Source organism: Microcoleus sp. FACHB-1515, from assembly GCF_014696105.1.
Taxonomy (GTDB): Bacteria; Cyanobacteriota; Cyanobacteriia; order Elainellales; family Elainellaceae; genus JAAUTJ01.
In genome coordinates this window covers 1-115,343 of record NZ_JACJPO010000066.1, presented here as the reverse complement: position 1 = coordinate 115,343, position 115,343 = coordinate 1, and the positions used below count along the sequence as shown (strand labels likewise).

General features: G+C 52.1%; 105 protein-coding genes (1 of these 105 running past the window's edge). 54 read left to right on the top strand and 51 right to left on the bottom strand.

Annotation, left to right across the window (positions count from 1 at the left end; translation table 11 throughout):
• On the bottom strand, positions 1-233 hold the 5' end (the start) of the coding sequence (locus H6F67_RS22760; protein WP_190768941.1) for a DUF3084 domain-containing protein. 1,210 nt of this gene lie to the left of the window's left edge; 233 of the gene's 1,443 nt are visible here — the first part of the coding sequence; it begins with the start codon at positions 231-233; its stop codon lies beyond the left edge, outside the window.
• A gap of 177 nt (positions 234-410) precedes the next feature.
• A complete protein-coding gene (gene eno, locus H6F67_RS22755) occupies positions 411-1,685 on the bottom strand; it encodes a phosphopyruvate hydratase (RefSeq protein WP_190768940.1) in 1,275 nt (424 codons plus the stop codon).
• 245 nt (positions 1,686-1,930) lie between these two features.
• On the opposite strand from eno, the gene H6F67_RS22750 reads away from it, so the two are divergent.
• Complete coding sequence (locus tag H6F67_RS22750) at positions 1,931-2,518, top strand: cyclin-dependent kinase inhibitor 3 family protein (protein ID WP_190768939.1); 588 nt, start codon at positions 1,931-1,933, stop codon at positions 2,516-2,518.
• Here the strand turns inward: H6F67_RS22750 and H6F67_RS22745 are convergent.
• On the bottom strand, positions 2,487-4,502 hold the full coding sequence (locus H6F67_RS22745; RefSeq protein ID WP_190768938.1) for an ATP-binding protein: 2,016 nt from the start codon (positions 4,500-4,502) through the stop codon (positions 2,487-2,489). The two genes, H6F67_RS22750 and H6F67_RS22745, sit on opposite strands and share 32 nt — an antisense overlap.
• A 169-nt stretch (positions 4,503-4,671) precedes the next feature.
• Positions 4,672-5,211: a P-loop NTPase family protein gene (locus tag H6F67_RS22740; RefSeq protein WP_190768937.1), complete on the bottom strand. Its 540-nt coding sequence runs from the start codon at positions 5,209-5,211 to the stop codon at positions 4,672-4,674.
• Between the two features lie 364 nt (positions 5,212-5,575).
• On the opposite strand from H6F67_RS22740, the gene H6F67_RS22735 reads away from it, so the two are divergent.
• Both H6F67_RS22735 and H6F67_RS28395 read left to right on the top strand, forming a co-directional pair.
• Complete coding sequence (locus H6F67_RS22735; protein WP_190768936.1) at positions 5,576-6,766, top strand: PAS domain S-box protein; 1,191 nt, start codon at positions 5,576-5,578, stop codon at positions 6,764-6,766.
• A gap of 139 nt (positions 6,767-6,905) precedes the next feature.
• Positions 6,906-8,660 carry an ATP-binding protein gene (locus H6F67_RS28395; RefSeq protein ID WP_242020756.1) on the top strand — a complete coding sequence of 585 codons (1,755 nt, stop codon included), beginning with the start codon at positions 6,906-6,908 and terminating at the stop codon, positions 8,658-8,660.
• On the opposite strand, the gene H6F67_RS22725 is transcribed toward H6F67_RS28395, so the two are convergent.
• The 5 genes from H6F67_RS22725 to fbp form a co-directional block, all read right to left on the bottom strand.
• Complete coding sequence (locus H6F67_RS22725) at positions 8,661-10,016, bottom strand: cobyrinate a,c-diamide synthase (RefSeq protein ID WP_190768934.1); 1,356 nt, start codon at positions 10,014-10,016, stop codon at positions 8,661-8,663. It abuts the gene before it with no gap.
• Positions 10,016-11,350, bottom strand: coding sequence for a glucose-6-phosphate dehydrogenase assembly protein OpcA (gene opcA, locus H6F67_RS22720; protein ID WP_190769176.1), 1,335 nt, complete (start codon positions 11,348-11,350; stop codon positions 10,016-10,018). Before opcA ends, H6F67_RS22725 begins: the two co-directional genes overlap by 1 nt.
• A gap of 42 nt (positions 11,351-11,392) precedes the next feature.
• A complete protein-coding gene (gene zwf / locus H6F67_RS22715; protein WP_190768933.1) occupies positions 11,393-12,919 on the bottom strand; it encodes a glucose-6-phosphate dehydrogenase in 1,527 nt (508 codons plus the stop codon).
• Positions 12,920-12,984: 65 nt separating this feature from the next.
• Positions 12,985-14,127 (bottom strand): transaldolase, encoded by a 1,143-nt coding sequence (gene tal / locus H6F67_RS22710; RefSeq protein ID WP_313926912.1) that lies wholly within the window; start codon positions 14,125-14,127, stop codon positions 12,985-12,987.
• 23 nt (positions 14,128-14,150) lie between these two features.
• Positions 14,151-15,224 (bottom strand): class 1 fructose-bisphosphatase, encoded by a 1,074-nt coding sequence (gene fbp / locus H6F67_RS22705; RefSeq protein WP_190768932.1) that lies wholly within the window; start codon positions 15,222-15,224, stop codon positions 14,151-14,153.
• Positions 15,225-15,714: 490 nt separating this feature from the next.
• Between fbp and H6F67_RS22700 the strand changes: the two genes are divergently transcribed.
• Positions 15,715-16,221, top strand: a complete 507-nt coding sequence (locus H6F67_RS22700) for a hypothetical protein (protein ID WP_190768931.1) — start codon at positions 15,715-15,717, stop codon at positions 16,219-16,221.
• Positions 16,222-16,626: 405 nt separating this feature from the next.
• On the top strand, positions 16,627-16,998 hold the full coding sequence (locus H6F67_RS22695; protein ID WP_190768930.1) for a PadR family transcriptional regulator: 372 nt from the start codon (positions 16,627-16,629) through the stop codon (positions 16,996-16,998).
• Between the two features lie 94 nt (positions 16,999-17,092).
• Here the strand turns inward: H6F67_RS22695 and H6F67_RS22690 are convergent, their stop codons facing one another.
• On the bottom strand, positions 17,093-17,611 hold the full coding sequence (locus tag H6F67_RS22690) for a DUF427 domain-containing protein (RefSeq protein WP_190768929.1): 519 nt from the start codon (positions 17,609-17,611) through the stop codon (positions 17,093-17,095).
• A 657-nt stretch (positions 17,612-18,268) separates the two neighbouring features.
• On the opposite strand from H6F67_RS22690, the gene H6F67_RS22685 reads away from it, so the two are divergent.
• Complete coding sequence (locus tag H6F67_RS22685; RefSeq protein ID WP_190768928.1) at positions 18,269-20,680, top strand: PAS domain S-box protein; 2,412 nt, start codon at positions 18,269-18,271, stop codon at positions 20,678-20,680.
• Between the two features lie 50 nt (positions 20,681-20,730).
• Here H6F67_RS22685 and H6F67_RS22680 read toward each other — a convergent pair whose 3' ends face one another.
• Complete coding sequence (locus tag H6F67_RS22680; RefSeq protein ID WP_190768927.1) at positions 20,731-22,113, bottom strand: aldehyde dehydrogenase; 1,383 nt, start codon at positions 22,111-22,113, stop codon at positions 20,731-20,733.
• 72 nt (positions 22,114-22,185) lie between these two features.
• Positions 22,186-23,307: a hybrid sensor histidine kinase/response regulator gene (locus tag H6F67_RS22675; protein ID WP_190768926.1), complete on the bottom strand. Its 1,122-nt coding sequence runs from the start codon at positions 23,305-23,307 to the stop codon at positions 22,186-22,188.
• A 216-nt stretch (positions 23,308-23,523) separates the two neighbouring features.
• Here H6F67_RS22675 and H6F67_RS22670 point away from each other — a divergent pair, with 216 nt between their 5' ends.
• The 4 genes from H6F67_RS22670 to H6F67_RS22655 all read left to right on the top strand — a co-directional run bounded on the left by H6F67_RS22670 (position 23,524) and on the right by H6F67_RS22655 (position 26,127).
• Positions 23,524-24,633: an ABC transporter permease gene (locus H6F67_RS22670; protein ID WP_190768925.1), complete on the top strand. Its 1,110-nt coding sequence runs from the start codon at positions 23,524-23,526 to the stop codon at positions 24,631-24,633.
• On the top strand, positions 24,633-24,773 hold the full coding sequence (locus tag H6F67_RS22665; RefSeq protein ID WP_190768924.1) for a hypothetical protein: 141 nt from the start codon (positions 24,633-24,635) through the stop codon (positions 24,771-24,773). Before H6F67_RS22670 ends, H6F67_RS22665 begins: the two co-directional genes overlap by 1 nt.
• A gap of 55 nt (positions 24,774-24,828) precedes the next feature.
• Positions 24,829-25,299, top strand: a complete 471-nt coding sequence (locus tag H6F67_RS22660) for a TspO/MBR family protein (protein ID WP_190768923.1) — start codon at positions 24,829-24,831, stop codon at positions 25,297-25,299.
• An 81-nt stretch (positions 25,300-25,380) separates the two neighbouring features.
• Complete coding sequence (locus H6F67_RS22655; protein WP_190768922.1) at positions 25,381-26,127, top strand: hypothetical protein; 747 nt, start codon at positions 25,381-25,383, stop codon at positions 26,125-26,127.
• A 303-nt stretch (positions 26,128-26,430) separates the two neighbouring features.
• On the opposite strand, the gene H6F67_RS22650 is transcribed toward H6F67_RS22655, so the two are convergent.
• The 3 genes from H6F67_RS22650 to H6F67_RS22640 all read right to left on the bottom strand — a co-directional run bounded on the left by H6F67_RS22650 (position 26,431) and on the right by H6F67_RS22640 (position 27,889).
• Positions 26,431-26,859 carry a type II toxin-antitoxin system VapC family toxin gene (locus tag H6F67_RS22650; protein WP_190768921.1) on the bottom strand — a complete coding sequence of 143 codons (429 nt, stop codon included), beginning with the start codon at positions 26,857-26,859 and terminating at the stop codon, positions 26,431-26,433.
• Positions 26,856-27,086: a hypothetical protein gene (locus H6F67_RS22645; RefSeq protein ID WP_190768920.1), complete on the bottom strand. Its 231-nt coding sequence runs from the start codon at positions 27,084-27,086 to the stop codon at positions 26,856-26,858. Before H6F67_RS22645 ends, H6F67_RS22650 begins: the two co-directional genes overlap by 4 nt.
• A 332-nt stretch (positions 27,087-27,418) precedes the next feature.
• Complete coding sequence (locus tag H6F67_RS22640) at positions 27,419-27,889, bottom strand: GNAT family N-acetyltransferase (protein WP_190768919.1); 471 nt, start codon at positions 27,887-27,889, stop codon at positions 27,419-27,421.
• A 535-nt stretch (positions 27,890-28,424) separates the two neighbouring features.
• On the opposite strand from H6F67_RS22640, the gene H6F67_RS22635 reads away from it, so the two are divergent.
• Positions 28,425-28,703 (top strand): hypothetical protein, encoded by a 279-nt coding sequence (locus H6F67_RS22635; RefSeq protein ID WP_190768918.1) that lies wholly within the window; start codon positions 28,425-28,427, stop codon positions 28,701-28,703.
• Positions 28,704-28,749: 46 nt separating this feature from the next.
• Here H6F67_RS22635 and H6F67_RS22630 read toward each other — a convergent pair whose 3' ends face one another.
• Complete coding sequence (locus H6F67_RS22630) at positions 28,750-29,997, bottom strand: ABC transporter ATP-binding protein (protein WP_190768917.1); 1,248 nt, start codon at positions 29,995-29,997, stop codon at positions 28,750-28,752.
• Positions 29,998-30,240: 243 nt separating this feature from the next.
• Positions 30,241-30,381 (bottom strand): hypothetical protein, encoded by a 141-nt coding sequence (locus H6F67_RS22625; protein ID WP_190768916.1) that lies wholly within the window; start codon positions 30,379-30,381, stop codon positions 30,241-30,243.
• Positions 30,382-30,543: 162 nt separating this feature from the next.
• On the opposite strand from H6F67_RS22625, the gene psaI reads away from it, so the two are divergent.
• Entirely contained in the window at positions 30,544-30,678 is a 135-nt protein-coding gene (gene psaI, locus H6F67_RS22620; protein WP_190768915.1) for a photosystem I reaction center subunit VIII, read from the top strand.
• Between the two features lie 83 nt (positions 30,679-30,761).
• Entirely contained in the window at positions 30,762-31,253 is a 492-nt protein-coding gene (locus H6F67_RS22615; RefSeq protein ID WP_190768914.1) for a photosystem I reaction center subunit XI, read from the top strand.
• Between the two features lie 150 nt (positions 31,254-31,403).
• Here H6F67_RS22615 and H6F67_RS22610 read toward each other — a convergent pair whose 3' ends face one another.
• The 10 genes from H6F67_RS22610 to H6F67_RS22565 form a co-directional block, all read right to left on the bottom strand.
• The gene (locus tag H6F67_RS22610; RefSeq protein WP_190768913.1) at positions 31,404-31,523 is read right to left on the bottom strand and encodes a photosystem II reaction center protein J; all 120 of its coding nucleotides are present in this window, start codon (positions 31,521-31,523) and stop codon (positions 31,404-31,406) included.
• A 45-nt stretch (positions 31,524-31,568) separates the two neighbouring features.
• Entirely contained in the window at positions 31,569-31,694 is a 126-nt protein-coding gene (locus H6F67_RS22605) for a photosystem II reaction center protein L (RefSeq protein ID WP_190768912.1), read from the bottom strand.
• A gap of 9 nt (positions 31,695-31,703) precedes the next feature.
• Positions 31,704-31,838 (bottom strand): cytochrome b559 subunit beta, encoded by a 135-nt coding sequence (gene psbF / locus H6F67_RS22600; RefSeq protein WP_190768911.1) that lies wholly within the window; start codon positions 31,836-31,838, stop codon positions 31,704-31,706.
• 9 nt (positions 31,839-31,847) lie between these two features.
• The gene (psbE, locus tag H6F67_RS22595) at positions 31,848-32,093 is read right to left on the bottom strand and encodes a cytochrome b559 subunit alpha (protein ID WP_190768910.1); all 246 of its coding nucleotides are present in this window, start codon (positions 32,091-32,093) and stop codon (positions 31,848-31,850) included.
• Positions 32,094-32,244: 151 nt separating this feature from the next.
• Entirely contained in the window at positions 32,245-33,240 is a 996-nt protein-coding gene (locus tag H6F67_RS22590; RefSeq protein WP_190768909.1) for a photosynthesis system II assembly factor Ycf48, read from the bottom strand.
• A 43-nt stretch (positions 33,241-33,283) separates the two neighbouring features.
• Positions 33,284-33,616: a rubredoxin gene (locus H6F67_RS22585; RefSeq protein WP_190768908.1), complete on the bottom strand. Its 333-nt coding sequence runs from the start codon at positions 33,614-33,616 to the stop codon at positions 33,284-33,286.
• A 97-nt stretch (positions 33,617-33,713) separates the two neighbouring features.
• Entirely contained in the window at positions 33,714-34,193 is a 480-nt protein-coding gene (gene lspA, locus H6F67_RS22580; protein WP_190768907.1) for a signal peptidase II, read from the bottom strand.
• Between the two features lie 7 nt (positions 34,194-34,200).
• Positions 34,201-34,788, bottom strand: coding sequence for a biotin transporter BioY (locus H6F67_RS22575; protein WP_190768906.1), 588 nt, complete (start codon positions 34,786-34,788; stop codon positions 34,201-34,203).
• Between the two features lie 212 nt (positions 34,789-35,000).
• Complete coding sequence (locus tag H6F67_RS22570; RefSeq protein ID WP_190768905.1) at positions 35,001-35,306, bottom strand: RNA-binding protein; 306 nt, start codon at positions 35,304-35,306, stop codon at positions 35,001-35,003.
• 215 nt (positions 35,307-35,521) lie between these two features.
• A complete protein-coding gene (locus H6F67_RS22565) occupies positions 35,522-37,795 on the bottom strand; it encodes a transglycosylase domain-containing protein (RefSeq protein ID WP_190768904.1) in 2,274 nt (757 codons plus the stop codon).
• Positions 37,796-38,244: 449 nt separating this feature from the next.
• On the opposite strand from H6F67_RS22565, the gene H6F67_RS22560 reads away from it, so the two are divergent.
• The 3 genes from H6F67_RS22560 (at position 38,245) to H6F67_RS22550 (ending at position 42,796) form a co-directional block, all read left to right on the top strand.
• Positions 38,245-40,143 carry a serine/threonine-protein kinase gene (locus H6F67_RS22560; protein WP_190768903.1) on the top strand — a complete coding sequence of 633 codons (1,899 nt, stop codon included), beginning with the start codon at positions 38,245-38,247 and terminating at the stop codon, positions 40,141-40,143.
• Positions 40,144-40,401: 258 nt separating this feature from the next.
• The gene (locus H6F67_RS22555; protein WP_190768902.1) at positions 40,402-41,418 is read left to right on the top strand and encodes a TauD/TfdA family dioxygenase; all 1,017 of its coding nucleotides are present in this window, start codon (positions 40,402-40,404) and stop codon (positions 41,416-41,418) included.
• A 100-nt stretch (positions 41,419-41,518) separates the two neighbouring features.
• Positions 41,519-42,796, top strand: coding sequence for an FAD-dependent hydroxylase (locus tag H6F67_RS22550; RefSeq protein ID WP_190768901.1), 1,278 nt, complete (start codon positions 41,519-41,521; stop codon positions 42,794-42,796).
• Here H6F67_RS22550 and H6F67_RS22545 read toward each other — a convergent pair.
• A complete protein-coding gene (locus H6F67_RS22545) occupies positions 42,768-43,133 on the bottom strand; it encodes a VOC family protein (protein ID WP_190768900.1) in 366 nt (121 codons plus the stop codon). The two genes, H6F67_RS22550 and H6F67_RS22545, sit on opposite strands and share 29 nt — an antisense overlap.
• A gap of 112 nt (positions 43,134-43,245) precedes the next feature.
• Here H6F67_RS22545 and H6F67_RS22540 point away from each other — a divergent pair, with 112 nt between their 5' ends.
• The 3 genes from H6F67_RS22540 to H6F67_RS22530 all read left to right on the top strand — a co-directional run bounded on the left by H6F67_RS22540 (position 43,246) and on the right by H6F67_RS22530 (position 46,112).
• On the top strand, positions 43,246-43,614 hold the full coding sequence (locus tag H6F67_RS22540) for a hypothetical protein (RefSeq protein WP_190768899.1): 369 nt from the start codon (positions 43,246-43,248) through the stop codon (positions 43,612-43,614).
• A gap of 118 nt (positions 43,615-43,732) precedes the next feature.
• Positions 43,733-44,818 carry a class I fructose-bisphosphate aldolase gene (locus H6F67_RS22535; protein WP_190768898.1) on the top strand — a complete coding sequence of 362 codons (1,086 nt, stop codon included), beginning with the start codon at positions 43,733-43,735 and terminating at the stop codon, positions 44,816-44,818.
• Between the two features lie 130 nt (positions 44,819-44,948).
• Positions 44,949-46,112, top strand: a complete 1,164-nt coding sequence (locus tag H6F67_RS22530; protein ID WP_190768897.1) for a pyridoxal phosphate-dependent aminotransferase — start codon at positions 44,949-44,951, stop codon at positions 46,110-46,112.
• 78 nt (positions 46,113-46,190) lie between these two features.
• On the opposite strand, the gene H6F67_RS22525 is transcribed toward H6F67_RS22530, so the two are convergent.
• Positions 46,191-47,603, bottom strand: coding sequence for a serine/threonine-protein kinase (locus H6F67_RS22525; RefSeq protein ID WP_190768896.1), 1,413 nt, complete (start codon positions 47,601-47,603; stop codon positions 46,191-46,193).
• Between the two features lie 193 nt (positions 47,604-47,796).
• Here H6F67_RS22525 and H6F67_RS22520 point away from each other — a divergent pair, with 193 nt between their 5' ends.
• Entirely contained in the window at positions 47,797-49,062 is a 1,266-nt protein-coding gene (locus H6F67_RS22520; protein WP_190768895.1) for a pitrilysin family protein, read from the top strand.
• A 139-nt stretch (positions 49,063-49,201) separates the two neighbouring features.
• Here H6F67_RS22520 and H6F67_RS22515 read toward each other — a convergent pair whose 3' ends face one another.
• The 5 genes from H6F67_RS22515 to H6F67_RS22495 form a co-directional block, all read right to left on the bottom strand.
• Positions 49,202-49,942, bottom strand: coding sequence for a TIGR04283 family arsenosugar biosynthesis glycosyltransferase (locus H6F67_RS22515; protein ID WP_199304583.1), 741 nt, complete (start codon positions 49,940-49,942; stop codon positions 49,202-49,204).
• A gap of 16 nt (positions 49,943-49,958) precedes the next feature.
• On the bottom strand, positions 49,959-50,567 hold the full coding sequence (locus H6F67_RS22510; protein ID WP_190768894.1) for a DUF4126 domain-containing protein: 609 nt from the start codon (positions 50,565-50,567) through the stop codon (positions 49,959-49,961).
• Positions 50,568-50,706: 139 nt separating this feature from the next.
• A complete protein-coding gene (locus H6F67_RS22505; protein WP_190768893.1) occupies positions 50,707-52,110 on the bottom strand; it encodes an NAD(P)(+) transhydrogenase (Re/Si-specific) subunit beta in 1,404 nt (467 codons plus the stop codon).
• Positions 52,107-52,400: an NAD(P) transhydrogenase subunit alpha gene (locus tag H6F67_RS22500; protein ID WP_190768892.1), complete on the bottom strand. Its 294-nt coding sequence runs from the start codon at positions 52,398-52,400 to the stop codon at positions 52,107-52,109. Before H6F67_RS22500 ends, H6F67_RS22505 begins: the two co-directional genes overlap by 4 nt.
• 167 nt (positions 52,401-52,567) lie before the next feature.
• The gene (locus H6F67_RS22495) at positions 52,568-53,713 is read right to left on the bottom strand and encodes a Re/Si-specific NAD(P)(+) transhydrogenase subunit alpha (protein WP_190768891.1); all 1,146 of its coding nucleotides are present in this window, start codon (positions 53,711-53,713) and stop codon (positions 52,568-52,570) included.
• 689 nt (positions 53,714-54,402) lie between these two features.
• On the opposite strand from H6F67_RS22495, the gene H6F67_RS22490 reads away from it, so the two are divergent.
• From H6F67_RS22490 to H6F67_RS22465, 6 genes are all read left to right on the top strand, one after another.
• Complete coding sequence (locus H6F67_RS22490; RefSeq protein ID WP_190768890.1) at positions 54,403-54,939, top strand: DUF2808 domain-containing protein; 537 nt, start codon at positions 54,403-54,405, stop codon at positions 54,937-54,939.
• Between the two features lie 328 nt (positions 54,940-55,267).
• Positions 55,268-55,411 (top strand): 50S ribosomal protein L34, encoded by a 144-nt coding sequence (gene rpmH, locus H6F67_RS22485; RefSeq protein ID WP_190768889.1) that lies wholly within the window; start codon positions 55,268-55,270, stop codon positions 55,409-55,411.
• Between the two features lie 23 nt (positions 55,412-55,434).
• Positions 55,435-55,794 (top strand): ribonuclease P protein component, encoded by a 360-nt coding sequence (rnpA, locus tag H6F67_RS22480; RefSeq protein WP_190768888.1) that lies wholly within the window; start codon positions 55,435-55,437, stop codon positions 55,792-55,794.
• A complete protein-coding gene (locus H6F67_RS22475) occupies positions 55,784-56,182 on the top strand; it encodes a PH domain-containing protein (RefSeq protein ID WP_190768887.1) in 399 nt (132 codons plus the stop codon). The genes rnpA and H6F67_RS22475 overlap by 11 nt, the downstream gene beginning before the upstream one ends.
• Before the next feature lie 187 nt (positions 56,183-56,369).
• Entirely contained in the window at positions 56,370-57,521 is a 1,152-nt protein-coding gene (yidC, locus tag H6F67_RS22470; protein ID WP_190768886.1) for a membrane protein insertase YidC, read from the top strand.
• Positions 57,522-57,542: 21 nt separating this feature from the next.
• Entirely contained in the window at positions 57,543-58,028 is a 486-nt protein-coding gene (locus tag H6F67_RS22465; protein ID WP_190768885.1) for a R3H domain-containing nucleic acid-binding protein, read from the top strand.
• Here H6F67_RS22465 and H6F67_RS22460 read toward each other — a convergent pair.
• Entirely contained in the window at positions 58,025-59,293 is a 1,269-nt protein-coding gene (locus H6F67_RS22460) for a hypothetical protein (RefSeq protein WP_190768884.1), read from the bottom strand. The two genes, H6F67_RS22465 and H6F67_RS22460, sit on opposite strands and share 4 nt — an antisense overlap.
• A 315-nt stretch (positions 59,294-59,608) precedes the next feature.
• Here H6F67_RS22460 and H6F67_RS22455 point away from each other — a divergent pair, with 315 nt between their 5' ends.
• From H6F67_RS22455 to H6F67_RS22430, 6 genes are all read left to right on the top strand, one after another.
• Positions 59,609-60,004 carry a YceD family protein gene (locus tag H6F67_RS22455; RefSeq protein ID WP_396798952.1) on the top strand — a complete coding sequence of 132 codons (396 nt, stop codon included), beginning with the start codon at positions 59,609-59,611 and terminating at the stop codon, positions 60,002-60,004.
• Positions 60,005-60,014: 10 nt separating this feature from the next.
• Positions 60,015-61,526 (top strand): AAA family ATPase, encoded by a 1,512-nt coding sequence (locus H6F67_RS22450; protein WP_190768882.1) that lies wholly within the window; start codon positions 60,015-60,017, stop codon positions 61,524-61,526.
• A gap of 8 nt (positions 61,527-61,534) precedes the next feature.
• A complete protein-coding gene (locus H6F67_RS22445; protein WP_190768881.1) occupies positions 61,535-62,002 on the top strand; it encodes an SH3 domain-containing protein in 468 nt (155 codons plus the stop codon).
• Between the two features lie 133 nt (positions 62,003-62,135).
• The gene (locus H6F67_RS22440) at positions 62,136-62,909 is read left to right on the top strand and encodes an MBL fold metallo-hydrolase (protein WP_190768880.1); all 774 of its coding nucleotides are present in this window, start codon (positions 62,136-62,138) and stop codon (positions 62,907-62,909) included.
• Positions 62,910-62,971: 62 nt separating this feature from the next.
• Positions 62,972-63,223 (top strand): hypothetical protein, encoded by a 252-nt coding sequence (locus H6F67_RS22435; protein WP_190768879.1) that lies wholly within the window; start codon positions 62,972-62,974, stop codon positions 63,221-63,223.
• Between the two features lie 60 nt (positions 63,224-63,283).
• Positions 63,284-65,017 (top strand): ShlB/FhaC/HecB family hemolysin secretion/activation protein, encoded by a 1,734-nt coding sequence (locus tag H6F67_RS22430; protein ID WP_190768878.1) that lies wholly within the window; start codon positions 63,284-63,286, stop codon positions 65,015-65,017.
• Between the two features lie 72 nt (positions 65,018-65,089).
• On the opposite strand, the gene H6F67_RS22425 is transcribed toward H6F67_RS22430, so the two are convergent.
• The 11 genes from H6F67_RS22425 to H6F67_RS22375 form a co-directional block, all read right to left on the bottom strand.
• A complete protein-coding gene (locus H6F67_RS22425) occupies positions 65,090-65,377 on the bottom strand; it encodes an MSMEG_0570 family nitrogen starvation response protein (RefSeq protein ID WP_190768877.1) in 288 nt (95 codons plus the stop codon).
• The gene (locus tag H6F67_RS22420) at positions 65,370-66,548 is read right to left on the bottom strand and encodes an MSMEG_0565 family glycosyltransferase (protein ID WP_190768876.1); all 1,179 of its coding nucleotides are present in this window, start codon (positions 66,546-66,548) and stop codon (positions 65,370-65,372) included. The genes H6F67_RS22425 and H6F67_RS22420 overlap by 8 nt, the downstream gene beginning before the upstream one ends.
• 5 nt (positions 66,549-66,553) lie before the next feature.
• The gene (locus H6F67_RS22415) at positions 66,554-67,531 is read right to left on the bottom strand and encodes a sll0787 family AIR synthase-like protein (protein WP_190768875.1); all 978 of its coding nucleotides are present in this window, start codon (positions 67,529-67,531) and stop codon (positions 66,554-66,556) included.
• Complete coding sequence (locus H6F67_RS22410; protein WP_190768874.1) at positions 67,531-68,019, bottom strand: MSMEG_0567/Sll0786 family nitrogen starvation N-acetyltransferase; 489 nt, start codon at positions 68,017-68,019, stop codon at positions 67,531-67,533. Before H6F67_RS22410 ends, H6F67_RS22415 begins: the two co-directional genes overlap by 1 nt.
• 7 nt (positions 68,020-68,026) lie before the next feature.
• A complete protein-coding gene (locus H6F67_RS22405) occupies positions 68,027-69,103 on the bottom strand; it encodes an MSMEG_0568 family radical SAM protein (RefSeq protein ID WP_190768873.1) in 1,077 nt (358 codons plus the stop codon).
• A complete protein-coding gene (locus H6F67_RS22400; protein ID WP_190768872.1) occupies positions 69,104-69,535 on the bottom strand; it encodes a nuclear transport factor 2 family protein in 432 nt (143 codons plus the stop codon).
• A 111-nt stretch (positions 69,536-69,646) separates the two neighbouring features.
• Positions 69,647-70,657, bottom strand: a complete 1,011-nt coding sequence (locus H6F67_RS22395) for a Nit6803 family nitrilase (RefSeq protein WP_190768871.1) — start codon at positions 70,655-70,657, stop codon at positions 69,647-69,649.
• A 20-nt stretch (positions 70,658-70,677) separates the two neighbouring features.
• The gene (locus H6F67_RS22390) at positions 70,678-71,160 is read right to left on the bottom strand and encodes an MSMEG_0572/Sll0783 family nitrogen starvation response protein (protein ID WP_190768870.1); all 483 of its coding nucleotides are present in this window, start codon (positions 71,158-71,160) and stop codon (positions 70,678-70,680) included.
• 170 nt (positions 71,161-71,330) lie between these two features.
• On the bottom strand, positions 71,331-72,605 hold the full coding sequence (locus H6F67_RS22385; protein ID WP_190768869.1) for an MSMEG_0569 family flavin-dependent oxidoreductase: 1,275 nt from the start codon (positions 72,603-72,605) through the stop codon (positions 71,331-71,333).
• 184 nt (positions 72,606-72,789) lie between these two features.
• On the bottom strand, positions 72,790-74,199 hold the full coding sequence (locus H6F67_RS22380; protein WP_190768868.1) for a LuxR C-terminal-related transcriptional regulator: 1,410 nt from the start codon (positions 74,197-74,199) through the stop codon (positions 72,790-72,792).
• Positions 74,200-74,376: 177 nt separating this feature from the next.
• The gene (locus tag H6F67_RS22375; protein WP_190768867.1) at positions 74,377-75,225 is read right to left on the bottom strand and encodes a metal-dependent phosphohydrolase; all 849 of its coding nucleotides are present in this window, start codon (positions 75,223-75,225) and stop codon (positions 74,377-74,379) included.
• Between the two features lie 622 nt (positions 75,226-75,847).
• On the opposite strand from H6F67_RS22375, the gene H6F67_RS22370 reads away from it, so the two are divergent.
• From H6F67_RS22370 to H6F67_RS22280, 19 genes are all read left to right on the top strand, one after another.
• Positions 75,848-77,671, top strand: coding sequence for an AAA-like domain-containing protein (locus H6F67_RS22370; protein WP_190768866.1), 1,824 nt, complete (start codon positions 75,848-75,850; stop codon positions 77,669-77,671).
• Positions 77,672-77,703: 32 nt separating this feature from the next.
• Positions 77,704-81,180: a GAF domain-containing protein gene (locus tag H6F67_RS22365; RefSeq protein ID WP_190768865.1), complete on the top strand. Its 3,477-nt coding sequence runs from the start codon at positions 77,704-77,706 to the stop codon at positions 81,178-81,180.
• A gap of 381 nt (positions 81,181-81,561) precedes the next feature.
• Complete coding sequence (glgX, locus tag H6F67_RS22360; RefSeq protein WP_190768864.1) at positions 81,562-83,619, top strand: glycogen debranching protein GlgX; 2,058 nt, start codon at positions 81,562-81,564, stop codon at positions 83,617-83,619.
• Complete coding sequence (gene menD, locus H6F67_RS22355) at positions 83,616-85,319, top strand: 2-succinyl-5-enolpyruvyl-6-hydroxy-3-cyclohexene-1-carboxylic-acid synthase (protein WP_190768863.1); 1,704 nt, start codon at positions 83,616-83,618, stop codon at positions 85,317-85,319. Before glgX ends, menD begins: the two co-directional genes overlap by 4 nt.
• A gap of 299 nt (positions 85,320-85,618) precedes the next feature.
• Positions 85,619-86,287: a nucleotide exchange factor GrpE gene (grpE, locus tag H6F67_RS22350; RefSeq protein WP_190768862.1), complete on the top strand. Its 669-nt coding sequence runs from the start codon at positions 85,619-85,621 to the stop codon at positions 86,285-86,287.
• 169 nt (positions 86,288-86,456) lie between these two features.
• A complete protein-coding gene (gene dnaK / locus H6F67_RS22345) occupies positions 86,457-88,418 on the top strand; it encodes a molecular chaperone DnaK (RefSeq protein WP_190768861.1) in 1,962 nt (653 codons plus the stop codon).
• 101 nt (positions 88,419-88,519) lie between these two features.
• On the top strand, positions 88,520-89,641 hold the full coding sequence (dnaJ, locus tag H6F67_RS22340; protein WP_190768860.1) for a molecular chaperone DnaJ: 1,122 nt from the start codon (positions 88,520-88,522) through the stop codon (positions 89,639-89,641).
• Entirely contained in the window at positions 89,638-89,880 is a 243-nt protein-coding gene (locus tag H6F67_RS22335) for a sulfurtransferase TusA family protein (RefSeq protein ID WP_190768859.1), read from the top strand. Before dnaJ ends, H6F67_RS22335 begins: the two co-directional genes overlap by 4 nt.
• Complete coding sequence (gene rsgA / locus H6F67_RS22330) at positions 89,877-90,962, top strand: small ribosomal subunit biogenesis GTPase RsgA (protein WP_190768858.1); 1,086 nt, start codon at positions 89,877-89,879, stop codon at positions 90,960-90,962. Before H6F67_RS22335 ends, rsgA begins: the two co-directional genes overlap by 4 nt.
• A 317-nt stretch (positions 90,963-91,279) precedes the next feature.
• Entirely contained in the window at positions 91,280-91,468 is a 189-nt protein-coding gene (locus H6F67_RS22325; protein WP_190768857.1) for a hypothetical protein, read from the top strand.
• A 169-nt stretch (positions 91,469-91,637) separates the two neighbouring features.
• A complete protein-coding gene (locus H6F67_RS22320; RefSeq protein WP_190768856.1) occupies positions 91,638-92,873 on the top strand; it encodes a sedoheptulose 7-phosphate cyclase in 1,236 nt (411 codons plus the stop codon).
• Positions 92,870-93,706: an O-methyltransferase gene (locus H6F67_RS22315; RefSeq protein ID WP_190768855.1), complete on the top strand. Its 837-nt coding sequence runs from the start codon at positions 92,870-92,872 to the stop codon at positions 93,704-93,706. The genes H6F67_RS22320 and H6F67_RS22315 overlap by 4 nt, the downstream gene beginning before the upstream one ends.
• Positions 93,707-93,790: 84 nt before the next feature.
• Complete coding sequence (locus H6F67_RS22310) at positions 93,791-95,140, top strand: ATP-grasp enzyme (RefSeq protein WP_190768854.1); 1,350 nt, start codon at positions 93,791-93,793, stop codon at positions 95,138-95,140.
• Positions 95,141-95,160: 20 nt separating this feature from the next.
• The gene (locus tag H6F67_RS22305; protein ID WP_190768853.1) at positions 95,161-96,219 is read left to right on the top strand and encodes a methyltransferase; all 1,059 of its coding nucleotides are present in this window, start codon (positions 95,161-95,163) and stop codon (positions 96,217-96,219) included.
• Positions 96,219-96,725 carry a DUF2243 domain-containing protein gene (locus H6F67_RS22300; protein ID WP_190768852.1) on the top strand — a complete coding sequence of 169 codons (507 nt, stop codon included), beginning with the start codon at positions 96,219-96,221 and terminating at the stop codon, positions 96,723-96,725. The genes H6F67_RS22305 and H6F67_RS22300 overlap by 1 nt, the downstream gene beginning before the upstream one ends.
• Before the next feature lie 9 nt (positions 96,726-96,734).
• Positions 96,735-97,157, top strand: coding sequence for a GNAT family N-acetyltransferase (locus tag H6F67_RS22295; RefSeq protein WP_190768851.1), 423 nt, complete (start codon positions 96,735-96,737; stop codon positions 97,155-97,157).
• A 15-nt stretch (positions 97,158-97,172) separates the two neighbouring features.
• Positions 97,173-98,252 carry a hypothetical protein gene (locus tag H6F67_RS22290; protein ID WP_190768850.1) on the top strand — a complete coding sequence of 360 codons (1,080 nt, stop codon included), beginning with the start codon at positions 97,173-97,175 and terminating at the stop codon, positions 98,250-98,252.
• The gene (locus H6F67_RS22285; protein ID WP_190768849.1) at positions 98,209-99,384 is read left to right on the top strand and encodes a family 43 glycosylhydrolase; all 1,176 of its coding nucleotides are present in this window, start codon (positions 98,209-98,211) and stop codon (positions 99,382-99,384) included. The genes H6F67_RS22290 and H6F67_RS22285 overlap by 44 nt, the downstream gene beginning before the upstream one ends.
• A 253-nt stretch (positions 99,385-99,637) precedes the next feature.
• The gene (locus tag H6F67_RS22280) at positions 99,638-100,453 is read left to right on the top strand and encodes a DUF6885 family protein (protein WP_190768848.1); all 816 of its coding nucleotides are present in this window, start codon (positions 99,638-99,640) and stop codon (positions 100,451-100,453) included.
• Here H6F67_RS22280 and H6F67_RS22275 read toward each other — a convergent pair.
• From H6F67_RS22275 to H6F67_RS22260, 4 genes are all read right to left on the bottom strand, one after another.
• A complete protein-coding gene (locus tag H6F67_RS22275) occupies positions 100,450-101,805 on the bottom strand; it encodes a glutamine synthetase family protein (protein ID WP_199304582.1) in 1,356 nt (451 codons plus the stop codon). The genes H6F67_RS22280 and H6F67_RS22275 overlap by 4 nt on opposite strands.
• Before the next feature lie 82 nt (positions 101,806-101,887).
• Entirely contained in the window at positions 101,888-103,339 is a 1,452-nt protein-coding gene (locus tag H6F67_RS22270) for an APC family permease (protein ID WP_190768847.1), read from the bottom strand.
• 117 nt (positions 103,340-103,456) lie between these two features.
• Positions 103,457-104,353 carry a phytanoyl-CoA dioxygenase family protein gene (locus H6F67_RS22265; RefSeq protein ID WP_190768846.1) on the bottom strand — a complete coding sequence of 299 codons (897 nt, stop codon included), beginning with the start codon at positions 104,351-104,353 and terminating at the stop codon, positions 103,457-103,459.
• Positions 104,350-105,234: a phytanoyl-CoA dioxygenase family protein gene (locus H6F67_RS22260; protein WP_190768845.1), complete on the bottom strand. Its 885-nt coding sequence runs from the start codon at positions 105,232-105,234 to the stop codon at positions 104,350-104,352. Before H6F67_RS22260 ends, H6F67_RS22265 begins: the two co-directional genes overlap by 4 nt.
• Positions 105,235-105,343: 109 nt before the next feature.
• Here H6F67_RS22260 and H6F67_RS22255 point away from each other — a divergent pair, with 109 nt between their 5' ends.
• The 3 genes from H6F67_RS22255 (at position 105,344) to H6F67_RS22245 (ending at position 113,252) form a co-directional block, all read left to right on the top strand.
• Entirely contained in the window at positions 105,344-106,075 is a 732-nt protein-coding gene (locus H6F67_RS22255; protein WP_190768844.1) for a type 1 glutamine amidotransferase, read from the top strand.
• 1,322 nt (positions 106,076-107,397) lie between these two features.
• A complete protein-coding gene (locus tag H6F67_RS22250) occupies positions 107,398-111,912 on the top strand; it encodes an ATP-binding protein (protein ID WP_190768843.1) in 4,515 nt (1,504 codons plus the stop codon).
• 32 nt (positions 111,913-111,944) lie between these two features.
• Complete coding sequence (locus tag H6F67_RS22245; protein ID WP_190768842.1) at positions 111,945-113,252, top strand: hybrid sensor histidine kinase/response regulator; 1,308 nt, start codon at positions 111,945-111,947, stop codon at positions 113,250-113,252.
• Here the strand turns inward: H6F67_RS22245 and H6F67_RS22240 are convergent, their stop codons facing one another.
• Positions 113,253-114,824 (bottom strand): mechanosensitive ion channel family protein, encoded by a 1,572-nt coding sequence (locus H6F67_RS22240; protein ID WP_190768841.1) that lies wholly within the window; start codon positions 114,822-114,824, stop codon positions 113,253-113,255.
• Positions 114,825-115,343: the final 519 nt, after the last annotated feature.

Here is a 115,343-nt window from a genome sequence, read left to right as displayed (position 1 = left end):
AGTTCAAACACGCCCGTTCTTAGCTGGTCGCTGACGGCAAACAAAATTGCAAATGTCGAAGCGGAAATAATGCTGCCTGTCAAAATCGTGATCACAGTCGCCGTTTGACGCGGGCGCAGGCGAAACAGCGTCAGACGCGCTTTGCCCACGCGCATCCCCAAGCGATCGCCGACTGTGGCAATGACGCCGCCCAATACCAAAATTGCCACAATTAAGACCAGCCCGGTGGTCATTTCGATTTAGGAATCATCCAGTTCAGATACAGCCTACTGTACTTCTGGCAGTGCGGTGTTGGGGCGATCGCTTTTTGCAACAGGTTGTTCCGCGCTGAGGCGATGGATCGGCAAGATTATGATAGGGGCACAACAGATCGTGCCCCCATCAAAGAGTTGTGGCTTCTACCACGATCGCTACGCAAACGCCTGCTTGCCTGCAAACTGTGCGGCGCTGCCCAGTTGCCGTTCGATTCGCAAAAGCTGATTGAACTTGGCGACTCGTTCGCCGCGACAGCCCGATCCGGTTTTGATTTGTCCGGCTGCGGTGGCAACGGCCAGATCCGCGATCGTCGTATCTTCTGATTCGCCCGATCGATGCGAGACAAAGTATTTGTAGTTGTGGCGACGAGCCAGTTCGATCGTGTCCAGGGTTTCCGTCAGCGTACCGATCTGATTGACTTTGATCAAAACGGAATTGGCGATCCCCGCATCGATGCCCGCTTGCAGAATGGTGGTATTCGTGCAGAACAAATCATCGCCGACCAGTTCCACTGTAGAGCCGATCGCCTCAGTCAAAATTTTCCAGCCTTCTTGATCGTTTTCGCCCATGCCATCTTCGATCGAGACGATCGGATATTGCCGCGCCCAGCTTGCCCACAGATCCGCCATTTCCTGCGGCGTTTTGGTGGATTGGTCGGATTTGTAGAACAAGTATTTGCCGTCGCGCCACAGTTCGCTCGTGGCCGGATCGAGGCAAATCGAAATGTCGTCTCCGGGCGTATATCCGGCTTTGGTAATCGCTTCGAGGATGACTTCGATCGCTTCTTCGTTCGATTTCAGGTTGGGCGCAAAGCCGCCTTCATCGCCCACTCCGGTACTGTAGCCTTTGTCGTGCAGAATCGATTTGAGCGCGTGAAACGTTTCCGCGCCTTTGCGAATTGCTTCGGCAAAGGTGGGCGCGTTGTGCGGCGCGATCATGAACTCCTGAAAGTCCACGTTGTTGTCGGCGTGCGCTCCGCCGTTGATCACGTTCATGCAGGGAACCGGAAGCAAAGCCGCATTTGTGCCGCCCAGGTAGCGATAGAGCGGCAGCTTCAGGGCAGTGGCGGCAGTGCGGGCAGCGGCCAGTGAAACGGCGAGAATTGCGTTTGCGCCGATCGCGGCTTTGTTTGGCGTGCCATCGATCGCGATCATGCGCTGATCGATCGATCGCTGTTCGGTCACGTCCATGCCGATCAGTTCTGGAGCGAGTTTGCGATTGACGTTTTCGACGGCTTTGAGGACGCCTTTGCCGCCATAGCGCTGTTTGTCACCGTCGCGGAGTTCGACGGCTTCTTTTTCTCCGGTCGATGCGCCAGAAGGAACGATCGCCGAGCCGCTGATGCCATTTTCGAGAATGATTTGCGCTTCAACAGTCGGATTGCCTCGCGAGTCAAGCACTTCGCTGGCGATGATGTCTTTAATCTGCATGGAACGTTCCTTCAATTCCGGGTATTAGGCTTGCGAAACTTGTGGCATCGTCATCATATCGATCGATGTCCAAACCAAAAGGTAATATACATGACAATCATCAATCGCGATCGATGACGGCAATGAACGAATGCAAGAATTGCATCACAGCTATTTCTGCCTTCCGATCGACCGATTTCTTTGTGCGGGTGTCGTTTCGGCTTCGGTTTGCCAGAATATGACCAATTCTTCAATTTTCTTAACTTGTGCTGCCGATCGCCACTTCCAACTCACATCCACTGTTTGTTGATTTTTTGATTACGCCCGTGCCGATCGCGGGTCGCATTGGCCTGACGCTAGCTCCCGGCAAGCGCAACATGGGCATGACGGCGCACTGGCAGCGCGACTTGGCAGTTGACCTCGATCGCCTGCGCGACTGCTACCAACCAGATTGGCTGGTTTCGCTGCTTGAGCCGCACGAACTGGAATTTCTGCAAATTCCCGATTTGTTTGAGCAAGCTCAAGCGCGAGGAATGCAGATTCGTCATTTCCCAATTCCCGACTTTAGCGTGCCGCGATCGATGGATCAGTTCACGCTGCTGGTGCAAAACATTCTGGCGACGGCGGCGGCAGGCAAAACGATCGTGATTCACTGCAAAGCCGGATTGGGACGCAGCGGACTGGTTGCAGCTTCTTGTTTGGTCGCGCTGGGATCAACGCCCGCAGAGGCATTTCAACTCGTGCGGCGATCGCGTCCGGGCACGATCGAAACGGCTGAGCAAGAAGCGTTTGTGCAAGCATTTGCCGAGCGCAACATTTCCTTCAAGCCAACGGTGCCGCTGCCGTCAAGCTAAGCACGCTCTGCAAAAGCTGATCGGGCGCGATCGGTTTGCCCAAGTGCAAATCTGCTAGCGTGCCGGAGGGCAAATCGCTGGTGAGCAAAATGGTTTTGATCGATTTGGTCAGCGGATTTTGCTTGATTGCGGCAATCAGCCGATCGCCTTCGCTCCCCGCTTGTTCTGCTGCAATGACGGCGACTGGCTGAAGAATTTCAATTTGTTCGATCGCGCTGGTTCCATCCAGCAGCCAAATCACCTGATATCCGGCAGCAGTCAGCAAATCGCAGATCAGTTCAGCCGTTTCTTCATGCGCTTCGATCAGCACAATGCGACCTGCGCTCCTTGGACTTTCGCTAACTTTCGGTGTGGATTTCGCCAGCGATCGCGGCAGTCGCACGGTAAAGACCGACCCAACGCCCAACGTCGATTCAACGGCGATCGAGCCGCCATGCAGTTCCACAAGCTGTTTGGTCAGCGCCAGTCCCACGCCCGCCCCAGTGTATTGCCGCTGATAGGAGCTATCAAGCTGCTGAAATTTATGAAACAGCAGCGACTTTTGCGCTTCGGCAATGCCAATGCCCGTGTCTTGCACTTGCAGCACCGCCATCCGCTCATCGGCAAACAGGCGCAGCGTCACGCGACCTTCAGCAGGCGTGAACTTAATGGCGTTGCTCAGCAGATTGAGCACAATTTGCTGCACCCGACGCGGATCGGCGCGGAAGCTGTCCCACTGCGGATCAATGGTTGAATCGAGCTTGAGCGCAACTTTGCTGGCGATCGCGCTTTCTTGCATAAGCTGCAAACTCTGCTGCGCCAAATGAGTCAGCGAAAAATCACTCAGGGCTAAAGCCGCCTTGCCCGACTCAAACTGCGACAAGTCCAAAATGTCATTGATCAGTTGCAGCAGGCGATCGCCGCTGTCGTGAATGGTCTGCAAATACTGCCGCTGCCGCGCATTCAGTTCACCAATCGACCAGCGCAGCAGCGTGGCAGACATGCCGATCACCATTGTCAGCGGCGTCCGCAGTTCGTGGCTGATGTTGGCGAGAAATTCACTTTTGGCTCGACTAGCCGACTCAGCCGCAATCAGTGCTGCTTCCAAGCTGGGCGTCGGCAGCGCGATCGGCATTTGCGCGATTGCCATTGCCAAATACTCGCCGCTTTGCCTCAAGCAGTCGCGATCGACTGGCGACCACGATCGCATCTGCTGACAGTCATGGGCAATCAGCAAGCCCCAAAGCTGCCGCCGCACCACAATCGGCGCGACCAGCTTCGATCGCACCTGTGCCGATCGCAAAAACTGCAACAAACAAGGTGCGGCAGCGTAGCGCTGCTCAATATCCGTCACTGCCAGCACTTCGCCTTGCAAAAAGCGATCGAGCCGCTGCGGATGCTCCAGCACACTGCAAACTTCCAGCAAATTCAAAACCGAAATTTGTTGCGGCGATCGCGCTTCGTAGGCCACAATGCCTCCGGGCAGCAGCGTCCCGTTCGACTGAGGGCTGTGAAGCTGATAGAGAACGACGCGATCGACTTGCAGCGTTGTCCGAATCGATTCGATGCTCGTTTGCAAAATCATCGGCAAATCGATTTGTTCGCGCAACTGCTGCATGATTCGATCGAGCAAAGCAGAACTACCGAGCGTTTCGAGCAGTTGGCGTGTAAAGTCGCTCTGCACGGCAGCACTGTTGGGCAGCGCAGGCGGAGCGATCGACCAGTCGGCAGACAAAGTGTCGAGAAAGCGGGCGATCGCTTCAAGCTCAAACTGCAAGCTGACTCGATAGGCCATTGCCTCTGGCATCAATTTGCCAGTCAGCAGCGCACAAAAAACCGAAGACACCACAACCACAAAGCGATCGCTGCTGGCTGGACATTCTGCCTCTGTCAAAACCAGTGTAGGCGCATCGATCGATTGCGAAAACTGCTGAAGAAGTGTGTGCAGCTTTTCAAACTGAGCGATCGACAAAGGTTGCCGCACAGCGGTTGGAGAGGTGGACATGAGCAAAACTGACAGAAACGAAGGGGGATCGGGCAGCCGCGCTTTCCTCCCAAGCGACTATCGTATCTTGTCAGACTGTGCCCGAACGCCAGACGTAAGGTTTTTAATAGGAAGTGGATCGATGTGCAATCTTGGCAATCGAATACATCGATTCAATTGCCAACCCGCCTCACAGCCGATAGTTCGATCGCTGGCTTCGTCGCAGTTCCGTAATTTGGTCGGCAATCTCCAAAATTGCTTCAGGCATTCGTGGCCCGGTCAGAATCACATCCACCTGACTGGGACGATCGCGCAAAAATTCCAGCACGTCCGACTCGGCAATCAAGCCAAACTCGATCGCCAAGCTCAATTCATCCAAAACAACCAGCGCATAGTCATCGCGATTGACAACGGTTTTGGTGTGCTGCCACAGGGTTTGCAACGCTTGCCGTTCGATCGCATCCAGTTCCGCTGAATCGATGCAGCGCGGCAAATTGCACCGGAGCCAGTGGAGATTTTGCCCAAGCTGCACAGGACGCTCATGTCCTTGCGCGATGCCGCCTTTGAGAAACTGCACGATCAAGACAGGCGTGCCTTGACCTGCAAGCCGCAACGCCTGCGCGATCACGTTGGTGAAAAAGCTGCGGTGTGAACAAGTAAAAACCTGAACCAAGCCTTCGATCGCATGGGGCGTAGCGGCGAGGGTGGAGGTTTCAAGTTGGGAAACCATAGTGGGTGGCCGTAGGAGAAGGAAGCCGTCAAGCAAGCTAGTACACCTGTATGATATACCGAGCTAGCCGATTCACGGTGTAATTCAAAATATAGCGCGATCGCTCTAATTTTCAGCCACAAGAACGCTAAATATATGAATGCGGTTTTGCTAGATGCGATCGATTTTGCGGTCAGCCTCAAGCAAAACAAGTTCAGCGCACTACATTAAAGAACAGATCAGCGATGCTCATCCAAACTGAAGGGCGGCTGTATGAAGGGCAACGATCTTATCGGGTGCTGGCGATCGTTCGACAGTTAGACAAACGGAACGGGAACACTCAAAACAAAACTGGCAAATCGCCACCTCAACGATTTTTGCGCTTATGGCTGCTTCTCAACCGCCCCAATGCCTGCTGCTTGATTGCTTTCAAATTATTTTTCGGCAGATCGAACAAACGCTGAATCAAATTGAACACTCGCATCAACGAGAGGAAGCGAAATTTCGATCGCTATTTGAGCAGTCGGCAGATGCATTAATGCTGGCCGAAAACGGCGTTATTTTTGATTGCAATCAGGCAGCAGTCGAGCTATTTGGCTGGCAAGACAAAACCGAATTTCTTCCTCTTCATGCCGCTGAGCTTTCGCCCAAATATCAGCCTGATGGTCGCGCATCGTTTGAAAAAGCTGCCGACATGATCGCCCTCGCTCAGCAAAACGGCAATCACCGCTTTGAGTGGATGCATCAGCAGCGCGACGGAAAAGATTTTTGGACTGAAATATTGCTCACGCAAATTGAGCTAGACGGCAAGCCGATTCAATACACAACCGTCCGCGATATTCGCGATCGCAAGCAAAATGAAGCAAAGCTACGCGAAGGTGAAAGACGCTTTCAAGCTATTTTTAATCAAACCTTTCAGCTTGCCGGAATTTTATCGCCCGATGGCGTTCTTTTGGAAGCAAATCAAACTTCATTAGATGTGATTGCGGCACAGCCAGAAGACGTGATTGGCAAGCTGTTTTGGGAAACGCCTTGGTGGACGCATTCCCCTTCTGTGCAGCAGAAATTGCGGCAGGCGATCGCACAGGCAAAAGCCGGAAAAGCGACTTCATTTGAATATGACGCGCCCACTGCCAATGGCAAAATGATGGCACTGGAATTTTCTATCAAGCCGATTACAAACGCAAATGGCGAAGTGGTAATGTTGATTCCTGAAGCGCGAGATGTGAGCGATCGCAAACATGCGGAAGCCGAACGCCTCCAAGCCGAAACGATTTTGCGCGAACAAGAACAGTTTCTTCGCAGCATCTATGACAACGTTGGAAATTTTATTTTTGTGGTGGATGTTTTACCAGACGGCAATTTTCACTATGTGGGCTGGAATGCCGCAGGCGAACGGGGCAGCGGTTTAAGCAGCGAGGAAATTTCCGGAAAAACACCCGAAGAAGTGTTTGGCAAAATTGAAGGAGCAGGCGATCGACAGCGACTTGCACAGTGTGTTCAGCAAAAGTGCGCGCTCACCGTTGAAGAAAATTTAACGTTTAACGGTCAATCAACCTGGTGGATTACAACTTAGCAATCCGCTTTGCGATCGAGAGGGTCGCGTTCATCGCGTTGTTGGCACTTCATTTAACATTAGCGATCGCAAACGTACCGAAGAAGCGCTCAGACAAAGTGAAGCTCGCTTTCAAGAACTGGCGACAAATTTGCCGGGAATGATCTATCAGTTTTGGCAGGGAACAAATGGTTCTCAGCGCTTTACTTATGTCAGTCCGGGCTGTTTGGATCTGCATGAAGTTTCTGCCGAAACTTTTATGCAAAATCACAATATTGGACTTGCAGTGCTTCATCCTGATGATAAAGCACAATTTCTTCGCTCGATCGCTCAAAGTGCTCGATCGCTCAAAGGCTGGCAGCAGGAATATCGCATCATTACACCGTCTGGAAAATTGAAGTGGCTGCAAGGTCATTCTCAGCCCAAAAGATTAGCAAATGGCGATATTGTCTGGGATGGATTTTTAACCGATGTGAGCGATCGCAAACGAGCAGAAATTGCCCTGCGCGAATCGGAACACCAACTGCGTGAACAAGCACAACGCGAACGCCTACTCAATCAGCTAACGCAGCAGATTCGTAACTCGCTCGATTTTGATATTGCTTTATCAACGGCAATAACAGAAACTCAAGCAATTCTTGGCGTCGATCGCTGCCACTTTGCCTGGTATTATCCAAATGCAGAAGAGCCATATTGGGACATTATTAAAGAAGTTCGTCATTCCGGTTTGCCTGACTTCACCGGACGCTATCCTGCTGCGACCGTTGGGCTATTGGCAACCAAGCTTTTGCAGCTAGAAATGCTGTGCGTTGTTGATGTTGAAACAGTCACCGATCCGGTTTGGAAAGCGTTTGTGCAGTCGCTTCAAATGCGATCGGTGCTGATTATTCCAATGCAGATGCAGTCTGGAATAATTGGAGTGATTAGCTGTAGTCACAGTAGTGAACCGCACGACTGGCAAGCTGACGAAATTGAATTGCTTGAAGCGGTGATGGGGCAGTTGGCGATCGCCCTCAATCAAGCAGATCTCTATGCCCAAAGCCGTGCCAAAGCGCATGAACTAGAGCAGACGCTACACCAGCTTCAGCGGACGCAAGCGCAAATGCTGCAAAGCGAAAAAATGTCGAGCTTGGGTCAACTTGTGGCAGGTGTAGCGCATGAAATTAACAATCCAGTCAACTTTATCTACGGCAATTTGAACTACGCCAGCGACTACATTGCAGATTTGTTGGAACTGATAAAACTTTATCAGCAACAGTATCCTCAACCTGCTGCCGCAATTACAGCACAGGTCGAAGCGATCGATCTTGATTTTTTAATTGCTGACCTGCCTAAACTATTAAATTCGATGAAAGTCGGCGCGAATCGCATTCAAAAAATTGTGGCTTCTTTACGCACTTTTTCGCGGATGGATGAGGCAGAAGTGAAGTCGGTGAACATTCACGAAGGAATTGATAGCACGCTGCTGATTTTGCAGCATCGCATTAAGAAAAGAGACGATCGAACAGTGATCAAGATTGTCAAAGACTATGCCGATTTGCCGTCGATCGAATGTTATGCTGGACAGCTTAATCAGGTATTTATGAATCTGCTTAGCAATGCGATCGACGCTTTGGAAGATGCGCTGAAAGTCAATGCAGATTTGATTCCGACCATTACCATTCAAACCAAGTTAATCGATCGATTTGTGGCGATCGAAATTACCGACAATGGATTAGGAATTCCAGAGTCGGTTCGACAACGCCTGTTTGATCCATTCTTCACAACGAAGCCGCTTGGAAAAGGAACGGGAATGGGGCTTTCAATTAGCTATCAAATTGTGGTTGAAAAGCACAATGGCTCGATCGACTGCGCGTCTTCAGCAGCGGGAACAACGTTCAGCGTGAAAATTCCCGTTCGCCCAACCAGCAAGTAATCAACCGTTTCGATCGCGCTCAAACTGCCGACAAGAGTGCAAAAATCGGGCAGGAATTTCAGGCGATGCGCCCCAATGCAAATGCACATACGAAGCATGAATCGATCGCGTCTGCCAGCCGTCAAATTGCGGTGGCTGATCGCTTAAATAGCTTTCTAGCTGATAAATTGCTTGCTCGGATTGGATGCTGAGGCGCGATCGATGAAACTCGTGTCCCCACACTTGCTGACCTGCGGCGATCGCCACCGTGTCTTGCAGTGCAATCGCCTGCCGATATCCCAGCGTTAATCGCGCGGACATCATGGCTTTCGTCGGCAGTGCGCCGACCAGCGGCCAAACTGCGCCGTCAAAATCTTCGATCGCCTCGGCTAGATACATGAGTCCGCCGCATTCGGCATAGGTCGGCATTCCTGCTGCGATCGCACGCCGGACGGAATCGATCGCAGCTTGATTCTCAGCTAGTTCTGCGGCGAACACTTCGGGAAATCCACCCCCCAAGTAAAGTCCCTGGAGGTTTGGCGGTAGGGATTCTGCGATCGGACTCCAAAAAACAAGTTCCGCGCCTTGCTGTTTGAGTAAATCGAGGTTGTCAGCGTAGTAGAAGTTGAAGGCGCGATCGCGAGCAATACCGAGGCGGATGGGAGATGAGGGCTGGGAGGTTGAGGGTTGGGAGGTCGGGGATCGGGGAATGGGGGTCAGCAATGGGAGGAGGCGTGACCAATCGAAGCTCGATCGCGCCAAATTTGCTAATCGATCGATTACGTCCGCCAGTTGCGGAAGTTCTTCGGTGGGGATCAGTCCGAGGTGGCGATCGGGGATCACAATATCATCCTGTCGCCGCACAACTCCGAGAATTGGAGTTTCGAGCGGTTCGAGCGCGGATTGAAGAATTTCGAGGTGACGATCGCTGGCAACCCGATTGAGAATCACGCCTGCTAGATTCACAGCGGGATCAAAGGTGCGGTAGCCGTGAACGATCGCGGCGATCGATCGAGACAGTCGCCCACAGTCCACAACCAAAACGACAGGCAGATTCAGCAGTTTGGCGACCTGCGCGGTACTTGCGGTTTCTGTTCCGCCTGCGCCATCAAATAAGCCCATCACGCCTTCGACCAGAGCGTACTCCATGCCAAAGCTGTGATGGGCAAAGCAATCTTGCAGATATTGCGGTGCGGTGAGTAGCGGATCGAGGTTGCGGCAGGGGCGACCCGTCACGTAGGTATGAAACATCGGGTCGATGTAGTCAGGGCCGACCTTGAACGACTGGACGCGATGCTGCCGCAGGTAGGCCAGCATCGCGATCGCGATCGTGGTTTTGCCGACGCCGCTGCTTGTGCCTGCCAGGACGATCGCCACTAAGCCGCAGCCTGCACCTTCTCAGTTTGGATAATCTGAGCGGCGACGGCCAAGCTTTCTTCGTACAAGACATCTTGACCCCAGCGCTGAAGCTGTTGCCCCAGGAGGAATTCGGCTTTTTGGTCGGTCAAGGCGCTCACCTGCTCCATGCGACAAGCTTGGGCGCTGCCGCCTGCTTCCATCCGCATACAGCCCATTGCTTCGGAGCAGAGGATCGTGCAGCAGTTGGCTTTCTCGTTAGTCGAAGTGAGCCGCAAACCGACGAGATCACCAGGGATTTCGCCCCAGTCGGCCATCGGGATCGCCGCGAGTTCGACTTCGATCGATCGTCCGTTCGCTCCGGTAAAGTGAACGTGACGCAAATTGTAGTCGCCGCCCGTTTGAATCATCGCAGTCGGTTCCCACTTGAGGCGGCTTGCCAGCCAGCCGAGATACATCAAGGCTTGGGCGGCGTTGCCTTTCTCGAAGTCAATGGCGACTCGATCGACATCCACTAAGGCTTCCCGCCGTTCTGGAGGATCAAAAGCCGCTGCGGTTAGTTCCAGCCAAGGCTGGATGCGATGCCAGTTGAGATCAGCGATGTATGTGTCACCTTCGATTAGATCGCGGATTTTGAGGAATTCCGATTCCGGTTCGCTGAAGTAGCACGAGTCCATGATCATGCAATCACATTCATGTGACAGCCGCCGAAACAGTTCTTGCTCTGGATTCGGCGTTGCCTTCCACCAAACGAACTTCGGGAGGTCGCCAATTAGCAGCGAGGTGACGACATCGCCAACGCGCTCTAGGGCTTCCTTCGTGCCGCGCAGGGTGATGTACTCGCAGCAGATCAAGTTGGTGCTGCTGCGCTGGACAGGGCAGTAGGCCGACACTTGAGCCGTTACGCCTGTATCTTCACCGAGTTCGGGGCAAAGGGTGATGATGCGGCAGGGATTTTGGACGGCGATCGCATCGCTGACGGTAAAGCCGCGATTGTTCGGGTTGTTCACCTGAACGCGATCGGCAGGCTGTTTGGCGAATTCTTCCCGCAGGCGATCGCGCGTTTGGGGATCAACGCGACCTGTGATCGAAAGGCCGAAGGTTTGCTGAGCCTGGACGATCGCCTGTTTGGTTTGCGGGCCGTGAATGCCGTCGATCGGCCCCTGATAAAACCCCAGTGCTGCCAAAAGCTGCTGAAATTCTTCCGGCTCGTAAATCACCATGCTGAAGGTCGTGGCGCGGGTGGCCGCTTTGCGATCGCCAGTCTGGTCAAACCAAATTTTGCCGAGTTCCGATTCGATTTCGTCAAGCGAAATGTCTTTTGGTTTCTGTAAGGCAACGAGGGGTGTGGTAATCATGAGTTCGGATTTTAGAAGATAGAAAAAATGAATTGAAGCTTACAGTCTGCGCCAGTAGCGGCCTTTGTCGAACAGCGATTCAGCTTCGACAGGTCCCCAGGTTCCCGCCTCGTAAAGCGGGATCGCATCAGGCGCGGCAGGCGCGTCCCACGCTTCCAGAACCGGAGTGAGAATGCGCCAGGAGGCTTCGACTTCATCGCCCCTGGTGAATAGTGACTGATCGCCTAACATACAGTCGATTAGCAGGCGTCCGTAGGCGTCGGCGTTGGCCTGACCAAAGGCGCTGGCGTAGCGGAAATCCATATCGACCGATCGCGTCCTGAGTGAATTTCCCGGCGTTTTCACCTCAAAGCGCATCGAAATGCCTTCATCCGGCTGAATCCGCAGAGCCAGCACGTTATTATTCACCTGCTTGGCTGCCGACTGAAACATCAGATACGGCACTTGGCGAAACTGAATGGCAATTTCCGATTCGCGCTTCGCCAACCGCTTGCCCGTCCGCAGGTAGAACGGAACGCCCTGCCAGCGCCAGTTATCGACATACAGCTTCAAGGCGGCATAAGTTGGCGTGGTCGAGTTTGGGGCTGCGCCTTCTTCTTCGCGGTAGCCCGGAACCTGCTTGCCGCCCATCCAGCCGTTTGTGTATTGACCTCGGACGGCAGATCGATCGATATTCTCCAAATCCGCCAAGTGCGTCGCCTGAATCACCTTCACCTTTTCTGTCCGCAGCGAGTCCGCATCCAAGGAGTTCGGCGGCTCCATCGCCGTCAGACAAAATAGCTGCATCAGGTGATTTTGCACCATGTCGCGCAACGCGCCCGACGATTCGTAATAGCCCGCTCGTCCTTCCAGTCCGACCGTTTCGGCAGCGGTGATCTGGACGTGATCGACAAACTGACGATTCCACAGCGGCTCAAAGATCGCATTCGCAAACCGGAAAACCAAGAGGTTTTGAACCGTTTCCTTACCCAAATAGTGATCGATGCGGTAGATTTGCTCTTCGCGGCAAACATCGCGCACGATCTTGTTAAGCTGCTGAGCGGAGGCGAGATCGCGACCGAACGGCTTTTCGATCACCAATCTTTGTTTACGGGGATCATCGAGCATTCCGGCGCGGCCTAGCTGCTGGGCGGCTTCTCCAAAGAAACGAGGCGCAACCGAAAGGTAAAAGACGCGATTTCCGCGTGTACCGCGCTTTTCGTCGAGATCGGCTAAGAATTCCTTTAGCTTGGTGTAGTCGTCGGGTTTGTCGATGTCTCCGGGCAGGTAGAACAAGCCTTTGGCGAAATCTTCCCAAAGTCGATCGCTGCCGATGCCGCCGCCAAATTCCTCCACGCCTTCGCGCATATGTTCGCGGAAGAAATCATCGCTCCACTCGCGACGAGCGACACCTACGATCGTCAGTTCCGGCGGCAGCTTCCGCTCCATCTTCATCTTGTAGAGCGCGGGAACGATTTTGCGCTGGGTTAGATCACCCGTACCGCCAAAAATGACGAGAATTTGCGGTTCGGGGATGCGGTCTTGCTGGAGGCCGATGCGGAGCGGATTTTCGAGCAGAGTCACCATAGGGCTTTGTTGCAGGTTTAGGTGGATGGTGAAAGGGGACGATCGAGCCGTCCCCTTGAAACGAACTATGAAACAGGCTGGAGCTTTTTGACTTTTTCTTCGAGCGAATCCATCAGCGATTGGAACGGCTGCACAAACTTATCGATCCCCTCAGTGAGCAGGTCAGCCATCACTCGATCGAGGTCAATATTAACGTCTGGATCTTTGAGCGATTCGATCGTTTGATACGCTTCATCCAAATTCGACTCGACGCGATCGGCCACGTCGCAGTGATCGGCGCAGGCTTCGATCGTCTGTGGCGGCAAGGTGTTGACTGTCTCCTGTCCGACCAGTTCATCGACATACATCACGTCGCTGTAGGCCGGATTTTTGGTACTGGTGCTTGCCCAGAGAAGCCGCTGAACGTTGGCGTTCTTCTCGGCCAGTGCTTTCCAGCGATCGCTACCGACAATTTCCTTGTACTTCTGGTAGGCGATTTTAGCGTTGGCGATCGCGACTTTGCCTTTCAGCGCAACCAGTTTGGCTTGCACTTCCGGCAGATCAGCAACTTTAATTTTCTCGTCAAGCTGTGCGTCGATGTGGTTGTCAATGCGGCTGAGGAAAAAGCTGGCAACCGAGGAAAGCTTGCTGATGTCTTTGCCTTCTGCGACCCGCGCTTCCAGGCCGCGAATGTATGCCCAAGCGCAATTGATGTAGCTCTCGACGGAGAAAAGTAAGGTGACGTTGACGTTGATCCCCGCCGCGATCGTCGCCTCCACAGCCGGAAGTCCCGCTTCCGTACCGGGAATTTTGATCATCACGTTTTCTTTGCCGATCGCCTCATAGTACCGCTGCGCTTCTTTGATCGTCGCTTCGGTATCGTGGGCGATCGTCGGTGGCACTTCGATACTCACATAGCCATCCAATCCGTTCGAGGAATCGTAGACGGGACGCAAAATATCGCAGGCGTGGCGGATGTCGTCAAAAACCAGCGATTCGTAGATTTCGTAGGTTGGGAGTCCCTGACGAATTCCGGCTTCGATGTCTTGGTCGTAGATGGCGTTTCCCACTATCGCTTTCTCAAAAATGGCCGGATTCGACGTAATCCCGCAGATGCCTTGCTCTTCGACCATCTTCTTCAGTTCACCGGACTGAATGAGATCGCGGGTCAGGTTATCCATCCAGATACTCTGACCGTACTGCTTAATTTCGAGTAGATGATTTGTCACGGCTGATCTCCTAAAACTGCGTTTTAATTTTGCGAGGCCATCAAGTCCTTTTCTTGCTGTTCGCGGGCGCGGTCTTTGATAAACGATTCGACAAGGGCGACATCTTCTGTGCTGCCGATGATCAGCGGAGTGCGAGTGTGGACGCGATCGGGCACAACATCGAGAATATCTTGCGTCCCCGTGCTTGCCCGTCCTCCGGCTTGCTCAATCAAATAGGCCAAAGGTGCAGATTCATACAGCAGCCGCAGCTTCCCTTCGGGTTTTTTCACCGTACCTGGATAGAGAAATACGCCGCCTTGAAACAGAATCCGGTGAAAATCTCCCACTAGCGCACCGCCATAGCGAGCCGTGTAGCCCTCATGCCGATGAACATAGCGAATATAATCGCGAATCGACTCATCCCACTGCCAGAAATTTCCCTCATTCACGCTGTAAATTGGACCATGTTCAGGAACGCGAATATTCTCATTCGAGAGAATAAATTCACCCAAACTGGGATCGAGCGTGAAAGCGTGAACGCCCCGCCCGATCGAATACACGAGCATTGTGCTGGGGCCAAATAAGATGTATCCCGCTGCGATTTGCTTGTGTCCGTCCTGCATCAAGTCTTGCGCGGTTCCGTCAAGGTCTTCGCCTTCTTGCTTGCGAATCGCGAAAATTGCCCCGACGTTGAGATTGATGTCGAGATTTGAGGAGCCGTCGATCGGGTCGTATAGCAGCGTGTAGCGGCTGGTCGGGCAGTTCTCCGAGATGTAGTAAGGCTTTTCCATTTCCTCAGAAGCCAGTCGGCAAATCAAACCGCTCTGCTCAAAGGCCGAGATAAACACCTGATTGGCGTAGAGATCCATCTTCTTGACGGCTTCGCCCTGAACGTTCGTGCTGCCTGTGAATCCCAGCGCGTCGTCAACCAGTCCGGCTTTTGTCAGTCGTCGCGCAATCAGTTTTCCGGCCAGCGCAATCCGGTTCATAATCGCGCTGAGGTCTTGTGCTTCGGGCGAAAAGCTGTGGAGCTGCTGAAGGACGTGACGATCGAGCGTCGTGCAGTCTCGATCGAGCGCTAAATCAGAGTTGAGTTCTTGCGCTTCCGATGCTTGCATGTTGCGGTTCCTCCCCAAGCAGGTGTGATGTGGCGATCGTCAGTCATTTATCTCTTGACAAATATGACGAGATTGTTCTGCCTGCTTCTTCCATCTTAAGGAGGCATTTCAGGATGGGGGTTGAACTTTAGGCCATCTATAGAAAGGAGCGGCGATCGCAAGTTCTCAGGGTGCTGTAGCAAAGCTGCCTAGTAGTCTGCAATACCCATTGACAAGCCAATCAATATGCGGTGGTCAATGTGCAGAAGCGCGATCGTTGCAGAAATGAGCGATCGCCGGAATGTAAGATCGCAATTAGGACTAACGCATGGGCAGCAGGAAATGAATCTCCAAAGCTCAAGTCCGCTTTAACGAACTCAACCTGTACAACCAACCCATTTGAATGAGTTTTCGCTTTCAGCCAGAAATTGACACGGCTTCTGCTGAACCTGTCTGTAGATAAAGAAATGTGAATAAAATAAGAGAATAAGGTTTGGATTGAGTGCTGCCTATGTCTGCGGTGAATTCACTTGCACCTGCCGAAACGCGATCGATCGGCACACCTCGCCCTTTGTGGCGCGTCATTTTGCTGTCCGGCGTAACGCTGCTGCTCTATTACGGCTGGTACAAGTGGATTATTCAAGAAGAACTGCGTCGCTACAACGGCTTTGGCTGGTCGGGGACGCTTTGCTTGTTGCCGTTCGTCCTGGGCGTCGCCGTGCCACAAGCGCTGCGACTATTTGATCCCGATGTGCCCGACAGCTTTGGCTGGTTTTCCCTCCTGGGAGTTTTGTGGATCTACATTGTGCAGTTTCGGCTGTATCGCACTGTGAATCGGCTGTATGTCGAAGCGGGCATGAAAGCACCCCTGACAGTTTGGTGGATTGTCGTTCCCGGATTGAATCTGATTGTGGGCTTGCGGCAAATTCACTTTTTGAGCCAATTTTGGGCACAGCAGCAGAAAATCGAGGTGAAAGATCCGATCGCTAACTTCTTCCCCTTTCTTTCCAAAGAATGATCGCAATTTGCGTAATTGTTGCGTTGCGAACTCAGCAAGTTTAAGTAGAGACGATCGCAAAGCGCAATGTCTAGAATGAAGACGTACATCGATCGGCAGCAATTGACCGCATCTACATATTCACTGCAAGTTTATTTTAAGCGGTTTCATTCGATAGCTTACGATTCGCAAATTCATTACTGAGTCAGTTTTGATACTCTATAGGGTGTCAGCTCACTGCATCAATTCGCGATCGCCAGCTTCACCGATATTCCTGCTCGACTCAACCGGAATTTCTTCACCATCAGCCCCCAATTCCGCTGGCGACCTTTGGAAGCGAAACCGCGTCTATTAGGTCAGCTTGTCTGCATCTACACTGCTTCACGCCGACTCACACCGATCAGATCCATTGTTGGTTGCAACGTCATGACCACATTTGAAGAAATTCATCAGTTCTTTCGCAATCCGCCCCCGTTCTATCTCAATAAAGAACTGGCCGTATGCTACGTGGTGGCCGTGCTGCTGCGACAAGATTCCTACGGCACAGAACTGATTTCACTCCTTGAACATGAATATCCCACCTATCGACTCTCAGACACCGTCCTCTACGGTGCGTTGAAGTTCCTCGAAGACAAAAGCGCGATCGCAGGCTACTGGAAAAAAGTAGAAGGCCGGGGGCGTCCCCGCCGCATGTATCAGATTGTGCCGGAATGGAAATCACAGGCGCAGGAATTTGCTCGCCTCTGGTATGACTATGCAGGCAATTCGGTCGTGTCGCCCTCCCAGGCACAAGGGTAGCGCGATCGCCAACGCTAAAGACGGTTAAACGCAAGAATTTCTGACGGGGGCATGACCAGAATCACGAAGGTCGTGCCCCCGTCCAATTGTGGAGCTACCAGCCCCAAGTTCCCATGCCTCCTTTAAACGGGCCAACAATGTCACTGGTGACCCAACCGCCGTAAAAATCTCCGGGCTGCGCCTGCACCCGTTCATCATCTACATAGCAAGCATCCATCCGGCTCGGATAAAAGGCGACATAATCCTTCAAATCTCGAAAGTTTGCGGTTGGATCTGGATAAAACCAAGCGGCATTTTCGGCAGATCGATACCGTTCCGGGAGCGCTTCGCGATCGCCCACCGTAATCGTGTAGTAGGCCGCCTGTCCTTTCCATTCACAGAAAGTCGATCGCCCTGTTCGAGTCAGAAATTCCATCCGAATATCAACAGGCGGAATGTAGTAGGTGGGCGGATGGCTCGTTTCGAGGACGCGCTTGGCCGCAGTGGTATCAACGATCGTTTCGCCGTTGAACACAATCCGAATGCGGCGTGGAGAATTCTCTAGGCGCGGCGGACGTGGATAATCCCACACCGATTCTTGACCGGGAGCCGGAACAATGCGATCGCGATTCATCAATCTATCCTGTTTAAATTGCTGCTTTGAGTCTAGCGAACGGTTCAATGACAGTGATGAGGCTGCGATCGCCAGTGATCAACATCATCGACATCTGCCAAAACGCTTTCACAAAAGCAGCGATCGATCGCCGCAAACCAATCACAACAAGCTGCCCACATTTCTAATAGAATTCGTGTAAAAATAGAACTCGATCAGCCGAGTTAAACGGTGCAAGATCGACCAGCGGAAAAATCGCCACAAAAAGCTCATTTCGATTCAAAAAACTAACAATCCCTCAATTCAAGTCGCTTTTTGGTGCGCGATTCCGCGTTTCTACAGATAGCTTCTGTATCGCTGAAGACCAGATCAACGGTGATCTATTTGGGTTTTTCAAGCTTGACTACACTGGCGATCGAGCGACAAAATGTGAAGAATCATACTGCCCATCGCCGAATTCGCTGAATATATTCTTTATAGTGAAGTGGGCGTCGCGTTTTTGAGTGGCGATCGCAGTTAACAGGGTCTTCTATCACGGCTCAAGCAGGTTCAGTTTCGATTTTAAGTGCGCCCCGTTTCGGTTCAGTAACCAGCGTTGTGTTTCTCCCTCGCTTTGTGACTCGGTTCTCGCTTTCACCCCAGCGATTTCCTGACTTCCCCTGATAGAAGACGGCCTCCATGCAAGACCAAGAGAAAACCAAAGAGCAACTGATCGAGGAGATTGCCCTGCTGCGTCAGCAGCTTTCCGAAGCAGCGCTTGCAGCGCAAGCCTGTTCGATGGGAGAAGCTTTGCAGCAGCAAGTGCAGCGCTCCTCCACATTAGAAAGCGCCCTGGCAAATTCGCACGAACAGCTTGCCCTGGAAACGGCTGAACGCGAATTTGCCGAAGCTGCGCTACGCAACGCCCAAGACCAGCTTCGCGCCATGATCGAAGCAGTTCCGGGTATTGTCTCTTGGATTGGAGCAGACCTGCGCTATTTGGGCGTCAATCGACGACTCGCGCAAAATTACGGCCTGACACCAGATGTATTTGTTGGGCAAGACATTGGCTTTCTCAACAGCAGCAGCGAGTTCAAAGATTTCATTCGCGAATTTTTTGCTAGCCCTGCTCAAGATGACTTTCGCGAAATTACAGCACTGGTCAACGGCATTCCGCGCAACTATCTTTTGGTCGTACAAAAATATGACGACAATCGCGCCGCCTTAATTGTCGGCATCGACATCACCGAGCGCCATCAGGCCGAAGCTGCCCTGCGCGAAGCCGAAATCAAATACCGCAGCATTTTCGAGAATTCCACTGAGGGCATTTTTCAAACCTCGATCGAAGGTCGCTATCTCAGCGCCAACCCTCGATTAGCCGCGATCTACGGCTACGATTCGCCGGAAGATTTGATCGCCAGCATCACCGATGTGCAGCAGCAGCTTTATGTGAATCCCGATCGCCGCCGCGAATTTGTCGATCGACTCAATGCGGACGGTGCGGTAATTAATTTTGAGTCGCAGGTTTATCACACCAACGGCTCGCTGATCTGGATTTCCGAAAAAGCTCGCGCCGTCTACGATGAGCAGGGCAACATCGTTTGCTATGAAGGGTCGGTCGAAGACATCACCGAGCGCAAACGCGCCGAAGAAACGCTGCGGCGCGTCACGGAAGAACTCGAACATCGCGTCGAAGAACGCACGACTGCCCTGAAAGAACTCAACCGCCGCTTGATGCTGGAAATCAACGAGCGGCAGCGCGTCGAAACCGCCTTACGCACGTCGGAAACCGAACTGCGGGCGTTGTTTAGCGCGATGACCGATGTGATCACGGTCTTTGATGCCCAAGGCCGCTATCTCAATATGGTGACGCCGAATTCCGAGCTTCCCTATTTGCCCGAAGTCGATCGCGTTGGCAAAACGGTTTACGAAGTGCTGCCGCCCGAACAAGCCGCACTGTTTGTCAGCCACATTCAGCGAGCGCTCAATACCAAACAAACCGTGAGCCTAGAGTACTTTCTGCCTGTGAGCAGGCCGCGATCGCCCGACGCTGCACAAGCTTGGTTTGTCGCAAACATCTCGCCTCTGCCGGACAATCGCGTCATTTGGGTGGCGCGAGACATCACGCAGCGCAAGCAGGCCGAAGAAGCAATGCGGCTCTCGGAAGCGAAAGAGCGCGAGAAATCACAGGAACTTGCCCAAACCCTGCAACAGCTCAAGCAGGCACAAACCCAGCTTGTGCAGTCCGAAAAGATGTCGAGCCTCGGTCAGTTGGTGGCAGGCGTGGCACACGAGATCAACAATCCGGTCAATTTCATCTACGGCAATTTGGTTTATGCCTCGCGCTACACCAAAGAACTGCTCGATCTGTTGCAGCTTTATCAGCAGGCCACGCCCGACCCCGACCCGACGTTGAAAGCGCAAATCGAAGCGATCGATCTGGACTTCCTTCAGGCCGATCTGCCCAAGCTGATGAACTCGATGCGCGTCGGAGCCGAGCGGATTCGCGAAATTGTGCGATCGCTGCAAAGCTTTTCTCGACTCGACGGAGCCGAACTGAAAGTAGTCGATCTGCATGAAGGCATCGAAAGCAGCTTAATGATTCTCCAGCATCGCCTCAAGTCCGAATCGCAAACGACACCCGCAATTAACGTAGTCAAAAACTACGGCAATTTGCCCTCCGTCAAATGCTACGCCGGACAGCTCAATCAGGTGTTCATGAACGTGCTGGGCAACGCGATCGATGCGATCGAAGCAGCAGGACGCAATCGCCCAAACGTTGAACCTACAATCAGCATCTCAACCGAGATCAAAGCAGACGAGGGCGAGGTGGCAGATGAATCGGGTCGCGTGGTCATCCGCATTGCAGACAACGGTTCGGGCATGAATGAATTGATCTGCCAGCGCGTGTTTGATCCGTTTTTCACGACCAAGCCTGTAGGCAAAGGCACAGGACTAGGCATGTCAATCAGCCATCAGATCATCGTCGAAAAACACGGTGGCGCGATCGCCTGCCGATCGATCGAGGGTGAAGGCACAGAATTTTCGATCGAGATTCCGCTTCAGCCCGCTCGCCATGCCGCTGCGCCCGTGCTGCAATCAACGGTGTAATCCTGGTTTACGATCGGGGCGGTTTGTGAACCGCCCCGGCTGAATTCTTTCTAGCCAATGATGCGCTTGAGGAAGTCCAGCTTGTCGGCATACGGCGGATAGCGCCACTTCAGATCGAGGCGAAACGATTTGACCAGGACGCTTTTGAAGTGGGTGAAGGTGTCGAAGCTGGCTTTGCCGTGATAGCGTCCCATGCCGCTTGCGCCGACGCCGCCGAACGGTAAATCGGGAATGCCAACCTGCATAACCGTATCGTTGATGCAAACGCTGCCCGACGAGGTTTGGTTCAAGATCCGCTGCTGAAAGTCAGCATTGCGGGAAAAGAAATAGAGGGCAAGCGGTTTGGGTCGATCGCTCACCCAGGCGATCGCCTCGTCCAAATCGTCATAGGCCAAAATTGGCAAAATTGGGCCAAAAATTTCGTCCTGCATGACGGCATCATTCCACGTGACGCGATCGATCACGGTTGGCGCGATGTAGCGGTTGGCGCGATCGATCTGTCCGCCTGTGATGATGTCGCCGTCTAGCAAGGCGGCGAGGCGATCGAAGTGGCGATCGCTGACAATTCGCCCATAGTCAGGACTTTTGGCCGGATCATCACCATAAAATTCGCGGATGGCCGTTTGGATGGCGGCGAGTAAGGCAGGCTTGACGCGGCGATCGACCAGCAAATAATCGGGCGCGATGCAGGTCTGACCGCAGTTGAGAAATTTGCCCCAAACAATCCGCTTGGCAGCATATTCCACTTGAACATCCGCATCGACAATGCAGGGACTTTTGCCGCCCAGTTCCAGCGTGACGGGCGTGAGATGTTTAGCAGCGGCAGACATGACAATTTTGCCGATCGCCGTGCCGCCCGTGAAGAAAATATGGTCGAATCGTTCTTCCAAAATGGCCTGACTCGTTTCGACCCCGCCTTCAACAACGGTAATATAGGCCGGATCGAACAGTTGGCCGATCAGCTTGGCGACAAAGGCGGAGGTGTGGGGCGCGAGTTCAGACGGCTTGAGGAGGATGCAGTTTCCCGCTGCGATCGCTCCAACCAGCGGCCAAATCAGCAGTTGAAACGGATAGTTCCAAGGCCCCACAATCAGCACGACACCCAAGGGTTCTGGGCGAATTTCGGCACGGGCGGGAAACTGCTCGAAACCAACCGAAACTCGCTGCGGCTTTGTCCATTTGCGGAGGCGGCGCAGCACATAGTCAAATTCGCGCAAAACGCCGATTTCAGTCGCGTAAGCTTCAAATTCAGGTTTGCCCAAGTCGGCTTGCAGGGCGGCGAGAATTTCCGCTTTGGAGTCGGCGATCGCCTGCTGAAGCTTTTGAAGCTGCTGAAGGCGAAAGTCGAGCGGTTGCGTTTGTCCGCTGCGAAAAAAGTCGCGCTGTCGCTGCACGATCGCGCCAATGTCGATCCGACTCGCTTGCTGTACCATTCGTGACGCCTCAAACTTGCTACTTCTTACTGTAGGCACAGAAATAGCCCAAAGCGCAGCCCAATTCAATCCTCAATTCCCAATCGGTAGTTCGATCGTAAACGTGCTGCCGCGATCGACTTCCGACTCGACCTGAATCAAACCAGAGTGCGCCGTGACAATTTGGCGAGACAGATGCAGCCCCAAGCCGCTGCCCGATCGCTGGTGCTTGCCTGCCCAAAACGGCTGAAACAGCAAGTCAAGCTGTTCCGGTGGAATTCCCGGTCCCGTGTCTTTGATGGCAATCTGAACGCGATCGTGGCGTCCTGGAACGGCATCGCCTTTCAGACTGAGATGCACGCATACCGAGCCGGATTCGGTGAATTTGACGGCATTGCCAATTAGATTGGTGAAGACGCGATGCAGTTCAAGTCGATCGCCTATCACGACAATTTGCTTATCGGTGAATTCATCCAGGTTTGATTCAAGCGATAAGCCTTTGTCGATCGCAATGGGCGAAATGCCTTCTAGCACTTCGGCCAGCAGTTCACACAGCGCAACCGGAATCATGCTGAGCGTTTTGCGTCCCGCTTCATAGCGATACACTTCCAGCAGCATATTCACCATTTCCAGCAAGTTTTTGTTGCTGCGAATCATGATCGACACGGCTTCGCCCATGCCTTCTGGCAGTTCGCCAAATGCGCCTTGCTGAATGAGCGCCAGCATTCGATCGGCTGCGACCATGGGTGTCCGCAGATCGTGCGTCAAACGCGACACGAAATCTTCACGCTGACGAGCAATTAAATCACGCTCATCAACGCTATGCTTGAGCTTGAGCAGCGATCGCACCCGCGCCAGCAGTTCATCAAAGTTGACGGGCTTGCGGATAAAGTCATCCGCTCCCGTATCCAGACCTTGTGCGACGCTGGGCTGGTCGTGCGCGGTGATCAATAAAATCGGGATGAACGGTAGCTTTTCGTTTTGGCGAATCCGGCGCGTCACCTCAAAGCCATCAATTCCCGGCATCATCACATCTAGCAGAACCAGATCCGGCGGCTCGGCTTCGATTTCGGCAAGCGCGTCTGCACCGTTTTCAAACGTTTCAATGTGATAGCCTTCTTCTTCGAGAATTGCCTGCGTCAGAAATAAGTTATCGGGCGTATCGTCCACAACTAGGATGCGATCGACTTTGGCAGATCCTCTGTACGCAGTCATGGAGTCAGAATTTATCAGCACAATGGAATACAGATTTTTGCTGATCGTCTCACTTTAGATTTTCTTTAACCTCATTCCAATGAAGTAGATTACGCTACATCTCTAGAAGGAGGGCGATCGCGGACTGAGTATGCACTTCTGCGCTGCACCAGTCGTTAACCTTTTGCGCCCATCGTCTATGATCAATTCACAAAACTGCGCGGTTAAATCAGGCTTATGAACTGGTGGCGAAAGCTGAAAGAAAACTCCTTGGCAAGATTTGCAGTCATCCTGCTGCTGACTTTTTATGTGGTCGTGACGTTTGCGGAGTTCGTTGCGCCCTACAGTCCCTACGATCAGCAGCTTGACGGCTCGCTGTTGCCGCCGACGCAGATTTTTTGGCGCAACGCGCAAGGGCAGTTCATCGGACCGCATGTCTATCCGACCACGCAAGGGCCTGTGGATATGGAAACCGGAGAGCGGGAACTGAGAGTCGATCGCAGCAAACCGTCACCGATTCGCCTCTTTGCACGAGGTTCTGACTACAGATTGTTTGGCTTCATTCCTGGCAACATTCATCTGTTTGGCACAGCGGGCGACGGCAAATTGAACCTGTTGGGCACTGACGACCAAGCCCGCGATCAACTGAGTCGCTTGGTGTATGGCGGACGGGTGAGTTTGTTCATCGGGCTGGTGGGCATCGCGATTTCCTATCCGATCGGCATGATTGTTGGCGGCATTTCCGGCTACTTTGGCGGCTTCACCGACAGCATACTGATGCGCGTCGTGGAAGTGCTGATGACCCTGCCAACGATCTATCTGCTGATCACCTTGGCGGGAATGCTGCCAGAGTGGGACAGCACGCAGCGATTTTTGATGATTGTGCTGATTACCTCATTTGTCAGTTGGGCAGGCTTGGCGCGGGTGATTCGGGGTCAGGTGCTTTCGCTCAAAGAGCAAAGTTTCGTGCAGGCGGCCAAGGTGATGGGTGGTGAACCGCTGTATATTATCTTGCGCCACATTTTGCCGCAGACGGCTACCTATCTAATTATTTCCGCCACGCTGACGGTTCCCAGCTTCATCTTGGCGGAAGCGGTCTTGAGTCTGATTGGGCTGGGTATTCAGCAGCCCGATCCGTCTTGGGGCAATATGCTTTCGCTGGCAACGAATGCGTCAATTTTGGTGCTTCAGCCTTGGCTGGTTTGGTCGCCTGCCATTTTGATTGTCCTGACGATTCTCGCCTTTAACCTGCTGGGCGATGGCCTACGCGACGCACTTGATCCGCGCAATTTGGGCAACTATCCGACGCAAACTAGCGAATCGATCGCCAAAGCCGAACAAGTCTAATGCGTGAACTTCGCGATCCGACGGCTGAAACGGTTGCTGAAATTGTCAGGGTGATTCGAGAGAGCAGTCCGATCGCTGCTGAAGCGTTTGTGCAGCTCTATCTGGGTGATGTAGCGCAGGGCGATCGCTCCCCAGATTGATTTCGCTTTTTCTTCGGCTCGCCAGAATAACAGTAGACCTTACGAAGAAGCCGCCATGCAACCCTGGATGATAATTGCTGCCGTTACGTTTCTTGTGGCCTTGGGCGGCTTCGCGATTCGACCGCGCGATATCAAATGGGGTGCGAAGCTCGATCGCCCCCGCTGGCTTGTCTTTGAACCCGCCATTCCGGTCATTTGGACGGTCATTTTTACCTGCGGCGCAATTTCCGCCAATCAAGTTTGGAGCCACGATCCGGGCAGCACAAAAACCTGGCTGCTCATGGGTCTGTATCTTCTCCTAGAGGTCATCACGACCGCTTACATTCCGGCAACGCTCCGCACCCGCAGCCTCGCCGTCGGCACGATTCTGGGCGCGATCGGATTTTTAACCGGGATTGGGTTGGCGATCGCTGTTTGGCCGACTGCCCGCAGCGCGACGTGGCTCTTGATTCCCTATCTGCTCTGGAGTCCGATCGGCACGCTCACGACGCGCCAAATGATCGATCTCAATCCTGATGCCGCCTAAAACAGCTACAGCGAACTGCTAACTCCCGAATCGCGATCGCACTTGAAATATAGTTGAAAGACACGCGATCGCAAAGCAGTTATGGAATGGCTCATTGTTGGAAATATTTGTTTGCTTGGAATTGTTGGTTTTTATTCCTGGCTGTTGTTTCGCAATTTCAAGCAGACGAAACAAGAAAACGTGATGTATCGCCACGCCATCGATCGGCAGCTCAAGGTTTTGTCTTTTCCGCATTTGTATTGCGATATGCAGGCCGATGATGACACCAACTTTAAGCTGGAACTGTTTAATGTGGGCAGTGTTGCCGCGCACGATTTGCATCTCAGCTTTATTGCCGCTTACACCGAAGAAAGTATTGATATTCCCAGCTTCATGCGATCGCACATTCAGCCGCGCCATCGCAAAATTCCGCTTCAGGTCGATAAGGTTGGCTATTACGGCTTACGCAGCAGTTCGCGCTGTGCGATTTTGCCGTTTCAAAAGCGGTTGTCGATCGCGCTGAGCTTGCCGCTGCGCCCGGTTGATCTCTATGCGCTGATTCAGTTTCGCGACATTTTGGGCAGCAATTACTATCAGGTTTACTGTTTTTCTGCCCTGGATGAAAAAGGCAGCTATCGCGCCAATATTTTAGAACCACAAAGTGCCGAATCGATCGATCGCCTGCACTTTTATGACCTCGAAGATGTCAATCTGACCACGCCGCGATCGCCGCTGCCGTTTGCGGTTGAAGACTTTGTGGATTTGTGGAATCATTCGATCGCATTGCGTACCACCAATCTTTATGCCGAAGCTGCTGACCAGCTTCACGAAATGCGCGATGTGTCTTAGCGATCGACCCGTCCAATCGCTGCGCCGCTGTCTGAATCGAACAGGTGAATTTTTTCGGGCGCGATCGACAGCCACAGCTTTTTACCCACTGAAATCGATCCGGTTCGATTTTGGTCTGCAATTCCGTTCGCTCGTCGAGGCGGACGGTAATATAGGTTTCACTGCATAACGATTGCGTTCACTCGCCGCTAACAACTTCTCGAACTTGACCAACCATCTCTGAATGGTCGAGTGCAACGGGATCGCCATGCAGCATTTTCGACAAGCTTGCAATACGATCGCAATCTACGCCATCTAATCAAATTAGCCACTAGTTTGCTGTCTGACCTGCCGCAACAAATCCTGAATCGATAAAACAGGGATAGACGAACTTGAAAAACCTTGAGCATCGCGAGTCACGATCGCTTCTAAGCCTTGAGCAACTGCACTAGAGATCTGAACAGCATCTTCAAAATCAGGCAGACCGGAGTCAAAGGCTAATTCCAAAACAGCTCGATCAACCGGGCAAATCACCATAGCGGTCAGTGTTTCCGAGACTGCTTGCCGTGCTTGTTCAATGCTGCGAGTATGTCTGCGTGAGATGTAGAAAATATCCGTCAGTGTTGTTGCTGTAACATATCCAGTAATCTCCCCCTCATCGATCGCTTGAAACAACAGTTCTGCATCTTGAAAAAATGGCTCTCGCTGTAACAGGAAATCTAGGACGATATTAGTATCAATTAAAGTTCTCACTGGAGATATTTCTCCAATCGCCGCTCTTCCAACATTGCTGCCACTTCTTCATCAGTTGGTGCAGGTTGCTCTGTTTTTAATAGACCCCTCATGCGTCGAATTGCGCCAGAGCGGTCAGGCTGGGCAACCGTTGTTTCTTGTAGGGATTCAACGATAATCGTAATGAGTGCGAGGCGATCGCTGGGAGACAGTTTGAAGATTTGCGCTTTCAGTTCTTGGGACAACATAAAAGGCTCCCATACTCAAAGAGGTTTAACCTTCAGTATGAGCCATGTTAAGTTTTTGTGGCCTGATTGAACTGAAGATTAAATCTTGTTCACTTCCGAGAAGATGCAAGCTTTCAGCGATCGCGTTCTACGATCGAAATTATCCATTTCTAATCAGTGCCAATGTCGATCGCCGCTATTCTGATTGCTTTCGACTTGCGATCGGACTTGAAGATTCATACACCAAGACAGAACTTTCGTGAACACATGAGGCTCTAACAACCCTGTTCAACGGCGGCAGACAACCTTGAACTGTAACCAAGATTCTCAAACTGCCCGTTGCAACAGGGTTGTTATACAGCCATAGATTTAGAATCAGTTATTCTAAGATGTTTCTTCATTGGAACTGCTCTATCTTCATCCGGAAATCCAACTGATTCATAACCGAGCTTAGTGTAGAAGCCGACAGCATCCGGACTCGATCCTAGTCTCGCGCACGTATACCCACGTCTCAAGATTTCCATTTCAAGACTGTCCATAATTATACGACCAATACCTCTGCGACACCATGATGAGCAAACGTATAGTCCAGTAATACAATCGTCGGAACTACTCCCCCAACCGATATTGTCTTCTTCAAAACTGGCAATAACGACATGAGCAGCAGTAATGCGATCTTGGTAGTAATTAGGTGATCGCTTGTCTGCCCAAGCCTGACGATCACTTAAACTAGCCTCAGATGGAACTCCAAGAATGGAATCTCGACGAATCGCATAGATGGAGGTAAGGTCATCCAAACCTGCTGTGCGGAGTTTGATTCTCACAAATTCACTCCATCTCTTTATGAAAGAATTCCGTATAACAATTTATTCTAGAGATCCAATCTGCCTAATCACCCGTTACGGGGAGTTATGCAGACTGCTCGCTGCCGAATCACCCGATCGAGGCAGTTGAACAGCGAGTAATCTGTATAATCGCCCTGCTACAGGGTGTTACACAGCAAAGTTCCGTCTATTTTCCGTGATTTATACGTATGTTCTCGATCGCGGCAGGTGCGGGGTTGCTGGATGGTTAAAAAAACTGCTTGACTTTGCCGAATAATTCCGTTAGTGTTGCTTGCTAATGCTGCTCAATCACAGCATCGATCGATTGTTAGACCACAGGAAACTGTAACCCAAGGTCTAGCCACGCGACCCGAAGCTGGTTCCAACAGACTTCAGGCCGCTGACCCACCAAACTGAATCGGGCAGTTGATAGGCTAACTGGGATCATACCCTCCTAGCCGTCTCGATTGCTTTGTCTTGCGTCGGGGCGGCTAGGCTTTTGGGTTTTCCTACCCAACACAACACAGGAAAACTCATGAATACTTCTGATAATTCCGCCTCAGAGCGGAACGATTTGCCCACGCCGCAAATTCAGTCAATCCCCAAAATTCCGGGCGACAATCGCACCCCAATCAAGCACATTCTGATTGGCACACCGCAGATTGTGCAGTTCACGACGAGGCGGCTAGAGCAGGCCGGATACGCACAGGCGATCGAATGGGCGCAACCGCTGGAACTCGATGCGCCGCTCAACATCGTGCCCGATCCGGGTGACGTGATTAGCTTGCTGGTGCGCTATTTGCGATTCCAGTAGACCAGTGGGGCGATCGATCCACCCTCGATCGCTCCTCTAGTGCCGCTTAGCTGAATCGGATGGCTGCGCCGCTGTCTGAATCGAACAGGTGAATTTTTTCGGGCGCGATCGACAGCCACAGCTTTTCACCGACAAAAATCGATCGATCCGGTTCGATTCTAGCCTGCAACTCCGATCGGTCATCGAGGCGGACGGTAATATAGGTTTCGCTGCCCAAGGCTTCGACGCGATCGACCGTGACGGGTAGATTTTTCGGGGCGGGGACGCTGATGCTGAAGTGTTCGGGGCGGATGCCCAGAGTGAGCGATCGACCATCATACAGTCGCAGCGCGTTTGTCCAACTGTCGGGAAGCGTCATGCGAAACTGCGGATGCGAAATCAGTAAGGGGGCTTTCACCTGCACGGGCAAAAAGTTCATCGGCGGCGACCCGATAAATTCCGCGACAAAGCGGTTGGCCGGAGCGTGATAAAGCTCTAGCGGACGCGCAATTTGCTGGATGACGCCTTGATTCATCACCGCAATGCGATCGCCCATCGTCATCGCTTCGGTCTGGTCGTGCGTGACGTAGATCGTCGTCGTGCCGAGTTTGCGCTGGAGGTTGACGATTTGGGCGCGAGTTTCCGTTCGCAGTTTGGCATCCAGATTCGACAGCGGCTCATCCATCAGAAACACCTGCGGATTGCGAGCCATTGCCCGACCGAGGGCGACGCGCTGCTTTTGGCCGCCGGATAGCTGCTTGGGCAGTCGATCGAGCAGCGGCTCAATTTGCAGCATTTGGGCGACCGTGTTGACGCGCTGGGCGATCGCTTTTTCCGGCGCAGAAAGATAGCGCAGACCTTTGGGGAGCGGGCGCGTCAGGCCAACCAGCAGGCGATCGCGCCAGTTAACATCTTCTCCAGTCCGGCGTAGCCCAAAGGCGAGATTGTTGTAAACGCTCAGATGCGGATAGAGCGCGTAGCTTTGAAACACCATTGCGATGTCGCGCTGCTTTGGGGGTAGATCGTTGACGAGTCGATCGCCCACCCAAATGTTGCCGCCCGTGATCGCTTCGAGTCCGGCAATCAAGCGCAGCAGCGTACTTTTGCCGCAGCCAGATGGCCCCACCAGCACCATAAATTCGCCGTCGTCAACCGTGAGATTGATCCGCCGCAACACGCTGACAGTGGTGGCAGAATCGGTCTCGGTCAGGGATCGATCAATTGGTAGGGCGGCAGCGTTGGCCGTTTGCTTGACCTCGCGCTGAGTCGATCGACTAAAGCTTTTGTAAACGTTTTCGAGAACAACTTGCGCCATTTCGGTTACAGTCGGTTTCCGCTTATTCTCTCTTATTCATTGGAATTTGCATGATTCTGCGAAGAGAATTTTAGGCGATCGCGTTGCACGGCGGCGATCGTCCCGGTTCAATCACATTGCGTTTTGGGTAAATCCTGGCAGGGGCACAGCGATGTTATGCCCCTCCTTCGTTCTACTATCTAAGCTCACGTTCTAGGGACGGCAGCAGATGCCCCTGAGACTGCCTAAGCGTGTCTCTGTCCATTAGCATCCTGCAAATGCTGCACCGAGCCTACGAGCCATTGCCACAACGTTCGGTTGAGCCGCAGTTTGCTCTTGCTGACTTGAAGGGTCTTGACAATCGAGTTTGTCTGTCCAGACTGGAGCGATCCCCTCGATCGACATACGTTGCGAGAGCTAGGTTGCAAGAACTACGTTGCTAGATCAATGCGCGACTCAACATAATCCTCTAGTTTTGTTAAATAATCTTTGTACTTCGCAATTGGTTCCCAATTCGCAGTAAATTCGGTTCAATGACTTGTCATTCTATGTAGGACATTATTCGTCATGCTGTTGGAAGTTTCATACTCCGCTTCAATTTTGCCAACGATCCTCGTGCCGATCGTCGGCTTGGTCTTTCCCCTAGTCGCCTCAGCTTTCTTGTTCATCTACATCGAGCGCGAAGATCCCAGCGGCATCTAATTCCGTTGTCGCTCGCCATCTTCAGGCAGCAACTCGCACTTGCTCGATCGCTCATCCTTTGATTTCTTGGAGAAGAATTTGTTATGTCGGGACGTAAAGACGAAATTCAGCCGGTTAGTGGCGACCCTCAAGTTGGCAATTTAGAAACTCCGATTAATTCCTCTGGCCTCGCACGGGCATACATCAACGCTCTGCCTGCCTACCGCAAAAACATTTCTGCCCAGCGTCGCGGCCTCGAAATCGGCATGGCGCACGGCTACTGGCTATTTGGTCCCTACACGGTCGCCAGCCAGTTCCGCAACTCCACCGTTTCTGATGTGGTCGGTTTGTTTGAAGCGGTCGTGTCGATCGTGGTTCTCACGCTTGCGCTCTCGCTCTATGCCAGCGTTGGTGCTCAAAAGCCTGTGGCAACCGTTCCCGCCCAAAGTCCGCCCCAAACCTACGCCACCGAAGAAGGCTGGAGCGAATTTGCAGGCGGCTTCCTGATTGGCGGCGTTGGCGGTGCGGTGATCGCCTACTTCGTGTATCAGGTGTTCAAGTCCGGCGTGTTCGACACCTTCGGCAACCTGGTCTAGATCCAACCTGCTCAATCAAAAAAGCTGGAGTTTCACCGCTCCAGCTTTTTCATGTCAATCAACTGCTTGGGTCAATAAAAAAGTGAGCCGTCAGCGATCGCCGACAGCCCACCCAAACAGGCGATTGATTCGCCTTCCGGTTAAACACACTTAGATGGATGAACCAAGACCAGCGTAAGCGCCGTAGAAGAACAGTCCCAAAATTGCCAGAGCACCCAGCCCTGCAACGGTTCCTACAATCCAAAGCGGAATTCTGCCACTTCCAGACACAGTTTTACCTCCTAATTCACGCAGCAAAAACAAGTCAAACAGTATTTAGTTGAAGAAATAGCTTGAGAACAAAATACCAAGCACGAACACCAGCAGCAAGCCCAGATATAAAGAAGTCCGGTTCAGTTCAACAGGCTGCTTGTTGGGATTAACGGGACCACGAATTGCCATAATCGCCTCCTAGCGGTGAATAAACTGCATTGACGCGATCGCTCCCAGGAAGAAAACTGTGGGAACAGCCAGCGTGTGAACGGCCAGCCAGCGAACCGTGAAAATTGGATAGGTAACAGGTTGATTTGGAGAATTAGTTGTCATGGGTTGGAACTATTTAAGGTACTCGTTGATCTGTTGCTTTGCATCAAAACGGTCTTGAACGATCGGCAGCTCTTGCCGTTCTTGAGTGAAATACTCGTTCGGGCGCGGCGTACCGAATACGTCGTAAGCAAGGCCAGTGGCGACAAACAGCCAGCCCGCAATGAACAAAGCGGGAATGGTGATGCTGTGAATCACCCAGTAGCGGACGCTCGTGACAATATCTGAAAACGGACGCTCTCCGGTTGTACCTGCCATCTAATGTTCTCCCACAATCACAACAATCGGTTTACTTTCTATCATACGGGAGTGAGCCAAGACTCACAAGTCAAACTAACAGAATTTCCCCATTCGATCGCCTTTCTCTTATCAAGCTCACTCGGTATTTACTACTAGCTTGATCTGCAAATTATGCCGCCTGCGGCTTATATTTGAGCAATGTTCCGCCCTGACCCAAAATGAAGCCGCGATCGGGCGACAAAAACACAATTTTATACAGGTTTGAAGGCGTGTCTTCGATCGCTCGATCCTTCTGCCAAGTATTACCACCATCCGTACTCACCAACAGATTGCCGCTGCCACCAGCCACCCAAATTTCTTCTGGTGTCCGATAGGCCAGATCCAAAAGACCCCAGCTTGTTGAGAATTCGGGATTGGTCGCTTCGCCCCACTCTTCCACGCTGTTCGGCTCGCTGAACTGCATCGAGCCACCTCGTGCCAACAGCCACAGTCGCCCATCTGTGCCAAAGCCCATGTTTTGCAGCTTGCGCGAACTGGTGCGGTTGTGCTGCACCCACGCTTCCTGTCCGGGTTCCCAGGTGGAGTAGAAGTTGCCGCGAGCCGAAACTGCGACATATTTGCCGTCGCTCGATCGCGCCAAGTTGCGAGTCACGCCCAAAGCTTCTTGCACTAACGCTTTCCAGTTCATGCCGCCGTCTTGCGTCCGGTAGATTGCGCCGATGTCTGTCGTCATTTCTGCCGATCGCTTACCCAGGGCAGTAATTGTATTGGGCTGTCCGGGCAGTTTGTCGCTCAACGGCACTTGCTGCCATTTCTTTCCACCATCCGTCGTGTGCAGCAAAATCGCAGGCTGACCCACAATCCAGCCTTCATCTCCGCTGAAGCTGACCGAGGTGAGATTGTAGTTTTCGCTGTCGAGATTGAGCGATCGCTCTTGCCAAGTATCGCCGCCATCAATCGTTTCGAGCAGCGTGGCGGCTTTGCCAACGAGCCAACCGTGCTGCGGATTTCCCGTGAAGCCGACATCAAGTAGCGTCGATTCAGTGGGCAGCGAGACGGGTTGCCAGGGATTGTTGCTCAGGCTGGGTAGATAGGCGTTGGCGCAGCCGCTACAAAACAGTAGGGCAACTGCCAAAATCACAAGTTGTTTGAGCGGCTTGAGCATAAACGTTCCAGGTCCAAAATCCAAAAATAATCGCGATCGAAATCTATTGCAGACCGTAGAGGCTGAGAAACATGAGAAATCCCAAGGCCAGCGCTCCAAAGATGAGAATGTTCTTTTGTCCGGGGGTCAAACTGTTGACCCCAAAGCCATAGCCCAAGTTGGACTTGAAGCCTGACGGATTTCCAGTCGGGCCAATATTGGAAAACAGCTTGGTTTTAACGCCGCAGACCGGACAGCGCCAGCTTTCAGGCAGTTCTTCAAACGGTGTTCCCGGCGCAATTTGCTTGCCGTCGCCTTTGGCTGGCTCATAGATGTAGCCGCACGCAGAACACTCATATCGATCGAGCGTGGCTGGATCAACCGCTTCTACACTCATGATTCCTAAAGGACAGTTGCGTCCTTTCCTTAAATCTCTGTAAAAGATTATGACATAAAGTGTTCCTTCAGACGGAATTTGCTACTGCCTATTGCGGCTAGCTGTTCGATCGCTTGCCGTTTGTGGCGGGCGGCTTGCGAAACAAAACCACGAGCAGACAGCCAACGCCGATGTTAATGAACACATCCGCCAAATTGAAAACCGGAAAGTTGATGAAGGCAAATTGCAGAAAATCCACAACTTCTCCGGCGACGAAGCGATCGATGCCATTCCCAAGTGCTCCGCCGAGCAAAAAGCCAAAACTCACTTGCTCCCAGCGGTTGAGCCGACTGAATGCGCCCATCCACATCAACCCCAGACTGACGATTAAAGAGAGCGATCGCAGCAGCAGCGGAAACTCGCTAAATAATCCCCACGCTGCACCGGGATTGAGGACGTAGGTAAAGTTCAGTACCCCCGGCCAGACGGGAATCGATTGCCCAAGCTGCATTGCCTGCACCGTCCAGTACTTCGTCAACTGGTCAAGCATGATGCAGACAAAGGCAATGATCCAAAAAGTCTGATTGCGAAGCGGCATGGGAAGGTTAGTAAAACAGCAGCAGTCTGAGTCCGAAAGCGAGAACGGTAGCAGCGCAGACGATCGCCAACTGAGCAGGAATTGGATACACCGAGTAGGTCAAAATCGCCTGCCACAAGGACAATGGCGACTGCACCCAGCCCGTTACAGAACCGATCAACAGGTAGGTGAGACCGATCGCGTGAATCACAACCAGTCCGGCTAGGCCACTAAAAGCAAGCGATTCGAGGCGCGACGGCAAACGAAAGGCCAAATGGCCGCACAGCCAAGCACCCGGAATAAAGCCCAGCAAATAACCAAACGAAGGATGATGAATGTAGTCAAAACCGCCGCCTTGACCGAATACATCGCGCCAAGTCAGCCCAATTAGGACGTAGGCAATTTGTGAAATTGCTGCTGCATTGCGTCCGCCTAGAAAGCCAACAAACAAAACTGCACCAATTTGAAACGTGACGCCGATCGCGTAGGCTTGCAGTCCGTGACGGCTCCAGTCCCAAGGCGCATTCAAGATGAAGCCTTCCAGAAAGGTTCCACCGATCGTCAAAATCAGGCCGATTAAAGCCCAGAGCAGTTCGGTGGGAGCAGAAAGTTTCAAAGGCTATAAAAAATTAACAACGAGTGCAGCGATCGCCTAATTTGAGCATTATACTTTGCTGCTCTGCGCGATCGCGACAAACTCGATGCCGCGCCTTTTCACATAACCTGCCTCACCACATGCAGCATTAGCCCGCGTAGATATCCTACACAGGCCGATCAATCATCTTGACTGCGCTAATTTCAACGGGTTAGAGAGGGAGAATCAACTGTTTAGCCTCTGGGGAAGCCGCCGCCATTGCGACGACCACCGCCACCACCGCCACCGCCTGCACTTTCGCGGGGTTTGGCTTTGTTGACGCGAATTTCACGACCGAGCCATTCTGCCCCATCGAGTTCAGCGATCGCCAAATCTTCTTTGGCTTCGTCTTCCATCTCGACAAATGCGAAGCCGCGCTTTCTGCCCGTTTCGCGATCGGTGGGGAGGCTGATGCGGCTCACCTTGCCGTATTCAGCAAATACTTCACGCAGATCTTCTTCGGTAGCCTGAAACGACAGGTTGCCAATGTAAATAGTCACGATCCTCTCCAAGCCAAATGATTAGGGGCTAGTCCGGTTCGACCCTAGGGAGGAAGCATCTTCCTCAAAGGAGCGCTACGCGAACTCGTTTCGCTGTGATCATATCCGATCTACCGCAAAATGGCAGCTACAAAACGCCAAAGACCGCAGATTCTAGCTAAATTTTTTCATTAATTTTTAATAATCGTTCATCAAAAGCACAATTCGTAATGGCGTCAGCGCACGACTTGCCGCATGTAGTCACCCCAAAGCTGTGCGGCGTTGCCGCTGCTGCCATCAGTCGGTGAGTTGTCATCATTGCCCAGCCAAATGCCTGTCACCAGGTTATCGCGCGGAACATAGCCGATGAACCACAAATCTACGTTGTCATTTGTCGTTCCGGTTTTGCCTGCTTCACCCAGTCCGATCGCAGCCCTGCGACCCGTTCCCCCCGCAACTACACCTTGCAGCAAGTCCGTCATGGTTGCAGCCACTTCCGGCGGCAAAGTTGCCACGTTTGTCTGCGGGTCTTGCCCAGCATCGTAAATTACACGGCAGGTGTTGACATCTTGCGGATTTTCGCAATCGCTGCTGTCGAAAATGCGGTTGATTGTGTGTGGCTTGTTGCGAACGCCTTGATTGGCAAGAACGCCGAATGCTCCAGTCATCTCCAGCAGCGTCACTTCACTTTGCCCCAAAATCAAACCAGGATTGATGCTGAGTTCTGAAGTGATGCCCATGCGTCTTGCTTCTTGCGCTACGTTGTCTAGCCCAACCTCTTGCGCCACGCGCAACGCGACGACGTTCTCAGACTGCGCTAGTCCGGTCGCCATCGACACGCTGCCACCACCCGATCGACAGCCTGCAAACGTTTGTCCTTCCCAATCCAAAGGCGCACAGGAGAACGATTCGCCCGGAGAAATGCCCTGCTCGATCGCTCTGGTGTAGGCAAACACTTTGAAGGTCGATCCGGGTTGCCGATACGCCTGCGTTGCTCGATTGAACTGGCTTTGCTCATAGTCATAGCCACCGACGAGCGCTAACACCTCTCCGGTTGTCGGGTCGATTGTAGCGATCGCGCCCTGCGAAAATCCGACCGCCGCGCCGTCCGAGTCGATCGCCTGCCGCAGCGAACTTTCGGCCTTTTGCTGCATTTGCGGGTTGAGGCTGCTTTGGACGATGAAGTTGCCTTCGTTCGCCAACTGCGTGCCAAGCAGTTCTTCGAGTTCGTTGAAAACTTGACTGTAGAAATACGGGGCGATCGTACTGCGGAGTTCTTCGATCGCATCGGGATTGATGACAATGCGCGATCGACGGGCACGCTGCGCTTCTTCTTGGGAAATTCTGCCCTGAGCCGCCATGCGAGTGAGGACGCGATCGCGATATTCCACTGCGGTTTGATAGTCGCGGACAGGATTAAAAGCGTTGGGGGCGGGCAAAATTCCAGCTAGCGTTGCGGCTTCAGACAGGTCAAGGTCGCGAGCCGATTTGCCGAAATAGAACTGGGCGGCATCCTCGAAGCCATACGCCCCGTTGCCCAAGTAGACGCGATTCAGGTAGGTCAGCAGCAAATAATCTTTGCTGTAAAACGTTTCGAGCTTGAGGGCGGCAACGGCTTCGCGCAGCTTGCGGCCTGCCGAATCTTCTGTGCCGACATATTCGCGGAAAATGCTGCGGGCAAGCTGCTGAGTGAGCGTACTGCCGCCTTCGCGCAAACTGCTGGTTTGAATGTTTGTCACCAAAGCGCGAGTAATGCCGATCGGATCGACGCCCAAATGCCAGTAGTAGCGCGAATCTTCCGAGGCAATTACGGCATCAGCCAGATAGGGCGAGAACTCGCTGAGATTTTCGAGTTCTTGATGGCTGCGGTTTTCGTTCGATCGCAACAACGTCTCGTTATCGCGTGCCGTCACAATCACGGGTCCCTGCACCGACTGCGGCAAAGGCCGAACCGAAAAGCGCTGCCACTGCACACCCACCCACAAAGCAGCGATCGCCGTCAGTCCCGTAAAGCCATACAGCCCGTACTGCGCTCCTTTCACGTACCAGGGCGGCGGATAGTGATATTGAACGCGCACGGCAGCAGCGAGATCGGGCGGCCCCAAAGTCAGCACGTCGCCATGTCGCAGCGGTAGGCGATCGAGCCTGCGCTTGCCGCGATAAATGCCGTTTGTGGAATTTTCGTCTTTGAGAATGAAGGTGTCGGGACGCTTGGGGTCGCGGACGAGCGAAGCGTGAACCTGACTGACGACCGGATTGCGAACGACGATATCGCTGGATTTGGAACTGCGACCGACGACGTAGCGATCGCCCAGCAGCGGATAAACTTCGGCTTTGGGCGCGTCTGCTTCTTGCACCCAAAGTTCCGGCACTTTGGCGTTTGGCTTCAAAGCGAGCTTTGAGAAGTCCACCCGCGCCTGCACGGTTTGAACAGCTTGCGTGAGTGCGCCCATGATGGTTTTGGGGCGATTCGGTGGCGGAGTGGGCGGCGAAGGCGGCGAAGGTGTCATGCGTCCGGTGCAGGTGCAAAAGGCTCAACAGATAGGAAACACAGCGGCTTGAACAAATTCCGCAATCTGTTAGCCACTATTCTACTCATAGCGTCCACTTTCGCTCAGGAAAATTCGCACGATCGCGCTTGCAACCTGAACAGCGCAAGATTGCATCAAAATTTTACTTATTTTCCGAATTGACATTGGTTTTTGCTGTTTCTTCAATCCGAACGTAGAGAGTTTGGCTTAATTTTGCGAGATGATTTGACTTTGCAGGCTGGCGGCAAAAGGGAACAAAGCGAACAATCCCGCTTCAACTTTTGCAGGAGCAACAATCGATCGCGGCCATCCGACTCGGACGCTTGCTCAGGTCACGTTCGCTCAAAGCGGCACGAATTTTTGGCAACTGCCCAAAAAGCGAACGGCAACTCTAAAATCAACTGTGAGGACAGTTAAATCACGCTGCTATGCAATCTCCTATTCCTGCCGGATCTGTTTTACAAAATCGCTATCGCATCAGTCGCGTCCTCGGTCAGGGCGGATTTGGGCGCACCTACCTGGCAGAAGACCAAGGCCGCTTTAATGAACTGTGCGCCCTGAAAGAATTTATCCCCATTCAAACGGGTGCGTATGCGATCGATAAATCGAAAGAATTATTTCAGCGCGAAGCTGCAATTCTCTATCAAATTCAGCATCCACAAATTCCTCAATTTCGCGCCACCTTTGAGGAAAATCAGCGTCTATTTTTGGTGCAAGATTACGTTGAAGGAAAAACCTATCGCGAACTGTTGAACGATCGCAAAGCCGCAGGTTCAACCTTCAGCGAAGCCGAAGTTTTGCAGCTTGTCCAGCAGCTTTTGCCCGTCCTTGCCCACATCCACGCCAGAGGCATTATTCACCGCGACATCGCGCCCGACAACATCATGCTCAGGCGGCGCGACCATCTTCCTGTCCTGATCGACTTTGGCGTCGTTAAAGAAATTGTCACCCGCGTCCAGTCGCTCGAAACCGTGCCACAGCACACCACAGTCGGCAAATTGGGCTACGCGCCCAGCGAACAGATGCAGACCGGAAACGCTTTTCCCAGTAGCGATCTATACGCCTTGGCCGTCACCTGTCTGGTGCTGCTGACCGGACGCGAACCGAATCAAATGTATGACGATCGCACTTTCTCCTGGAACTGGCGACCCTATGCCACTGTCAGTCCGGGCTTCGGGCAAATTCTCGATCGAATGCTCAACTATCGCCCCGATCAGCGCTATCAAAACGTCAGCGAACTGGCGCAAGCCCTGCAAGCATTGACTAATCCCGCTGCCACACCGCCAACGATCGCCCCCCCAGCCGCGCCGCAACCGCTGCCCACCCCCACGCCAACGCCGCCAACGGTCGGGTCGCAGATGGCAACGGTTGCAGTTGGTCGCCGCCCCGATCCAAATCCACCCACGCAGCAGGCGCCGCGATCGCTCGATCCCATTGTGCCAACGCCCGCTCCTTCGATTTGGGAAAATCCGCTGGCCGTATTCATGATCGGGTTGGGGCTGGCGATCGTCACGTTGATTGGCGCGTATGCCGTTGTCAGCGGCGTGCGGACAAGCGATCGCACCACTCCCACGCCGACGCCCAGCGCAACAATAACGCCGACACCCAGCCCGACGCCGACGGCTTCTCCAACGCCCAGCGAATTTACGCAGGCGTTGAACTTGACGGCAGGAGACAGCACAAATGTGAATGGTGCGTTGCGATCGAATGAAACCGCAAACTTCGTGGTCACAGGTCAGCAAAATGAGGTGCTGACGGCAGCGATTCAAGGTGAAGGTGTGTTGATGACGGTAATTGCGCCTGATGGCAGTCCGGCGGGAGAAAACAGCGATCGCGTCCAGCGCTGGTCAGGCCCCTTGGACTTTACAGGAGACTATACGATTCGGCTGCAACCCGTGCGCGGTGTGGAGCAAAGCGACTATAGGCTCAGCGTCAGCCTTGATCCCGCTCCAGATCCCAGTCCCACCCCGACACCCACGCCATCACCAGAGCCAGAGCCGCAAATCGACACGACGCAGCTTAATGTTGTTCCCGGCGATCAAGGAGTCCAAATTTCCAATCGGGTCGATCCGCTGCTGGTTCGTCGCTATTTGGTCAACGTTCAAGAGGGGCAAATTCTTTCTGCCGAACTTGTAGAACCCGGACAGGCCAGTCTCAACATTCGCTATCCCAACGGCGATCTAGTGGAGGATGCATCCAATATTGGATTCTGGCAGGGAAGCACGTCTGAGACAGGTCGATACATTGTCGAAGTCATTGCCGATCGCGAAACGAATTTTACGCTGGGCGTGACCGTCACCGATCCGGCAAATGCTCAGCCACAGTAGCTCGTTTTTGCAATTCAATACTCTTCAACGCTTGAGCAAAAATGCAGCAGCGTATTTCTTCAATCTGCATCTGTGGCGCAGGACTGCTTTGTCAATTTGGTATTTGCAAACAAGCGGGGATCAAGGAATTCGAGCATTAATCCTGGCAGCGAAGGCCGATCGCGCCGTTCACTGCGATCGCCGTCCGGGGGAAATCGCTAGGATGATCTTGCGCCTTTGGGTGCAGATTCTTAAAAGTTGATAGAAGGGGGGAAAACCGTGCTGCAAGCAACAACGATGCCGACTGCGGACGTGCAAATCATCGACTGTAGCGGGTTTGAGTCAGAAACAATGGATTTGTTTCTTGCACCGGGACCAAATCCTTACCGCGAAACCGAAGCGTTTTTGTTTGACTGTGAAATGCGGGCGGACGAGATGCCCAGAGCCGTGCGGCGATCGCTGCTGGAATTTCAGGTGCGATCGAATGCCGAAGGCGTTTTGCTCTTGCGCGGCCTGCCGATCGATCCCGGTTTGTACCGCACACAAACGCCGCTGGACGGTAGGCGATCGATTCACAAAACGACGTATGTGAGCGAACGCTGTTTGGCAATGGTCGGCAGTCGATTAGGCCATTTGGTGTCCTACATTCAAGAAAAAAACGGCGATTTGTTTCAAAGCCTCGCCCCAGTGAAAGGCAGTGAGCGCGTTCAGTCGTCGGGCGGTTCTCAGACGCGCTTGCAGTTTCATCGGGAAACTGTTTTTCATCCTTACCCGCCAGAATTTCTGCTGCTGTTTTGCCTGCGGCCTGACCACGATCGCCTAGCTGAAACGACCTACGCCAGCATCGCTCACGCCCTACCGCTGCTGTCTGATGAGCATCGCGACTTGCTGTTTCAGCCGCTCTACCGCACGGGAATCGACTACTCGTTTGGTAACGTGCAGGGCACCAAAGCGAACGGAAAAGTGCTGCCCGTCCTTTATGGCAATCGCCACGATCCGTTTTTGAACTATGACGAAGACTTGATGGAAGCGATGACGCCCGCCGCAGAAGCAGCACTGGCTGCCCTGCAAGCGGCGATCGCCTCGGTCTATCGCGGCATCAAGCTTGACACCGGAGATCTGCTCTGCATCGACAATCGCCGCACGGTTCACGGTCGCAGTTCGTTCACGCCGCGCTATGACGGCTTCGATCGCTGGCTGCAACGATCGTTTGTCGTGCGGGATTTGGGCTTGTCAGCAGTCGATCGCCAACCGGGAGAACGCATCATTCGCACGCGCTTTGAAGCAATCGGTTAGCGACTGCCGCGATCGCCTCTACAACTTGATGGAGGTTGCTTAGAGCAGGCGATCGCGGCAGAATGAAAATATCTGTTGCAATTTGTTAAGTATAAAAACGGTGCTTGATCAGCAGCTTTCTCCTTCAGGCGTGCGACCTGACGTGCAAACTTACGATGTGGCGATCGTCGGTGCGGGCATTGTCGGCTTGACGTTGGCCTGTGCGCTCAAAGAATCTGGCCTGCGGATTGCCTTAATTGAAGCGAAGCCGCGCTCGATCGGGTTGAGTCAGCGTCGCGCCTATCACATCTCGCTGATGTCTGGTCGCATTCTCGCCGGATTGGGCGTGTGGAATCAAATTCTGCCGCAGATCACCACCTTTGAGCAGATCGATCTGGCGGATGCCGATTGTCCCGCTGTCGTCGCGCTGCAACCCCGTGATTTAGGAACGCCAGCACTCGGTTACGTCGCAGAACACTGCGTTTTACTGCAAGCGCTGCAACAGGCGCTCTTGAATGCTGAAAACGTCGAGTGGCTGTGTCCGGCAACTGTCCTCGACGCGAACTACAACCCTGACCGTACTCGGCTGACACTCAACGCGGACGGGCAAAAAATCCAGATTGCCTCGCGTCTGCTGGTGGCTGCGGATGGAGCGCGATCGCCAATTCGCACCGCAGCGGGAATTGCAACGCACGGCTGGCAGTACTGGCAATCCTGCATTACCGCTGTGATTCGTCCTGAAAAATCGCACGGCTCGATCGCCCGTGAACATTTCTGGTCAAGTGGCCCGTTTGCTACCCTGCCGCTTCCCGACAATCGCTGTCAGATCGTGTTGACCGCTCCTCATGCCGAAGCGCAAGCCTTGATGCAGATTGACGATCGCGCATTTTTAGCCGAACTCGATCGCCGCTATCAGGGAAAGCTCGGCCAACTGACGCTGGAAGGAAATCGCTTGCTGTTTCCCGTCCAGTTGATGCACAGCGATCGCTACACGCAAGCTCGACTCGCGCTGATTGGCGATGCAGCTCACTGCTGCCATCCGGTCGGCGGACAAGGCTTGAATTTGGGCATTCGTGACGCTGCTGCCTTGGCACAGGTGATTTTGAAGGCACACGATCGCCACGAAGACATTGGTGATCTTCGTGTCCTCCACCGCTATGAACGCTGGCGCAAGCTGGAAAATTTAGTCATTTTGGGATTTACGGATTTGCTCGATCGCTTCTTTTCCAATCGCTGGTGGCCGATCGTCCTGCTTCGGCGTTTGGGCTTGCGGCTGATGCGGCAACTGCGACCGCTGCGATCGATCGCGCTGCGTTTGATGACTGGCTTGAGCGGCAGACACCCAAGCCTAGCGAAGCAATCAATCGGTACTAAACTGCGATCGACTCGTGCAGAATAATTCGACTGCCTGCCGGATCGTAGATGTAGATTTCCCGTCCATGTGAAGCGGTCATCATCTTTTCAGGCAGCGGCAGATCAAGCGATTGGAGATGCGCGATCGCCTCATCCAAATTGTCTACTTCGATACACAAGCTCATTGTTCCTGCACCGCTAAATTCCGCATCAGTTTTGGGTCGAAAAATTCCTAAGCGCAGATTTGCGAGTTCAAATTCTGCGTAGACACTTTGTATTTCTTGAGTCGGAGATTGATTGAGTAGCCGCTGATAGAATTCTTGAACTTGTGTGAAGTTGACGGCAGCGATCGCAACAAATGCCGTTTGGCGACGAAATGACATGAACTCACTCCAATGAAAGAAGGCGCATTCCGACTCGTGATAGATCGATCGCGCCTTCTTTCAAACTAATGTGAAACTACATAAAAACAAGTTTCAAATCAGGAAATTAGCAATGTCTCAAGAAACAAAAGAGCGAGCGAAGAAAGCCTCAGCCAACGCCGACGAGAGCGCCGCCGAAAAGGGCACAAACGGCGTGATGCTCGCCATGATTATGGCAACGATCCTGGCTGTTGGTTCTGCTTTATCAGTTCCCAATCCAAATCGTCAAGTCGAAACGTTCGCCAGCGAAGCGACCGAGCAATCGCTGCAACAGGCGCAACCTTCGCCGCTGCCTGCCCAGTCGAACGATCGCGTTCAGCCGATCGCTCAGCAGCCTGTTCAGCAACAGTCTGTCCAGCAGCCTATCCAACCTTCAATTTTGCCGTCTGAGCCGATTCAACAAAATCAAATCCAGTCAGGAACTTTGCCCGCTCAACCGTAGTGATGCTCTACCTTTTGATAGATTCTCGATCGCAGCGTCTGAAAAGAACGTGATTTCACAGCGGATTTTAATCGGCGCTCGATAGGATCAATTTCTAAGGAATTGAGGATCAATCGCTATGGTTGCTGCAATATCTGCGCCAGAAAAAGTCGAAGATATCTTAGGCCAAGAGGCCGAAGATCTATTGACCTACAAGGCCAAAGTTCCCAAAGAAACGCTGCATTTACCAAGTCCAGATTGGGTCGATCGCATTTTTTCAATCACCGATCGATCGCCCCAAGTTCTCCGCAGCCTTCAGCAGCTTTATTCACACGGTAGACTCGCCAATACAGGCTATTTATCCATCTTGCCTGTAGACCAAGGCATTGAACATTCGGCGGCAGCTTCGTTCGCGCCGAATCCAATGTACTTTGATAGCGAAAATATTGTGAAATTGGCGATCGCGGCTGAGTGCAATGCGGTTGCCACAACCCTCGGCGTGTTGGGCAGCGTCTCGCGCAAGTATGCTCACAAAATTCCGTTCATTGTCAAGTTGAACCACAACGAACTGCTGACAGCTCCCAACCAGTTCGATCAGGTGATGTTTGCCTCGGTCGAGCAGGCGTGGAATCTCGGAGCGGTTGCGGTTGGCGCGACGATCTATTTCGGTTCGCCCGAATCGACGCGGCAAATTCAAGAAGTCAGCCGGGCTTTTGCTCGCGCTCACGAGTTGGGCATGGCAACGATTTTGTGGTGCTATCTGCGAAACAGCGCCTTTAAGCAGGACGGCACGGACTACCATATTTCGGCAGACCTGACCGGACAGGCGAACCACATTGGCGTGACGATCGAAGCCGACATCATCAAGCAAAAATTGCCGGAAAATAACGGCGGATATGCCGCCGTGCAAAAAGCATTGGGCAAAAGCTACGGCAAAACCGACGATCGCGTCTACTCCGACCTGACAACCGACCACCCGATCGACCTGACCCGCTATCAGGTGTTGAACTGCTATGCCGGACGCATGGGCTTGATCAACTCTGGCGGCGCATCGGGCAAGAGTGATTTTGCGGAAGCGGTGCGAACTGCCGTGATCAATAAGCGAGCGGGTGGCTGCGGTTTAATCTCCGGTCGCAAAACCTTTCAGCGTCCATTTGATGAAGGCGTCAAGCTGTTCCACATCATTCAGGATGTCTATCTGTCGCCGGACGTGACGATCGCCTAATTTCCGCATCTTGTTGGGGCATGGTGCGCCGTGCCCCAAAATCGATCGCCCCAGAATCGATCGATTTGTCACAGTCAAATTCAAAATTTCGGTAGACAATGGTTTCTACCGCAACGTTGAATTACGAATTATGAAACTGGCAGCACGACTCGGACAGGTGAAGCCATCGCTGACACTGGCGATCGACTCAAAAGCTAAGGCAATGAAGGCCGAGGGGCTAGATGTCTGTAGCTTTAGCGTGGGCGAGCCGGATTTCGAGACGCCTGCTCATATTCGCGAAGCTTGTCACCAAGCGATCGAGGCGGGCAAAACTCGGTATGGTGCGGCAGTCGGAGAACTGAAGCTGCGAGAAGCGATCGCCCAAAAGCTGCAAAAAGACAACAACCTTTGCTACGGCGTTGAAAATGTCGTCGTCACCAATGGCGGCAAACAGTCGCTTTATAACCTGATGATGGCGACGATCGAACCGGGAGACGAAGTGATCATTCCGGCTCCCTACTGGCTGAGCTATCCGCAAATGGTGAAGCTGGCCGAGGGAACGCCCGTGATCGTGCCAACGACACTCGAAAGCGACTTCAAAATTTCGCCCGACCAGTTGCGATCGGCCATCACGTCTCGAACAAAAATGTTCATCTTCAACTCACCCTCCAATCCAACCGGGATGGTCTACACGCCGGATGAAGTGCGAGCGATCGCGGACGTGATCACCGAGGCGGGCATCTGGGTTGTTGCGGATGAAATCTACGAGAAAATTCTCTATGACGGAGCGGAACATCTCAGCATTGGCGCGGTGAATCCGGAAATCTACGAGCGCACGATCGTCAGCAGTGGTTTTGCCAAAACCTACGCGATGACCGGATGGCGGGTTGGCTTTTTGGCCGCGCCGCCGCAGATTATTCAAGCGGTTGCCACGATTCAAAGCCACAGCACCTCGAACGTTTGCACCTTTGCTCAATATGGCGCGATCGCCGCTTATGCAGGATCACAAGACTGCGTGCGCGAAATGGTTGAGGTGTTTGCTCAGCGTAGACAGGTGATTCTTGATGCGGTGCGATCGATTCCCCAGCTTACGTGTCCCACACCGAACGGCGCATTCTACGTGTTTGCCAATATTAGTAAAACGGGCATGAAATCGATCGAATTTTGCGAAGCCTTGCTCGATGCTCATCAGGTAGCGGTGGTTCCGGGAATCGCGTTTGGGGCGGATGACTGCATTCGGATGTCCTATGCAACCGACACCCAAACGATTCAAAAAGGCATAGAGCGGCTGTCGAAATTTGTGCAGTCGCTCTGAAACAAGGGTGCTGTATGGATGGTGGAAGGATGCAGCATCAAAGGTTCAAACCTTGTCATCCTTCTCTGTTTTCGTTCCCTAAACGCCGCTAGCTTCTCGATATTCGATCTTAAAATCACCCCACTCGATTAGCTCATCGCAAAGCCATTGAATTTCAGATCGATCGCCCATGATTTGCAGTTTGTGTCGCTGACCATTTTCGGCTTGACACTCAACATTCAATCGGTAGTGAGGCAATCTGTAAGAATCAACGGTGATCGATCGCAACTTTTGTCGAGGAATTAAGAGTAGCTTCTCAGAGTCGTCAAATGCCAGCGAAACAAAGGCCGAGCCATTTTGCAACTCAAATTTAACCTGGCGCGGCGCAATTTGAGTTTGAGCAATTTCGCTGGAAGGAAACAACCTAGCAACCAACCAGAAAAACACACTCACCAATGCCAAGACTGGAAAAACAACGAGCAGAAGGATGAATATCACGATGCTTAGCACGGTTATCATCAGGCCAGTTGCCATCAGAACGGCGGCGATCGCCAATGAACTGTAAAGCCAAATCAGGCTAGTTGAAGACTGACTTTGAAATTGAATTTGATCCTTGGGAATTAGAATTTCTAAAGTAGTTGGAGTGGCCTGAAGCTGAATGTCAGAAGTGGGACGCCGCAGCAGCGAAAACCGCTGGTTCTGCTGTGGTTTTTGCAATCGATCGATCGCCTCCTGAACCGATGTCGCTCTTTTGGACAAACTCGGCTCAATTAAATAGTGAATCCACTGGCTAAACGACTTGCTGAGATTCGCAGATTTCTCAAATTCGATTCGCAAATCCGCCTGCGGCAAATCGGCGGGATGCTGACCTGTCGCCAGATAAATTAAAGTTGCGCCCAAGCTGAACAAATCGGAGGCGGGCAGCGATCGCCCCCCAAATTGTTCCGGCGGCATGTAGCCATACGTGCCCACAACGGTCACCGTTCCGCCATGCGCCACTGTTTGAACAGAACCAAAATCAACTAGATAAATTGGCCCGACGGAATTGCCCGATCGATCGCCCAATAAAACATTGCTCGGCTTGATATCGCGATGAATGATTGGTGGATTTCGATCGTGCAGATAAGCGAGAATTGCTAATAGCTGCTTGGCGATTTCTCTCAGGTCAACTTCGCTAAAAGTGCGACCTGATTGTGTCCACTGCTGAAGCGATCGCGCCTCAATGTAGCTTTGCACAAGGGCGAAACCTTTGCCTAATTCTGTATCGGTTTCAAAGTAGTCTAAATATTTGGGAATGGCCGGATGGTCGAGCGATTTTAATGTTTCGGCCTCGCGCTCAAATAGCTTCAAATCTTCCCAAGTGAAATCTGGCGCAAACAGCAGCAGCTTCAGGACAACGATCGAATCGGTTTCGAGATCAATTGCCAAAAACGTGCGGCGACCCGTTTTGCGACCGAGCAGCGATTGCACCTGATAGCGATCGTGAAACACCGAATTGATGAATTGATCCATTGTGCAGCCGAGAGCGCAGTTTTTTAGAGCAATTGTCTAGAGTCTATCAACGGCCTCCTGAGGAATTACGGATGTCTGCAATATTTCGTTGCAAATGCTTGCTGCAAATGCGCTTCGGCTTCCGTGCATTCCGCAATTGTGCTCTAGAAGACGATAGGATAAGAGAAATCAATTTCTTCCTTCCTCCAGCGGCTTGACTGCACTTCTGATTCCTTCTTCCTTTCCTGCTCAGCGCCATTTTCTGCCGAGCGGATTGACCGTGATTCATCAGCAAATCACTACCGCTCCCGTCGTTGTGGTGGATGTTTGGGCGCGAGCCGGAGCAGCAGCAGAACCCGCAGCCTGGGCGGGCATGGCGCATTTTCTGGAACACATGATCTTCAAGGGCAGCGATCGCCTGCCGCCCGGAGCGTTCGATGCGCTAATCGAAAATCGCGGCGGTGTCACGAACGCTGCAACGAGCCACGACTACGCTCACTACTTCATTCACACCACGCCCCGCGATCTATCGGTGACGCTGCCCGCCTTAGCCGAACTGCTGCTGAATGCGGCGATCCCCGATGAAGAATTCGATCGCGAACGGCTGGTTGTCCTCGAAGAACTGCGGCAGACCGACGATGATCCGGATTCGGTGATCTATCAGGCGCAGATGGAAAGCGTGTTTCCGAATCATGCCTACGGGCGATCGGTCTTGGGCAGTCCTGACACGCTGATGGCAATGTCGCCCGCTGCGATGCGGCAGTTTCATCAGACCTACTATCAGCCGGAAAATTTAACGATCGCCATTGTCGGTGATGTCGATCGCGAAACGGCTTTGGAACTGGTCAATCGCGCTTTTGGCAATTTCGCACCCGCACAGTCTTGCCCAATCAGCGATCGCGGAACCATCCAGCCCTGCGCCGCTCAGCGCCAAATTCTGCAACTGCCTCGACTGGAGCAAGCCCGACTGCTGATGACCTGGACGGCTCCGGGTGTCGCTCAGCTTGAAACGGCTTACGGGCTGGATTTGCTGTCGATGGTGCTGGCGGGCGGGCAGTCCTCGCGACTGGTGTGGCAACTGCGCGAAGAAGAACAGCTTGTGCAGGCGATCGGCAGCAGCTTTTCGCTTCAGCGCGATGCCAGTGTAATTACGGTCAGCGCATGGCTGGAACCGGAAGACATCGAACAGGTGGAAGCGCGAATTTGCGCTCGCCTCCAAGCTCTTGCCACCACTGCGATCGATGCGATCGAACTGCAACGTCATCAGCGGCTTTTACGCAACGACTATGCCTTTTCAACCGAGACCGCCAGCCAAATTGCCGGACTCTACGGCTACTACAACACGATCGCGCAGGCCGAAGTCGCCGTTACCTATCCGCAAACGATTTCGCAGTTTGAGCCGGACGAACTTCAACAGCTTGCCGCCGACTATCTCCGACCCGATCAGGCAGCAGTGGCGATCGCTCTACCTGCCAATTAGATTCACGCGATTTCCGATCGCCCTCACCCTAAATCCCTCTCCCCAAGCGAGAGGGACTTTGAATTTTTCCTGCTCCCCTTCTCCTTGGGGAGAAGGGGCTGGGGGATGAGGGCGGAGTTTTGTTGCACATCGCACAAATTCACCGAATATCTTCATAAAATCGCTTCAGGTATTCAGGGGAAACACCGATGCCCCACAAGAAGCCGATGTACAGGTAAATTCCCGTCGCTTTGAGGAATCCCCAGCGGGCGACACGGCGATCGCTGCTTTCCACCACGCGATTCACCTGCCGAATCCGCCCGTAGTGCATCAGCTTCAGGCACAAGTCGCCATCCTCCATAATCGGCAGCGCTTCCGTAAATCCACCACAGTTCCAGAAATCCTCGCGCCGACAAAACATCACCTGATCGCCAAACAGCAAGCGCAATCCGCGCACAAAGCGGTGAGGCCGAAACAGTAAGGGCGCGTAGTATGTTTTGAGAAAGTTGTGGAGGGAGATGCCCCAGCGCGTCCGGTCTGCACCGGACATGAGGGAGATGAAGCCAGCGCAAGCCGTTTGGCGATCGCTTAAAACTCTTTCCATAATGGCGATCGCATCATCCGGCAAGCGCGTATCAGCATGAAGGAAACACAAAATTTCACTCGTCGCGATTTTTGCTCCCGCATTCATCTGCACGGAGCGACCTGCTCGATCGCAGCGCAGCACTTGTCCGGGTTGCGATTGGAAGAGTTGCTCCGCGATCGCAACCGTCTCATCACGACTTCCCCCGTCCACCACAATCACTTCCGCAGCGGCAGGATTCAAGTAAGCTAGCTGCCGCAAAGTGCGCTCCAGGCTGGTCGATTCGTTGAGCGTGGGAATGACGATCGAGACGGTCATGATGATTTAGAGTGGGCTACTCTGTCAGCGTGGAATTTGTTTGAGCCGTCCTTCCAGAGAGAAACTGCCAGAGTTTGAAGAAACCCAATCCGATCAGGCCAATTACCAGGAAGCCCGCCAAAACGGGCACGGTGAAGGCGAGAACGGAAAGGGCGATCGCGCCCGCTAGCTCGATCAGCGCCCAGATCGGATTTGCCAAGCCGCCCGATGTAGCCGTTGAAGTTCCGCGCACTAAGTTGGTCAGCAGCTTGGTGATCCCCGCCGTGCCGCCACCTGCCACTAGCGCTAATGTCCACTGGATCAGCGGACTCATATCGGCGGGCGCAAGCGAGGCAGACATTAGCGTTCCTGCCAAAATTGCGGCGGGCGTTGCCACTAGATCGAGGGCATGATCGAGCCAGGGAATGAAGTAGCCGCTGATTTCCAAGAGGCAGGCGATCGCAAACATGATCAGGGCGGGAGAAGTTTCGATCCAGTCAAAATCGGCGGGCAAATCGAAATGTCCCAGCACGGAAACGGCACTGAGAGCAAGCAGCGGCACAAACACGCGGAACCCAGCGGCAGCACTAAGGGTAATGCCCAACATGACTTCCAAAAGGGTCTGCCAACTGATTAGATCGCCCATCACTCAAGCTCCTGTATCGCACAAAGACAAACGATACCTTTTTTATACGCGAACTTCGGAGGTTTGGATGAGGGCGATCGCACGACAAAAAAGCGGGAAAGCCGTAATGAACTTCCCCGCCTCATCGAATTTGGCTGACTTAAAGCTGCTTCACTTCTGAAACAAGCTGCGCCACGACATCGCGGGCACTGCCAAACATCATCATCGTTTTGTCGTGGAAGAATAGATCGTTTTCAACTCCGGCAAAGCCTTTGCTCATGCCGCGCTTGATCACGATCGTATGCTGCGCCTTGTCCACTTCCAGAATCGGCATTCCATAGATCGGGCTGTCGGTACTCGTGCGGGCAGCAGGATTAACCACATCGTTTGCGCCGATTACGAGGGCGACATCGGTGCGATCGAATTCCGGGTTGATGTCGTCCATGTCGTAAAGCTGTGGATAGGGCACGTTCGCCTCAGCTAGCAAGACGTTCATGTGTCCCGGCATCCGACCCGCAACCGGATGAATCGCGTACTTGACATCGACACCTAAGCGCTCAAGCTGGTCAGCGAGTTCGCGGACGGCGTGTTGTGCCTGTGCGACCGCCATCCCGTAGCCCGGAACGATCACGACCGATCGCGCATAGCCCAACATCATGGCGCCTTCTTCGGGATCGATCGATTTGGCGACTCGTTCTTCGATCGCGCCAGATGTCGCGCCCGATTTGGCTTTGGCTTTGCTGAAGGCGCTAAACAGAACGTTGGTGATCGATCGATTCATCGCCTTACACATAATCTGCGTCAGGATGATCCCCGATGCGCCGACCAGTGCGCCGGAAATGATCAGCATGTTGTTCATCAGCACGAATCCGGCTGCACTGGCGGCCAAACCGGAAAACGAGTTCAGCAGCGAAATCACAACGGGCATATCCGCGCCGCCGATCGGAATCACGAACAGAACGCCCAGCACAAGCGAGATTGCAGTCAGTGCCAAAAAGATCGTCAGATTGTGGGGATCGCTCACCAGGTAAGCGCTTCCGGCCAAAAAGATGAGAACCAGCGAAATGTTGAACGATCGCTGAAACGGAAAGGTAATCGGAGATCCGCCAATTAGCTCTTGCAGTTTGGCAAAGGCGAGCAGGCTTCCGGTCAGCGTTACGCCGCCGATCAGAACGCTCAAGATCATCGTGATCGTGTTGTCGATCGGCACAGATTCGCCGCTGCCCAGCAAGCGCCAAAATTCGCCCATCGCGACTAAGGTAGATGCGCCGCCGCCCAAGCCGTTGAGCAAACCGACCATTTGCGGCATCGCGGTCATTTCGACTTTGTAGGCCATGATCGCGCCCAAAACTGAGCCGATCGCGATCCCCAGCAAAATCATTTCGTAGTTCAAAACCTGCTGATCGAGCAGCGTTGCCACGATCGCCACGAGCATTCCGATCGCCGCCAGCAAATTGCCGTTTCTTGCAGTCGCAGGCGATCCCAGCTTCTTCAGACCGACAATGAACAGGGCAGAAGCCACGAGGTAGCTAAGCTCAATTCCAGTTGGCAAAAAATCGCTCATGCTTTCACCTCTTTTTTCTTAAACATTTGCAGCATTCGATCGGTGACCAAAAATCCGCCCACGACGTTGATCATTGCCAAAATCACAGCAATAAATCCGAGGATGACGGTGATATTCCAGTCGCGATCGCCCGCCACCAAAAGTGCACCCACAACAGCGATCCCAGAGATCGCATTCGAGCCAGACATCAAAGGCGTGTGCAAAGTTGGCGGCACTTTGTTAATCACTTCAAAGCCAACAAACGAAGCCAACGTAAACACCACCAGTCCGGCAATTAATCCTTCTGCCATGCGGAAAACCTCTTTGTAGTTGTCCAGGAAATTAATTTCCTGGCTGAAAGCTGAAGTCAGTTAAAACTGACTCAAACTGATTCATCAACCCATTTCAATGGGTTTCAGCTTTAAGCTGGAACTTTAGTTCACAGCAAATGCATAAGTAGACAACTTGGGGAATTGCTCTAGCTTTTCACCGTCAGCGCTTCGAGAGCCTGACGAACGCGATCGCTGCGAATTTCGCCTTCATGCGTCACGCAAGCGCTGTCGATAATGTCATCGGCAAAATTAAGCTGCAAGTTGCCTTCTTTCACCAGATACTGCACCAGCGTTAAAACATTTTTGGCAAACATTTGGCTGGCATGAACGGGCAGCGTGGCGGGCAGGTTGATGGGACCAATTACCGTAACGCCATGTGCAACGATGTCTTTGCCCGCTTCGGTGCAGGCACAGTTGCCGCCCTGATCAGCAGCGAGATCGACAATCACCGATCCCGGCTTCATCTGGGCGACCATTTCTTCAGTGACGAGCAGCGGGGCTTTTCTGCCGGGAACTTGCGCGGTTGTGATAATCACGTCTGCCGCCTTCACGTGTTCGGTGACGATTTGGCGCGATCGCTCCTTTGCCGCCTCCGACAATTCCTTCGCGTAGCCGTTCGCCGCAACGGTGTCCTCATCCAGTGAGACATCGACAAACTTCGCGCCCAAGCTTTGCACTTCTTCTTTCACCGCAGGCCGGATATCAAAGGCTTCGACAACCGCTCCCAAACGGCGAGCAGTGGCGATCGCCTGCAATCCCGCCACGCCTGCGCCCATCACAAACACTTTGGCGGGGGCAATCGTGCCCGCAGCGGTCGTCAGCATCGGGAAGAACTTCGGCAGCGCGGCAGCAGCAATCAGCGTCGCTTTGTATCCAGCGATCCCCGCTTGGGACGACAGCGCATCCATACTTTGAGCGCGGCTGGTGCGCGGAATCATTTCGAGGCTGAAACTTGTGATGCGGCGATCGGCCAGTCGTTGCGCGATGACCGGATTGCCCAGCGGATTGAGGAAGCTAATCAACGTCGCGCCTTCACGCAGCAAATTGACTTCCCACTCTTGCGGCGGATTCACCTTGACGAGCAAATCAGCTTCGTACCACAGCCAGCCGCGATCGCCGCTGACCATTGCGCCCGCTGCCAGATAGTCCGCATCGCTGAATTCTGCGCCGACTCCTGCACCTGCTTCAACTAAAAGCTCGTGGCCTTGCTTCACCAGTCGGGCAACCGTATCGGGAATTAAGGCAACCCGCCGTTCTCCCATTTCAACTTCTTTTGCGACCGCTATTTTCATGAATTCTCCTAATGACTGCAACTGAAAATCAATGCGCGATGCTCGAAATCAAACTAGCAAAATCAATCCGCTTTCATTCGCCAATCGACGCAAAAAATAACAGCATCAAGCCGTTGCGATCGAATGCAAATCCACGCAAAATTCACGTTAATTTACACACGAAACAGGTTAATGCTGCTAGCCGAATTGCAATGCAAACCCAAGCGATCGAACTGCGATAAAGACCGTATCTGCGATCGAATGGAGTTTGCGCGAATGGGCATTGTTGAAAAATTAGCCTTGCTGTATTGCAGGTTACTGTCGCATCCTAGAACAATCTTTTTAACTAGATGCAGGTCTTTAACTTGTCTTATGATTTCTCCCGATTGATTTCAATAGCCGCACAAAAGACAACACAGAAGTTAGCAATCGTTATTAATTCTGTCGATCGATCTATAACATCTGCAACAAATAGAGTTATTTCTTATTTCTTGAGTAAAATTTAATCAGTTCTGTGAAGTGATGCTTGCCGTGCGATCGCTCTAATCACCGAATTTTCCAGCATCGGGCACTTTTTTCGATCGTTCTACGTCGCGATCGTCATCTCACTGAAGCAACTGCTTCGAAACTCAACAATCCTGCTAGAGTCAGTAACAGCTAGTAAAGATTCGTAAATACAATTCGATTTCACGCGATCCCCGACAAGAAATATGGTTGCTCTAGGAAAGTCCGCCCGTCTGTTCTCCGCTTTTGCCCTCGCAGGCTGTCTTGCGACCAGTCTTGCGCTGCCTAGCCTTGCCCAAGGTCTGCCAGGACTGACGATTTTTAGCGGCATCGATCGCGAAAACCAGCTTGGCTATCGGCTCGATAATGCGGGTCGTCCGAGCGTTCGCGATCGCTATCGCCTCCGCATTTCCCCCGAAAAGATGACGCTGGCCGTTGCCCAACTGTCGATCACCTACCCCGTCACTTTCGAGGGCACGTTTGATCCCGATCGCGTTGAGGTGCGCGTCGGCGGTGACGAAATTGCGCTCGAAGAAGTCGAGTGGGATCGCGAAAATCGCGTTATCAACATTATTCCGACCGAACCGATCCCTGCTCGATCGCGAGTCGAAGTGCGCCTTTCCAACGTCCGCAACCCAATTCGCGGCGGCACACACTACTTCAACGCAATGGTGCGATCGCCCGGAGATCTGCCGATGCTGCGCTATGTGGGAACCTGGATCGTCAGCATTGGCGAGCAGTAGATTCCGTCAACAAAGCAGATTTTGGATTGGGGATTCAGGTGGTGAATTCCCAATCTTTGTCTTGAGAACTTCATGTAGAAGCCGTGAACTCAAGTTCCGGCTGAAAGCGAAAACCCATTCAAATAGGTTTGGAGATAGCGGTTTGAGTTCGTTTCAACTGACTTGAGCTTTCAGGCTTGGAAGTTGATTTCCTGGTTCCAGGTGCGTCGATTCCAACACTTGCCGCATTCGCTCACCGCCTCGTGAAAATCGATCGCCTGCCGCTGAAGAATTTGCGGTAAAATTATAGACTGTGACTTTTTGCTGACGAAACGAGTGGAGTAGACCCATGACCAAGCGCACCCTAGAGGGCACAAGCCGCAAGCGCAGAAGAACATCTGGCTTTCGCGCCCGTATGAGAACGGCGACCGGACGGCGCGTGATTCGCGCTCGCCGCCGCAAAGGTCGGGCAAGACTGTCTGTATCGGGCTGATTGCAGCGAGCGGCATTGATCTCGTGCTGCCCAAAATTCATCGGCTGAGGCAGCGACGAGATTTCACCTGGGTCTACCAAAAAGGAATTCGTCGCTCTAGCCTCCACTTGACGTTGCGAGGCTTAAAGCTGCGTGGCGATCGAGCCAATTCTCCTACGCTGATTGGCATTTCCATCAGCCAAAAAGTCAGCAAGAAAGCGGTCGATCGCAACCGCATGAAGCGGCAAATTCGCGCCGCCATCCGTTTGTTGTTGCCCAAATTTCGACCTGGTTGGTATCTCGTGATTGTCGTACAGCCGATCGCGATCGAGTGCGATTACCGTCAATTTCTGCAAGAATTAGAGCAGTTATTCACAGACGCAGAGGTCATTAATGGCGATTAAAGAGGAAGTCTACTACGAAGGCGGCCCCCACGTTGGCGACTTGATTTTCAACTTGCTCATCGGGATGACCGTAATCGGATTGCCGCTGACGGTGGGCGCGATCGTGCGGGCGCTGTGGCTACGCTATCGCATTACTGACCGTCGCATCTCGGTGACAGGTGGTTGGATGGGGCGCGATCGCTCAGACATTATTTACTCTGAAATCGTCAAGGTTGTCACGGTTCCACGCGGACTTGGGCTGTGGGGCGATATGGTTGTGACGCTGCGCGACGGTAGCCGCCTGGAGTTGCGATCGCTGCCGCGCTTCCGCGAGATTTATGACATCATCAACGACAAACTGTCAGCACGAGCACAAAAGGCCAGCGGTTCACTCGGCACACAGCCGTAATATCCACACCAATCGCGATGCGGCTGAAGGTGCAGTTTGGTAAAGCGATCGGATACATTAGATTTGCAGGTTTTTCAACGGTCAGGCTGCTCGACTTGCACTGCTTGACTCGCAATTTGACACGGCTGTTGAAGACGAAAAGCTGCTTGAAGACGTGAAAAAACAGCGCACAGGTTGACATACGCTCATGGACTTTGGTATCAGTTTTCTCTCCAACAACGTGATGCTGCCGATCATCGATTTCTTCTATGGAATCGTGCCGAGCTATGGGCTGGCGATCGTGGCGCTGACCTTGGTGATTCGGTTTGCCCTTTATCCGCTCAGTGCCGGATCGATCCGCAACATGCGGCAGATGAAGGTGACGCAGCCGATGATGCAAAAGCGGGTCAAAGAAATTCAAGAGCGCTACAAGGATGACCCGGCCAAGCAGCAAGAAGAAATGAGCCAGGTCTATAAAGAATTTGGCAATCCATTGGCAGGCTGCTTCCCGGTTCTGCTTCAGATGCCCGTGCTGTTCGCTCTGTTCGCAACGCTACGGGGATCGCCCTTCTCGGATGTTAACTATCCCGTCACGGTTCAGATTTTGCCGCGTGAACAAGCGGAGCAGATTCAGCCCGCCGCCTTTGTTGGCAAGCCGCAGAATATTTACATCGCAGACGGTGAGCATATCAAGGTTGCGCCGCTGATTCCGGGTGGCGATCGCTTGGCGGTCGGTGAAAAAACCAGCATCGAGTTTCAAACAACCGAGGGCAAAACCTGGCAGGAATTTCAAGCCGAGCATCCCGAAACCCAAATCGCTCCAATCTGGAAGGTGACGAAAGGTTCGGAACTCGTGCGGATCGACGAAAACAATGTGCTAGAAGCGATCGCCCCCGGTGAAGTGACGCTGCAAGGCACAATGCCCGGACTCGCCGCCAATCAGGGCTTCTTGTTCATTGACAAGCTCGGTCGCGTCGGTGCGTTTGACGATGACGGCACAATTCATTGGGACATCATCGGCATGGTGCTGTTCTTCGGCGTCAGCCTCTACGTTAGCCAGTTGCTTTCCGGTCAAGGTGGTGGCAGCGGCAATCCGCAGCAGCAAACGGTCAACAAAATTACACCCGTGATCTTTTCGGGAATGTTTTTGTTCTTTCCGCTTCCAGCAGGCGTTTTGCTTTACATGGTGATTGGCAACGTCTTCCAAACGCTGCAAACCTTCATCCTCTCGCGAGAACCGCTGCCGGAAAATCTGCAAGAAATTGTGGACGCCGAGGAAAAAAAGAAAGCGAAGAAGATGGACGGTGACGATCGCCCTGCCCTGCCGTTTGAACCGGGTCGATCGAAGAAGAAGAGCTAGCCTTTGTGGACGAACAGCCTCATGGACGAACAATTGCAGCGCGGCCAGCAATGGCTCGATGAATTTCTCAAGCTTGCTGGCCTACCTGCCACCGTCTCGATTGCGCCTCAGCCCCAGTGGAATGAGGAGTGGCTGACGATCGACGCGACCCACCTGACGCCCGATCAAGTGCAGCATCTCACAGGCGATCACGGTTCCGCTCTAGATGCCATTCAGTATCTCGCGAACACCACGCTGAACTTGGGACGCGCCAAGGAAGAACAGCAAGCGATTACCGTAGAACTGAACGGATATCGCGATCGCCGCTTGGTCGAACTTCAGTCAATGGCCGAAGCCGCTGCCCAGCAGGTGCGCGAAACCGGAGAAGACTATGAACTCACGTCGCTCTCTGCCGCTGAACGTCGCCAGGTTCACACGCTGCTGCAAGCGCATGAAGACCTGGAAACGTTTAGTCAAGGAACAGAACCCGATCGCCGCCTGGTCGTGCGTCGCCTCCAAACCTCCTAATTTTTCTCGCCCGTCGTCGGATTTTGATTCGGCGCAAACGGATTCACCACTTTCAAGTAATCTTTGGGTGGTGAGAGAACGGCTTCCGGCAACGGTGCAGGTTGAGTCGGACGCGCTTCACCCATGCCCAACGCGCCTTTCTCCAGCGTTCCGACGACGAGCGAACCGATATAGTCCGCGCTGCTGTAGGCCGCTTCGATGCAGTGACGGACGTTTTCGAGATCTTCCTCATCGACCACGCCGTTGCTGGTGGCTTTGTAGAACTGGACGGTGACGCGAATCGGAAAGCGATCGTCCCGCTCCAGCTTGTGACCGCCAAGCTCCAGATGTTCGCCTTCATCTTCGCCATGTCCGATCGCGGCATCCTCGACATCACTTTTGAGGCGCGATCGAGTCATCTCGCCGCCAGCCATCGCGCAAGGAACCGGAACGGAAAGCATGAAATCCATGCCGCCATATTCCAGCGGCTTGTGCTTCAGCGGCACTTGCACAACCATGACCATGTTGATGTCTTGGGCAACAGTGACTTGCGATCGCGCTTCTTCCAGGGAAACGCCTTGGGTTTGAGCGATCGCCTGAGCCTGATTTTCCTTAAAGTCGCTGAGCCGTTCTCCGGTCAGCGTTGTTTTCTGGCCGCTATTGTTGAAGTAAATGTTTTGTCCCCAACTGGCTTTGTCGTGAGCATTGTCGATGATTGTTGCGCTGGTTCCCTCGGTGGAAATCAAAATTGCCAGCACCGCCGGACTCTCTGAGCGCGATTGATAGTTGAACAGGACAGGATTGAAGCTGCATTTGCCCTGCTGCGGAATCGGTAGGAAGCAAGCTTGAGCGCTGACTAAAACATGCGTGTCGCTGTCGGTCACCAAAGATTGATTTTCGGCGTGATATTTGCGGCGATCGCTCACATAGTTCGATAAATTCGTCAGGTATTCTCTCAGCGTCACCACCTGCAAATCTTGACCTTTTTCGTTGCCGACTTTGAGTTTGATCTGATCAAACGGCACATCTGCGGTTTTGTCGGTGAAGTTTGGATAGCGAATCACGGGAAGGAGATGTTTGCGATCGCGTCGAGCGGGATCGCGCACCTGAAGCGTCATGTCCGTGATGTTCGCACCCCAAGCCGATCCGGGTGTCCGGGCAGTGTCTTCCCACATCACGTTGACAACGTTTAGCCCCAGATTGCGGACGCGATCGCCCAGTTGTCGATCGCTCGGCATCGCAACCACGCGATCGATCGCATCTTGAAACGATTGCTGATTGGACATGATAATTCCTCCCAAATCACTCGATCTCCAGTAGGCTCCTACACAATCGAATCTGCAATTCCTGAAGCGATTTACAATCTGTTGCAGCAAATTGAAATCTACCCTTCGCGCTTCGGTTCCCTCGACTCAAATCGCCTGCTCAGAAGCTCAATTTCGAGATTAGACTGAAGATTGTAGGCGAAGCCTGCAACTCATTTTGCTGGTGGAGGAGCAACGATGGACGCGATTTACATTCCACAGCTAACCAAAGCGCCGAATCAAACCGATCGCACTGAAGTCCGCGACTATTTGCCCGGACTGGAAACGCTAACGCCCGTGCAGGGTGAAGTTCGAGTTACGCATCGCGGCAACTATTTGGAAGTGGAAGGCCACGCCGAAGCGATCGCCACGCTGACTTGCGATCGCTGCCTCAAGCAGTACAACCATCGCATTAAGGTTGATACGACGGAATTGATCTGGCTGCAAGAACCGGATCCGGAAGTGGATCTCGATCGCGAAGTGCCCTTTGACGAGTTTGTCGAAACGCTGCCGCCCAACGGCTACTTCCATCCGATCGAGTGGCTGTATGAACAGCTTTGCTTGGAAATTCCGCAGCGCAAAATTTGCGCGGCAGACTGCAACGGCATTGAAACCAATCCAGGTGAAGCGGCTGCAAATGTCGATCGCCGCTGGTCGTCGCTGGAAATTTTGCGGCAGCAGTTGTCTAATTAGCCAGGAAATTATGAGCTTTCGTGACGAGTTTGAACTGCTGCTTCGCGCTCGCTATTCGGTTCTCTACATTCCCACGCGGGAAGAGGAACGGGTGGAGCAGGCGATCGCTCAGGCCGTCCAGGGTCAGCGCGGCATCTACACCTGGGATTTTGTCGATGGCTATCAGGGCAATCCCACCGATGCCGGATTCGCCCGCCGCAATCCGCTTCAGGCACTTGAACTCGTCGAAAAGCTGCCCGCCTCGGCTCCGGCTCTGTTCATTCTGCGTGACTTTCAGCGATTTCTTGATGATGTTGCCGTGTCGCGCAAGCTTCGCAATCTGGCGCGTCTGCTGAAGTCCCAGCCAAAAAATTTGGTGATCATTTCGCCGCAAATCTCGATCCCCGACGATTTGACCGATACGCTCACGGTTGTTGAATTTCCCCTACCCGATCGCACTGAAATTCGCAGCGAAGTTGAGCGGCTGATTGCCGCAACCGGAACAACGCTGGAAGCGCGATCGATCGATGAACTGGTGCGATCCTGTCAGGGACTGTCGATCGATCGGATTCGGCGCGTTTTGGCACGAGCGATCGCCACACACGGCGAACTTCAGCCTGAAGATGTCGAGTTAATCCTGGCGGAAAAGCGGCAGACAATTCAGCAAACGCAAATTCTCGATTTTTATCCGGCCTCTGAGCAAATGTCGGATATTGGCGGGCTGGATAATCTCAAAGATTGGCTGCTGAAAAGAGGCAGTGCGTTTAGCGATCGCGCTCGTCAGTACGGTCTGCCGCATCCGCGTGGCCTGTTGCTCGTCGGGATTCAGGGGACGGGGAAATCACTGACGGCAAAAGCGATCGCGCATCACTGGCACTTGCCGCTGCTCCGACTGGATGTAGGCCGACTGTTCGCCGGACTGGTGGGCGAATCAGAATCGCGGACGCGCCAGATGATCCAGCTAGCCGAAGCGCTTGCGCCCTGCGTTTTGTGGATCGACGAGATTGACAAAGCGTTTGGTGGGCTGGACGGGCGCGGCGATGGGGGAACGACCAGTCGCGTGTTTGGCACGTTCATCACCTGGCTGTCGGAGAAAACTTCGCCCGTGTTTGTCGTCGCGACGGCGAATAATATTCAAGCTTTGCCGCCAGAAATGCTCAGGCGAGGGCGGTTTGATGAAATCTTTTTTGTCGGATTGCCCACGCAAGACGAGCGCAAAGCAATTTTTGCGGTACACTTATCACGCCTGCGCCCCCACAACTTCAAGGCATACGATCTCGATCGACTGGCGTATGAAACGCCGGACTTTTCGGGAGCGGAGATCGAGCAGATGATCATCGAAGCGATGCACATCGGGTTTAGCCAAAACCGCGATTTCACCACTGAAGATGTGCTGGAAGCGGCCAGTCAGATTATTCCGCTGGCACGCACGGCTCAGGAGCAAATTCAGTTGCTTCAAGAATGGGCTGCGGCTGGAAAAGCGCGGCTCGCTAGCCGTCAAAGCAGCTTGGGCAACCGAATTCAGCATCAACCACTCCAGTAGGAGATGTTATGAGTTGGTCTGGCCTTTTTAAGTTTGTTACCGGATTTTTGCTGGCGATCGCGTTGCTTGCGGGCGCTGGCGCAGTGGGTGTCCGCTACCTCATTACCCGCTTGAGCGCTCCGCCACCCCGTCCCATCTTTGCCAATGACAAGCCGAATTCGGGTCGAGCGATCGCTCAAGCTCCACCCGCTAGCGCATCTCCGCAAGCATCGCCGTCACCTGCCCCTGAACCGTCGCCTGCTGCCTCGCCTTCGCCCAAGCCTGATGAACCTGGAGCTTATCAGGCGCGAGTTTCCATTCCGATCGGGCTTGTCTTGCGGCAAGGTCCCAGCCGTGAATCAACTCGTCTTGGCGGTTTGGAATACAATGACGAAGTTACTGTTCTGGAAACGAAGGGCGATTGGATGCGCGTTCGCCTGCCCAACAGCGACATCGAAGGCTGGGTAAAATCCGGCAACACCGAGCGGCTCAACTAGCCGTTTCAATCTAAATGTGGGTGAAGGGGCATGACACATCGTGCCCCTCCCAAGATCTAGATGGCAACAGTCATTTCTGCCGCGATCGCCAACTCCGTAAAATAAAGTTAGATTCTTTTTGGTGGCGCGATCGATGTATCTCACCTGGTTAGACAGCAACTCCTGGCTGATCGAAATGGGCAGTCAGCGGATCTTGCTTGATCCCTGGCTGGTCGGCACACTTTCTTTTGGCATCGATTGGCTGTTTAGCGGCAAGCGCAGCAGCGATCGCCCGATTCCGCCTGACATTGATTTGATCTTGCTCTCCCAGGGCTTACCGGATCACGCGCATCCGCCAACTTTGGAGCGACTGGATCGATCGATTCCTGTGATTGCCTCGCCCAGTGCAGCAAAAGTTGTTCGATCGCTTGGCTACTCCCAAGTGATCGCGCTCAAGCCTGGGCAATCTTGGACGCTGGAATCATTGAGCATCAAAGCATTTCTTGGCTCTCCGATCGGCCCCTTCACTACTGAAAACGCTTACCTGATCGACGACCAGCAGCACTCGCTGTATTACGAACCGCATGGCTATCACGATCGCACATTACCGAACTCGATCGATGTCGTGATTACGCCATTAATTGACTTGAATTTGCCGCTCGTCGGTTCAATTATTCAAGGAAATCGATCGGCGTTTGAACTGATTGAACGAGTTCAGCCGCAGGTAATTTTGCCGACTGCGGCAGGTGGAGAAATTGAATTTGCAGGACTAATTACGCCAGTTTTACAAGCAGTTGGTAGCGTAGACAATTTGCGATCGCAGCTAGTTCATCGCAGCATTTCAACACAGGTAATTGCACCCACTCCGGGCGATCGAATTGAGATTTCACTCACGTCACGTACAGCGAATACCAGCTCAAATCAGTAAGCATTGTTGTGGATAGCCTACCGCAAACGACAGCCGCTTTTGGATAGTGAGTTCAAACGCTTGTGCTGCATCGCGCCACGTTGAAATGCAATTCAGAGGGAGTTGGTGAATCATTCCAAACTGCGATCGCGCTGTTTTTTCAGCTTGTTTTGCAGTCGCCAAGTGTTTATTTTTATGAAGAATGCGTTGTATCAAGGCTGCAAATTCGAGTAATTGTAGGAGATCAAGTTTTAGTTGTTTCTGGGCAGCAAAGTGATTTCAACTTCCAACGATGCACAGCGATCGAGAGGCTTGCCGCTAAATTTTTAGCTTAGATTACCGAGATTTTACGCATCATTTGGAGACTTTTGAACACCAGCTTTATACACTATAAAATGATTGCCTGCCGCTTCCCTATTTTGATAGGAACGATCGCTGTCTTCACCTCAATTCACACGATAGAATCAGCGTGGGCACAAAGCACTAACTCCGCTCAACTGCCAGAACAGCGATTTCCAGACAATCAGCCACCTTCGCTGCAACCGCTGCCCACACCTCAACTGCCGCCCCAACTGCCGCCGCCAGACGAACTGCTTGCGCCACCACAACCCGCACCTGTGCCGTCGCTTCCCGGTGAAGTGCCAGCCACCATTCGGGTCGATCGATTTGACATCGTTGGCAGCACTGTTTTTACAGCCGCAGAACTTGCCAGTGCGACTGCGCCCTTCACTGAGCGCGAGATTACCTTTGCGGAATTGTTGCAGGCGCGGTCAGCCATTACGCAGCTTTATGTTGACGCAGGCTACATCACCTCAGGCGCTTATCTTCCCGTTCAATCGGTGCAGGATGGGATTGTCAGAATCGAGGTCGTTGAAGGGTCGTTAGAAGCAATTAATATTCGCGGAACTGAGCGACTGCGATCGAGCTATGTGCGCGATCGACTGGCAATTGCTGCTGAAACACCGCTCAACGTTAACCGTCTGCTCGAAGGATTGCAGCTTCTACAGCTTGACCCGCTCATCGAAAATATCTCTGCTGATTTGCAGGCTGGAGCACGTCCAGGAACGAGCTTACTGGTGGTGGACATTACTGAAGCGCCGACTTTTCGAGCTGACGTTTCTGCCAATAATAATCGATCGCCCAGCGTAGGCAGCTTTCGCCGCCAAGTTAATTTAACGCAAGCAAATTTACTGGGTTTTGGGGATGGATTGAGCTTGGGATATAGCAACACAGACGGCAGCAATACGATCGATGCAAGCTATACAATTCCACTCAATCCACGCAATGGAACGTTGCAGCTAGCGATCGGGTTTTCAGATAGCGAAGTGATTGAAGAACCATTTGATGCATTAGACATCAACGCAACTTCTCGCTACTACGAAATCACGTTTCGACAGCCACTTTCGCAGTCACCCACCGAAGAGTTTGCGTTAGGACTGACGGCTTCTCGGCAGGAAAGCCAAACCGAATTAGGATTCAATGATATTGGCCCGTTTGCACTATCGTCCGGAGCCGACGAACAAGGGCGAACTCGCATTTCTGCGCTGCGGTTTTTTCAAGAATGGACGCAAAGAAGCGATCGCCAGGTGCTAGCTGCTCGATCGCAATTTAGCCTCGGTTTAGATTTCCTCGATGCCACAATTAACGAGGACGAACCTGATAGCCGCTTCTTCGCTTGGCGTGGACAAGGGCAGTGGGTGCGACTGCTCGATCGCGATGCTCTACTGTTAGTTCGCGGTGATATTCAGCTTGCCGATAGCACGCTTGTACCGCTGGAGCAGTTTGGTTTGGGTGGGCAGCAAACGGTGCGTGGCTATCGACAAGATGCCCTTTTAACCGACAATGGAGCGCTGCTTTCGGCAGAAGTGCGATTGCCGATCGTGCGCGTTCCTGAGTGGCAGGGTTTACTACAGCTCTCTCCTTTTGTGGACGTGGGAACAACTTGGAACAACCAATCAGAACTCAATTCAAATACATTAGTTGGGGCAGGATTAGGTTTGATCTGGCAGCAGAGTGACAATTTTAGTGCTCGACTCGACTGGGGCATTCCACTGATTCCACTTGATAGTAGCGATCGAACATTGCAGGAGAATGGACTGTATTTCTCAATCATCTATCGCCCTTTTTAAGCAGCAGATTAAGCAGCTCGATCGCCAAGCAAGCGTAAGCTGAATTCAAGCAATGTCAGATTCAACGCGAAACTACTCAATAAACTGAAGAAATTGAATTTTAGGGTGAGTAAGTTGGGCATATTGCGCGGCTTTTGCCTCGATCGATTGCAGTTGCCCCAGTGCCAATCCGCACGGTCTGCCATATTTCGCTTGAACGCGATCGCTCGCAATCGTTAATGCCGTGCGCGATCGCGCCACAAAATCTTCGAGGTCATACTCACAATTGGGCGTGAAGTATTCTTTGACAACCAAAGAAGGAGAGTAGCAAATCTCCTGAGAACCGTCGCACCATTCAATTTTGAATCGAATTTCAGGCATGAGTTAAGGAGGTAAAGGACTGGTCAATTAACTGCTGATAATAATGCACATGTCGCTTTGCAGATGCTTCCCACGTATAGCGAGACAAAATCGATCGACTCTCCGCAACCAGGCTGTGCGATCGCTCCACTTGAACACTTTCCTGCATGGCCTGAGCGATCGCACTTTCCGAAGTTGGATCAACCAAAAGTGCCTGAGTTCTTGTTAAAAATTCGGTGAATGGTGCTTGATTTGCTGTGATTACAGGTAGGCCGGATGCGATCGCCTCCAAAACGACTAATCCCCAGCCTTCTTTCACGGATGGAAATACAAACGCATTCGCGCAGCGATAGAGCGTCGGCAATTCTGCGTCGGAAATAACACCCGGAAGGATGAGTGCTTGCTCAATCTCCAACTGCTCTGCTAAAGCGAAAAACTCGTCACGATAAGCTTGATAGTCAAACAGCGTTGCGCCGCCTGCGATGATCAGCTGAGCGTTGGGATAGTGCGATACCGTTCCCTCTGCGCTTCGCGATCGAACTTGGTGAAATGCTTGCAATAGACGAATGGAATTTTTGCGTGGTTCGATGCCGCCGACCGTCAAATAGATCGGCCAGCCTTGCAGATTCCAGCGTTCTTTCAAAGCGGATTCAGAGCCATTCGGCGCGGCAGAAAATCGATTCAGATTCACACCATTCAACACTCGCAGCGCTTGAATTTGATACTGCTGCTGAATTTCAATTTGCCAGCGATCGCTGACGCAAAAGCAAAGCTTGGCTGCGCGAATCGATCGATCTTGACACTGCCGTAAATACAAACTGTTGTAGTCTTCAATGTGATGAACGGTGCGGACGAAATGCGGAATTTTCTGTTGCTGCACAAGAATTGCTAAAGCATTTGCGCTGATGCAGTCTTGAGCGTGGTAGCAATCATAATTCAGATTTGATTGACTTAGATGTGCAACAAACTCATGAATTCGCTGCTGAATTAACGAATCGATTTCAGCAGGAGCCGATCGCGCTAACACCAATTCCACTTCATAAGATAGCGGATAGTCAAATCCCTGCCCATCTTTATCGAGTGCATACACACAAACTTGATGCCCTAACTGATGCAGCGCTTCGGCAAGCTCTAGCGTGTGCAGAACGCTTCCTCTTGGTTTGGTTGAGTAGGTCAGAAGGGCGATACGCATAGCGATTAACGAGATGAAAATCCAGTGAGTGGCTGTTGACGGAAATCCCAAAAAACCGTTGATTCTAAAGGCGATACCGTTCCGGGAGCGCTTCGCGATCGCAACACTAATTGCGGCTCAGTTTGCACCGTTCCAACCACTTCACACACTAAATTTTGCTGATGAAAATTTGCTCGAACGGCGGCAATGTTTTCCGGTTGAACGCTTAAAAGAAATCCGTAGCTGGGAAAGGTGATCAGCCAGCGATCGATCGACAGTTCCGGCGGACAGGGAATTCGATCTAGGTCGAGAATTGCTCCACAGCCCGACGTTTCTAACAGCATCAGCAGCGTTCCCAAAATGCCGCCCATGCTGATATCTTTGCCCGCCGCGCACAGTCCACCTTCGGCTAGATACGGCAAAATCGCTAAATTTTCGCGTAGCTGAATGGGATCGGCATCCGTCGCGGCATTCCAAAAGGGATAGTTCGGATGCGGTTTGCCGCGAAAGTCAGTGGCAACGAGTAGCGCGTCTCCGGGCTGTGCATCAAAGCTGGTGATTAGCTGCGTTGCTCGTCCCAAAATCGCGACGGCGAGGGCGCTGTAAGGACTGTGACAATTCGTGTGTCCGCCGACGATCGGCACGCTGTAAGCTTGCGCGGCGGCGTTCATGCCTGCCCAAACGCGATCGATCTCGTCAGTCGATCGACTCCACAGCGCATCGACGACGGCGATCGCCCGTCCACCCATCGCCGCAATGTCGCTGAGGTTGACCATGACAGCACACCAGCCTGCAAACCAAGGATCGCTTTCGACCAGTTGCGGCAGCATTCCTTCTGCGGCCAGCAGCAAATAGCCGCCGCGATCGGGAATCGCCGCGCAGTCGTCGCCCACGCGCACATTTGCCGCCCACGATCCGCCCAAAGCAGCAGCAGCCGTTTGGATCTCTTGCTTTTGCAGAATGCTCAAGGATTGGCGAAGTTGGACGGCAAGGGACGACAGCATCAAGACACCTCTTGAATCGATCGCGGGCGCAGTTCCGTTCCGGCGGGGTAGAAGTTGAGGTCGGCCTGCATGAGGTGGTGGGGACGATCGCACAGGGTAATTTCTTCTAGCGATCGCCAATGCAATCTTTGGAAAAAGCGGACGTTGGGCAGTTGCACCGTTGCCAAAAACTGAGTGCAGCCCCAAGTATTTGCGGTCGTCACGGCTTTGTCGATCAAGCCTTTGCCGATTTTCCAGCCTTTGCGATAGTCCCGATGAGTTCCCAGCCTGCCGCCGTACCAGATTCCCGGTTTGATTTCGTAGATTCGCACGACGCCGACGACTTGATTGGAAGGGGCGATCGCCACGATCGGATAGGCGATGCGATCGATTTCGTCACAATCATCGCCTTGAAAAAGCTGCTGTTCCTCGGCAAAAATAGCGCGACGTAAAGCGAAATAAGCGGTGATTTCCTGGGGCTGCGTGGCAAGCTTGAACTGATAGGACATCGGAGATCTATTCAAATTGAGAAATTGCGGAACAGGCTCCACATTTGGCGCAGCCTGCTTTAATGTCGGCGGAAGATAGTCCGGCCTGCTTTAATTTGGCTCCAATTTGTTGATAGAGCGGATACATCAATTCGCTGCTGGGTGAAGGATGATTGGCTAAAGGCGTTCCGGTAATCGGCACAAAGGGAACAACAAACGGATAAACGCCAATCTGGATGAGGCGATCGCACATCGCCAAAATGGTTTCGGATCGATCGCCCAATCCGGCCAGCAAATAGGTACTCACCTGTCCGCGTCCAAACACACGCACCGCAGCGGCAAACGCCTCGAAGTAATAGTCGAGCGGAACGCTGGCTTTTCCTGGCATGATGCGCGATCGCACGATGGGATCGGCGGCTTCGAGGTGCATTCCCAAACTGTCCACTCCCGCCGCATAGAGGCGATCGAACCAGGCAAAATCGTCGGGCGGTTCGCACTGTGCCTGAATCGGCAGATCGACGCTGGCCTTGACTGCTTTGGCGCACTCGGTCAGGTAGGCGGCTCCGCGATCGCTCGTATTCGGCGTTCCCGTTGTCATCACCAAATGCTTGACGCCATCGAGCCGGACGGCGGCGGCAGCAACTTCGGCAAGCTGGGCGGGCGTTTTGCGGGCGATCGTGCGGCCAGCTTCGAGCGACTGACCGATCGCGCAGAACTGACAGGCGGTTGCCGCATCGCTGTAGCGCATACAGGTTTGCAGAACGGTCGTTGCCAACACATTGCGACTGTGCAGCAGGGCAATTTTCCAGTAAGGGATGCCGTCGGCAGTGGTGAGACTGTAGAAGCGAGGCGCATGGGGAAACTCGATCGAGCCAATCGGGGCTTCATCTTGTTTCAACACGATCGCGTCTGCATCAATCTCGATGGAATAGGGCGATCGAGCGGCGGAGCTGTTGTAGATCGGAACCATGACGGTTGTGCCGTCGATCGTGACGGCCTTGTGATCGGATGGTCCCGCGCCGCCTTTGCGTCCGGCTGCTCCAGTTTCTTGGTCTAGCTTCAATCCGTGCGTTTGCAGTTCGACAATGAGTTGCTGTTTGTTCATCTAATTTGTTTTGCGCTCCCACCGAAACTTGCGATCGACTTCTGAAATGGAAACATCGTTGATGCTGGCTTCTCTGCGGCGCATCAAGCCCGTTTCGGCAAACTCCCACTGTTCATTTCCGTGCGATCGATACCAGTTGCCCGATTCGTCATGCCACTCATATTCAAAGCGAACCGAAATCCGGTTGTCGGTAAAGCTCCAAAGCTCTTTCTTCAGGCGATAGTCTAGCTCTTTCGCCCACTTGCGTTCCAAAAAAGCAGCGATCGCCTCGCGTCCGCTAAAAAACTCCGATCGGTTGCGCCACTGCGAATCTTCGGTGTAAGCCAAGGCGACTTTTTGCGGATTGCGCGTATTCCAAGCATCCTCGGCGGCTTGGACTTTGGCGATCGCAGTTTCCAGCGTAAAAGGTGGCAACGGTGGTTTGATTTTCATCAGTGATTGCTCTTATTTTGAGAATCGGTTTGAGCAGTCGCGGATGCTTTGCGATCGCCCCCTAAATCCCCCACAAGTAAGGGACTTCCGAGCCAACGATCTCGCTTCCCTTCAAAGTCCCCCATTCATGGGGGATTTATGGGGCTGTTCGAGCGATTCACGCTGCTCCAAAGGCTCTGATCGATCGCCCCCTCCTTCTGACATCACGCTTTGCGCCTGCCAGTTCACCTGCAATTGCAGCAAATCCGGGCGCGAGTAGTGGCCGACGCTATCCATCATTCGTTTGCGCTTGGTGATCAACGAGAAATCGAGGTTGGCGATCGCCATGCCTTCTCCCTCTGTAATCGGCGGACACAGGTGATTGCCTTCTGGACTGACGATCGCCGTATTGCAGCCGCCACTGAGGACTTTCTGCAATTTCTCATCGGGCGTGATTTGTTCAACCTGATCGGGCGAGAGCCATCCGGTCGCGTTGACGACAAAGCAGCCGGATTCGAGTGCGTGATGGCGAATCGTCACTTCGATCTGGTCGGTGAAAATCTGCCCGACTAAGGAACCGGGAAACTGAGCGCAGTGGATTTGTTCGTGCTGTGCCATCAGCGCAAAGCGAGCCAGCGGATTGTAATGCTCCCAGCAGGCGAGCGATCCCAAAGTGCCGATCGCCGTTTCAACCACGCGCAGCCCCGACCCGTCGCCCTGTCCCCACACCATCCGCTCGTGATAGGTCGGCGTAATTTTGCGGCGCTTTTGCAGCAACGTTCCATCGGCATCGAAGACAAGCTGCGTGTTGTAGAGCGAACCGCGATCGCGCTCATTCACGCCCAAGACAACGACCATGCCATACGATCGGGCGGCACGACTGACGGCATCCGTCACCACTCCGGGCACAGTCACGGCTTCTTCGTACAGCCGCATGTGTTCCTTTCCCATCAGTACAGGCGGCTGCACAAACGAAAAGTAGGGATAGTAAGGAATGAAGGTTTCGGGAAAAACAATCAGTTGCACGTTGTCTTGAGCAGCTTGGGCGATCGCCTGCAACACCTTTTCGGTCGTGCCGTCTCGACTAAACAAAACCGGACTCAGTTGAACTGCTGCTGCTCGAACGATGCGTGAATCATTCATGCCGATTTATTACTTACAGCCTACAGCGTCCAAGTATCGAGAATAAACGCGCCATCTTTGCGGTGCATCAGCACCAAATCCAGCACGTCAAGCGGATTAATCGGGCGAATTCCCGGAATCAGCGAGGGTTCACCATGTCCATAAAGCGCCTGCAACGCGAACCGACAAGCGTATACATTGCCGCCTTCAGACATGAATTTGCTGATTTGATCGTTGAAGTTTTGATGCCCCGGAAATGCTGCATCACCTAACTTTGGAAAGCCGCGCTGTACGCCGAGTGTTACCCCTGGTCCATACAGCAAAATTGAAGTTTCAAAACCTTTACGAAGGAGGCGCGTGGCCTGCAACAAATTCACAAATCCGATCGATCCTTCAAAGGCAACGGTATGAAACGTTACCAGTGCTTTTTCACCCGGTTCCGCCTTCACATCGGGGAAAACTTTTTCTTCGTAATCCACCAAAAAATCGCCAGTTTGATGTGCGGGAGCAGTAACTTCAGGCATTGCCTTCTCCTAGATGAGTTTGCTGTCAGATTAAGCGTCAAAGAGTGCCATCTTTTGTATCTAGCACTACGAATGTTTGAGATCTAGCAGTAAGGATAGCAGACGAAGAGGCAATCGCCTAGAAATAGAAGAAAGGCGATCGATCGCTATCGAAATCAACAGGTCACGAGCTATGAACCGAGCAAAAATTCGTTCACAACGCTCCAGGCATTTGCGCTTGAGACTTTTGTTCTTGCCACAATGTAATCTGCCAAATAGTTCGCATCGTTAGCAATGCCTGAAAAGCGACCTGACCCCCAGGTGTGCAGCCAAGGAAGTCCCAAGAAATAAAGTCCTGCAACCGGAGTGACGCCGCGATCGTGCCCCGGATAGCCTTTGCCATTAAAAACCGGAATCTCGATCCAGCTAAAATCACTTTTGTAGCCCGTACACCAAATCACAGTGCTAATGTTTACCAGTTCGCATTCGGTTTTTGCTGTTTCAGGTTGCCAAACGGGATGATAAGGAGCTTCTGTCGGGGCAGAGATATTGTTCTTTTCAATGAAGGTGTCGATCGTGCGCTTGATGCTTTCCGCGACCGCATCGGCTTGATCTAAATTCTGCCGCAAATCATCTACAAATTCGAGCTTGCTGTTACGAATGGTCTTCAATCGTCCATACAGTTGCATTCCTTCAAGCGCAAACTGCCGCAGATCAATTTCTCGTCCGCCATCGCGTCCCGTCAAGTAATGATTTGCTTTGGCGCGGACTTTTTCTTTTTGGGGATGTTCCTCGATCGACAAGTCATAATAGCCCATTTGATCGAGCCAATCGACCACATCTTTGCCTCGGTATCGACGGGGCGATCGCGGCGCACTTCCCACCGACAAATGCACTTTTCGACCTGCTAAATGCAGATCTTCGGCAATCTGACAGCCCGATTGCCCAGTTCCGACAACCAATATTTCTCCGTCTGGAAGGGATTGCGAATTTTTATATTCGGAAGAGTGAATTTGGGCGATCGATTCTGGCAGTCGCTCTGCAATTCTCGGCACTTTGGGAAGATGATATCCGCCGACTGCAATCACGACTTGATCAGCAGTATAAGTGCCGATCGAAGTGGTTAGTTCAAATCGCTCTGATTCAGTTTTGCGAACGCTTGAAACTTCAACGCCTTCCTTCAGCGGTGGATCAAATGCTGTTGCATAGCTTCTGACATAATTCACGATTTCATCTTTTTGCATGAATCCGTGCGGATCGCTGCCTGCATAAGGATATCCAGGTAGTCTGCATTGCCAGTTGGGTGTTACAAGACAGAATGCATCCCATCGCTTGAAGCGCCACGCATAGCCAACTTCATGCTTCTCGAAAATAATGTGATTGATGCCGCGTTCTTTCAGGCAATAGCTCATCGAAAGCCCTGCTTGTCCGCCACCCACGATCGCCACGCTGTAGTGATTCATCATGCCCCTTTTGTAGTCTTGTCGTCAGCCTATGAACAACGTCAACAAATCGTTGTGCTGATCATTACAGAAATTTGAAGTCTAACGATAAGTTGAGGTGCAGTATTTTCGGTGAGCAAAACTAGCACCTTGATAAAAATTTGCTTCAATTCACCTGCTAAAATCAACAGTCTGCCCCTCAAAAACATCAATGAATCCAGCCGTTGACGATCGCGAGATGAATCGCTTGATATCGAGTCCGCGCCTTGAGTTTTGACAGGACATTATTCATGTGAAATTTCACGGTGCTTTCGCTGATGATCAGGCGATCGGCAATTTCGCGATCGCGGCATCCCTGCATCAACAGCGTCAAAATTGCTTGCTCTCGATCGGAAAGTTGCGCTTCTGTGGTGCGATCGATTCCCCAAAACTCATCTTGGTAGACGGCTTCGACTGCCTGCCGTAGCTGATGGGAACTGACGGATAAATCCACCTTCGCCTGAATACCTTGTGGCACTTGAGCATCCTGCTGTACCCAAATGACTCGTTGTGCAGCAGAAATTTGCAGCAGATCGTCTGTAAGCAGTGGAATGGCCGGATCCCTGCGGCTGCAAACGGTTAAACCTGCTGAAATCGCCAACTGGGTAAATGCCGATTGCAACAGCGATCGACGGCAGGCAATTCTCAGTGCTGCGCCCGCAGGTGGCGGCTCGATCGGAATGCTGAGAACGACCTGAAGCGCTCGTGACAAACTGGAGCGAGATCGCCCCGTTGCATCCGTCTGCGTCTGCAACACGCCGCCTGCACCCGCCACGACCGAAGCCAGCCGATCCAAGGAAGGCTCGACCTCAGCAGCAGCAGGCACGATCGCTTCAAGGGCAACCGTATCGGTGTATGTGAGCCGACAGTAGGTGCAGCCCGTCTCCCGCAGAATTTCAGCCGCTTGCAAAAACAAATACGTGACGGATAGCGGCAGCGGTTGCTCTGTGCCTACCAGCGCAAATCGCGTTGAACTCAGAATGCTTGCCATTTGATCTGACAGCGACAACTGCGCGATCGAACGGGTTGCGATCGCGCGTTGCTTTTCTTTTTGATAGCGAACCGCCGCTTCAATCGCGATTGTGACCAGCGTACAAAGCGTTTGCAGCACTTCTAGAAATTCTGGCTCAAGCGGCTGATGGCTAAAGATTGCTAAAACGCCAATCACGTTTTCTTGAATGGCGAGAGGATAGCCTGCAAACCCGCGAATCTGATGCGCGATCGCCCATTCTCGATTGCCGACCCAAGGTTCAGCCGCCAGATTATTGCTTAAGAACGAAACGCGATTTTGAGCAATTTTACCCACTTTATAAGCGCCCATCGGCACTCGCCCAAATGTGCCATCGGTGCGGGTATAAAGTCCTGACGATGCTATCAGCTTTAAGCTCAATCGATCGGGTTCAATCAGCCATAGCCGCGCAAACGCGCAGTCAAACTTTTCGACCAGCCCGTCTGTGACTCGATGTGCGATCGCTTCTGGATCAACGCATCCCGCTAGGCTTTGGGCAATCTCGTTCCCTTGCAGCAAGTCAAACAAGATGCGAGAGGGATTGAGCAGTTCGGTGAGCACCTCAGACATGAAGATATGAATCAAATCTCTTTCTAGATTGAGACCTAAACTTGCGGTTTACTTTGTATCAGCCACTACTTTGATCGAGAAGCGTGCTGTTGCTCCTGATGCAGCGATCGAATTCGCGTTGTACTTTATTCTCCGCCAAGCTGGAAAAGGGCAACTGTCCAATTGTCTAACAGGTTTTCAAGCAGTTAAGCATTCTTGTTCCACTTGCCAAAGATTGGCCTCCAGCCTCCAAATCACCTGTTGACCGCTTGAAGTGACCTGTAGATACTGCAATGCAGGTTCAATCAGCGGGTAAACGATGCTGTGATAGAAGTGGGGGTAGCCTGCCCGCAAATCATCAGGATTCGTGTAGCCCAAGCACCGAGTCATTCCTGTTTCGGTGAACTCATAGAACAACGCAGGCAATTTTTGCAGATAGCGCGGGTCGCTGAGCTGCCCAATCAAATCTGCTGCCCGCGCTAGACAGGAGTACTCGCTGGTGGCGCGATCGTCTGCATCCGGCGGCACAGGAAACCGAGTCAGTTCGATGTGCCGCTCGATTGCCGCGATCGCCTCGTCATCGAGCAGGCCATATTGAGTCAGCCGCTCTCGGACAAACTGCTTGCTGCGATCGACATGATAGGGAGTCAGGCTGGCGTCCGTTGTGCCGATCGGCAGTGCGATCGTTTCGGCAGCGATGCCCGTCGCAAATTCTCTGGTCGCCGCTCGGTCTTGCTGGCAAATGCCCTTGGCATAGCCAACGTCGTGACAAAGCAGCGCCAGAATCAGATGCAGCCAGTCTTGGTGGGACGTTCCTTCTTGAAGCTGTTTGCCTCGCAAAATTTCCTGCCCGACCAGACTCACCAAAATCGTGTGTTCCACATTGTGGTAGGGCGCATCGCTTTGAGCGATCGCACCGAGTGTCAGATGCGCGACTTCGCCAATCAGGGCGGCAAATTGTGCCGATCGATCGCCATAGGTGCGGCAATAGGCAGCCTTTAACTGCTTTATACAGTTGTCGATGAGTGTTTCTGTTAGGTTCAACATTTTGTTTCCTCCGCGATCGGATAGTGATTCAATTTGCACAATCAACGAAAACGATGTTGATGCATCATAATTTTGTGCTGCTTTGACAGCGCGATTTAGAGCAGCGAACTACAAGTTAGAAAGTCGGTTCAGTGAACTGAGAACGCTTAACCCTAGAGTTGCTAAAACCACTTAAAATTGCAACCTCAAAAACCTCATTTTTTCTAAAAATAAACTTGTGATTTTGATCAACATTCTTGCTGACTCAAGTTACCTGCTTGCGATCGAATCTCTTATTTTGATTGCTTCACCGAAAACCCTGGTGAGATTCGATCGCAGAACCTCATAAAACCTCATAAAATACCCAGGCTCAACACTGCAATTGCTTGTATAAAATCAGGCACTTCTCTTTTCGGTGAGCGAAGAACCTCCTCAAGTGGATAGGCGAGTCAGAAGCAGTTTGTGGCGAGAATCATCGATCGATTGTGATCTTGATCAAAAAGATGGAAGTGGTATAAATTACAATCAAACGAGGGTGCGCTGTCTGCAAATTTGGACTTGCAAAAATTCAGATTGCGCTGAATTTTCTTCAAGCTCGATCGACTGTAGGAGACTGATAAAGCTCCGTTTACCCTGAAATGACATGGATATTGATGAAGCTTTGGCGTTTGCCGATCGACTGATTCTGGAGCGCACTGGCAAACCCCTCAGCGATTTAGAAAGAAAAATTTTTGTAGGCTCCTGGGAGGGACAATCCTACAGGACAATTTATCCTGCCAATCCTCACTATGTTGAAAAACAAGTGGGCTATAAGCTGTGGCAGAAGCTATCGACTGCGCTCGGCGAGAAGGTAAAGAAAAAACAGTTTCGAGGCGCTTTGGAGCGGCAGTTGCGATCGCTGAGCGATCGCGCTGACCTACCGATGCAAAGCGTGTTTATTGGCTATCGCAATCAAGCACCCGATCGAACCTTAGCCGAGCAAATTCATCAGGCGATCGCTGCTGCTCGCCATCACGCCGTCCTGGTTGATGTGGATACAAGTCCAACTGCAAGCGGCTGGCTGAACCGTTTGGAAGAACAGCTTGCCCAGTGCAGCCACTTCATTCTGCTGCTCTCGCCCGAAGCGGCAGTCAGCGAAATGCTGGTTGAAGCGCTGCGTCGAGCCACAGAACTGCACGATTCGCACCACACTGAACCGCTTGCCGTCGTGCCGATCTGGATCAACTGCGCTCTCGATCTGCCGATGAATTACGACCTGTGCAGCTACTTACCCGACGATCGATCGCACCAGTGGCGATCGCCGGACGACACGCCCCGCCTCGTTCAAGACCTGCTCAACCTGCTGAGCGGGCAGCAGATCGATCGTTCGTGCAGTCCGATTCCATCTCAACCGCCGATTCGCAATGCGGCCTATCCAGCGCCAGTTCCAACCGCCGACCCGGAAATTCCGCAGGGGCAAGTGCGGCTGCATTCGCAGTTTTATGTGGAACGAGTTCCCGATGAAGCGCAGTGCTATCGAGAAATTCGCCAGCCCGGAACCTTGATTCGCATCAAAGCGCCGCGACAAATGGGCAAAACGTCGCTGATGTCGCGCATTCTCTATCGAGCCAAAGAGCAAGGCTATCGCACCGTGTCCCTCAGCTTTCAACACGCAGATAAAGCCGTGTTTGCCAGCCTCGATCGCCTGTTGCAGTGGTTTTGTACGCGGATTACGCGCAAGCTGCATTTGCCGCATCACGTCGATCAGTACTGGTCAGATCTCTACGGCAGCAAAGACAACTGCAACGCTTATTTTGAAGACTGCTTGCTGCCCGAAATTGACGCGCCCCTCGTACTGGGACTCGATGAAGTCGATCGCGTCTTTGAGCATCCGAATGTGGCCGATGACTTTTTTGGTCTGCTCCGCGCTTGGTATGAAGAAGCCGGATACGGTGACGATCGCGGTCTGTGGGAAAAGCTGCGGATGGTCGTCGTTCATTCGACCGAAGTTTACATTCCGCTGGACGTGAATCAGTCGCCGTTCAACGTTGGTTTGCCGATCGAACTCACTGAATTTAGTCCGGCTCAAGTGCAAGATTTGGTGCAGCGACACCGGCTGAACTGGCGATCGCTCCAAATTGAACAACTGATGCAGATGGTGGGCGGACATCCTTATTTAGTGCGGCTGGCGCTCTATCACCTCGTTCAGCATCAGCTTTCGCTAGAGCAACTGCTGGCAACCGCTCCGACCGAAGCGGGAATCTATGGCGATCACTTGCGGGGGCATCTGTGGCGACTACAACAGCATCCAGCACTGGCTGCTGCCTTTGGCGAGGTGGCGATCGCGCCTGCACCCATCGAACTCGAATCGCTGCTTGCCTTCAAGCTGCACAGCATGGGTTTGGTGCAAATGCAAGGCAACCAAACCACCCCGCGATTTGAGCTATATCGACAATACTTTCGCGATCGATTAGCGAACAGCAACTAGTAAAAACATTGTCACTCTTCCTCATATTTCAAATGAACCATTCAAACTTCAACTCGATCTACAAAGTCGGTGGACATTTACCGCTCGATGCGCCAAGCTACGTGGTGCGTCAAGCAGATCACGACCTGTATGAAGGGTTGAAAGCCGGAGAGTTTTGCTATGTGCTGAATTCGCGACAGATGGGAAAGACTAGCCTGCGAGTACGAACGCTGCATCGCTTACAGGCAGATGGAATTGTTGGAGTGGCGATCGATCTCACCAAAATTGGCAGTCAGGGAATTACGTCCGACCAATGGTATGCCGGACTGATGCGGCACATGGTCACAAGGCTACATCTGCCTGTGAATTTGAAATCTTGGCTGCGCGATCGCGAATTTTTGTCGCCCATTCAGCGCTTAAGTGAGTTCATCGAGCAAATTTTGCTAGAAACAATTTCGCAAAAGATCGTCATTTTCATCGACGAAATTGACAGTATGTTGAGCCTCAGTTTTCGGACTGACGACTTTTTTGCGTTTATTCGAGCCTGTCATGAATATGAGCGATTAACCTTTGCACTGTTAGGAGTAGCTTCTCCTTCTGACCTAATTCAAGATAAGAATTGCGCTCCTTTCAACATTGGACGAGCGATCGAGCTACATGGCTTTCAGCTATCAGAAGCACAGCCTTTAGCAGCAGGTTTGGCCGCTAAAGTCGATCGGCCTGAAATCGTTTTACAAGCTGTGTTGGATTGGACAGGCGGACAACCGTTCCTGACTCAAAAAATTTGCAGCTTGATCCTGACCAGTGAGGGAATTCCAACTGGAAATGAAGCAACGTGGCTAGAGCAACTGGTGCGATCGCGTTTGATTGACAACTGGGAAGCAACAGACGAACCACCGCATCTAAAGACTATTCGCGATCGCCTGCTGCATCTGGGACAACGCAATCGCGGACTGCTCGATCTCTATCAGCAAATTTTGCAGCATGGCGCAGTCAAAGCACTCGATACTCCAGAGCAAATTGAACTTCGTCTCTCCGGTTTGGTCGTGAAGCGAGGCAATCAGCTTCAAGTTTCCAACCAAATTTATGCGACGGTATTTCATGCCAATTGGGTGCAGCGCATTCTTGCTGACCTGAAGGCGGATTTTATGCAGATTGTCAGCACCCAAGAGCAAAAGCTGCTGTCAATGCTCAGCGTCATGGAAGGTAAAGATTTTGCGGAAATTTTGCATCACATTTTAGGCTCAATTATGTCCAGGCTCGGCGAGCTACTAAGAGCCGATCGCACCACAATTTTCTTTGTGGATGAAGAGAAAAACGATATTTGGTCGATCATTGCTCACAACGGTGGCAGCAATCCGGACATTGAAATTATTGCCAATAAAGGCAAAGGGCGAGTCACAAACTTCACGAAGATGTTGGCGACTCCATTCTACTTTCGCGACGCAGATAGCGAAACGACTGTTAGAACCGATGACAATTCTAAGTATCACATCTACACCAATTTGGTGATGCCGCTGACTAGCAAGCAATACAGCTTAACCGCAGTGCTACAGCTTGTGAATAAGTTAAAGCGATCGAGCAATCCTAATGCACCGCTGGCAGAGCGAATTAGTCCTCAGGGATTCACATCTGCGGATGAAAAACAGCTTGAAGAATATGCTTCGGCAATTCTCCGAATTTTAGTGAGATGTCAGGACTGCTACAAGCTTACTCAGCGGCTGCAAGCTTCAGAAGCATTGACCGAAGCAACGCGATCGATCTCGCAAAGCAGTTTAGATTCTGAAGAAATTATCGATCGCGTCATGGAGGCTGCTAAAAAGCTGATGAACGCCGATCGAAGTACCTTGTGGCTGCTCGATCGCGAGGCCAATCAACTGTGGACAAAAGTAACCTTTGAAGATGGTTTAAAGCGCGATTTGTGGGTGCAGGTTGGACAGGGATTTGTAGGTCAAGTTGCTCAGTCTGGTGAACCGCTCAACATCCCGTTTGATCTCTACGATCACCCGGATTCTGAAACTGCCCAAAGCACCGATCGCAAAACAGGATATCGCACCTGTAGCCTACTTTGTATGCCGATTTGGAGTCCAGAAGGTGAGCTACTGGGCGTTACACAACTGGTCAACCGACGTAAACCCGGCGAACTCGATTACAATCCGGCTAATTGGCCTCAGGCTCCCGAATGTTTTAAGGCAAGTTTTGATGCCAATAGCCAGAAATATATGCAGGTTTTTAATGCTCAAGTTGGCGTCGCGCTGCACAATGCCAGACAGTTTATTGCCGTGAAACAGCAAGCTGAAAATCAAACTCAAAATGTTGTGTTTCAAACTTTGGCAATGCTCAATCAAGTAATGGATAATCAAGGGTTTGACGACATTCTTGACACAACACTGCGATCGATCACGCTCAAGATTAGTAAGTCACTCAGTGCCGATCGCACGACGATTTTTCTTCTCGATCAAGAGCGCAACGAATTCTGGTCAATTGTGGCTGAAGCCGATGGCAACGATCGATCGCTGGGCATTCAAATTCCAGCTAACAAAGGTATCGTTGGTGAGGTTGCTCGCCTGAAGAAAACCATCAATATTCCCTACGATTTTTACGATGATCCGCGCTCGATTATGGCAAGGAAACAAGACAAGCGCAACCGCTATCGCACCTATACGATGCTGGCGTTGCCGCTGCTGAATGAGCAGGGCAACTTGATTGCCGTTCTACAACTGCTCAACAAATTAAATAGAGACATCAGCCCCGATCTACCTTTGAAAGAACGAATCGATCGACGCGGATTCACGTCGGTAGATGAGCAGCAACTGATCGCAACAGCTCCGTTGATTCGCATGATTTTAGAAAGCTTCCGCTCGTATCACAAAACTGCAAGAGGTCAGCGAGTCGCTGCCGCTTTAATGGCAGCAACGCGATCGGTCAGTCAAAGCAGCTTGGAGCCGAAAGAAATTCTTCAACGAGTCATGGAAGTCGCAAAAGAATTAATGAATGCCGATCGCAGTACGCTGTGGCTGCTTGACCACAAAAATCATGAATTGTGGACAGAAATTATGGTTGAAGACGGCTCATTTCGCGAGTTTCGAGTACCCGTTGGACAAGGCTATGCAGGCAAGGTAGCAGAAACCGCAGAGCCTATCAATATTCCTTTTGATCTGTACGATCATCCAAGCTCAGAAATTGCGCGAAGAACCGATCGCCAGAGTGGATATCGCACCTGTAGTCTGCTTTGTTTACCCGTTCTCAATCCTGATGGCGAACTTATTGGTGTAACTCAGCTTGTGAACAAAAAGCGATCGGCAGACTCGTTTGCTGTGCTCAGCGGCGAAAGACAAGTACCAGAATGCTTTCAAACCAGTTTTGATGAAACCGATCAGAAATATATGCAGATCTTCAATAACCAAGTCGGAGTAATTCTGCAAAATGCAGAACTTTTAGCCGCAGTAAAGCATCAAGAGCAAACGCTCCGCGATAATCTCAATGCTCCTCTTGCTATTCCATCTTCTAGCCACTTAAATCCAACTTAAATTAGGGGATGAAAAAGTGGCGTCATCTTGCAAGGTTTGCCCCTGTGAATAGTTTCGGCGATCGCCTGTTGCTCATGAGTGCGCTATCTAGAGAAAATGCGATCGACCAAATCTCCGCAGCATCTCAGAGCGCTTGGAAACCCGCCCCTTCCAGACACAATTACTAAATCTATTGCACGAAGCAGGCCTGAGCACATCCGCTCACACGCCGCTCTTGCTAACGCATCTCTCCCTTTCATGCAAGTAGTTTATGATTTAGCGATCGAAGCAGCCTTAACCTATTGAATATTGCAAAAATTTAGTCTTGCCAGCCTGCGGACAAAATTCGCCGCTTCAGTTTGTCACAATAGAATGTCAGCGCATTGAGTCAGGAGCGATCGCATGGGTTCGGAAGTCTTGCCCGGTCTAAGCTTTCCCTTGGGAGCGACCGTACAAGCCGGGGGAGTGAATTTTTGCCTCTACTCAAAATATGCAACAGCGATCGATTTGCTCCTGTTCGATCAGTCGAGTGACCCAAAACCCAATCGCGTCATTCACCTTACGCCGAAGCCGCACCGGACGCATCACTATTGGCATGTGTTTGTTCCCGGATTGGCAGCAGGTCAGGTGTATGCGTATCGCGCTCACGGGTTGTTTGCGCCGGATCGTGGCCTGCGGTTTGATGCGGAAAAAGTGCTGATTGATCCGTATGCGCGGGCGATCGTCAATACCGAAAATTACGATCGACGGGCGGCGAGTCGTCCCGGTGACAATTGCGCTCAGGCGTTGCGCGGCGTGGTCGTTGATCCAAACAGCTACGACTGGGAAGGCGATCTGCCGCTGTGCAAACCTTATGCGAAAACGGTCGTTTATGAAATGCATGTCGGTGGGTTTACGCGCAATCCGAATTCCGGCGTGGAATCGGAGAAGCGCGGCACGTTTGCGGGACTGATTGAGAAAATTCCCCATCTGAAAGAGTTGGGGGTGACGGCGGTTGAACTGTTGCCGATTCATCAGTTTGACGAGCAAGATGTGCGACCGGGATTGAAGAATGTTTGGGGCTATAGCACGATCGCTTTCTTCGCGCCGCACAGCGCTTACAGTTCCCGCCGCGATCCGCTGGGTGCGGTGGACGAATTCCGCGACATGGTGAAAGCCTTGCACAAAGCGGGAATCGAAGTGATTTTGGATGTCGTCTTCAATCACACGGCAGAAGGCGATCAGCAAGGGCCAACGCTTTCATTTCGCGGACTGGCAAACTCGTCCTATTACATTCTCGACTCTGAAAATCCAGCTTTTTACAGCAACTATTCTGGCTGCGGCAACAGCGTCAAGGCCAATCACGCGGTTGTCGCCCGGATGATTCTCGACTGCCTGCAATATTGGGTTGCGGAAATGCACGTAGACGGCTTTCGGTTTGATCTCGCGTCGGCACTGGCACGAGGCGGAACAGGCGCTCTATTGGAAGAACCGCCGATCTTGTGGTCGATCGATTCCAACCCGATCCTGGTCAACGCCAAGATGATCGCGGAAGCGTGGGATGCGGCAGGGCTGTATCAGGTGGGGTCGTTTGCAGGCGATCGATTTGCGGAGTGGAATGGGCCATTTCGCGATGAGGTGCGGCGATTTGTGCGGGGCGATCGCGGTATGGTGCGAAATTTGGCGTTTCGGCTGCTGGGCAGTCCCGACATTTATCCGCAGCCGGATCGCGAACCCAATCACAGCATCAACTTTGTCACCTGTCATGACGGCTTCACGCTGAATGATTTGGTGTCTTACGATCGCAAGCACAATCAGGCGAATCGAGAAGGCAATCGCGACGGCAGCAACGACAATCACAGTTGGAACTGCGGCGTCGAAGGCGCAACGACCGATCCGAAGATTGAAGCGCTCCGGCTGAGGCAAATCAAGAATTTGTTTACGATTACGCTGGTGTCGCAGGGAACGCCGATGCTGCTGATGGGTGATGAGGTGCGGCGATCGCAAGGCGGCAACAACAACGCCTACTGTCAAGACCAACTGAACTGGTTCGACTGGAACGCTGTCGAGCAGCAAGGAGATCTGCTGCGATTTGTGAAAAGGTTGATTCACTTTACGCAGTCGCTCGAAATCTTGCAGCAAGAGCGCATTTTGGAAGTCACCTTCGGCAGTCAAGATCCGTATTTGGTGTGGCACGGCGTCCGCTTGGGCAAACCGGACTGGAGCGAACATTCCCACAGCCTCGCCTTGACGCTGCACCACCCGGAAGCGGGCGAACACCTGCACATCATTTTGAATGCTTACTGGGAGCCGCTGAAGTTTGAACTGCCGCCGCTCGATCGAGCCGAAGCTTGGTATCGCGTTGTGGATACGAGCCTACCTAGCCCGAATGATTTTGCGGATGAGCCGCCAATCATCAAAAGTCCCACGTATGCCGCCGAAGCTCGATCGAGCGTGATTTTGATGGTGCGATCGAAATGAGCATCGATTTTCGCAATGTCAATACAATCTGGACATCCGTTTTAGTTGAAACGCTGGCACGACTGGGACTGCGATCGGCAATTATTTGTCCAGGATCGCGATCGGCTCCGCTCGCAATTGCATTTGCTCAACATCCACAGATCGAAGCAATTCCCGTTTTGGATGAGCGATCGGCCAGCTTTTTTGCGCTGGGAATGGGGCGATCGGGTCATCGGCCTGTCGCGATTGTCTGTTCGTCTGGGACGGCTGGTGCAAACTTTTTCATGGCTGTAATTGAAGCGCATGAAAGCCGAGTGCCGCTGCTGGTGCTGACTGCCGATCGCCCGCCGGAACTACGCGACTGCAATGCTGGACAAACGATCGATCAGCAAAAGCTTTATGGGGGCTATCCGAACTGGTATCACGAAGTTAGTTTGCCTGCGATCGATCGATCGCTGCTGGCCTATCTGCGCCAAACGGTGATTTTTGCCTGGGAGCGATCGCAGTATCCGATCGCTGGAGCGGTTCACTTAAATTTGCCGTTTCGCGATCCGCTCGCTCCGATCGAACAAGCCGCCGCCCGTGAGTTCGCTTTACCTGAGAATTTCTTTGATTCAGTTGCCTCAGTTCTACCGAGTGCGCCTGCTGTGCAGATGGATTGGCCGCAGGTCGATCGCGGAATCATCGTTGCAGGTGTGGCTCAGCCTGCGAATGGCGAAGCGTATTGCCAGTCGATCGCGCATCTGGCTAAACATCTGGGCTATCCGGTTTTGGCAGAAGGCTTGTCGCCCGTCCGCAATTTTGCCGCGCTCAATCCGTATCTCATCTCGACTTATGATTTGATTTTGCGACAGGTGAATTTTGCCTCGGAACTTGCACCCGCTGTTGTGATTCGCGTCGGGGAAATGCCGACAAGTAAGATTTTGCGGCAGTGGATCACGCAAACGCAGCCGCGCCAGTATGTGATCGATTGGGGCGATCTCAACCTTGATCCGACGCATGGATTCACGACGCATCTGCGCGGATCGATCGAGGCTTTGATTTTGCCGGAACCGCAGCCGCCGAGCGAGTATCTGTGGCGCTGGTGTGAACTGGAAGGGCAGGTGCGCGATCGCCTCGACACTTGCTTGAGCGAAATTGATTGGCTATTTGAAGGCAAAACGGCCTGGATGCTCTCGCAGCATTTGCCGCCCGATACGCCGCTGTTTATCGCCAACAGTATGCCTGTACGAGATGTTGAGTGGTTTTGGCGTCCGGGAAATTTGCAGATTCGATCGCACTTTAATCGGGGCGCAAACGGCATCGACGGGACGCTGTCAACTGCTTTGGGCATGGCTCACTGTCAAGCTCCGAGCGTTTTGCTGACGGGCGATCTTGCCTTTTTGCATGACACAAACGGCTTGCTGTTGCGCCGTCACTTTGTGGGCAGTTTGACGATCGTGCTGCTCAACAATAATGGCGGCGGCATTTTTCAGAATTTGCCGATCGCCCGGTTCGATCCGCCGTTTGAGGAATTTTTCGCTACGCCGCAGGACGTTGATTTCGCGCAGTTGTGTCGAACTTATAGAGTTGAGCATGAAGCGATCGCCAACTGGAGACACTTGCAGGAGCGGCTCAGCCAGCTTCCGGCCAGCGGGATTCGCGTTTTGGAGGTGAGGTGCGATCGCGTCCGGGATGCGGCTTGGCGGCGGCAGTGGCTCGATCGAATCGCGCAATTTTGAAGTTGGGCTGGGCGGATTTCCGATCCGACTTGGAGCGGATGGGTTGGATGAAAGCCTTTGATTTTGTGAAGAATTGCGCTGTTTGGGGGAGGGTGCGATCGCCGTCAGTTGCCGTTGCCATTCGACTACTTGCGGCTGAATTTACGAACTTAATCGCTAGAATTGTCAGTGACGCTGGCGTACTTCGGCTGCTGCAAATTGCACAGGGCTGGGGTACGCTCGGATGTAACTTACTGCTAGCTCCGCGACGTGCCGCTAGCAAGATGAATTGCAGTTTTTGAAGGAAGCACTGGTGCGTAATGCCTGACGAAGAAAAGCAAATTGAAACCCCAGAAGCAACAGCGGCAGAATCGACTCCTGAAGCCGCAACGGACGCAAGCGCAAACGGCCCGTCGCTAGAGTTTGCCGATATCGGCATTGATGAAGGTGACAATGCTGAGCCAGAAATCAGCGCTCAGCTTGCCGCGCAGATTGATGGGCTAAAAGCGCAGGTTGAAGAGCGCACTCAGCAGTACATGCGGATCGCCGCTGATTTCGACAATTTCCGCAAGCGGACGCAAAAGGAAAAAGAAGATCTAGAGCAGCAAATTAAGTGCGCCACGATCGTTGAGCTGCTTCCGGTTGTGGACAATTTTGAGCGGGCGCGATCGCAAATCAAGCCGCAGACCGACGCCGAGATGAACATTCACAAGAGCTATCAAAGCGTGTACAAGCAGCTTGTGGATTGTCTCAAGCGAATTGGCGTTGCGCCGATGCGATCGGAAGGGAAGGAGTTTGATCCGAATCTGCATGAAGCCGTTTTGCGTGAACCGACGAATGCCTATCCGGAAGGAACGGTCGTTGAAGAACTGGTGCGCGGCTATGTGCTGGGCGATCGCGTGCTGCGCCATGCGATGGTGAAAGTTGCCGCCGCGCCTGAACCTGGAGTAACGTCTGAAGAGGATTATCAAGGAGCGACCGAGTCATAGAATAGAATATCCGTATTTGTACGGCTCTGATAGCTTCAACAAGATTTAACCAAAGCTGATCGAATTCCCGAACAATTGCGGAATACTTACTTAGACTCGCTTAGAAATGAGTTCATCAACTTTGCATCTCCTGCACTCATTCACTTGAAAACGTTCACCGCCGCGAAAAATGGGAAAAGTCATCGGGATTGACCTGGGCACAACCAATAGCTGTGTCGCCGTGCTGGAAGGCGGCAAGCCAATTGTCATTGCCAATGCCGAGGGTGGCCGCACCACACCAAGCATTGTCGGATTTGACAAAAAAGCTGAACGCCTTGTCGGTCAACTCGCCAAGCGGCAGGCCGTCACCAATGCCGAAAATACCGTCTACAGCATTAAGCGCTTTATCGGACGTCGCTGGGACGACACGGCAGTAGAGCGGACGCGCGTTCCCTACACAAGCATTCGCGGCAAAGACGATACGGTGGATGTGCAAATTCGCGGACGCGCCTACACGCCGCAGGAAATTTCGGCGATGATTCTGCAAAAGCTGAAGCAGGATGCTGAAAATTACCTGGGTGAACCTGCCACGCAAGCTGTGATCACGGTTCCGGCCTATTTCACGGATGCTCAGCGGCAGGCAACCAAGGATGCAGGCACGATCGCCGGATTAGAAGTGCTGCGAATCATCAACGAACCAACGGCGGCAGCGCTTTCCTACGGACTTGATAAGCAAGACCAAGACCAGTGCGTCCTTGTTTTCGACTTGGGCGGCGGCACGTTCGACGTATCTGTGCTGCAACTGGGCGATGGTGTGTTCGAGGTGAAGGCCACATCGGGCAATAATCATCTGGGCGGCGATGACTTTGATAACGCTTTGGTGCGCTGGCTGATCGACAGCTTCCGTGAAGAAGAAGGCATTGATTTGTCGATCGACAAGATGGCGTTGCAGCGACTTCGCGACGCGGCAGAACGTGCCAAAATCGAGCTGTCGAGCATGATGACGACGACGATTAATTTGCCGTTTATCACGGCGGATGACACGGGGCCGAAGCATCTGGAAATGGAGCTGACGCGAGCCAAGTTTGAAGAACTGGTGCGCGATTTGGTGGAAAGCACGATCGAACCTGTGAATCAGGCACTCAAAGATGCCGATCTAACGCCTGACCAAATCGATCGCATCATTTTGGTGGGCGGCTCGACGCGGATTCCCGCTGTGCAAGAAGCGATTCGCAAATTCTTCAACGGCAAAACGCCGGATCGATCGGTGAATCCAGATGAAGCGGTGGCGCTGGGCGCGGCGATTCAAGGTGGCGTGTTGGGCGGTGAAGTCAAGGATCTATTGCTGCTGGATGTGACACCGCTGTCGCTGGGGATTGAAACGCTGGGCGAAGTGTTCTCCAAGGTGATCGATCGCAATACGACAATTCCCACCAGCCGCACGCAAGTTTTCTCGACCGCGACGGACGGGCAAACTTCGGTTGAAATTCACGTCCTACAAGGCGAGCGGGCGATGGCAAAAGACAACAAGAGCCTGGGCAAATTTCAGCTTACGGGCATTCCGCCTGCACCGAGAGGTGTGCCGCAGATCGAAGTGTCGTTTGAAATTGACGCGAACGGCATTTTGCAGGTGTCGGCTCGTGACAAAGGCACAGGCCACGAGCAAAGCGTGCGAATTAGCAACACGGGCGGGCTGAGCGCTTCAGAAATTGAGCGGATGCGCCAGGATGCCGAACTGTTTGCGGAAGATGATGAGCAGCGCAAGCGCCTGAGCGAATTGCGGAACGAAGCGGAAGCCTTGTTCTACAACTATGACGCGACGCTGCGCGATCACGGCAGCATGATCAATGAAGATCTCAAGGCGGAAGCGAAAGAAAAGGTTGCCGAGTTGCGAGTTGCGATTGGCGATCGATCGATCTCGGTTGACACGATGAAGCAGCGCGTAAGTGCGCTGCGTGACATGCTGTATACGATTGGAGCAGCCGTCTATCAGCGCGATCAAAGCAGCAGTGACGAAACGGCTTACACGGACAACGGCGACGGCACAACCAGCTACTACGACAGCGATTCTACCTCGATCGATGGCAGTGCCGAAGATTACGATTTTGGTAGCGATGATACGGTGACGGCTGACTACGAGGCAGTTGACTAGATTAGAGTGTAGGGTATTAGTTAAGGGAACTGTGACCGCTACGCCTGCCTGCTAATTGATTCGATTTCATCCCCCTTTAGTTCTTCATAACACCCCGCCCTATGGCTCGTGACTACTACGAAATTCTTGGTGTCGCTCGTGATGCGGACAAGGAAGCGATCAAGCAGGCTTATCGTCGTCTTGCTCGTAAGTATCATCCTGATGTGAATAAGGAAGATGGAGCCGAAGAGCGATTTAAGGAGATCAATCGCGCTTATGAAGTGCTGTCTGAGCCGGAAACGCGATCGCGCTACGATCGATTTGGCGAAGCAGGTGTCGGGTCTGCCGCCGGAGCGGGCTATCAAGATTTCGGCGACATGGGCGGCTTTGCCGATATCTTTGAGAGCTTCTTCAATGGATTTTCAGGCGGTGTCGGACAGTCGGCGCGGCGGCGAACCGGTCCTGTCCGGGGTGACGATCTGCGGCTAGATCTGAAGCTGGACTTTCGCGAGGCCGTGTTCGGCGGCGAAAAAGAAATTCGCATCTCGCATTTGGAAACCTGCAACACCTGCACCGGATCAGGCGCAAAACCTGGAACGAAGCCGCGCGGCTGCTCGACCTGTGGCGGCAGCGGTCAGGTGCGGCGAGCAACTCGTACACCGTTTGGCAGCTTCACGCAGGTTTCGGCCTGTCCGACCTGCAACGGCAGCGGTCAGGTGATCGAGGATAAGTGCGAAGTGTGCGGCGGCAGCGGCCAAAAGCAAGAGCAGAAAAAGCTGAAAATTACGATTCCGGCGGGTGTGGATAACGGAACGCGCCTGCGCGTTTCGTCGGAGGGCGATGCTGGACAGCGCGGTGGCCCACCCGGAGATCTCTACGTCTATCTGTTTGTGAACGAAGACGCGGAGTTTCAGCGCGACGGCATCAACATTCTGTCAGAACTGCCGATTAGCTATTTGCAGGCAATTTTGGGAGCGCGGGTTGAGGTAAATACGGTGGACGGGCCAGTTGAGGTGACAATCGCCCCCGGCACTCAGCCCAACACGATTCTCACGCTGGAAAATCGCGGCGTCCCCCGCTTGGGCAATTCGGTGAGTCGTGGCGATCACCTCGTGACGGTGACGATCGATATTCCCAGCAAGATTAGTGCCGAGGAGCGCGAACTGCTCGAAAAGCTGGCGAAAATTCGGGGCGATCGCGTTGGCAAAGGTAAAGAAGGTTTTTTAGGCAATCTGTTTCGATGAGTGCTTCTTCCCCGGATGCTCAGCTTGATTTGCGCGGCACACCCTGTCCGATCAACTTTGTGCGAACGAAACTGCGATTAGAGCAACTGTCTCCGGGCAGTCTGCTAGAAGTTTGGCTTGATCCAGGTGAACCGATTGAGCAGGTTCCTGACAGTCTGACGATGGCGGGCTATGCGGTTGAGCAGATCGAAGATCGATCGGATTTCTTTGTTCTTAGTGTGCGCCGTCCTGCTGCATGAGCGTTGAAGCGATCGATTCTGCTGCGCTGGTCGGTACTGTTTTGGCTGTGCAGGCAAACTACTACTGGGTGAAGCTGGATGCGCCGCCAGCGAGACAAGCGAAAACGCTGCTGTGTACGCGCCGAACTCGTCTGAAGAAAATCGGTCAGCAGGTGATGGTGGGCGATCGCGTCCAGATTGAAGAACCGGACTGGGCAGACAAACGAGCGGCGATTGCCCAGGTGTTTCCGAGACAGACAGAACTCGATCGGCCACCGATCGCGAATGCCGACCAAATTTTGCTCGTTTTTGCCTTAGCGGAACCGACGCTAGAGCCAATTCAGCTCAGCCGATTTTTGGTGAAGGCGGAATCGACCGCGCTCACGGTAGGCGTTTGTTTGAGTAAGTGCGATTTGGTTTCGGCTGAGGTGCAGGCGAGTTGGCGCGATCGCTTGCGCTGCTGGGGCTATGAGTCGATTTTAATTAGCACTCGGACTTCAAACGGATTGGAGCCGCTGCGCGAGCGGCTGAAGCAAAATACCACTGTCATTTCTGGGCCGTCGGGTGTGGGTAAATCCAGCTTGATTAATCAGCTTGTGCCCACTGTCGATCAGCGAGTCAGTGCGGTCTCAGGTAAGTTGGGACGCGGACGGCATACGACGCGCCATGTTGAACTGTTTGAACTGCCGGACGGCGGCTTGTTGGCAGACACGCCCGGATTCAATCAGCCCGATCTCGACTGCAAACCGATCGAACTTGCTCAACTGTTTCCCGAAGCGCGATCGCGACTGGCAAACGCAAGCTGTCAGTTTAGCGACTGCCTGCATCGAGACGAGCCGAACTGTGCAGTGCGGGGCGACTGGGAGCGCTATGCTCACTATCTGAGCTTTTTGGAGGAGGCGATCGATCGGCAGGCAGCACTCGATCGCCAGCGCGAAGCGGAATCGACGCTGAAACGCAAAACGACCGAATTGGGACAAGCGCAGTATGAGCCGAAGCTTGCCACCAAAAAATATCGTCGTCCCTCGCGCCGGACGGAAAAGCAAACGCTAGAAAATCTCTATCAAGATTTGGATACGGCGAATTCTGACGGTGAGGAGTAAGACGTTAAGCGGTTCTTGCAAGTTTGCCGTCTTCGATGCAGATGATACGGACAGTGTCGAGAATGCGGTTGCCGTGTGTAGCGAGCGGCACAGTACAGTCCTCTTCTGGGGCGAGCCGCTGAATCAGTAGTGCCTAGATTAATACATCTAGAAAAGGGAAGATTCCTGTTATTTTATTGAGCGATCGCTTTGTTCTGGCTTGAATAGAAACGGCAAAAAAGATTAATTTTTCCTGTAATTCCTTGGATCTATTCCTTTTGGACGTATCGCGCTCGGAATGCGCTGACTAATGTACTGATAGTTTCTGGCTGTCCTCCATGCTTCAAATTCCAGGAATCTTTGGGATTGTCACCTACTGGCAGTTCGCGAAATCAATTCGCCTGCTGGTATTTGTGGCAATGAAGTTTCTCGCAACGAGTTGGCGATCGTTTAGCAACCTGTCGGAAGCGATTCGCTCGGACGATCGCTTTGCCGATGTGTCAGAAAATTGTTTCATCGGCTGCTAACCCAAAATTAACCTTCCTGCCCTATTGCTGTTGTTGATTGCAAAAAATCGCGATTTCTTGCTGATAGCATCTATGCAAGTTTTTGTTGAGAAGCTGTTAGTAGAAATTAGTTTGGCGCTTTGCTGCGATCGCATTTCACTGAAATTCTTGTTTGAACCAGGCAAATCTCATGAGTATTGTTGAAGCAAAATGCACGGCCACCGACACCATTTTTCACGTGGAAGGCTACGAAAAGATCGAGTTTGATTTGCAGCTTATTGACGGAGTTTTTGAAATCGAAAATTCTTGTTTGGCTGAAAGCTACAAGAATTTTGGCCGCTGTTTGGCTGTGGTTGATCACAACGTCAATCGGCTTTATGGCCTGCAAATGCAAGAATATTTTCAGCATTACGGCATTGATCTAACGATTTTTTCAATCCAAATTGAAGAGCCTGCAAAGACGATGGCAACTTTGGAGGCGATCGTTGATGCTTTCGCCAATTTTGGCCTTGTTCGCAAAGAACCTGTCCTTGTTGTCGGTGGCGGTTTGGTTCTCGATGTGGCCGGATTTGCCTGCGCCACCTATCGCCGCAGCACGAATTTTATTCGCGTTCCCACCACTTTAATTGGTCTGATTGATGCCGGAGTTGCCATTAAGGTTGCGGTCAATCACGGTAAGTTGAAAAATCGATTGGGTGCGTATCATCCGCCGAAGCAAGTTTTGCTTGATTTCTCTTTTCTAAGAACCTTGCCAACCGATCAGGTACGCAACGGGATGGCGGAACTGGTAAAAATTGCCGTTGTCGCCAATGCAGAAGTTTTTAATCTGTTGGATCAGTATGCAGAAGAACTGCTGAGTACGCACTTTGGCTATCTCGGCGGCAGCGAAGAACTCAAGGCGGCGGCACATCGAATCAACTACGAATCGATCAAAACGATGCTGGAGTTGGAGACGCCAAACCTACATGAACTGATGCTCGATCGCGTCATCGCCTACGGCCACACTTGGAGTCCAACCCTTGAACTTGCGCCGAGTGTCCCCCTCCTGCACGGTCACGCCGTCAATATTGACATGGCCTTGTCTGCGACGATCGCCGCCCGACGCGGATACATCACGACTCAAGATCGCGATCGCATCCTGACGCTGATGAGCCGTTTGGGACTGGCGATCGATCATCCGCTGCTGGATGGCGAAATGCTGTGGTATGCAACTCAATCAATTACCCAAACGCGAGACGGATTGCAAAGAGCCGCCGTGCCGCGTCCGATCGGAGAATGTTTCTTCATCAACGACTTTACGCGGGAAGAACTCGAAGCGGCCTTGGGCGAACACAAGCAGCTCTGTCAAACCTATCCGCGTCAGGGTGCAGGCGTGGATGCGTATATCGGCAGCACTCAGCCGGATCTAGTCGGGAGCGCATCATGACGGGGACGATCGATTGCGTGGCAGGCGATCCGGTGCGTCCCGTCACGCCCTTGGGAATTCTGGTCGAGCAGCTTGAGGCGATCGTTTCTCAGGCCGAACAAGCCGCAATTTCTGCCGAGCTAATGTCAAAACTGCGAACTGCCTACCAGCTAGCAGCCGGACTCGATCCGTATGTGGAGGACTGCACGACGGCAGAATCGGCGGATTTGGAGGCGATCGCGACTTGCACCCGCAATGAACGCTGGAGTGAGCGATTTAGCGACGGAGAAACGGTTCGGCAGCTTGAGCAGGAAATGCTTTCCGGCCATGTGGAAGGTCAGGCGTTGAAGATGTTCGTCTCCATGACGCGAGCCAAGCGCATTCTCGATATCGGCATGTTCACAGGCTATTCGGCTTTGGCAATGGCGGAAGCCTTACCGCCTGACGGAACGCTGTTGGCCTGCGAAGTCGATTCTTATGTGGCAGAAATGGCGCGATCGCTGTTCGATCGATCGCTGCACGGCAGCAAAATTGAGATTGCGATCGCGCCTGCCCTCGAAACGCTCAGGAAGCTAGCCGCATCGGGCGAAACGTTTGATTTCGTCTTCATCGATGCCGACAAAAAAGAGTATGTGCAGTATTTTCAAGTCCTGCTCGACTCGAATTTACTTCCGCCTGACGGTTTCATCTGCGTGGATAACACTTTGCTGCAAGGTCAGGCGTATTTGCCGAATCCGTCTGCAAATGGAGCGGCGATCCGAGAGTTCAATCGAGTTGTTCAGAGTGATCCGCGAGTGGAACAGGTTTTGCTTCCTCTGCGCGATGGCGTCACGCTGATTCGCCGCGTGTCGTAATTTGAGCAATGCACTCTCGCTCCGTTGCCCATGCACCCGGAAATCAATTTCCGGGCGAGACCAAAACGAAGCTAGGTTTGACCAATGAAAAATTTTCAGTCGCGCATTGCGGCCATTTTTCAAAATTTAGCGACGCTGATCGCGCTGACGATCGCCCTTCCGTTCAACCTCAGCCTTGTCTTGGGCGCACTGATGGGAAATTGGCTGCGCGGCAATTCGATCGATTTCCCGCAAACCGATCGTCCTAAAACCATTCTGCTCACGGGCGGCAAGATGACGAAAGCGCTGCAACTGGCGCGATCGTTTCACAAAGTCGGCCATCGCGTGATTTTGGCAGAAACGCACAAGTACTGGCTGACAGGGCATCGATTTTCCAAGGCAGTCGATCGCTTCTACACGATTCCCGCGCCGCAAAAAGACCCGGAGGGATATGTGGAAGCGTTGCTGGCGATCGTCAAGCAAGAGTCGGTGGATGTTTACGTTCCGGTGTGCAGTCCGGTGCAAAGCTACTACGATTCGCTGGCGAAATCTGTTTTGTCTGGTGCGTGTGAAGTGTTTCACTTTGACCCCGACGTGACGCAAATGTTAGACGATAAGTTTGCGTTTGCGGAGGCGGCGAGGGCGATCGATCTCTCAGTTCCCAAGTCCTATTTGATCACCAATCCTCAGCAAGTTCTTGACTTCGATTTTTCCAGTGAAACGCGCCCTTACATCCTCAAAAGCATTCCTTACGATTCGGTTCGCCGACTCAATTTAACCAAGCTGCCCTGTCCGACTCGTGAAGAAACCGAGGCATTTGTTCGCAGTTTGCCGATTAGCGAAGAAAAGCCTTGGATTATGCAGGAATTCATTCGTGGTCAGGAATACTGTACGCACAGTACGGTAAGAAATGGCGAATTGCGATTACATTGCTGCTGCGAATCTTCGGCCTTTCAGGTGAATTATGAGCAGGTTGATCAGCCGGAAATTTTGCAGTGGGTGAGCAAGTTTGTGAAGGCGCAAAATCTGAGCGGTCAGGCGTCGTTCGATTTTATTCAGGCGGAAGATGGGTCGGTGTATGCGATCGAGTGCAACCCTCGCACTCACTCGGCAATCACAATGTTCTACAACCATCCCGGAGTTGCCGATGCCTACCTCAGTGATGAACCGTTGCCTGTACCGTTGGAACCATTGCCATCCAGCAAGCCGACTTACTGGATTTATCACGAAGTTTGGCGATTAAATGAGGTGCGATCGCTATCTGACCTCAAACGCTGGTGGCAAACGATTCGCCAAGGCAAAGACGCGATTTTTGAATCGGATGATCCGCTGCCTTTTCTGATGGTTCATCACTGGCAAATTCCGCTTCTTCTACTCGATAACCTTCGTCGTATGGCTGGCTGGATTCGCATCGATTTTAACATCGGCAAACTTGTCGAACTTGGCGGCGATTAACTTTTCAACCCCCGATTCTTATGACCACAACTCCCTTATCGATCGCTCCCACCTTAGAAGCCAAACGCAAAATCTTCAACATGATTCAGGCGTTTTGGCAAAGTCAATGTTTGTATGTGGCAACGAAATTAGGCATCTTCAATTTGCTGCATGATGAAGGTGCACAGTCGGCAGAAACGCTGGCGGAAAAAACCGATACGAAGGTCGATCGCCTCTATGTCGTCCTCCGCGCTCTGGCTCACCTTGAAGTGTTAGAAGAAAGACCGGATCGCATCTTCGCCCTGACTGAAACTTCTGCTTTATTAGTAACAAATCGGGGGCCATCGATCGGACATTTCGCGATGCACATTACCGAGCCTGCCCAGTGGGATGCTTGGAATCAGCTTGAAGCGGCTTTGCATACGGGAGAAGTTGCTTTTGAGCGGGCAAACGGCAAGTCGGTTTATGACTTTTGCCAGGATGATCCCTGGAGCGGCGATGTGTTCATGAACGCGATGAGCTTTTTGACCGATCACGCCGTTGATGCGCTTTTGGAGGTGTATGACTTCGATCGCTTCCCGACGATCATGGATGTCGGCGGCGGACAAGGCGGCTTGATTGGCTCGATCGTCAAGCGATTTGGCTGCAAGGGAATGTTGTTTGATGTGCCTTACGTGACGGCAACGGCTCCGGGTTATCTAGAGAAATTGGGTGTTCCGTTTGGGGCGATCGACATCATTTCAGGTGACGTATTCGAGGCGGTTCCGACTGGGGCAGATGCGATCGTGATGAAATACTTCATCTCGGCTTGGAACGATGACGACGCCCGGATTATTTTGAAAAACTGCCGCGCCGCCCTGCCGCCTCACGGCAAAATTGTTCTCTTGCAAGCGTTTGTCCCTGAATTAGACGATCCTAAAGCTGCGCCAGATGGGATTATGCCGGGACTATTTGCGGTTCAAATTATGGTTTCGGTTCCGGGTGGCGCGTGGCGGACGCGATCGCAATTCAAAAAGCTGTTTGAAGAATGCGGCTTTAAGCTGGAGAAAACGGTTGATACGGGCACGAATCTATCGGCGATGGAATTTGGGTTAGCGTGATGCAGGTTGAAACTTCGGTAAAAAGCGATCGATCCACCTTCGCTCCCGTCATCCTCGCAGGTCTGTTGCTCGGCATCGGGCAAGGCGGCTTCTTCGACGGAATTGTGCTGCATCAATTGCTCCAGTGGCATCATATGTTTACGAATGTTGTCACTGAAGACACGGTTAAGGGTCTGGAGATCAATAACTTAGGTGATGGTCTGTTTCATGCCTTTGATTGGGTGATGACAATTGCGGGAACGATCGCGCTTTGGCGAGCCGGAAGCCGCCCTGATGCCGTTTGGTCTACAGGTGCATTCGTCGGCTCGATTTTGATGGGATTCGGCTTATTCAACCTGGTTGAGGGCATCATCGATCACCACATTTTACAAATCCATCATGTTAAAGCCGGAGTCAATCAGCTTGCGTGGGATCTGGGATTTCTGGCGATCGGACTTGCGCTCATTATCGGCGGTTGGCTACTCGTTCAGCGAGCGCGTTCTCAAGATTCAAACATCAATCAATAGCTTCACAATATGGCTGATGAAGTTATTTACAAAACAGACCTCAAGCAGGTCGATTGGCAACAGATGAAATCGACCCTGGCAAGTGATGCTTTTAACAATGGACGGAATGCAAGCCAGCTTCAAAAATTGTTTGAGAATAGTTATGCTGCCGTGATTGCTTATGTGGGCGATCGCATCATTGGCACGGCTCGCGCTCTTTCTGATGGCGTTTGTAATGCCTACATTGTTGATGTTTGGACGCTTAGCCAATATCGAAAACAAGGAATTGCTAGCGCCATGATGAAGCTGCTTTTAGCAAAACTTGAAGGACAGCATGTTTATCTATTTACCAATGACTCGGTTGAGTTTTATCAAAAGCTTGGCTTTGAAGTTCAACCGACAGGACTTGGAATGGTTGTCGGCCAATGGTTACAGAACAAAAACTTAAACTAACCTTTTTATCGATCGATGGCTTGGCATCCTTTTAATAAATACTGCTGGGATTTCTGGTTTGCATGGCATGAAGGCGTTCTGCACGTGTTTTATCTGCAAGCCGATCGCCTTGTCTGCGCCTACAATGCCGATCGCCGTCACAATGAGGCTTCGATCGGTCATGCTGTGATGACGCCTTATGGCTGGCAAGAGCTTGATCCCGATCGCCCTGCTTTGTCTCATAGCGAAGATGGCTGGGATAGTCTCGCGATTTGGACGGGCAGCATCATCGCGCATGACGGACTGAACTATCTCGTTTATTCGGCACGAAAGCGGGGCGATCGCCTGATTGAGCAGCCTTATGAACGGCGTTTGCCGCAGAATATTGGGATCGCGACCTCGATCGATTTGCAGCACTGGACGCGGACGCCTGCGAGCGAAACTGCTCCTGTGATCCCGAATCCGGGGACGGATAGCAAGTTTGACGGAATTAACTGGCGCGATCCATATGTGATTCGCGATGAGGTGGATGGGCAGTTTTACGCTTTTATCACGACGCATCTTCAGGGCGAGGGCGCGAACTCGAATGCCGCGATCGCTTTTGCCACTTCTCCCGACCTGACGAATTGGAAATCTGATTACGGCATTCTGTGGGCGACGCAGGAATTTTACCTAGCCGAAGTGCCGCAGGTGTTTTGGCGAAAGTTTGGCGATTATTGGCGACTGTATCTCGTGTTTAGCCCGCACTGGAGTCCGTTTTTTGCCCAGAAAACGCAGGTTGGTGTGACATTTTATGTGCGATCGCAGCCGATCGATCGCACAACCGCTTCCTACAGCGCGATTCCCTGGGAAGACGAACCCGCTAATTTGCTCAGCGACGGACTGTTTGCCGGAAAAATTATCGACCCCGAAACAGCAGAACATCCGGCCTTTTTCGGCTTCCAAAAAGAAGATCCGGGCGGGCATTTCGTCGGCGGCATTTCTGATCCCCACTGGATTACGTTTGATGCGGGCGATCGAATGTTCCTCAGCCGCACCCACCCCACCTTCCCCTACCTCGCCGCCACTTCCAATGCAGCTTCATCCCTTCCAACGTCGAATTCTCAGCCAGCTTGAAGCCTTACCGACTGGCGTTTCTGAACTGGTGAAAGCCAGCTTGGTCGAGCGGGGTCAGGTGCGATTGGGCGATGCCGTCACGGGGATCTTGCGATCGCTCCGTCCTAAACAGCCGATGAACTGGGATCCTTGGATTCTCAAAACGGGCGATGTTTACCGCTTGTTTTATCTGCGCGGCTTAGAAGGCCAAGTTCCTTGGTGGACGGTGAGCAATTTGCACGGGGCAGTTTCCAAAGATTTGGAAAACTGGCAGGATTTGGGGACGCTACTGAAACCGGAGCCGAATCACGCTTGGGAATCGGGGCGGATTTGTGCGGGCTGTGCGTATGAGGAAGATGGCGTTCTCTACCTGTTCTATTCAGCGGGGGGAAAGGAAATGCCGGATCTCAGGAATGAAGCGATCGCCCTTGCCACCTCAACAGACGGCATCCACTGGCAGCGTTATCCGCATGGATGGCCGCTGATCCCCGATGAGCAAGATGAGTGGTACGGTCGCTGCAATTTGACTCAGCACTTCCACTGGCGCGATCCGTATCTGTTCAAAGATCCGCAAGATGGCCGCTACTACATGTTCATTTGTGCCAGCGCGAAGACGCCGGGAAATTTTCAGGGCTGCGTCGGATTGGCGGTCAGTGATTCGATCGCAGGCTCTTACGAAATTCTGCCGCCCGTTGCCGCTCCGACTGTAGAAACTGCGGAGAAGTGGCCGTACTACCACATGGAGCGACCGCAAGTTTTTTACAAAGATGGCCGCTATCACTTATTTTTCTCGTGCTTTCGCATCTACCTCAATCCTAGTTGGTTGAATCAAGTGAACTCGCGCAAAATCACGAATTCGACGCTGTACTGGTACGTTTCCGATCAGGTGACGGGGCCGTATCGTCCAATGTTTGCGGATGAATCGCCCAGAGGAGGCGTAGCCATCGTGCCGGGAAGCGATCGCGTCGGCATGTACGGCATGAATTTTTTGCCTGTTGACGATGGCTATGCCTCCTCTGGGCATCTCGACGAGTTCATCGCTTACGGCTGGTATCACCGTTTGCATACGCTTGGTGTTTCTTCGGCGCTGCGAGCAAGCTGGACAGAGCCAGAAGAAATTGGGCTGTTTTTTCGCAAAGGGATGGGTAAGTAAATCAGCGGTGCGATCGTCTAGGCTGTGTTTTCAAACCGCTTGATCCTCCCCAACGAGGGAGCCGAACCACTCAAAGTCCCCCTTATCAAGGGGACAGAGGGATCTCCGTTAGGCAATCTAACCACTAGGAGGTTGTAAAACACACCCTAGAGGCTCATACCGTGCTTCGGTTCTGTACGAAACAGTTTCTCGGTCAGCGGGCTGCGACGATCGATCACGAACTGGCTGATTTGCGATTCACAAGGAGGCGATCGTGCGATTGCATCAGTTTTCGATCGAGTGGCTACCTGGTCTGCTGCCGCTGGTGAAGGCGCATCAGCAGGCTGGGCAGCAGCTGGATAATCTCTGTGGAACGTATTGGGCGGCAATTTTGCTGGCGGCGATCGGGCGAAACGTGACGCCTGCTGAGATCGCTCGGCTGGCAGGTTCAACGCTGCCGACGGGCGATCCGGCTAGCTGGCTTCCTTCAGGTGCCGTCTCGCGACAAGATTATGGTTTGACTTTGCCGATCGCCGCTGATCCGGCTTTGGCTGGAACTTCGGTTCAAGGTTTGGATGCTGCGGTTCTGATGGCATCTGGAGGTGCATATCGATTTGTGCCGCTGCAAGCGCAGTGGACGGCAGAGCGAGTGTTTGATCTGATGGATTTTTGCCGCGATCGATCGCTTGTTCCTTTGGGCAATCTGCGTACCGATCATCTGTGGGGTGCAGGGTTGGGTGTGGCGGATGCGATCGCTTATCTCAACGGTGAGACGATCGCCCCGCCGCCGCCAGATTGGAAGGTCGGCCACTTCCTGCTGGCCGGAACGGTGACAGGGGCAGCGCAAGAGTGTTCCGATCGATCGCTTGTTCTCGTTTGCGACACCTACCCGATGTTTGGCTGGCAGGGATATTATTTGCAGGCGGCGGAGGCGATCGCGAAAGCACTCGATCGCGGCGATGGCTACGGTGGCGGCGTGCTGCTATTTGTTGCCAGCAAAGATTACATGACGATCGCGCAGGCGGCGATCGATCGCGGCTTTGTCGTTGAGTTTTGGGATAATGGCAGTCCAATTCCGGCAGGCGGCTAGTAAACCTCTAGGTATTCTTTTTGCTCCCAGTCGGTGACGTGCGCGTGGAAGCGGGCAAGCTCAAACTGTTTGACGGTGGTGAATAAATGCACAAAGTCTTCGCCCAACAGTGATCGCATCTCGGTGTCTGCGGATAAGCTGGCGATCGCTGCTTCCAGATCGGGGGGCAGTTTTGGGAAAGCGGGGTCGTCTTCGCTGGGGCCGTCGCTCATTGGCTGAAGCTGTGCTGCCTGTTGGATGCCGAGCAATCCGGCGGCCAGCGTTGCTGCGGCGCTGAGGTAGGGATTGCTTAGTCCTGATCCGGCTCGCATTTCCAGATGTGTGCCTTCGTCACGAGTCGCCTTGACGCGCACTAGGGCTGTGCGGTCTTCGATGCCCCAGCTTATGTTGGACGGGGCGAAGGTGTGGGGCTTGAGGCGGCGGTAGCAGTTGGGCGTGGGACCAATCAGCGGCATCATGGCAGGCGCGTGGTTGAGAATGCCTTGGGTGAACGATCGCGCCAGGTTCGAGAGGCCATCGGGATCATCGAGATCGAGAAAGGCGTTTTGTCCGGTCGATCGATCGATCAGGCTGATGTGAAAGTGACAGCAGCATCCGGCGCGATCGGAGAACGGCTTTGACATGAAGGAAGCGAGATAGCCGAGCCGATGGGCGATTTCTTTGACTGCTGTTTTGAAGGTGAAGGCTTTATCGGCGGCAGCGATGCCAACGCTGGCTCCGAAGTTGATCTCGAACTGGGATGGGGCGTATTCGCAGTTGTGGGTGATGACATCAACTCCGGCTTGACGCAGATAGTCGAGGAGGCGATCGAGTTCGGGGATGTACTGGTTGCGGATGTGGTTGAAGATGTGCAGCCCGTCGAACAAGGGTTCTTGCGTTTCGGCAGACAGCAGATAGAACTCGAATTCGTGTCCCATCATTACGTCAAAACCCAGGTCGGCAGCTTTCGCCAGGAGTGATTTGAGGACGTAGCGCGGCGCGACGGTCAAGGGTTCGGCGGCACTCCAGTAGGGATCGCAGATGACTTTGGCGGTGCGATCGAGCCAGGGAACCGAAGCTAGGGTGTTGAGATCTGGGAAGAGCAGGTGATCGCGATATTTGCGTTCGGCGTGCAGTCCGGCTCTGGGAACGACCATTGAGGCCGTGTCGAGGGCGAGTGTGCCGCCGTAGAAGTTGAGTCCTTTGCGCGTGTAGGCTTCGACTTTGTCGATCGGGACGACTTTGAGCCGCGAGACGCCGTGCAGATCCGGCAGTTCAAACCGCAAATATTCGACTGAGCGATCGCGGAGCGTTGCCATAAAGTCAGCGATGCGATCGTTGATGGCATCTGCTGCTGTCATTTCCATCACCATAACCCTTCCTCCGATTCTCAAACTCTGGACATGGGTGGTTGTGGGGACGCTTCGCTGTGCGCCCCCGAACAGTTCATGGGAATTAGATTTTCTTCATGTCGTCGAAGCGGGTGTGTGATGCTTCGATGTCGGCTTCCATTGCCTCGATGAGGCTGGGCGATCGCAAGCGCAGCATGACAAACCAGCCTGCACCAACGACCAGATAAAGCAAGAACAGGTATGGGAAAACGTTGTAGGGCGCGGGTGGAATGGGGAACAAGCTGCTTTCACCGGGAAGGCCGATGCTGCCCAAAACGGGAATTGCCATGAAGCCGACGCCGAGGATTGAAAAGATCACGTCGAGCGGGCGCAACTGGTGTTCTTTTTTGAGATAGACGGGCGCGGCGATCGAAATCAGAATGTAGGCCAGCAAAAAGCCATATGTGGCGATTGTGCCTGTGTAGCCGTAGATGGTGAGGGGCGCAACGCCAAACAGCGACATGGAGGCGGGGACGAGAAAGACGACGATCGCGGCGAGGGTGACGGCGATGTGCGGTGTGGCGTTGCTGCGGTGTGCCTGTCCAATGCTGTTGTGAAAAATGCCGTGTCGCGCCATTGAAAAGAAAATTCGCGCTCCAGCGTTGATGCTGGCGAGGGCGCAGGCGAAAAAGCTGACCATTGAGCCGATCGAGATCAAAATGCCAAAGAACGGAACGCCCGACATGATGGCGAGGTCGTTCATCGGTGCGGTGCTTTCGTTCAAGGCGGTGGTGCTGTCTCGAAAGCCTAAAACTTCGATGTAGGACAAAAGCACGAAGAAGACTCCGCAGGCGATCGTGCTGAGAATGACGGCGCGGGGAATTGTGCGTAGGGGTCGTTTGGCTTCATCGCCCAGCGTTGTTGCACTTTCAAAGCCGACATAGCTAAAGACGCCGAGCACCAATCCTAAAACGATGCCGCCCGGTTTCACGCCTTGCAGGGTGAGCTGAGCTGTGTCGATCGCAAAGTTGTGATGTCCTAACACGATCAATCCCAGCACAATGATCAAGCCGACTGAGGCGATTTCAAGGGCGAGCATGACTGCTGTTGAAAGCTGAATGTCTCGGTAGGCGACATACCAGGAGACTGCGACGCAAATGGCAAAGAAGAAGATGGGCGAGGGAGCAATGCCCAGCGGATTGAGCAGCACTTCTCCGTAGTTGGCAAATCCTGCTGTCACGGCCATCGCGGTGAAAATATAAGCCAAGATCAAGCCCCAGCCTGTGATGACGCCTGCGGTTGCCCCTAAACCTCGCGCAATGTAGGCATAAAGCGAACCGGGAGAAGCCGATCGCCGTGCAAACTGGTTGATGTTGAGGCTGACGAACGCTAGGCCGATCGTGGCTAGCACGTAGGTAAACCAAGTTCCCGTTCCGGCACTGGCAAAAACGAGGGCAGCATTCACAGTCGGCGTTACGGTTGGAGCGATGTTTGCGACCGACTGGGCCAGCACTTCATGAAAGGGTAGGCAGTCGGGACGCAGCCCGGACTGACGCGATCGTTCCTGATTAGTCATGCGGAAACTCCGTGACGTAGGAGTACAGATTCGCCCCCACCATACCGGAATTAATGCGCTTTCTGGGTAGCGGGGATCACGAATCTATGGAAATACATCTATCTTTAGAATTATTCTTCATCCTAGTTTCATCAAATCTTCACAATAGGCTTGCGCGAAGGGCGATCGATACCCTGCTTGTGTCCATAGAATCGGAAAAAAGCTTTCGTCCATTTCTAGACTGTCTAGCCGTCGGTAGCGGCTGAAGATGTAGCCTGTTCCAACGCCAATCGGCTGAAATTGAGCATGGGCGGGCAGTGTGCTGATGGCGATGCTGCGGCGAGTGCGCGCTTCAGACTTGCGATGCAGCCCGCTCAAGTTACGGCTTGACCCGTGCCACAGGTCGCCATGTAGAAATACGCAGCCGCCCGGCGGAAGTTCGATCGCTAAAATTTCGGGATCGGTGATGCCTAAATCCCAGATTGGCTGTCGGTAATCTGTTTCGGGGGCGTGGAGAAATCGGAATTGATCTTGCCCCGGCCAGTGATGTGAACCGGGAATTAGTTCGATCGTGCCCATTTCCTTGGTCGTTTCGCTTAAAGCGATCCAGCAGGTGACGATTTCGCTGGGTGCGATGCAGCTTACTAGGGTGCTGTTGCGATGGAAGAGGACTTCGGGTGCGTTGGGTGGCTTGATCCAGCAGCTATCCATTGCCAAGCGTCCGCCTGACCATCCGGCAAGTGTGGCGTTGAGGCAGGCAATTTCGGCAGAAAGCGAGAGGCTGGCAACGGTGCGATCGCAGCGCCACATGCCGACCATTTGGCGAGTGGCTTCTGGTCGGCTCAATCCCGGTCGTCCGTGCCATTCGTCTGGGTAGATTCCGGTTTCAAAGCGCGTGGCGAACAGCGGATCGAGGCGAGCGTCAATTTGCTCAACGCGATCGAGGTTGAGAAATTTTTCTAGAACGAGGAATCCTCGATCGCGAAATTGCTCGATTTGGGTGGAAGAAAGTTCGATCGGATGCGGATGATTCATTGGGCGATCAGGGGTCGGAGTGCGTCGCCGCAGTAGGTGTCGAGGAATGGCGATCGATCGCCGTCTTGCTGATAGACGATCGGGAAAAAGCTTTCGTCCATTGTGTTGTCGCCAAAGCGCTTGTAGCGTCCGGCCAGATAGCCGCCTTCGACATAGGCAGCGGTTGGCTTGAATTGCGAGTTGGCGGGAATATGGGCGATGACTAGACTGCGCCGGATCGAGTTGGGGAGGAGGTTCTTTCCTGACCCGTGCCACATGTGGCCGTGATGAAAGGCGCAGCTTCCGGGCTGGAGGGCAAGCTGAACGACATCGGGGCGATCGATTCCTGCTTGTTTTGCGGCCTGCTCCATGTCAGCGCGATAGCTGCGGCTTCCGGCGTGAAATTCTGCTACGGTTTGCGACAGCGGCCAGCGATGCGAACCGCGCACATACTCGATCGAACTGCCTTGCGGAACGGCGTGACTGAGGGCAATCCAGCAGACGACGATTTCTTGCGGCGTGTGGTAGAAGGAGTACATCGAGTCTTGGTGATGTGTCGTTTCGGATGCGCCGAACGGTTTGCGCCACAAGCTATCGCTCAGCAGGCGGGTTCCGCTCCAGTTGCCAAGTTGGGCACAGATTTTGCCAATTTTCTCTGAGAGAATGACGGAGGCCAAGGTGCGATCGCTCTTCCACACGTTGCTCATTTGGCCGGATGCTCCGGGCAAGCCTAGGCGCGGATTCCAATACCACTCGTCGGGATAAACGCCCGTCTCAAATTCTCCTTGAAACAGCGGCTCGACTCGTTCCGCCAGTCGATCGACCAAAGCGGAATCAAGCAGATTTTCAACAATCAAAAATCCGTCAGTGTGGAATTGATCGATCTGCGCGTTCGATAGCATGACAAAAGGCGTCGTAAAATATGCATCTTAGAGAAAGCGATCGCGATCAAAATGTGGCAAAAGCTACAAAAGCAGCGATCGCTCCGGTTTAGCAAGGTGATGAATTGACATGAAAAAACTCCGCGTTCTTGTGATTCGTCACGAAGCCTGTAGCACTGTGGGACTGTTGGCACCGCAGCTTAAAACCGTTGAAGTTCACTATCTTGATGCGCCAGCAGGCTGTGAACTGGTTGAACCTATTTCCAACTATTCGCATATTGTGATTTTGGGCGGCGCAATTAGTGCGTATGAATACGATCGCTATGCGTTTCTACGTCAGGAATTTAAGCTGCTGGAAGATGCGATCGCACAGCGAATTCCGATCGTGGGTATCTGTCTTGGCTCGCAAATTTTGGCGCAGATCTTAGGGGCAAAAGTCGATCGGGGTCAAGCAGGTCGGGAAGTGGGCTGGTGCGACGTTGAGCTTCTTGAAGCTGCAAAAACTGATTTGCTGCTGCAAGATTTTCCGTCACGGTTCAAAGTGTTTCAATCCCATCAAGATACGTTTGAGATTCCTCCAAATTGCGTGCATCTTGCGAGCAGCACAAAATACCCAAATCAAGCATTTTGCTATCAAAATCACGTCTGGGCAATTCAGTTTCATTTGGAAATGGACGATCGCGCTTTGGCAAGCTGTGCACCTGTCATTGAAACTGAATTGCGAGATAGCCAGATTCGCGATACAACGTTGCCTCAACTGCTAGCAGAAGCGAAGCAAAACTCTGAAGCGATCGCACCTTTAACCGATCGCTTCATGCAGCAGTTTCTACAGCTCAACTCAGCAGTTTATTTGAATACTTAAATTAGAAACTTCGCTTCGAGATTTGAGCAGTGACTCGATCGCATGACGAGGCTGAGAGATAGCGTTGGCTAATCGTAGTGTGAGTGATTGCGCTTGATAGCAAGCTGACTTGTCAAGGACGTTTTAACTTCATCGATCGCTTATTGAGCGATTGACCGCTCTTGGTCAACCGCTGCTTTTGCATTCAAATTTTGGACTCACTTGTCTTCTTATAAGTCTCATTACAAGACCTGCGTTCTTTTATTTGGTCTTGCAATGAGACTTAATTGCTCTTTTATGGACTCAAATAGAGATGAATTGGTCTAAGTTTGAGCAAGATATTACTTTTAGCAATCGCTGTGGTGCTGCCGATTGCATGAGTACACGGAGTGGATGCCTTCATGCCCAAACATGGAGCTGTCTAACTTGCGATCGCCCTTTTCGAGTGAGTTGTGGAGGGTGATTGCGATCGCTTCTGTAAGAAACTGGGCAGGATATGAGTCTTGCGGTAAGGTGAGGCTAGCGCTCAACTTGGGGTAGCGAGGTGACAAGAAGGCGACTCAAAATTTAGTCCAAATCTAGTCCATCAAAGATGGAAGAGCGCTTAAAAGCCTTTACACGCAAGGATTTGAGAAATTTGAATATTTGCGTATCCCGCAGAAGGTCAAAAGGAAATTAACGCCCCTTTCACTCGTTGAACTCTCACGTCATCCGCTGGTAAATCAACGTCCATTCAAGGCTGAACGGATGAGCGATCGCCGCCAACTGCGCTGACCCAGGGTACTGTAACCTAGACGATCGCTGACCTAGAGCGCTGAGGGTGGAGAAAACCCCAGCCTGATAAAACACCCTAGGCAGTGTTTTCAACTCGCTTGATCCTCCCCACCCCATAACAAGGAGGGAGTCATCCTCAAAGTCCCCCTTTTCAAGGGGATTTAGGGGGATCTCGGTCGAGAAATCTCACCACCAGGAGGTTTCAACACACACCCTAGGCAGAGCAGTCGTTCAGAAGCCAGCCGGATTAATATAGAAAAATTCTTATATTTACAGATGCAATGTACTAGCAAATAAGAATTTAACTTAACAATTTAACCCCAAAAAAGAACTTTTACTCTATGGGCTGAGAGCAATTGGTAATTAAGACATTGATAAATCAAGAGCTTGGAGAGTTAAGACACTTTAATCACAAGAAGTGCGATCGAACTCGACAGTTACGCCTCAGCCCGTACAGTCAAGAGTTAACAGGATGGTGGATCCCAAAATAGCAGCTTAGTAATTTGCTGTTAAACTGCTACATATATTTCTAAAGCCTGGCTAAAGCCCGAGTGTAGCAGCAGCAAGCGATGAAACCGTTTTTTCTTCGACAGTGGCTTACTCGCCCTCAAAAGATTCCGCTGCATCTGGTCGTTGCGGTTCCCTTTGTCCTGCAAACGCTTGGAGCAGTTGCACTCGTTGGCTATCTCTCTTACAAAGCAAGTCAAAAATCCATCGAAGCCCTAGCCCATGAGGTGATGGAAGAGGTTAGCGATCGCATCGATCAAAACCTGCAAAGCTATTTAGAAACACCCGAAAAAATCAATGAGCTAAACGCAGCAGCACTGCAACAAAATCTCTTAGACACAAACGATTTTGCACAGCTAGGAAAACATTTTGCTCAACAGCTTCAAATCTTCCCATCGCTAGGCGGAATTGCGATCGCCACTGAGCAAAATGAATTTTTTGCAACTGAGCGGCCAGATGGTGAAAAAATCTCAATTCGGCAACTGGACGCCTCCACAGGAAATAAACTTTATCGCTACCGCTCAAACGCCCAAGGTCAACTGCTTGAACCAGTTGAGGTGCAAAGTGGTTTTGACCCTCAGCGCGACCCACCCGCTAATCCTTGGTATCAAGAAACTCGTGCCGCAAATCGAAAGGTCTCAAGGCTAGTTGTTTCACTTGCTTTAGGTGAAGATCAACCACGCCTGATGGTTGCGAGTTTTCTACCCTTCTACGACTCAAACAATCAGTTTCAAGGCGTGATAAGTTCTAGCCTGTACCTTGTACAGATTGGCGATTTTTTACAGCAGCTTGAGATTGGAAAGACGGGACAAGCATTCATTGTTGATCGCGCTGGACGATTGATTGCAACTTCAACGGGAGAAGTTCCATTCCTAACAGTAGAGCAAGCGCTGCACAGCCAAAATGTCGATGTCGATCGCAGAAGATTGGAAGCAGTAAACAGCCAGGAGTTGCTCACCCGCAGTACGGCACAATTCCTTCAGCAGGCGCAAGCATTTGAGCAAACAAGTCAGCGGCAACAACGCAATTTCACAATCAACCAGCAACACTACTTCGTTCAAACCACTCCGTTGCAAACAACTAGCAACTTCGACTGGCTCATTGTAACGGTTGTGCCAGAAGCCGATTTCATGAGCGAAATCTATCACAACGCGCGAGTGACTGCTGCACTTTGCGGTGCAACATTACTGTTGATGCTCGGAGTGAGTATTGCTTTGTCGAGGCGAATTGTCAAACCAATTTCGCAGCTTAACGCGATCGCGAAGCAAATTGCTCAAGGCAACCTGAGTCCACAAATTACAATCAACCGACGAGACGAACTGGGCGAACTCGCGCGATCGTTTGATGACATGCTCCTGCAACTGAAAACAGCTTTTGCTGGAATGAGAATTCTCAATCAGGCGGTATTTGAAAGCGAACAGCAAATGACGCAAATTCTAGAGACGCTACCAATTGGTGTTTCAATGCATCGCCCAGATGGATCAGTTGCCTACTTAAACGCCAGCGGTATGCAGTTGCTAGGTTTAACAGAAATTCCTCGTATTGAAGCTGACGAACTAGTAAAAACCTATCGACTTTACCAAAGCGGCACGGATATTCATTACTCGTTTGACAAGCTGCCTGTAGTGCGATCGCTCCAAGGCGAGCAGGTGACAGCCGACGATATAGACATTCACCGTAACGGCGAAGTAATTTCCCTCGAAATTCATGCAGCCCCCGTTTTTGACAACAAAGGGAATATCATTGCCTCAATTTGTACTTTTCAAAACATTACTCAGCGCAAAGCCGCAGAGAAAATTCTTGCTGACTATAGCCATCACCTAGAAGCTCAAGTTTTAGAGCGGACAAAAGCACTGCAAGAGAGCGAAGCGTTTACTGATGCGGTTCGCAGTGCTTTACCTGATCCAATTATTCGGATGCGAAAAGATGGAACCTACTTAAATGTCACAATTCCAGCAAACTTCCCAACAGCCAGTTTAGATTCGATTGTAGCTGGAAATAAAGTTGAGAACGTTCTGCCATTCGAGGTAGCACAGCAATTATTAGCCGCAATTCAAGCCGCGATCGAATTACACGAAACTCAAGTTTACGAACACACGCTACTTGTGAATGAGCAAGTCCACTGGCGAGAAGTCCGCGTTGTTCCCCTGACCGAGGATGAAGCTTTAGTCGTTATTCGCGATATCACCGATCGCAAGCAGGCAGAGAAGGCGCTACAGCAAAGTGAAAATCGCAATCGTGCAATTCTCGCTGCAATTCCTGATTTCATGAGCTTGATTACTAAAGACGGAATTTACCTCGACTCGATTCGCAAAACTTCTCAATTTATGGATTTAATTCCAAGCTACATCAATCCCATTGGAAGAAATATTTTAGAGCTGCTGCCAGAACAAGAGGCAACCCGTAAACTCAAAGCAATTCAAGAAGCCTTGAGCACCGAAAGCGTACAGATTTTCGAGCAGAAAGTTACTTTTGGCGATCGCATCCAGCATGAAGAAGTGCGTATCGTTCCTTACACAGACAGCGCCGCTCTAATTATGGTGCGAGATATTACTGCTCGCAAGCAGGCAGAGCAGCAGTTGCAGGCGAGTTTAAAGCGAGAGCAAGCGATCGCCCGCATTCTCGAACGAATGCGCCGCAAACTCGATTTGTACTCAATTTTTGAAACAACAGTACAAGAAATTCGCCAGGTGCTCAATTGCGATCGAGTCGTGATTTATCGATTTAATCCAGATTGGAGTGGGAACTTTGTTGCTGAATCGGTTGGCAAAGGCTGGATGACTGTAATGCTACCTATAGAAGACGCACCGCAGCCTCAATCTGCACTAAGAAACGATCGCTGTACTGCAAAACTGTGGAATGAAGAAGCAACACTTCTAAAAGATACTTATCTCCAAGAAACCAGCGGAGGAGCTTATAGCCGAGGGGCGTCTCACGTTCAAGTTAAAGATATTTACAAGCAAAATTTTCCCCCTTGTTACATTGAGCTATTAGAGCAGCTTCAAGCCAGAGCTTACGTGATCGTGCCAATCTATTTAGATAGTCATCTTTGGGGATTACTTGGAGTTTATCAGAACGCTAGCCCTCGACAGTGGCAAGAAAGTGAAGTTCAGATCATGCTGCAAGTTGCTCAGCAGCTTGGAGTCGCCGTACAGCAAGCTCAGTTGCTAGAGCAAACGCAAAAACAAGCTGTAGAGTTGCTCAATGCAAAAGAAGCCGCAGAAACAGCGAATCGAGCAAAAAGCAGCTTCCTTGCCAACATGAGTCATGAACTACGAACACCGCTCAACGCAATTCTGGGATTTGCTCAACTGCTAACACAGGATTTTGAAATAACCTCAACCCAGCACGACTACTTAGAAACAATTAATCGCAACGGAGAATATTTGCTGCAACTGATTAATGATGTACTTTCAATTTCAAAAATTGAAGCAGGTCGTACAATGCTGCACGAAGACAGTTTCAATCTACATACGCTCCTTGATGAGCTTGAAGAGATATTTCGTTTACGTGCAGAAGCCAAGGATTTACATCTAGTGTGCGATCGCGATCCTACTCTTCCACAATTTATTTGCACAGACGAACGCAAACTCCGTCAAATCCTCACAAACCTGCTCGATAATGCAATCAAATTCACGTCATTTGGAAGCGTGACTTTGCGATCGAGCAGTCAGTTAGAAGCTGCTTCTTTGATGCTGAGCTTTGAAGTGACAGATACTGGCATTGGCATTGCAGCAGCAGAAATAGACATGGTGTTTGAAGCATTTGCCCAAACCGAATCAGGGCGGCGATCGCATCAGGGAACAGGTTTAGGACTGCCAATTAGCCGCCGATTTGCTCAGATGATGGGCGGTGACATCACCGTCACAAGTCAACCTGAACGAGGCTCAACCTTTTACCTAACCATCACTGCGACACGAGCAGATGCTGTTGCCGTCAGCGGCAATCATTCTTCTCAAAAAATTGTCAGCCTAGCCCCTGGTCAACCAACTTACCGCATTCTTCTCGTAGACGACACAGATACCAATCGGCAGCTTATGGTTCACTGGCTGACCGAGGTTGGATTTGAAGTTCGTGAAGCAGAAGATGGGCAAGCAGCGATCGAGCAATGGTTGAATTTTTCACCCGATCTCATTTGGATGGATATGCGAATGCCCATCATGGATGGGTTTGAAGCTGTTCGTCGTATTCGACAGCAAGAACAGCAACAAGCAGCCGACTCAGCAGAAAACTTCATTCGTTCACCCACAAAAATCATTGCCATTACTGCGGCAGTTTTTGAAGAAGAACAGCAAGCCATTTTAGCGGCAGGATGTGATGATTGCGTGGGTAAACCCTGCTCAGAATTCGTCGTTCTCAATAAGATTTCCGAGCATCTAGGAGTGACCTATCTTTATGAAGATCAATCACCGACAAGTCGATCGAACAATGAATTGATTGATCTTCAGCAACTTAGCAGCAGCCTATCTGCAATGCCAGCGGAATGGATCGCAAAGCTCAATCGAGCAGCACTGATTGCAAACGACCAAATCATCAAAAAAATCGCTCGCCTATTTAGTCCAGAACTTTCAGCTTGAGCAGATCATGCATCTTACACAGCCCCCAAATTATGACTTCAAATGACTCTAACTCAAACGGCACAATTCTAATCATCGACGATACCCCTGATAACCTCCGGTTCTTATCAGAATTGCTGACCAAAGCAGGATATGAAGTTCGTAAAGTAATCAATGGTGAATTAGGAATTGAATCGGCGCTAGTTGAGCCACCTGACTTGATATTGCTAGATATTAGAATGCCAGGAATTGATGGATATGAAGTATGCGATCGCCTTAAACATAGCGATCGAACCTCATCAATTCCAGTCATTTTTCTAAGCGCTTCAAGCGAGGAATTTGAAAAAGTAATGGCTTTTCAAGCAGGAGGTGTGGACTACATTATAAAGCCGTTTCAAGTCGTTGAAGTCTTAGCCCGCATCGAAACTCACCTCCGAATCAGCCGATTGCAGCAGCAACTCCAACGGCAGAATAGCGCCCTCGAAAACGAAATTGAACAGCGAAACTCAGCGGAAGCTGCACTCAAAATTCTCAATCAAGGGCTAGAAGCAAGAATTCAAGAACGCACCCTTGCTCTGCAAACTGAAAATAATCAGCTACTAGAACTTCAGTCAGAGCTACAGAAGGCGATCGCCCAAGAGCAGCGTCGAAACAAATTGCAGTTTCGATGGATTCGTAATATCGCTCAAAAATTTCGGACGCCCGTTGCAGTTGCAACCTCTGCCGTTGAACTACTCAAGCAAGAAAATAATCATCGCTCTGCTGAGAGCGATCGCTACCTGCAAATTATTGAAAACAGCACCCGAACAATCAGTCGATCGCTGCAAGATATACTACTGCTTGCAAATGAATCACAAGAACCGTCGTTTAATCCAACGTCGATCAACCTCACCCAAGCCTGCCAATCATTCATTGATCAGTGGCAGCTTCCAAGCAGCCCAGAATATCGCCTGCTGTTTGTTAGTTTTGGCAAATCTCCCGATTCAGTTTTCATTGATGAGGCACTGTTGCAACAGATTTGTACTCATCTGCTTGTCAATGCAGTCTGCTACTCACCGAATGGCGGCACGATTTTATTTGAGCTAATTTACGAGCCGACAAAAGCAATTATTCGTGTTCGAGATGAAGGAATTGGCATTCCCTTAGAAGACCAACCGCGAATCTTCGATCGCTTCTACCGAGCCAAAAATGCGGATGCGATCGCCCAAGATTCAACCGGATTAGGATTAGCTGTCGTCAAACGAGCGGTAGAGCAACACGGTGGCACGATCGCCGTCAGCAGCGAGATCAACCGAGGCAGCATCTTTGAAGTTTCATTTCCAATTGAAGCCCCAGCCGAAGTAGAGCAAGAATCATCTTAGCTACTCCAAAGAAGAAGCAGATAACCCAATTCCTTCTTGATCAAACCGATGCTTCAACCGTTTACGCAGAAGGCGCTGAATATAAAGATGTTTACCAGGCTTAACCTTTGTTAAAGTCCGCAGCAGCAAATTATCTTCTCCAAAATTTTCCAGTCCATCGATCAGCGTTGCTTCTAGAACTTCTGGGCAATCTGCCTTCAGCTCTTGTCCCACGCTTTCAATCAACCGATAGATTTGGTCTAGGCTTGAGTGATGCGCGATCGGAACATCCACTTTAGCGTAAATATATTGCTTAGAATAGTTGACGATCGAACCAATTTCGCCATTACGAACAATCTGTAGCTGACCATCAGGATGACGAATCTGAGTAGTTCGCAGTTCGATCGCTTCTACAATTCCTTCAACCGAGCGATCCTCAGATTTTCCGGCCTCAATATAATCGCCAACCAGGTAATAGTTTTCAAACAAAATAAAAAATCCACAAACAATATCATTGATCAAATTTTGTGCTCCAAAACCCACAATTAGGCCGACTAGTCCTGCTCCTGCTAAGAGTGGAGCGGGATTCAGTTCAAACAAGTTAAGAATAAGCAAGATTGCTGAAAAGTAAATGGCGTATTTCAGAAAGCTCTTAAACAGCGGAATAATCGTCAACCGTCGCTGAAGCTGTAGCTCACTTAGATGATCAGTTCTTAAAACTAGATCTTCCAAAATAACATTCGCAATTTCAATTAAGACTCCAGCGATAAAATAAAGAGCGATCGTCAGAATGATTTCATCAGCATGAGCTGCAACTTCACCAATAAAGTCAACATCTTGAACAATCAGTGTAGCGATTCCAACATACAGAATATATTCCAGCGTTTTCTTAAGAGCAGGAACAAGATAGCGAAATCGCTCATAGTACCGCAGCGCACCGATCGAATGTGAATGCTGAATGCTTAAAGCATCAAACGTATCAATCAAAGCTGAAACAGCTTTAATCATAAGCCGCCCCAATGAGATTGCTAAATAAGCCCTCAATACAATGAACAAATACCAAATGAGGATAGCAGGTAAACTGAAGAACTGAGCACAAAGAATTCCCCCAAACAACCAAAGGCTGTTTGTCAAAATCGACTTGAGATAAGTGAAGAACACTTCAATCGCTTGGTCATTCGCTTTGATTCGATCGTAATTTTTTGCGAAATGACTGCATTGATCGAGCAGCCAACTAAGAATAGGTATGCTAAATCGAATCAACAGCAGAAGCATGACACTTTTGGCAGTTGCGATCGCAATCGTTTCCCAAAACTGCCTAGGAACACTTTGAATGAGGCGGAGTTGAAAGGCCTGCACACTCTCGCCTCGAAAGATCAATACTCCATTCAGGCCAACTATCAAAAGACAAAAACTTGCACATATTAACATCAAAATGAAGCCAATGTTGCGCTGCTGAGCATCTATTTTCTCTGCTTTACTCTTGAGCCAGGTTTGCCCAGAAATTCTAAAACCAATGCGGACAAGCCAGTTCAATAGAGTGAATGCGGCAATGATTAAACCAACTTCAATGACAGTAATTAAAATTTCCATTGGCTACACCGATCGAGTAATCGTCACTTTCGTCAAATTTTACTAAAACTTGAACATATTGGCTCTGAAATAATCAATTTAGCTACACCAGCAACTGATAGAAGTTGAAAATTGATTATTTGCATAAATCGTATTAATTGCTTCACCTAATTTCACGCAACGCAGAACAAACTGGAAGATGCTAAACACCTCCCAGTTTCTCCAAGAAAATAAGCTATCAGACTGATTTGCCCCGCAAAACTAGCAGACTCACTACCTTAATCAAGAACCAATCAAGCCAACTAATTCAGCAAGATCAACTCAGCAAGCCGTCTGCAAGCATGTCAGTAGTCGAACTGCCCTAGGCAAATCAAATACCCAGCGCAGCTTTGATTTTTACAAGCGCGGCTGCCTCTTCTGTGCTCACTGAGGTGGACCCGTAGGACTAGACGAAAATCGAGGGAGAATAAGCTACAGATCTCAAGTTGCAGACTCAGCAATGCTGATGTTTTAGTTCGACTTTAATCAGCGATTCAACTA

Excerpts from the sequence above, each read along its gene's own strand:
- H6F67_RS22540 (WP_190768899.1), top strand. The coding sequence starts at position 43,246 with ATGTCTCAAGAAACAAAAGAGCGAGCGAAGAAAGCCTCAGCCAACGCC.
- H6F67_RS22305 (WP_190768853.1), top strand. The coding sequence starts at position 95,161 with ATGACCACAACTCCCTTATCGATCGCTCCCACCTTAGAAGCCAAACGC.
- H6F67_RS22630 (WP_190768917.1), bottom strand. The coding sequence starts at position 29,997 with ATGGCGCAAGTTGTTCTCGAAAACGTTTACAAAAGCTTTAGTCGATCG.
- H6F67_RS22690 (WP_190768929.1), bottom strand. The coding sequence starts at position 17,611 with ATGAATCGCGATCGCATTGTTCCGGCTCCCGGTCAAGAATCGGTGTGG.
- psbF (WP_190768911.1), bottom strand. The coding sequence starts at position 31,838 with ATGACAACTAATTCTCCAAATCAACCTGTTACCTATCCAATTTTCACG.
- H6F67_RS22565 (WP_190768904.1), bottom strand. The coding sequence starts at position 37,795 with ATGACACCTTCGCCGCCTTCGCCGCCCACTCCGCCACCGAATCGCCCC.
- H6F67_RS22410 (WP_190768874.1), bottom strand. The coding sequence starts at position 68,019 with ATGTCCTATCAGTTCAAGCTTGCCACGCAGCCCCAGGAAATCACCGCT.
- H6F67_RS22525 (WP_190768896.1), bottom strand. The coding sequence starts at position 47,603 with ATGGATCAATTCATCAATTCGGTGTTTCACGATCGCTATCAGGTGCAA.
- H6F67_RS22290 (WP_190768850.1), top strand. The coding sequence starts at position 97,173 with ATGGCTTGGCATCCTTTTAATAAATACTGCTGGGATTTCTGGTTTGCA.
- H6F67_RS22380 (WP_190768868.1), bottom strand. The coding sequence starts at position 74,199 with ATGTCTGAGGTGCTCACCGAACTGCTCAATCCCTCTCGCATCTTGTTT.
- H6F67_RS22625 (WP_190768916.1), bottom strand. The coding sequence starts at position 30,381 with ATGTCGATCGAGGGGATCGCTCCAGTCTGGACAGACAAACTCGATTGT.
- grpE (WP_190768862.1), top strand. The coding sequence starts at position 85,619 with ATGCCTGACGAAGAAAAGCAAATTGAAACCCCAGAAGCAACAGCGGCA.
- H6F67_RS22670 (WP_190768925.1), top strand. The coding sequence starts at position 23,524 with ATGAACTGGTGGCGAAAGCTGAAAGAAAACTCCTTGGCAAGATTTGCA.
- H6F67_RS22390 (WP_190768870.1), bottom strand. The coding sequence starts at position 71,160 with ATGCCTGAAGTTACTGCTCCCGCACATCAAACTGGCGATTTTTTGGTG.
- H6F67_RS22445 (WP_190768881.1), top strand. The coding sequence starts at position 61,535 with ATGAGTTGGTCTGGCCTTTTTAAGTTTGTTACCGGATTTTTGCTGGCG.
- H6F67_RS22240 (WP_190768841.1), bottom strand. The coding sequence starts at position 114,824 with ATGGAAATTTTAATTACTGTCATTGAAGTTGGTTTAATCATTGCCGCA.
- H6F67_RS22660 (WP_190768923.1), top strand. The coding sequence starts at position 24,829 with ATGCAACCCTGGATGATAATTGCTGCCGTTACGTTTCTTGTGGCCTTG.
- H6F67_RS22285 (WP_190768849.1), top strand. The coding sequence starts at position 98,209 with ATGCAGCTTCATCCCTTCCAACGTCGAATTCTCAGCCAGCTTGAAGCC.
- zwf (WP_190768933.1), bottom strand. The coding sequence starts at position 12,919 with ATGGTGACTCTGCTCGAAAATCCGCTCCGCATCGGCCTCCAGCAAGAC.
- H6F67_RS22385 (WP_190768869.1), bottom strand. The coding sequence starts at position 72,605 with ATGATGAATCACTACAGCGTGGCGATCGTGGGTGGCGGACAAGCAGGG.
- H6F67_RS22645 (WP_190768920.1), bottom strand. The coding sequence starts at position 27,086 with ATGTTGTCCCAAGAACTGAAAGCGCAAATCTTCAAACTGTCTCCCAGC.
- H6F67_RS22700 (WP_190768931.1), top strand. The coding sequence starts at position 15,715 with ATGTCTGCGGTGAATTCACTTGCACCTGCCGAAACGCGATCGATCGGC.
- H6F67_RS22510 (WP_190768894.1), bottom strand. The coding sequence starts at position 50,567 with ATGGGCGATCTAATCAGTTGGCAGACCCTTTTGGAAGTCATGTTGGGC.
- H6F67_RS22365 (WP_190768865.1), top strand. The coding sequence starts at position 77,704 with ATGAACCATTCAAACTTCAACTCGATCTACAAAGTCGGTGGACATTTA.
- H6F67_RS22265 (WP_190768846.1), bottom strand. The coding sequence starts at position 104,353 with ATGAATCATCCGCATCCGATCGAACTTTCTTCCACCCAAATCGAGCAA.
- fbp (WP_190768932.1), bottom strand. The coding sequence starts at position 15,224 with ATGCAAGCATCGGAAGCGCAAGAACTCAACTCTGATTTAGCGCTCGAT.
- H6F67_RS22325 (WP_190768857.1), top strand. The coding sequence starts at position 91,280 with ATGCTTCAAATTCCAGGAATCTTTGGGATTGTCACCTACTGGCAGTTC.
- yidC (WP_190768886.1), top strand. The coding sequence starts at position 56,370 with ATGGACTTTGGTATCAGTTTTCTCTCCAACAACGTGATGCTGCCGATC.
- H6F67_RS22400 (WP_190768872.1), bottom strand. The coding sequence starts at position 69,535 with ATGAAAATCAAACCACCGTTGCCACCTTTTACGCTGGAAACTGCGATC.
- H6F67_RS22315 (WP_190768855.1), top strand. The coding sequence starts at position 92,870 with ATGACGGGGACGATCGATTGCGTGGCAGGCGATCCGGTGCGTCCCGTC.
- rsgA (WP_190768858.1), top strand. The coding sequence starts at position 89,877 with ATGAGCGTTGAAGCGATCGATTCTGCTGCGCTGGTCGGTACTGTTTTG.
- glgX (WP_190768864.1), top strand. The coding sequence starts at position 81,562 with ATGGGTTCGGAAGTCTTGCCCGGTCTAAGCTTTCCCTTGGGAGCGACC.
- H6F67_RS22515 (WP_199304583.1), bottom strand. The coding sequence starts at position 49,942 with ATGACCGTCTCGATCGTCATTCCCACGCTCAACGAATCGACCAGCCTG.
- H6F67_RS22450 (WP_190768882.1), top strand. The coding sequence starts at position 60,015 with ATGAGCTTTCGTGACGAGTTTGAACTGCTGCTTCGCGCTCGCTATTCG.
- H6F67_RS22545 (WP_190768900.1), bottom strand. The coding sequence starts at position 43,133 with ATGTCATTTCGTCGCCAAACGGCATTTGTTGCGATCGCTGCCGTCAAC.
- H6F67_RS22260 (WP_190768845.1), bottom strand. The coding sequence starts at position 105,234 with ATGCTATCGAACGCGCAGATCGATCAATTCCACACTGACGGATTTTTG.
- H6F67_RS22255 (WP_190768844.1), top strand. The coding sequence starts at position 105,344 with ATGAAAAAACTCCGCGTTCTTGTGATTCGTCACGAAGCCTGTAGCACT.
- H6F67_RS22505 (WP_190768893.1), bottom strand. The coding sequence starts at position 52,110 with ATGAGCGATTTTTTGCCAACTGGAATTGAGCTTAGCTACCTCGTGGCT.
- H6F67_RS28395 (WP_242020756.1), top strand. The coding sequence starts at position 6,906 with ATGATCTATCAGTTTTGGCAGGGAACAAATGGTTCTCAGCGCTTTACT.
- H6F67_RS22745 (WP_190768938.1), bottom strand. The coding sequence starts at position 4,502 with ATGTCCACCTCTCCAACCGCTGTGCGGCAACCTTTGTCGATCGCTCAG.
- H6F67_RS22395 (WP_190768871.1), bottom strand. The coding sequence starts at position 70,657 with ATGAATGATTCACGCATCGTTCGAGCAGCAGCAGTTCAACTGAGTCCG.
- H6F67_RS22270 (WP_190768847.1), bottom strand. The coding sequence starts at position 103,339 with ATGACTAATCAGGAACGATCGCGTCAGTCCGGGCTGCGTCCCGACTGC.
- H6F67_RS22680 (WP_190768927.1), bottom strand. The coding sequence starts at position 22,113 with ATGGTACAGCAAGCGAGTCGGATCGACATTGGCGCGATCGTGCAGCGA.
- H6F67_RS22495 (WP_190768891.1), bottom strand. The coding sequence starts at position 53,713 with ATGAAAATAGCGGTCGCAAAAGAAGTTGAAATGGGAGAACGGCGGGTT.
- lspA (WP_190768907.1), bottom strand. The coding sequence starts at position 34,193 with ATGCCGCTTCGCAATCAGACTTTTTGGATCATTGCCTTTGTCTGCATC.
- menD (WP_190768863.1), top strand. The coding sequence starts at position 83,616 with ATGAGCATCGATTTTCGCAATGTCAATACAATCTGGACATCCGTTTTA.
- H6F67_RS22585 (WP_190768908.1), bottom strand. The coding sequence starts at position 33,616 with ATGAGTGTAGAAGCGGTTGATCCAGCCACGCTCGATCGATATGAGTGT.
- H6F67_RS22615 (WP_190768914.1), top strand. The coding sequence starts at position 30,762 with ATGTCGGGACGTAAAGACGAAATTCAGCCGGTTAGTGGCGACCCTCAA.
- H6F67_RS22695 (WP_190768930.1), top strand. The coding sequence starts at position 16,627 with ATGACCACATTTGAAGAAATTCATCAGTTCTTTCGCAATCCGCCCCCG.
- H6F67_RS22430 (WP_190768878.1), top strand. The coding sequence starts at position 63,284 with ATGATTGCCTGCCGCTTCCCTATTTTGATAGGAACGATCGCTGTCTTC.
- eno (WP_190768940.1), bottom strand. The coding sequence starts at position 1,685 with ATGCAGATTAAAGACATCATCGCCAGCGAAGTGCTTGACTCGCGAGGC.
- H6F67_RS22425 (WP_190768877.1), bottom strand. The coding sequence starts at position 65,377 with ATGCCTGAAATTCGATTCAAAATTGAATGGTGCGACGGTTCTCAGGAG.
- dnaJ (WP_190768860.1), top strand. The coding sequence starts at position 88,520 with ATGGCTCGTGACTACTACGAAATTCTTGGTGTCGCTCGTGATGCGGAC.
- H6F67_RS22740 (WP_190768937.1), bottom strand. The coding sequence starts at position 5,211 with ATGGTTTCCCAACTTGAAACCTCCACCCTCGCCGCTACGCCCCATGCG.
- H6F67_RS22375 (WP_190768867.1), bottom strand. The coding sequence starts at position 75,225 with ATGTTGAACCTAACAGAAACACTCATCGACAACTGTATAAAGCAGTTA.
- H6F67_RS22475 (WP_190768887.1), top strand. The coding sequence starts at position 55,784 with ATGGCGATTAAAGAGGAAGTCTACTACGAAGGCGGCCCCCACGTTGGC.
- H6F67_RS22310 (WP_190768854.1), top strand. The coding sequence starts at position 93,791 with ATGAAAAATTTTCAGTCGCGCATTGCGGCCATTTTTCAAAATTTAGCG.
- H6F67_RS22655 (WP_190768922.1), top strand. The coding sequence starts at position 25,381 with ATGGAATGGCTCATTGTTGGAAATATTTGTTTGCTTGGAATTGTTGGT.
- H6F67_RS22370 (WP_190768866.1), top strand. The coding sequence starts at position 75,848 with ATGGATATTGATGAAGCTTTGGCGTTTGCCGATCGACTGATTCTGGAG.
- H6F67_RS22560 (WP_190768903.1), top strand. The coding sequence starts at position 38,245 with ATGCAATCTCCTATTCCTGCCGGATCTGTTTTACAAAATCGCTATCGC.
- H6F67_RS22605 (WP_190768912.1), bottom strand. The coding sequence starts at position 31,694 with ATGGCAATTCGTGGTCCCGTTAATCCCAACAAGCAGCCTGTTGAACTG.
- psbE (WP_190768910.1), bottom strand. The coding sequence starts at position 32,093 with ATGGCAGGTACAACCGGAGAGCGTCCGTTTTCAGATATTGTCACGAGC.
- H6F67_RS22415 (WP_190768875.1), bottom strand. The coding sequence starts at position 67,531 with ATGCTGTCGTCCCTTGCCGTCCAACTTCGCCAATCCTTGAGCATTCTG.
- H6F67_RS22490 (WP_190768890.1), top strand. The coding sequence starts at position 54,403 with ATGGTTGCTCTAGGAAAGTCCGCCCGTCTGTTCTCCGCTTTTGCCCTC.
- H6F67_RS22735 (WP_190768936.1), top strand. The coding sequence starts at position 5,576 with ATGGCTGCTTCTCAACCGCCCCAATGCCTGCTGCTTGATTGCTTTCAA.
- H6F67_RS22245 (WP_190768842.1), top strand. The coding sequence starts at position 111,945 with ATGACTTCAAATGACTCTAACTCAAACGGCACAATTCTAATCATCGAC.
- H6F67_RS22465 (WP_190768885.1), top strand. The coding sequence starts at position 57,543 with ATGGACGAACAATTGCAGCGCGGCCAGCAATGGCTCGATGAATTTCTC.
- rpmH (WP_190768889.1), top strand. The coding sequence starts at position 55,268 with ATGACCAAGCGCACCCTAGAGGGCACAAGCCGCAAGCGCAGAAGAACA.
- H6F67_RS22535 (WP_190768898.1), top strand. The coding sequence starts at position 43,733 with ATGGTTGCTGCAATATCTGCGCCAGAAAAAGTCGAAGATATCTTAGGC.
- H6F67_RS22405 (WP_190768873.1), bottom strand. The coding sequence starts at position 69,103 with ATGAACAAACAGCAACTCATTGTCGAACTGCAAACGCACGGATTGAAG.
- dnaK (WP_190768861.1), top strand. The coding sequence starts at position 86,457 with ATGGGAAAAGTCATCGGGATTGACCTGGGCACAACCAATAGCTGTGTC.
- H6F67_RS22675 (WP_190768926.1), bottom strand. The coding sequence starts at position 23,307 with ATGACTGCGTACAGAGGATCTGCCAAAGTCGATCGCATCCTAGTTGTG.
- H6F67_RS22250 (WP_190768843.1), top strand. The coding sequence starts at position 107,398 with ATGAAACCGTTTTTTCTTCGACAGTGGCTTACTCGCCCTCAAAAGATT.
- psaI (WP_190768915.1), top strand. The coding sequence starts at position 30,544 with ATGCTGTTGGAAGTTTCATACTCCGCTTCAATTTTGCCAACGATCCTC.
- H6F67_RS22590 (WP_190768909.1), bottom strand. The coding sequence starts at position 33,240 with ATGCTCAAGCCGCTCAAACAACTTGTGATTTTGGCAGTTGCCCTACTG.
- H6F67_RS22685 (WP_190768928.1), top strand. The coding sequence starts at position 18,269 with ATGCAAGACCAAGAGAAAACCAAAGAGCAACTGATCGAGGAGATTGCC.
- H6F67_RS22275 (WP_199304582.1), bottom strand. The coding sequence starts at position 101,805 with ATGGTGATGGAAATGACAGCAGCAGATGCCATCAACGATCGCATCGCT.
- H6F67_RS22300 (WP_190768852.1), top strand. The coding sequence starts at position 96,219 with ATGCAGGTTGAAACTTCGGTAAAAAGCGATCGATCCACCTTCGCTCCC.
- H6F67_RS22440 (WP_190768880.1), top strand. The coding sequence starts at position 62,136 with ATGTATCTCACCTGGTTAGACAGCAACTCCTGGCTGATCGAAATGGGC.
- H6F67_RS22420 (WP_190768876.1), bottom strand. The coding sequence starts at position 66,548 with ATGCGTATCGCCCTTCTGACCTACTCAACCAAACCAAGAGGAAGCGTT.
- H6F67_RS22635 (WP_190768918.1), top strand. The coding sequence starts at position 28,425 with ATGAATACTTCTGATAATTCCGCCTCAGAGCGGAACGATTTGCCCACG.
- H6F67_RS22320 (WP_190768856.1), top strand. The coding sequence starts at position 91,638 with ATGAGTATTGTTGAAGCAAAATGCACGGCCACCGACACCATTTTTCAC.
- H6F67_RS22665 (WP_190768924.1), top strand. The coding sequence starts at position 24,633 with ATGCGTGAACTTCGCGATCCGACGGCTGAAACGGTTGCTGAAATTGTC.
- H6F67_RS22295 (WP_190768851.1), top strand. The coding sequence starts at position 96,735 with ATGGCTGATGAAGTTATTTACAAAACAGACCTCAAGCAGGTCGATTGG.
- H6F67_RS22530 (WP_190768897.1), top strand. The coding sequence starts at position 44,949 with ATGAAACTGGCAGCACGACTCGGACAGGTGAAGCCATCGCTGACACTG.
- H6F67_RS22335 (WP_190768859.1), top strand. The coding sequence starts at position 89,638 with ATGAGTGCTTCTTCCCCGGATGCTCAGCTTGATTTGCGCGGCACACCC.
- H6F67_RS22500 (WP_190768892.1), bottom strand. The coding sequence starts at position 52,400 with ATGGCAGAAGGATTAATTGCCGGACTGGTGGTGTTTACGTTGGCTTCG.
- H6F67_RS22460 (WP_190768884.1), bottom strand. The coding sequence starts at position 59,293 with ATGTCCAATCAGCAATCGTTTCAAGATGCGATCGATCGCGTGGTTGCG.